Origin of the sequence: Pseudomonas sp. Root401, assembly GCF_001425105.1 — a bacterium.
Classification (GTDB): domain Bacteria; phylum Pseudomonadota; class Gammaproteobacteria; order Pseudomonadales; family Pseudomonadaceae; genus Aquipseudomonas; species Aquipseudomonas brassicacearum.
Map to the genome: position 1 here is coordinate 286,444 of NZ_LMDO01000012.1, position 115,343 is coordinate 401,786.

Annotated in this window: 91 protein-coding genes and 10 pseudogenes (2 of these 101 only partly in view); 47 read left to right on the forward strand and 54 right to left on the reverse strand. The window is 61.0% G+C overall.

The features are described 5' to 3' along the window. From ASC85_RS11225 to ASC85_RS11270, 11 genes and pseudogenes are all read right to left on the reverse strand, one after another. On the reverse strand, window positions 1-540 hold the start of the coding sequence (locus ASC85_RS11225) for a polyamine ABC transporter substrate-binding protein (protein WP_057449371.1). The gene continues 561 nt to the left of window position 1, outside the view; 540 of the gene's 1,101 nt are visible here — the first part of the coding sequence; it begins with the start codon at window positions 538-540; the stop codon falls past the left edge of the window. An 11-nt stretch (window positions 541-551) separates the two neighbouring features. Further along, window positions 552-1,583: a histone deacetylase family protein gene (locus tag ASC85_RS11230; RefSeq protein WP_027912842.1), complete on the reverse strand. Its 1,032-nt coding sequence runs from the start codon at window positions 1,581-1,583 to the stop codon at window positions 552-554. 323 nt (window positions 1,584-1,906) lie between these two features. Further along, window positions 1,907-2,266: a DUF6124 family protein gene (locus ASC85_RS11235; protein ID WP_057449372.1), complete on the reverse strand. Its 360-nt coding sequence runs from the start codon at window positions 2,264-2,266 to the stop codon at window positions 1,907-1,909. 611 nt (window positions 2,267-2,877) lie between these two features. Next, window positions 2,878-5,061, reverse strand: coding sequence for a lipase family protein (locus ASC85_RS11240; RefSeq protein WP_057449373.1), 2,184 nt, complete (start codon window positions 5,059-5,061; stop codon window positions 2,878-2,880). A gap of 12 nt (window positions 5,062-5,073) precedes the next feature. After that, a pseudogene (locus ASC85_RS33025) lies at window positions 5,074-5,446 on the reverse strand (hypothetical protein); the annotation flags it as partial. A 216-nt stretch (window positions 5,447-5,662) separates the two neighbouring features. Then, window positions 5,663-6,047 (reverse strand): annotated as a pseudogene (locus ASC85_RS33790) (hypothetical protein); the annotation flags it as partial. Window positions 6,048-6,079: 32 nt separating this feature from the next. Next, entirely contained in the window at window positions 6,080-6,874 is a 795-nt protein-coding gene (locus ASC85_RS11250; RefSeq protein ID WP_236712343.1) for a hypothetical protein, read from the reverse strand. A gap of 12 nt (window positions 6,875-6,886) precedes the next feature. Next, the gene (locus ASC85_RS11255; RefSeq protein ID WP_057449582.1) at window positions 6,887-7,660 is read right to left on the reverse strand and encodes a hypothetical protein; all 774 of its coding nucleotides are present in this window, start codon (window positions 7,658-7,660) and stop codon (window positions 6,887-6,889) included. Between the two features lie 32 nt (window positions 7,661-7,692). Beyond that, window positions 7,693-8,448 carry a hypothetical protein gene (locus ASC85_RS11260; protein ID WP_057449374.1) on the reverse strand — a complete coding sequence of 252 codons (756 nt, stop codon included), beginning with the start codon at window positions 8,446-8,448 and terminating at the stop codon, window positions 7,693-7,695. After that, window positions 8,445-9,299, reverse strand: a complete 855-nt coding sequence (locus ASC85_RS11265) for a DUF4123 domain-containing protein (protein WP_057449375.1) — start codon at window positions 9,297-9,299, stop codon at window positions 8,445-8,447. The genes ASC85_RS11260 and ASC85_RS11265 overlap by 4 nt, the downstream gene beginning before the upstream one ends. Next, a complete protein-coding gene (locus ASC85_RS11270; protein WP_057449376.1) occupies window positions 9,296-11,359 on the reverse strand; it encodes a type VI secretion system Vgr family protein in 2,064 nt (687 codons plus the stop codon). The genes ASC85_RS11265 and ASC85_RS11270 overlap by 4 nt, the downstream gene beginning before the upstream one ends. Before the next feature lie 430 nt (window positions 11,360-11,789). On the opposite strand from ASC85_RS11270, the gene tssA (ASC85_RS11275) reads away from it, so the two are divergent. The 16 genes and pseudogenes from tssA (ASC85_RS11275) (at window position 11,790) to ASC85_RS11350 (ending at window position 31,565) form a co-directional block, all read left to right on the forward strand. Next, window positions 11,790-13,346 carry a type VI secretion system protein TssA gene (tssA, locus tag ASC85_RS11275; RefSeq protein ID WP_057449377.1) on the forward strand — a complete coding sequence of 519 codons (1,557 nt, stop codon included), beginning with the start codon at window positions 11,790-11,792 and terminating at the stop codon, window positions 13,344-13,346. Window positions 13,347-13,378: 32 nt separating this feature from the next. After that, window positions 13,379-13,882, forward strand: coding sequence for a type VI secretion system contractile sheath small subunit (gene tssB, locus ASC85_RS11280; RefSeq protein WP_053163654.1), 504 nt, complete (start codon window positions 13,379-13,381; stop codon window positions 13,880-13,882). Between the two features lie 25 nt (window positions 13,883-13,907). Then, window positions 13,908-15,383 carry a type VI secretion system contractile sheath large subunit gene (gene tssC / locus ASC85_RS11285; RefSeq protein WP_057449378.1) on the forward strand — a complete coding sequence of 492 codons (1,476 nt, stop codon included), beginning with the start codon at window positions 13,908-13,910 and terminating at the stop codon, window positions 15,381-15,383. Window positions 15,384-15,391: 8 nt separating this feature from the next. After that, window positions 15,392-15,802: a type VI secretion system baseplate subunit TssE gene (tssE, locus tag ASC85_RS11290; RefSeq protein ID WP_057449379.1), complete on the forward strand. Its 411-nt coding sequence runs from the start codon at window positions 15,392-15,394 to the stop codon at window positions 15,800-15,802. 6 nt (window positions 15,803-15,808) lie between these two features. Continuing rightward, window positions 15,809-17,596, forward strand: a complete 1,788-nt coding sequence (tssF, locus tag ASC85_RS11295) for a type VI secretion system baseplate subunit TssF (protein WP_057449380.1) — start codon at window positions 15,809-15,811, stop codon at window positions 17,594-17,596. Beyond that, window positions 17,560-18,564, forward strand: coding sequence for a type VI secretion system baseplate subunit TssG (tssG, locus tag ASC85_RS11300; RefSeq protein WP_057449381.1), 1,005 nt, complete (start codon window positions 17,560-17,562; stop codon window positions 18,562-18,564). Before tssF (ASC85_RS11295) ends, tssG (ASC85_RS11300) begins: the two co-directional genes overlap by 37 nt. Window positions 18,565-18,575: 11 nt before the next feature. Continuing rightward, window positions 18,576-21,161: a type VI secretion system ATPase TssH gene (gene tssH, locus ASC85_RS11305; RefSeq protein WP_057449382.1), complete on the forward strand. Its 2,586-nt coding sequence runs from the start codon at window positions 18,576-18,578 to the stop codon at window positions 21,159-21,161. A 10-nt stretch (window positions 21,162-21,171) separates the two neighbouring features. After that, entirely contained in the window at window positions 21,172-22,689 is a 1,518-nt protein-coding gene (locus ASC85_RS11310) for a sigma-54 interaction domain-containing protein (RefSeq protein WP_057449383.1), read from the forward strand. 56 nt (window positions 22,690-22,745) lie between these two features. Next, a complete protein-coding gene (locus ASC85_RS11315) occupies window positions 22,746-22,886 on the forward strand; it encodes a hypothetical protein (protein ID WP_057449384.1) in 141 nt (46 codons plus the stop codon). 19 nt (window positions 22,887-22,905) lie between these two features. Then, window positions 22,906-23,697 (forward strand): annotated as a pseudogene (gene tagH, locus ASC85_RS11320) (type VI secretion system-associated FHA domain protein TagH); the annotation flags it as partial. Between the two features lie 59 nt (window positions 23,698-23,756). Then, the gene (gene tssJ / locus ASC85_RS11325; protein WP_057449386.1) at window positions 23,757-24,260 is read left to right on the forward strand and encodes a type VI secretion system lipoprotein TssJ; all 504 of its coding nucleotides are present in this window, start codon (window positions 23,757-23,759) and stop codon (window positions 24,258-24,260) included. After that, entirely contained in the window at window positions 24,257-25,588 is a 1,332-nt protein-coding gene (tssK, locus tag ASC85_RS11330) for a type VI secretion system baseplate subunit TssK (RefSeq protein WP_057449387.1), read from the forward strand. The genes tssJ (ASC85_RS11325) and tssK (ASC85_RS11330) overlap by 4 nt, the downstream gene beginning before the upstream one ends. 5 nt (window positions 25,589-25,593) lie before the next feature. Next, entirely contained in the window at window positions 25,594-26,457 is an 864-nt protein-coding gene (gene icmH, locus ASC85_RS11335) for a type IVB secretion system protein IcmH/DotU (protein ID WP_057449388.1), read from the forward strand. A gap of 13 nt (window positions 26,458-26,470) precedes the next feature. Then, a complete protein-coding gene (tssM, locus tag ASC85_RS11340; RefSeq protein ID WP_057449389.1) occupies window positions 26,471-29,914 on the forward strand; it encodes a type VI secretion system membrane subunit TssM in 3,444 nt (1,147 codons plus the stop codon). After that, on the forward strand, window positions 29,911-30,636 hold the full coding sequence (locus tag ASC85_RS11345; RefSeq protein ID WP_057449390.1) for a PP2C family protein-serine/threonine phosphatase: 726 nt from the start codon (window positions 29,911-29,913) through the stop codon (window positions 30,634-30,636). Before tssM (ASC85_RS11340) ends, ASC85_RS11345 begins: the two co-directional genes overlap by 4 nt. Continuing rightward, entirely contained in the window at window positions 30,633-31,565 is a 933-nt protein-coding gene (locus ASC85_RS11350; protein ID WP_057449391.1) for a serine/threonine-protein kinase, read from the forward strand. The genes ASC85_RS11345 and ASC85_RS11350 overlap by 4 nt, the downstream gene beginning before the upstream one ends. Window positions 31,566-31,823: 258 nt before the next feature. On the opposite strand, the gene ASC85_RS11355 is transcribed toward ASC85_RS11350, so the two are convergent. From ASC85_RS11355 to ASC85_RS32725, 8 genes and pseudogenes are all read right to left on the reverse strand, one after another. Beyond that, window positions 31,824-32,183: a DUF6124 family protein gene (locus tag ASC85_RS11355; RefSeq protein ID WP_057449392.1), complete on the reverse strand. Its 360-nt coding sequence runs from the start codon at window positions 32,181-32,183 to the stop codon at window positions 31,824-31,826. Window positions 32,184-32,700: 517 nt separating this feature from the next. Next, on the reverse strand, window positions 32,701-33,312 hold the full coding sequence (locus ASC85_RS11360) for a DUF1349 domain-containing protein (RefSeq protein WP_156395635.1): 612 nt from the start codon (window positions 33,310-33,312) through the stop codon (window positions 32,701-32,703). Between the two features lie 286 nt (window positions 33,313-33,598). Further along, window positions 33,599-34,069 (reverse strand): hypothetical protein, encoded by a 471-nt coding sequence (locus tag ASC85_RS11365; RefSeq protein ID WP_028237770.1) that lies wholly within the window; start codon window positions 34,067-34,069, stop codon window positions 33,599-33,601. Further along, window positions 34,070-38,485, reverse strand: coding sequence for an RHS repeat-associated core domain-containing protein (locus ASC85_RS11370; RefSeq protein ID WP_236712345.1), 4,416 nt, complete (start codon window positions 38,483-38,485; stop codon window positions 34,070-34,072). It lies immediately after the preceding gene. Between the two features lie 84 nt (window positions 38,486-38,569). After that, window positions 38,570-38,920 (reverse strand): hypothetical protein, encoded by a 351-nt coding sequence (locus ASC85_RS11375; RefSeq protein WP_236712346.1) that lies wholly within the window; start codon window positions 38,918-38,920, stop codon window positions 38,570-38,572. Window positions 38,921-38,983: 63 nt separating this feature from the next. Next, window positions 38,984-39,418, reverse strand: a complete 435-nt coding sequence (locus ASC85_RS11380) for a DcrB-related protein (protein ID WP_057449394.1) — start codon at window positions 39,416-39,418, stop codon at window positions 38,984-38,986. A gap of 18 nt (window positions 39,419-39,436) precedes the next feature. Next, window positions 39,437-41,070, reverse strand: a 1,634-nt coding sequence (tssI, locus tag ASC85_RS11385) for a type VI secretion system tip protein TssI/VgrG (RefSeq protein ID WP_177343169.1), incomplete at its 5' end; no start/stop codon positions are given. Between the two features lies 1 nt (window position 41,071). Beyond that, a pseudogene (locus ASC85_RS32725) lies at window positions 41,072-41,479 on the reverse strand (contractile injection system protein, VgrG/Pvc8 family); the annotation flags it as partial. A gap of 275 nt (window positions 41,480-41,754) precedes the next feature. Between ASC85_RS32725 and ASC85_RS11390 the strand changes: the two are divergent. From ASC85_RS11390 to ASC85_RS11410, 6 genes and pseudogenes are all read left to right on the forward strand, one after another. Continuing rightward, window positions 41,755-42,189, forward strand: a complete 435-nt coding sequence (locus ASC85_RS11390; protein ID WP_057449396.1) for a DUF1795 domain-containing protein — start codon at window positions 41,755-41,757, stop codon at window positions 42,187-42,189. A 54-nt stretch (window positions 42,190-42,243) separates the two neighbouring features. Further along, entirely contained in the window at window positions 42,244-43,509 is a 1,266-nt protein-coding gene (locus ASC85_RS11395) for a PAAR domain-containing protein (protein WP_057449397.1), read from the forward strand. Window positions 43,510-43,528: 19 nt separating this feature from the next. Continuing rightward, window positions 43,529-43,792, forward strand: coding sequence for a hypothetical protein (locus ASC85_RS11400; protein WP_057449398.1), 264 nt, complete (start codon window positions 43,529-43,531; stop codon window positions 43,790-43,792). Between the two features lie 118 nt (window positions 43,793-43,910). Next, window positions 43,911-43,988, forward strand: a pseudogene (locus ASC85_RS33795) (hypothetical protein); the annotation flags it as partial. Further along, window positions 43,974-44,536, forward strand: a pseudogene (locus ASC85_RS11405) (hypothetical protein). The pseudogenes ASC85_RS33795 and ASC85_RS11405, both read left to right, overlap by 15 nt. A 12-nt stretch (window positions 44,537-44,548) precedes the next feature. Continuing rightward, window positions 44,549-44,869, forward strand: a complete 321-nt coding sequence (locus ASC85_RS11410; protein ID WP_057449399.1) for a hypothetical protein — start codon at window positions 44,549-44,551, stop codon at window positions 44,867-44,869. Window positions 44,870-45,007: 138 nt separating this feature from the next. Here the strand turns inward: ASC85_RS11410 and ASC85_RS11415 are convergent. The 11 genes and pseudogenes from ASC85_RS11415 to tssA (ASC85_RS11465) all read right to left on the reverse strand — a co-directional run bounded on the left by ASC85_RS11415 (window position 45,008) and on the right by tssA (ASC85_RS11465) (window position 57,883). Beyond that, window positions 45,008-46,880: pseudogene (locus ASC85_RS11415) on the reverse strand (type VI secretion system Vgr family protein). A 175-nt stretch (window positions 46,881-47,055) separates the two neighbouring features. Further along, complete coding sequence (tssH, locus tag ASC85_RS11420; protein WP_014340891.1) at window positions 47,056-49,746, reverse strand: type VI secretion system ATPase TssH; 2,691 nt, start codon at window positions 49,744-49,746, stop codon at window positions 47,056-47,058. After that, on the reverse strand, window positions 49,739-50,791 hold the full coding sequence (gene tssG / locus ASC85_RS11425; RefSeq protein ID WP_057449400.1) for a type VI secretion system baseplate subunit TssG: 1,053 nt from the start codon (window positions 50,789-50,791) through the stop codon (window positions 49,739-49,741). The genes tssH (ASC85_RS11420) and tssG (ASC85_RS11425) overlap by 8 nt, the downstream gene beginning before the upstream one ends. Then, a complete protein-coding gene (tssF, locus tag ASC85_RS11430; RefSeq protein WP_046064494.1) occupies window positions 50,755-52,614 on the reverse strand; it encodes a type VI secretion system baseplate subunit TssF in 1,860 nt (619 codons plus the stop codon). The genes tssG (ASC85_RS11425) and tssF (ASC85_RS11430) overlap by 37 nt, the downstream gene beginning before the upstream one ends. Then, window positions 52,611-53,123 (reverse strand): type VI secretion system baseplate subunit TssE, encoded by a 513-nt coding sequence (gene tssE / locus ASC85_RS11435; RefSeq protein WP_003206934.1) that lies wholly within the window; start codon window positions 53,121-53,123, stop codon window positions 52,611-52,613. The genes tssF (ASC85_RS11430) and tssE (ASC85_RS11435) overlap by 4 nt, the downstream gene beginning before the upstream one ends. Continuing rightward, window positions 53,117-53,566 carry a hypothetical protein gene (locus ASC85_RS11440; protein ID WP_057449401.1) on the reverse strand — a complete coding sequence of 150 codons (450 nt, stop codon included), beginning with the start codon at window positions 53,564-53,566 and terminating at the stop codon, window positions 53,117-53,119. Before ASC85_RS11440 ends, tssE (ASC85_RS11435) begins: the two co-directional genes overlap by 7 nt. Next, complete coding sequence (locus ASC85_RS11445) at window positions 53,563-54,018, reverse strand: type VI secretion system amidase effector protein Tae4 (RefSeq protein ID WP_013694574.1); 456 nt, start codon at window positions 54,016-54,018, stop codon at window positions 53,563-53,565. Before ASC85_RS11445 ends, ASC85_RS11440 begins: the two co-directional genes overlap by 4 nt. 81 nt (window positions 54,019-54,099) lie before the next feature. Further along, a complete protein-coding gene (locus tag ASC85_RS11450) occupies window positions 54,100-54,588 on the reverse strand; it encodes an Hcp family type VI secretion system effector (RefSeq protein WP_003206927.1) in 489 nt (162 codons plus the stop codon). Window positions 54,589-54,746: 158 nt separating this feature from the next. Beyond that, window positions 54,747-56,255, reverse strand: a complete 1,509-nt coding sequence (gene tssC, locus ASC85_RS11455; RefSeq protein WP_057449402.1) for a type VI secretion system contractile sheath large subunit — start codon at window positions 56,253-56,255, stop codon at window positions 54,747-54,749. A 2-nt stretch (window positions 56,256-56,257) separates the two neighbouring features. Next, window positions 56,258-56,764 carry a type VI secretion system contractile sheath small subunit gene (tssB, locus tag ASC85_RS11460; protein WP_003206923.1) on the reverse strand — a complete coding sequence of 169 codons (507 nt, stop codon included), beginning with the start codon at window positions 56,762-56,764 and terminating at the stop codon, window positions 56,258-56,260. Window positions 56,765-56,845: 81 nt separating this feature from the next. Continuing rightward, complete coding sequence (gene tssA, locus ASC85_RS11465) at window positions 56,846-57,883, reverse strand: type VI secretion system protein TssA (RefSeq protein WP_057449403.1); 1,038 nt, start codon at window positions 57,881-57,883, stop codon at window positions 56,846-56,848. Window positions 57,884-58,298: 415 nt separating this feature from the next. Here tssA (ASC85_RS11465) and tagH (ASC85_RS11470) point away from each other — a divergent pair, with 415 nt between their 5' ends. The 12 genes from tagH (ASC85_RS11470) (at window position 58,299) to tagQ (ending at window position 75,706) form a co-directional block, all read left to right on the forward strand. After that, window positions 58,299-59,834 (forward strand): type VI secretion system-associated FHA domain protein TagH, encoded by a 1,536-nt coding sequence (gene tagH, locus ASC85_RS11470; RefSeq protein WP_057449404.1) that lies wholly within the window; start codon window positions 58,299-58,301, stop codon window positions 59,832-59,834. A 68-nt stretch (window positions 59,835-59,902) separates the two neighbouring features. Continuing rightward, the gene (tssJ, locus tag ASC85_RS11475; protein ID WP_057449405.1) at window positions 59,903-60,409 is read left to right on the forward strand and encodes a type VI secretion system lipoprotein TssJ; all 507 of its coding nucleotides are present in this window, start codon (window positions 59,903-59,905) and stop codon (window positions 60,407-60,409) included. A gap of 15 nt (window positions 60,410-60,424) precedes the next feature. Further along, a complete protein-coding gene (gene tssK / locus ASC85_RS11480; protein WP_024619030.1) occupies window positions 60,425-61,759 on the forward strand; it encodes a type VI secretion system baseplate subunit TssK in 1,335 nt (444 codons plus the stop codon). Window positions 61,760-61,765: 6 nt separating this feature from the next. Next, entirely contained in the window at window positions 61,766-63,076 is a 1,311-nt protein-coding gene (locus ASC85_RS11485) for a DotU family type VI secretion system protein (RefSeq protein WP_046064488.1), read from the forward strand. After that, on the forward strand, window positions 63,073-66,573 hold the full coding sequence (tssM, locus tag ASC85_RS11490) for a type VI secretion system membrane subunit TssM (RefSeq protein ID WP_057449406.1): 3,501 nt from the start codon (window positions 63,073-63,075) through the stop codon (window positions 66,571-66,573). The genes ASC85_RS11485 and tssM (ASC85_RS11490) overlap by 4 nt, the downstream gene beginning before the upstream one ends. Further along, complete coding sequence (gene tagF, locus ASC85_RS11495) at window positions 66,570-67,223, forward strand: type VI secretion system-associated protein TagF (protein WP_057449407.1); 654 nt, start codon at window positions 66,570-66,572, stop codon at window positions 67,221-67,223. Before tssM (ASC85_RS11490) ends, tagF begins: the two co-directional genes overlap by 4 nt. Beyond that, complete coding sequence (locus ASC85_RS11500) at window positions 67,224-67,955, forward strand: PP2C family protein-serine/threonine phosphatase (protein ID WP_046064486.1); 732 nt, start codon at window positions 67,224-67,226, stop codon at window positions 67,953-67,955. After that, window positions 67,952-71,050 (forward strand): serine/threonine-protein kinase, encoded by a 3,099-nt coding sequence (locus tag ASC85_RS11505; protein ID WP_057449408.1) that lies wholly within the window; start codon window positions 67,952-67,954, stop codon window positions 71,048-71,050. Before ASC85_RS11500 ends, ASC85_RS11505 begins: the two co-directional genes overlap by 4 nt. Next, the gene (locus ASC85_RS11510; RefSeq protein ID WP_057449409.1) at window positions 71,050-71,766 is read left to right on the forward strand and encodes an ABC transporter ATP-binding protein; all 717 of its coding nucleotides are present in this window, start codon (window positions 71,050-71,052) and stop codon (window positions 71,764-71,766) included. Before ASC85_RS11505 ends, ASC85_RS11510 begins: the two co-directional genes overlap by 1 nt. Beyond that, window positions 71,766-72,962 (forward strand): ABC transporter permease, encoded by a 1,197-nt coding sequence (locus ASC85_RS11515; RefSeq protein ID WP_057449410.1) that lies wholly within the window; start codon window positions 71,766-71,768, stop codon window positions 72,960-72,962. Before ASC85_RS11510 ends, ASC85_RS11515 begins: the two co-directional genes overlap by 1 nt. Next, on the forward strand, window positions 72,955-74,682 hold the full coding sequence (locus tag ASC85_RS11520; RefSeq protein WP_057449411.1) for a formylglycine-generating enzyme family protein: 1,728 nt from the start codon (window positions 72,955-72,957) through the stop codon (window positions 74,680-74,682). Before ASC85_RS11515 ends, ASC85_RS11520 begins: the two co-directional genes overlap by 8 nt. A gap of 85 nt (window positions 74,683-74,767) precedes the next feature. After that, window positions 74,768-75,706 carry a type VI secretion system-associated lipoprotein TagQ gene (gene tagQ / locus ASC85_RS11525; protein WP_057449412.1) on the forward strand — a complete coding sequence of 313 codons (939 nt, stop codon included), beginning with the start codon at window positions 74,768-74,770 and terminating at the stop codon, window positions 75,704-75,706. Between the two features lie 289 nt (window positions 75,707-75,995). On the opposite strand, the gene ASC85_RS31080 is transcribed toward tagQ, so the two are convergent. From ASC85_RS31080 to ASC85_RS11540, 3 genes and pseudogenes are all read right to left on the reverse strand, one after another. Next, the coding region (locus ASC85_RS31080) for an integrase core domain-containing protein (protein WP_156395636.1) at window positions 75,996-76,348 on the reverse strand (353 nt) is incomplete at its 5' end. Window position 76,349: 1 nt separating this feature from the next. Beyond that, window positions 76,350-77,675: pseudogene (locus ASC85_RS31085) on the reverse strand (IS3 family transposase); the annotation flags it as partial. 1,394 nt (window positions 77,676-79,069) lie between these two features. Further along, window positions 79,070-79,442: pseudogene (locus ASC85_RS11540) on the reverse strand (DUF6124 family protein). A 534-nt stretch (window positions 79,443-79,976) separates the two neighbouring features. Here ASC85_RS11540 and ASC85_RS11545 point away from each other — a divergent pair. From ASC85_RS11545 to ASC85_RS11555, 3 genes are all read left to right on the forward strand, one after another. Beyond that, entirely contained in the window at window positions 79,977-80,360 is a 384-nt protein-coding gene (locus ASC85_RS11545) for a hypothetical protein (RefSeq protein WP_057449414.1), read from the forward strand. A 146-nt stretch (window positions 80,361-80,506) separates the two neighbouring features. Beyond that, on the forward strand, window positions 80,507-81,871 hold the full coding sequence (locus ASC85_RS11550) for a hypothetical protein (protein WP_057449415.1): 1,365 nt from the start codon (window positions 80,507-80,509) through the stop codon (window positions 81,869-81,871). 6 nt (window positions 81,872-81,877) lie between these two features. Then, the gene (locus ASC85_RS11555; RefSeq protein ID WP_082534364.1) at window positions 81,878-83,410 is read left to right on the forward strand and encodes a hypothetical protein; all 1,533 of its coding nucleotides are present in this window, start codon (window positions 81,878-81,880) and stop codon (window positions 83,408-83,410) included. Window positions 83,411-83,478: 68 nt separating this feature from the next. Here ASC85_RS11555 and ASC85_RS11560 read toward each other — a convergent pair whose 3' ends face one another. The 6 genes from ASC85_RS11560 to exbB all read right to left on the reverse strand — a co-directional run bounded on the left by ASC85_RS11560 (window position 83,479) and on the right by exbB (window position 90,482). After that, entirely contained in the window at window positions 83,479-84,876 is a 1,398-nt protein-coding gene (locus ASC85_RS11560; RefSeq protein ID WP_057449417.1) for an aminoacyl-tRNA deacylase and HDOD domain-containing protein, read from the reverse strand. Window positions 84,877-84,955: 79 nt separating this feature from the next. After that, window positions 84,956-87,031 (reverse strand): ATP-dependent DNA helicase RecG, encoded by a 2,076-nt coding sequence (gene recG, locus ASC85_RS11565; RefSeq protein ID WP_057449418.1) that lies wholly within the window; start codon window positions 87,029-87,031, stop codon window positions 84,956-84,958. Window positions 87,032-87,040: 9 nt separating this feature from the next. Continuing rightward, entirely contained in the window at window positions 87,041-87,961 is a 921-nt protein-coding gene (locus ASC85_RS11570) for a hydrogen peroxide-inducible genes activator (RefSeq protein WP_003206891.1), read from the reverse strand. A gap of 362 nt (window positions 87,962-88,323) precedes the next feature. Beyond that, window positions 88,324-89,079, reverse strand: a complete 756-nt coding sequence (locus tag ASC85_RS11575; RefSeq protein ID WP_057449419.1) for an energy transducer TonB — start codon at window positions 89,077-89,079, stop codon at window positions 88,324-88,326. Continuing rightward, the gene (gene exbD / locus ASC85_RS11580) at window positions 89,076-89,504 is read right to left on the reverse strand and encodes a TonB system transport protein ExbD (RefSeq protein WP_003206888.1); all 429 of its coding nucleotides are present in this window, start codon (window positions 89,502-89,504) and stop codon (window positions 89,076-89,078) included. Before exbD ends, ASC85_RS11575 begins: the two co-directional genes overlap by 4 nt. 6 nt (window positions 89,505-89,510) lie before the next feature. Continuing rightward, the gene (gene exbB / locus ASC85_RS11585) at window positions 89,511-90,482 is read right to left on the reverse strand and encodes a tonB-system energizer ExbB (RefSeq protein WP_057449420.1); all 972 of its coding nucleotides are present in this window, start codon (window positions 90,480-90,482) and stop codon (window positions 89,511-89,513) included. A 188-nt stretch (window positions 90,483-90,670) separates the two neighbouring features. Here exbB and ASC85_RS11590 point away from each other — a divergent pair, with 188 nt between their 5' ends. Next, the gene (locus ASC85_RS11590; RefSeq protein ID WP_057449421.1) at window positions 90,671-91,528 is read left to right on the forward strand and encodes an SDR family oxidoreductase; all 858 of its coding nucleotides are present in this window, start codon (window positions 90,671-90,673) and stop codon (window positions 91,526-91,528) included. Between the two features lie 245 nt (window positions 91,529-91,773). Beyond that, window positions 91,774-92,673, forward strand: coding sequence for a DMT family transporter (locus tag ASC85_RS11595; protein ID WP_057449422.1), 900 nt, complete (start codon window positions 91,774-91,776; stop codon window positions 92,671-92,673). Window positions 92,674-92,724: 51 nt separating this feature from the next. On the opposite strand, the gene ASC85_RS11600 is transcribed toward ASC85_RS11595, so the two are convergent. The 6 genes from ASC85_RS11600 to ASC85_RS11625 form a co-directional block, all read right to left on the reverse strand. Continuing rightward, a complete protein-coding gene (locus ASC85_RS11600; protein WP_057449423.1) occupies window positions 92,725-93,465 on the reverse strand; it encodes a hypothetical protein in 741 nt (246 codons plus the stop codon). Between the two features lie 55 nt (window positions 93,466-93,520). Further along, on the reverse strand, window positions 93,521-93,901 hold the full coding sequence (locus tag ASC85_RS11605) for a RidA family protein (protein WP_014340863.1): 381 nt from the start codon (window positions 93,899-93,901) through the stop codon (window positions 93,521-93,523). Window positions 93,902-93,937: 36 nt separating this feature from the next. Next, window positions 93,938-96,043: a bifunctional GTP diphosphokinase/guanosine-3',5'-bis pyrophosphate 3'-pyrophosphohydrolase gene (gene spoT, locus ASC85_RS11610; RefSeq protein WP_030142176.1), complete on the reverse strand. Its 2,106-nt coding sequence runs from the start codon at window positions 96,041-96,043 to the stop codon at window positions 93,938-93,940. A gap of 60 nt (window positions 96,044-96,103) precedes the next feature. Beyond that, on the reverse strand, window positions 96,104-96,367 hold the full coding sequence (gene rpoZ, locus ASC85_RS11615) for a DNA-directed RNA polymerase subunit omega (RefSeq protein ID WP_003177259.1): 264 nt from the start codon (window positions 96,365-96,367) through the stop codon (window positions 96,104-96,106). 167 nt (window positions 96,368-96,534) lie between these two features. Further along, window positions 96,535-97,155 (reverse strand): guanylate kinase, encoded by a 621-nt coding sequence (gene gmk, locus ASC85_RS11620; RefSeq protein ID WP_003206877.1) that lies wholly within the window; start codon window positions 97,153-97,155, stop codon window positions 96,535-96,537. Between the two features lie 10 nt (window positions 97,156-97,165). Further along, window positions 97,166-98,029 (reverse strand): YicC/YloC family endoribonuclease, encoded by an 864-nt coding sequence (locus ASC85_RS11625; RefSeq protein ID WP_057449424.1) that lies wholly within the window; start codon window positions 98,027-98,029, stop codon window positions 97,166-97,168. A gap of 274 nt (window positions 98,030-98,303) precedes the next feature. Here ASC85_RS11625 and rph point away from each other — a divergent pair, with 274 nt between their 5' ends. Both rph and ASC85_RS11635 read left to right on the forward strand, forming a co-directional pair. Then, a complete protein-coding gene (rph, locus tag ASC85_RS11630) occupies window positions 98,304-99,026 on the forward strand; it encodes a ribonuclease PH (RefSeq protein WP_003177262.1) in 723 nt (240 codons plus the stop codon). Window positions 99,027-99,057: 31 nt separating this feature from the next. Further along, the gene (locus ASC85_RS11635) at window positions 99,058-99,426 is read left to right on the forward strand and encodes a DUF4870 domain-containing protein (protein ID WP_046064470.1); all 369 of its coding nucleotides are present in this window, start codon (window positions 99,058-99,060) and stop codon (window positions 99,424-99,426) included. Window positions 99,427-99,600: 174 nt separating this feature from the next. Here the strand turns inward: ASC85_RS11635 and ASC85_RS11640 are convergent, their stop codons facing one another. Then, the gene (locus ASC85_RS11640) at window positions 99,601-100,380 is read right to left on the reverse strand and encodes an exodeoxyribonuclease III (RefSeq protein WP_013694557.1); all 780 of its coding nucleotides are present in this window, start codon (window positions 100,378-100,380) and stop codon (window positions 99,601-99,603) included. Window positions 100,381-100,463: 83 nt separating this feature from the next. Here ASC85_RS11640 and pyrE point away from each other — a divergent pair, with 83 nt between their 5' ends. After that, window positions 100,464-101,108, forward strand: a complete 645-nt coding sequence (gene pyrE, locus ASC85_RS11645; RefSeq protein WP_003206873.1) for an orotate phosphoribosyltransferase — start codon at window positions 100,464-100,466, stop codon at window positions 101,106-101,108. Window positions 101,109-101,303: 195 nt separating this feature from the next. On the opposite strand, the gene argB is transcribed toward pyrE, so the two are convergent. From argB to coaBC, 4 genes and pseudogenes are all read right to left on the reverse strand, one after another. Then, the gene (gene argB / locus ASC85_RS11650) at window positions 101,304-102,209 is read right to left on the reverse strand and encodes an acetylglutamate kinase (RefSeq protein ID WP_003206871.1); all 906 of its coding nucleotides are present in this window, start codon (window positions 102,207-102,209) and stop codon (window positions 101,304-101,306) included. A gap of 27 nt (window positions 102,210-102,236) precedes the next feature. Beyond that, window positions 102,237-103,640: pseudogene (locus ASC85_RS11655) on the reverse strand (phosphomannomutase/phosphoglucomutase); the annotation flags it as partial. A 251-nt stretch (window positions 103,641-103,891) separates the two neighbouring features. Next, on the reverse strand, window positions 103,892-104,347 hold the full coding sequence (gene dut, locus ASC85_RS11660; RefSeq protein WP_003206867.1) for a dUTP diphosphatase: 456 nt from the start codon (window positions 104,345-104,347) through the stop codon (window positions 103,892-103,894). 5 nt (window positions 104,348-104,352) lie between these two features. Next, window positions 104,353-105,561, reverse strand: a complete 1,209-nt coding sequence (gene coaBC / locus ASC85_RS11665; protein WP_003206865.1) for a bifunctional phosphopantothenoylcysteine decarboxylase/phosphopantothenate--cysteine ligase CoaBC — start codon at window positions 105,559-105,561, stop codon at window positions 104,353-104,355. A gap of 144 nt (window positions 105,562-105,705) precedes the next feature. Here coaBC and radC point away from each other — a divergent pair, with 144 nt between their 5' ends. Continuing rightward, on the forward strand, window positions 105,706-106,380 hold the full coding sequence (radC, locus tag ASC85_RS11670; RefSeq protein ID WP_013694555.1) for a RadC family protein: 675 nt from the start codon (window positions 105,706-105,708) through the stop codon (window positions 106,378-106,380). Between the two features lie 157 nt (window positions 106,381-106,537). On the opposite strand, the gene ASC85_RS11675 is transcribed toward radC, so the two are convergent. Next, on the reverse strand, window positions 106,538-108,124 hold the full coding sequence (locus ASC85_RS11675) for an ABC transporter substrate-binding protein (RefSeq protein WP_057449426.1): 1,587 nt from the start codon (window positions 108,122-108,124) through the stop codon (window positions 106,538-106,540). A gap of 437 nt (window positions 108,125-108,561) precedes the next feature. Between ASC85_RS11675 and rpmB the strand changes: the two genes are divergently transcribed. Together rpmB and rpmG are read left to right on the forward strand one after the other, a co-directional pair. Further along, complete coding sequence (gene rpmB, locus ASC85_RS11680) at window positions 108,562-108,795, forward strand: 50S ribosomal protein L28 (protein ID WP_003177273.1); 234 nt, start codon at window positions 108,562-108,564, stop codon at window positions 108,793-108,795. An 11-nt stretch (window positions 108,796-108,806) separates the two neighbouring features. Continuing rightward, window positions 108,807-108,962 carry a 50S ribosomal protein L33 gene (gene rpmG, locus ASC85_RS11685; RefSeq protein WP_003177274.1) on the forward strand — a complete coding sequence of 52 codons (156 nt, stop codon included), beginning with the start codon at window positions 108,807-108,809 and terminating at the stop codon, window positions 108,960-108,962. 173 nt (window positions 108,963-109,135) lie between these two features. Here the strand turns inward: rpmG and ASC85_RS11690 are convergent, their stop codons facing one another. Continuing rightward, window positions 109,136-109,498: a cupin domain-containing protein gene (locus ASC85_RS11690; protein WP_057449427.1), complete on the reverse strand. Its 363-nt coding sequence runs from the start codon at window positions 109,496-109,498 to the stop codon at window positions 109,136-109,138. Window positions 109,499-109,732: 234 nt separating this feature from the next. Between ASC85_RS11690 and ASC85_RS11695 the strand changes: the two genes are divergently transcribed. Together ASC85_RS11695 and ASC85_RS11700 are read left to right on the forward strand one after the other, a co-directional pair. Next, a complete protein-coding gene (locus ASC85_RS11695; protein ID WP_057449428.1) occupies window positions 109,733-111,226 on the forward strand; it encodes an aldehyde dehydrogenase in 1,494 nt (497 codons plus the stop codon). A 189-nt stretch (window positions 111,227-111,415) separates the two neighbouring features. Continuing rightward, the gene (locus ASC85_RS11700; protein WP_057449429.1) at window positions 111,416-112,558 is read left to right on the forward strand and encodes an MFS transporter; all 1,143 of its coding nucleotides are present in this window, start codon (window positions 111,416-111,418) and stop codon (window positions 112,556-112,558) included. A gap of 12 nt (window positions 112,559-112,570) precedes the next feature. Here the strand turns inward: ASC85_RS11700 and ASC85_RS11705 are convergent, their stop codons facing one another. Together ASC85_RS11705 and ASC85_RS11710 are read right to left on the reverse strand one after the other, a co-directional pair. Then, a complete protein-coding gene (locus tag ASC85_RS11705) occupies window positions 112,571-114,136 on the reverse strand; it encodes a phospholipase D family protein (protein WP_057449430.1) in 1,566 nt (521 codons plus the stop codon). A gap of 61 nt (window positions 114,137-114,197) precedes the next feature. After that, window positions 114,198-115,343: the 3' portion of an aminotransferase-like domain-containing protein gene (locus ASC85_RS11710; protein WP_057449431.1), read on the reverse strand. Its footprint extends 288 nt past the window's final position; only the last 1,146 of its 1,434 coding nucleotides appear in the window; its start codon lies beyond the right edge, outside the window; its stop codon occupies window positions 114,198-114,200.

Here is a 115,343-nt window from a genome sequence, read left to right on the forward strand (position 1 = left end):
CGGCGAATCGAGCAGCGCCACGCCGCACTGCTTGAGCTTGCTGATGTTCTCTTCCTTGAAAATCAGGTCCCAGCTGTCCACTGGTGCGTTGTCGCCCAGGGCGGCCTTGATCTTGTCCGGGTTGAAGCCGATCAGGATGGTGCCGTACATGTAGGGCACGGCGAATTTGTTGCCCGGGTCGTTGGCTTCGATCAGCTTCATCAGCTTGGGGTCGAGGTGGTTCCAGTTCGGCAGCTTACTGCGGTCCAGCGGCTGGAACACCCCGGCTTCGATCTGCTTGGCCAGGAACACGTTGGACGGCACCACCACGTCATAGCCGGAGTTGCCCGTCAGTAGCTTGGCCTCCAGGGCCTCGTTGGTGTCGAAGATGTCGTAGACCAGCTTGACCTGGCTGTTCTGCGCCTTGAAATCCTCCAGGGCCTTGGGCGTGATGTAGTCGAACCAGTTGTAGACGCGCAAGGTGCGCTCCTCGGCCTGCACAGCGCCGCAAAGCAGCGCGGCGCACACGGCTGGAGCCATTAAACGCTTGAGTCTGTTCATGCTGTTATTCCTCATGGGGCGCTTTGGAAACCTTCAAGAACGTTCACGGCATTGATGCCGATTTCTGCCACCGCGTAGCCGCCTTCCATCACGAACAATGTTGGCTTGCCGAGCGCCGCGATGCGCTTGCCCATCGCCAGGTAATCCGGGCTGTCGAGCTTGAATTGCGAGATGGGGTCGTCCTTGAAAGTGTCCACGCCCAGGGACACGACGATGACATCGGCGTCGTACCCCCGGATCTGCCCGCAGGCCTGCTCCAGCGCCGCGCTCCAGGTGTCCCAGCCTGAGCCGGCTGGCAAAGGGTAGTTGAAGTTGAAGCCCTCACCGGCGCCCTCGCCACGCTCGTCGGCATAGCCCAGGAAGAACGGAAACTCCGCCTCCGGATGGCCGTGGATCGACGCGAACAACACGTCGCTGCGCTCGTAGAAAATCGATTGGGTGCCGTTGCCGTGGTGGTAATCCACATCCAGGATCGCGACCTTCTTCTGACCTTGGTCGAGAAAGGCCTGGGCGGCGATGGCAGCGTTGTTGAGGTAGCAATAACCGCCCATCAAGTCCCCGGCGGCGTGGTGCCCCGGTGGGCGGCACAAGGCAAAGGCACTGCGCGCGCCACGCTGGATGTCCGCCTGGGCGGTGAGGGCCACTTGCGCGGCGCTATATGCCGCCTGCCAAGTGCCGGCGGTAATCGGTGCGCCGGCGTCGAAACTGTAATAACCCAGTTGGCCGTGCAGGCTGGTGGGTATGACCGTGCGAAAGGTCCGCGCCGGCCAGGTGTAGGGCAACAAATCGCCGTCGCGGTTGTACTTGGCCCAGCGGTCCCAGGCACCTTTGAAAAATTCCAGGTACGCCGCGCTGTGGATACGCTGGATCGGCCCCAAGCCAAAATCCTGCGGCGCCTCCACCGGCCCCAGCGCCCGCGCCTTGACCCGCTCCAATACATGATCGGCCCGGGACGGCATCTCGAAGCAGGGCATCAACTGCCCGTCCATCAATTCGCAGCGCCCGTGGTGCAGGTGGTGATCGTCCGAATAGATCGTCAGCATTTTTGTTCTCCGCAAGGCTGATCGGTGTGAACACAGTCTTGCGGCGCGCGGCGTTTCAGAGAACGGCAGGAGAGGCCAAAAGGGGATCGAAATGGCCAATAAGTTTGACCGTAAATCGCCCCTTGTTGGCGCGGGTGTGCGCGGGGTTGGGGCAGAAGGGCAGTTTGAGGCTGTGATGCGTGGCGAAGGAGCTTGCTTCCTCGCCACGGGTTCGATCGTTCCCACGCTCCTGCGTGGGAATGTCGCCAGGGACGCTCCGCGTTCCGCTTCTGGAAGGTGACGCAGAGCGTCACGGGATGCATTCCCACGGGTGGTGTCGCGGGTTAGCGCGGGTCGACGTTATCCAGCACACGGCTGGCCAGCATTGAACTCAGTTCGATCAACTGCTGGATACCAAGGGCGATGTGGCGGCGGGGGCCTTCCAGATCGAAGGCCAGATTGCTGATCATCGCGTCGGCGGATGCCAGGTTTTCGCTGAGGTTGGCGAGCAGGCATTCGTTGTCGGCGCTTTTTTTCACGGTGAAGAGCTGGTCTGGTTTGGATGCTTCTTCGGACTTTTCCGGTTTCGGTTGCAGGTAATAATCCAAGGCGCGCCTTTCTGCTTCGTCTTGTTTCTTCGTTTTGGATTTGGTGGACGCAGAGGTGCGATCTGTTTCGGGGGGATTCGGTGTTGGCTTGAACATGTGCTGATACTCCATGGTTAAGCCGCAACCTCTTCCCTACTAAAAGAAGGGTGGCGGCTGTACGCAGGTTAGTAGACCGGGGAGATCAGCATTGCCGGCGCGCCGAAGCGCCCTGCGCACAGCCACCATCAAGGACAGGTTAGGAACCTGCTTGGATGGAGAGCTCATGCATCCTACTGACACAACCTCGGGCTACTAAACCCGACCACTGATGGGCAGTGGCAAGGAAACGATAGAACCCATGGGCAAGGCGCACAAGCGGGCGGATTCTGGCGTAGTTGTAGGCAATGGCGCAAGGATTCGTAGCTTGGTGGAAGCGTTGCGCAGGGTGAATAAACAAGCCTTCGTAATGCCCAGGATTCGGGGCCAGGAAGCGTGCTCTCGCTCGGTGGCGCAGCGGTTTTTCTGTAGGAATGTGCCGGCTTTTTTGGGGCTGCTGCGCAGCCCAGCGGGAGCAAGCTCCCTCGCCACAGGTTGAGCGTCGTTGACCAACCCGAGGTGATCACAGAATGAGCGCCCACCACCAACCCCTCTGTGGGAGCGAGCCTGCTCGCGATGGCGGCAGCACGGTGCATACCTGATCTGAAGGCACAGCTTAGCGACTATGCCGGTCAGATGATGGAATCAAGATCCAGCGTGTAGGGCTTACCAATGGCATACCCATGAGCACCGCGGATCAACTCGCTATCGTCATCCAGGGCCGGCGCCATCGCCAGTTGCTCAGCCACTCTGTTCTCCGGGTGTGCCTGCCAACGGGCCAGGTTGTGTGCCAGTTGCTCGGGTTGTTCCGACAAGCTTCCGTAAACGTCTTTTTCACTGACCGACGCGGTGCGCAGCGTGGCCAGGCGCGCACGTGTGTTGTGCATCTTGTCGACCTCACGGATGAGCGCAATGTTGATGGAGCTTTCGCTACGCCCATTGGGCGCGCCCCGTCCTGCCAGGTAGCGTTCTTCATCGCGCAACTGTTGGGTAATCCGCGTCAGCGCATTGTCGATCCACTCATATTCGCGTTTTGTCGCCAGCGTGCTTCCGTCGATCTGCGCTTCCTGCCAGCGCCGCAAAGTCGCCCAGCATGCGGGAATGTAGCTGGGGACCATGAAGTGATCACCGGTCTGGATGAGTTGAGCCAGTAAGGCCGGGCGGTCCGGCAGGCCATATCTATGCTCGAGAGCCACCTCGCAGGCGGCGTGTTGAGTGATGGTGTCGCAATGGGGCATCCACAGGATCGACGACCGCTCCTTGCGATCGAACTCCACCGGCAGGAAGTGCCGCAAGATGCCGTGGTGTTCGTAGGGCTCGCCCGTCAAGTTAGTGATGCCCGCCACGAACACGGAAAGGCCGACCGGTACGTTGGCGAACGTAAGGGCCAACCCTGTGCCATAAACACCGCTCTTGGTATTCATCCAACTGCCGGGCACGCTGGGTATCGGGTCGTTGTGGTTGACCATTCGGTAGTGCACCAGGGCTTCGGCGTTTTTTGTGAAAGTGGCATCGGCGGCGCGGGGTGCGCCGTAGGTGTAGAGTTGGATGGTGTAGTCGAAGCCCGCTCTGCGCCGCAGTATCTCCGAGAGCAACAATGCCACGGCTCCTCCCAGGCTGTGACCGCAAATCAGCAATTTTTGCCCCGCATGAAACCTGTCCAGATAACTCGTCACGAAGGCTGCGGTTTTTTTTGCGGCGCCATAGAACCCTCGATGCACCCGGCCGACACCTTCTTCAAACGGCACCTGAAGCGCATCGGCGTCGCGCAGGAAGTCGGCGGTTTGCTGGGTGCCACGTACTGCGATCAGGACCAGCTCGTCATTGTGGGTGATGTAGGCCTGGGTATCCGTGGCTTGCGCCCCGGTTTTGCTGTCATCGAGGAAATGGACTTTGGCGGGGTGTTCCTGATCTTCACCCAATTCCGGATCATTGACGGTGTAAAGAAAGGGGTCAAACGGCACGATCTCCAGGCGTTTGGAGTAGGGCACGTCTTCATACAGCGGGTAGTAGGGTTTTGGTTGTTCCGGATAGAACTCCCCGAGCTCTTCGAACTTGGCCAATGCATCCGCGAACCAGTTGCCCACGCTTGGTTGCTCGGTGAAGTTCAGCGGTGTTTTTATCGGAGCCTTGTCAGGTGTCTGGCCGAAGGGGCAATAGGTCAAGGTCGACATGAGTGCCAATTGATACAAGTTGAGCGCACAGAATTCGGGGGCGGTGGACAGCATAGGCCGCAAGGCGCGTAACGGGCGAACTTCCAGCACCGTGTGTTTTTGCGGCATCAGGGCCACACCGAGTTTGCCATGTTCGCCCATCAGTCGTGCCGGCCCCGCAGGGAGTGGGTAATGGCGGTACACCTCGGGTGGCAAATGCGCGACGTGCTTGATCAGGTGCCGTACTTCCACCTGGAAGAAATCGTCTGCGCAGGCTTGTGCGGGATTGTCCCGGGTGCGTGTGGCGTTTGTGTTTAGGTAGCGGGTTTGCTCGGCGCGGACTTGTAGTTCGGTGATTTGGAGTGGGTAGTGGGGTCTTGTTTGTAGAAATGAGTAGATATCTTCAAACCCCTGATACTTCTGAGCAAAAAGCAGGGCAATCGGTCCCGCATGGTGATTGGTAACCTTGCCAACACCCATGACATCCAGGTTGCCAGGGTATTTTTGTCCTTCTGAATCGGTAGCGACATAAGCCAGCCCTGCATAAGGCTCACCAGAGCCAAACTCATCGACGAGCTGAAAACTGGTCCACTTTCCCCCCACAGGGCAGGTCAGATTGCGATGGCTCAGCCGTGACTCCAATTCTTTTTGCAATGACGTCATACGCGGATCTCCTTATTCCGTACAACCGGGGTAAATAGTGCATTTCTGTCCGTCCGGCATTTGAAAACCGCTGAAGTCCTGATAATTGCCATAACAAAATGCGTATGGGTCCTCAAAGTGTTTGCCCATGCAGCGCTTCCAACCGTTAGGCACCTTCACCCAAGTGTCTCCAATGGCGGGTCTTTCCTCGTCCGCCAACTTGATCTTCATCCTTACGGTCTTACCCGGTAGCTGATCCAGGGTGTACGCCGAGAAAGGACGCCCACGCCCAAGCTCGCCCTGTGGATTGGTTTTTTTGCAGTCGAGGATTTTTACGATGCGTCGTTTGGACCCAGCAGTACGGAACAACCACTGGCACTGACCATAAAAGACACTTTCATCCAATNTTGGTTTTTTTGCAGTCGAGGATTTTTACGATGCGTCGTTTGGACCCAGCAGTACGGAACAACCACTGGCACTGACCATAAAAGACACTTTCATCCAATTCATTGAAAGCGCCCTTGTACCGCGGCTCCAACTCATCGCGTATGGCAACGACCGCGGAATCACCGCTTATATCTCCCCAGTCGTTTCCATACGCCGAGTTGATTTCCAGCTTGANTGTACCGCGGCTCCAACTCATCGCGTATGGCAACGACCGCGGAATCACCGCTTATATCTCCCCAGTCGTTTCCATACGCCGAGTTGATTTCCAGCTTGATGCGATAGATCACCAACGGGCAGCCGCTGACGGTTCTGTACAGGTCTATTTCTGAGATCGGCTGGTAACTTTTGCGCCATTCCAGGTTGTACCCGACCTCTGTATTTCTGCCGCCCGGTACGGTGCAGGTCTGCCCTTTGGCGGGCACGTACACAGCAACGGCCTGGTAGGCAAAGTCAGGCGGCAAATCAGCGGTAAAGATAAAACTATTCGCTTGTTTGTTGGCGCAACCAACGATTAACGCGATGGAGCAACCCAAGCCTGCGTTACGCAATAGAGCATGTATTTTTGAGTAGGGCGTAGTCACGGGATAGGGCCTTATTCCGTACAGCCGGGGTAAATGGTGCATTTCTGTCCGTCGGGCATTTGAAAACCGCTGAAGTCCTGGTAATTGCCATAACAAAATGCGTATGGGTCCTCAAAGTGTTTGCCCATGCAGCGTTTCCAACCGTTCGGCACCTTCACCCAAGTGTCTCCAATGGCGGGTCTCTCCTCGTCCGCCAACTTGATCTTCATCCTTACGGTCTTACCCGACAGCTGATCCAGGGTGTACGCCGAGAAAGGACGCCCACGCCCAAGCTCGCCCTGTGGGTTGGTTTTTTTGCAGTCGAGGATTTTTACGATGCGTCGTTTGGACCCAGCAGTACGGAACAACCACTGGCATTGGCCATAGAAAGTGCTTTCACCCGCTTCGCTGAACGTGCCTTTGTATTGCGCTTCCAGCTCGTCGCGAATCACGACGTTGGCTGAATCTTGACTGATATCCCCCCAATCCTTGCCATAGGCGGAGTTGATTTCGAGCTCAATGCGGCTGATCACCAGTGGGCAACCCATACGGGTTCGGCGAATAACGATTTCGGAATCGGGTTTGTATGCCTTACGCCACTCCCTATTGAACACCGGCGCCTTGTTATACCGGGTCTCGACGGTGCAGGTTTCGCCTGGGGCGGGTACGTAGTACACCGCCGCTTGGTAGGCAAAGCCAGGTGGCAAATCAGCGGTAAAGACAAAAGTGTTCGCTTGTTTGTTGGTGCAACCAACGATTAACGCGATGGAGCAACCCAAGCCTGCGTTACGCAATAGAGCAAGTATTTTTGAGTAGGGCGTAGTCACGGGATAGGAGCCTTATTCCGTACAACCTGGATAAATGGTGCATTGCCGGCCGTCTGGCATCTGAAAACCGCTGAAGTCTTTGTAATTGCCAAAGCAAAATGCGTATTGATCTTCAAAGTTGTCGCCCATGCAGCGTTTCCAGCCGTTAGGCACCTTCACCCAGGTATCTCCCATGTAGGGTCTCTCCTCGCGGGCCAACTTGATCTGCATCCTCACGGTTTTACCCGGTAGCTGATCGAGGGTGTACGCCGAGAAAGGACGCCCACGCCCAAGCTCGCCCTGTGGGTTGGTTTTTTTGCAATCGAGGATTTTTCTGAGAATCCGGGGCTTGCCTGAAGTGCGGAACAACCACTGGCATTGGCCGTAGAAGACGCTTTCGTCTGCTTCGCTGAACATGCCCTTGTATTGGGGTTCTAATTCATCACGTATAGCGATACCTGCGGAGTCTCCACTTATATCGCTCCAATCCTTACCATACGCCGAGTTGATTTCCAGCTTGACGCGATAGATCACCAACGGGCAGCCGCTAACTGTTCTATACAGATCAATTTCTGAATTCGGCTGGTAACTTTTGCGCCATTGCAGGTTGTACCCGACTTCCGTATTTCTGCCGCCCGGTACGGTGCAGGTCTGCCCTTTGGCGGGCACGTACACCGCAACGGCTTGGTAGGCAAAGCCAGGCGGCAAATCAGCGGTGAAGACAAATGTATTCGCTTGTTTGTTGGCGCAACCAACGATTAACGCGATGGAGCAACCTAAGCCTGCGTTACGCAACAGCGCATGTATTTTTGAGTAGGGCGTAGTCACGGGATAGGGCCTTATTCCGTACAGTCTGGATAAATGGTGCATTGCCGGCCGTCTGGCATTTGAAAACCGCTGAAGTCTTTGTAGTTGCCAAAGCAGTACGCATCTTGATCTTCAAAGTTTTCCCCCATGCAGCGTTTCCAACCGTTCGGCACCTTCACCCAAGTGTCTCCAATGGCGGGTCTTTCCTCGTCCGCCAATTTGATCTTCATCCTCACGGTCTTGCCCGGTAGCTGATCGAGGGTGTACGCCGCGAAAGGACGCCCACGTCCAAGCTCGCCCTGTGGGTTGGTTTTTTTGCAGTCGAGGATTTTTACGATGCGTCGTTTGGACCCAGCAGTACGGAACAACCACTGGCACTGACCATAAAAGACACTTTCATCCAATTTGTACCGCGGCTCCAACTCATCGCGTATGGCAACGACCGCGGAATCACCGCTTATATCTCCCCAGTCGTTTCCATACGCCGAGTTGATTTCCAGCTTGACGCGATAGATCACCAACGGGCAGCCGCTGACGGTTCTGTACAAGTCTATTTCTGAGTTTGGCTGGTAACTTTTCCGCCATTCCAGGTTGTACCCGACCTCTGTATTTCTGCCGCCCGGTACGGTGCAGGTCTGCCCTTTGGCGGGCACGTACACCGCAACAGCCTGGTAGGCAAAATCAGGCGGCAAATCTGCCGTAAAAGTAAACGTGTTCGGCTGTGTGTTGGCACAACCTGCCGTTATCGCCAGGCCGCTCAAACTTGCAATGCGCAAAGCCTGTTTCATGGCGGCGCATCTCCCTGCCGGAACGCTGCCATCAGGCGCACCCGTTCAAAATGCTCGTCGGGGCTTTCAGCTGAACGTACTTGCCAGTACGGCGCCAGCGCCTGGGCGGGTGCTTGCAGGCGCTGGGTCAGTAAAAACTCCAACTGCTCGGGCGCCTGCCAGTGCCAGGCCTCGGCCTGGTCAAGCGTGGCACGCAACCACGCCTCCGGGTCCTGTTGTTCGGCCAGTGTGGCGAAGGCCTGGACATGCTCTGCCAACAGGAAGCGGCGGGCATTGAGGAGCCGAGTCCGCATCGCTTGCTGCGGGGTAACGGGCACCTGCAGCCAAAGAGGCGAGTCGGATACTGGGTATGTCCCAGGGGCCGGGTTATAGGTGCTTGCCCAGCGAGTGCCCTGCCAGTAGCAGACGCTGATCGCCGGCCCGAGGTAGGCCGGATAGGCTTCAACGGGCAGGTGCTTGAGCGCCCGGGCCAAGACACGGTTGTCATGGAAGCGGTACAACGCCTGATGGGGGCGTTCTCCGATGATCAGTCGTTCACGCCAGTGCTCCACCAGCGTTGGCAGGCCCCCTTTGGGAAGGCTGGCAAGCCATCCCCAGTGGCTGTCCGGCCGGTTAAGCAATTCATTGATGTGTTCGTCGCCGGGCCGATCGAAGCTGAAGACAAAGGGCCCCACGTCAGCGAGGTCAGCAACCAGCGTTTGGCCGTACACGCTCAGGTATTGGTCGGGACGACTGTTCTTGAGCAATGCCTGGCGCGTGTGGTGCTCATGTTCTGAGTCCAGGACGACACACAGGGTGTGGCCGAGGCGTTGCTGTTCGATCAACCATTGATGGGGGAGTGAGCGAGTCATGCGGCGGCGACTTCCATTGGGCAGAGACCCTCGCGGCAGGCCTCGCAGATCGGACAAAAGTCCAATCCCGCTACTTTGCTGGCCGTTATCAGCGCGCGTTGAGTGGGGGCGAGCACGGGGGCTGGAGCCGCCAAGGGATCCGTCAAGCCAGGCGTGAATGATGAGGCGGTAGCGCCGGCCATGGGGGCGCCGCCGAGCTGGATTTCACTGCTGCTGTAGATACCACTGTGGTCGATCACGATGTGCTGGCCCCCGGCTTTCAAACTGAGGGTTGCACCTGCTTCAAGGACCACATGAGCACCAGCCTTGATATGTATTTGCTGTCCGGCCTCGACGGCCAGTGTCTGATCGACACGGGTATGGCGGTTGGCGACGCGCAGGTAGTCATTGCCTTCGACCTGGACCGTACGGTCGGCGGCGGTGGTCCGATGTTCCTCGGCATGCAGGACGGTGATGCTGTTGCCCCTGATGGTCTCCCGCCGCTCGTTGCCAATCTCCAGTCGGCTGTCGTTTTCGATCTTCTGTTCCATGTCACGCTGGGCCCGCAGATAGATCAGCTCCTGACCGGCGCGGTCTTCCAGGTGCAGCTCGTTGAAGCCGTTGTTGCCCGGCGAGCTGCAAGAACGAAACACGGTGCGGGTCTTGTGCGCAGGCAGCGGGTAGGGCCGAGCGTTGGCGCTGTTGGTCAGGCATCCGCTGATCAGGGGCTTGTCGGGATCGCCTTCCATGAAGGTCACCAACACCTCCATGCCCACCCGCGGGATCGTGACGCTCCCGTAGCTGTTGCCCGCCCAATTGGAGGCGACTCGCAACCAACAGCTGCTGCCATCGTCGAGGTGGCCCGCCCGATCCCAGAAAAACCTGACTTTGACCCGGCCATACGGGTCGCAGTGGATCTCTTCGCCCTTGGGCCCCGTGACGATTGCCGTCTGGCTGCCCCATACACGTGGTTTTTGGTAAACCCGTTGCGAACGAAAGATCGCATCCCAAGGCGTGGCAACGAAGTGATTGCGATAGCCCTGATTGAAGTGGTCTTCAGCCCTGCCAGTGTCGCTGGGGGTGATTTCCTCCAGCACCTGCGGCTGTTTGCCTTCGTGATGCACTTCGGTCAGGAGCCATAGATCATTCCATTCCTGACGAGGGTGCCCGCTCAATGTCAGGAAGTGCCCCGTTCTCAGTACCGGCTGATCGCTCTTTCCTTCGGCCTGGCGGTAGTCGACGCGATGGCGTTCCAGGGCTCGCCGGCTCAATAACCTGCCGCGTTTTTCCTGGGTAAAGTCGCCTGGATAATCATAGGCCTCCAAGTCTGGTTGGATCTTTTCGACGCCGGGCTGACAGCTGCTCTCCAGTAGGAATGTCGACTTCTTGAAATCGTAATCACGGCGCGTGACGCGGCTGGTCCGGGTCTCCAGTCGCAGGCCAAATCGATGGATAACCGGCTCGTCGTCAATCATGCCGCTGCCGTGTTTATAAGCAGTGCGGTGCGCAAGCCGAGGAAATACGCTCTGGTCATCACCCAATACCAAGTGATGGCCCGACTCACTGTGCTGGAAGTGATAATGCAGGCCTTCTTCGTGACACAGGCGCTCGATGAAGTGCAAGTCGGATTCGCGATACTGCACGCAGTAGTCACGAGGCGAATACTTTGCACTCAACTGGAAGCAATGGGCGTCAGTGAGAATGCCGTGCTCCTTGAGGACCGATGTAATGATCTGCGGAACACTGACGTGTTGAAAAATACGCTGGTTGGTGCGGTGTTCCAAGTAAGTCAATCGTGGAACCAGTCTTATCTTGTAATGCGTCAAGCGTTTGCCAGTGTCGCCTTGTACAACACGATAAATCAGCCCATGAACACCACTTCCCTGTTTGTTGAATGCAAGAAATGCCTGCTGGTTTAACAAGTATTCCAAATCCATATCGCTTTGTTCGCTGACGAGCTCGATATCGAACGAATAAGGCGTGCTGATAGCTTCGCAGCCTTCGAAGGCCATCACTTGGAGGTCATGTTCGATGTCAGGAATTATGAGATGAAAGTTGCGCAAATCAGGGGTGTGGAACATTCGCGGCTCCTTGGGCGTTGGCGCTGACTCCTGATCACATTGAAGCAGTCTTGAGGGGGGCGCGCGCAGAGACCCGTAAAAAAAGAAAAGGATGTAAGAGTTCTCTTCTCAGCAAGTAGGAACTGAGAATGAAATGATTTGAAGTGATTTTTAGTTGGCTCGATGGTGGTTCGACCTTGACAGGAAGGAATCTGCATTGGGAGTTTCGGAAGGGGTAAATTTCTTGAAAAAAGGAAAGGTCCTACTTTTTTATTATTAAAATTTTGGCATTCTTCGCTGCGTTCCGCTGGTTGGGGCGGTGTGGGTTTTTAGGTATGCCTTGATTGTATTTGGCGAAACTTCCTACAAGCAAAACCGAATATTCACCTTGAATAACCCTGCCGCCAAAACTGCCCATCTCACAAACTGAATTCTCTTAACAGGGTCGTGAATGTCGTATTCCGGAAAACTATCCGCCCATTATCTGGCTCTCGCCAAAACGCCCATCTCCAAAGAGGGTTTTGCGGGTGCGGACGTGCGTTTTTCGAATGAATACGAAGCGTTGGAAAGCGAGCTGGGCAAAGCCCAGTCGATGCACGAAAGCGGCCAGGTCGACTGGCTGAAGATCCGTGAAGGAAGTGAAGCGCTGTTGCGGACCCAGTCGAAGGACTTGCGGGTGGCGGCCTGGCTGGTTTGGGCGCTGTATCAGCGTGAGTCTTTCCACGGGTTGCTGGCAGGTCTCTGCCTTTTGCACCACTTGTGTAAAGACCATTGGCTTGACATTCATCCGGCCAAAAATCGAACCCGTGCCGCCGCCATCAGTTGGTTGCTGCCTCGCCTGGAGCAGGCCTTGGGCGATGACGTTGCGATCAAGGAGCAGGTGCCGCTGTTCCGCCATCTGACAGAGCAACTTGAAGGACTCGATACCGCTTGCACCGCCCACTTGGGTGATGACGCGCCTCTGCTGCTCCCGTTGTGTCGGCGCCTCAACACGATGATCCAGCGTGCCACAGACAACCTGCCGCAGGCGGGTGCCATTGAGACGGTAGTGGCTCAGGTGAAGCAAGTGGCTACCCAACTGCTCACGCCCGGCGCTCCGATCGAAAACGAAAAAGAAGCCCATAAGGCCCTGCGCGCCCAACAGGAAAGCGCGGGGCCGTTATGCATCTGGTGGCTCAAACAAAAAGCAACCGACGTTCGGGCCCTGCGCCTGAACCGCACTTTGACCTGGCTGACCATTGACACCATGCCCGAGCGCAACGCCGAGCAGATCACCCAGTTGCGTGGGGTGCCGGCGGACAAACTCAAGGCTTATCAGGACAGTCTCCACCAAGGCGATTACGCGAACCTACTGGTGGAGATCGAGGCCAGCCTGGCGAAGGCTCCGTTCTGGCTCGATGGCCAGCGGCTTGCCTGGGAGTGCCTGCAAGGGTTGAACGCCGAGTTGGCCATGGGTGAAGTGGAGGTCCATTTCGCGCTATTCATCCAGCGCCTGCCGGGCGTTATCGAATTGCGCTGGCATGACGGTACGCCGTTCGCCAATCCCGCCACGCGGGCGTGGATCGCGTCCCAGGTCATGCCTCACCTGCAAAACCCCGGCGCGGCGCCCGAAATCGATATCACCCACAACGATGCGCCTTGGGAACTGACGCTGGAAGAGGCCCAGTCGATCCTGTCCAGGGATGGCCTCAAACCCGCCGTCCAGTTACTCAGGCAAGGCATGCAAAACGCTCTTGGGGCACGCGAGTGTTTCCTCTGGCGGTTCGCGATGGCTCGCTTGTGCTTCTCGGCGAGGAAATACGAACTCGCCAAAGTCCAGCTGGAGGTCCTCGACCAGACACTGCAACACGCCGGCCTGAATACCTGGGAGCCCACCCTGGAGCTACAGGTACTGCATTTGCTGCACAGCTGCTGCGAGTTATTGCCTCAGAACCACGTCATACGCGAGTGCAAGGAAGAGACCTATCGCAGGTTGTGTCACCTCGACCTGGAACGGGTCATTGAATAGGCCTCCGGGTCCAAAATTGTAAGGAGAAAGTCATGGCCAAAGAAGGCTCGATCGCCCCTAAGGAACGCATCAACGTCACCTTCAAACCTGCCACCGGCGGTGCCCAGGAAGAAATTGAGCTGCCGTTGAAACTATTGGCGATCGGTGATTACACCCACCGCGGGGATGAACGCAAGATCGAGGATCGCAAGCCGATTGGCATCGACAAGATGACCTTCGACGAGGTGTTGGCCAAGCAAGAGCTGAACCTGACCTTGAGCGTACCGAACCGTCTCCAGGAAGAAAGCGAAACTGAAGAGTTGGCGGTACAGCTGCGTGTGAACTCGATGAAGGATTTCAACCCGGCGAGCCTGGTCGAGCAAGTGCCGGAGCTCAGCAAACTGATGGAGCTGCGCGACGCCCTGGTGGCGCTCAAAGGACCATTGGGTAACGCGCCAGCGTTTCGCAAGGCCATCGAAGGCGTACTCGGCAATGACGATTCCCGCCGCCGCGTACTGGATGAGCTGGGTCTGAACACCACAGCGAAGAACGCTTGATTCTTTCAGCCAAGGAAGCCGAAACATGAGTACCCATGCCGTACAGCAGCAAAGCCAGGACAACGCTGATTACAGCATTCTTGAGAGCATCATCGCCCAGACTCGCCTGACCCCGGACGATGACGCCTACGACATTGCCAGGCGAGGCGTGTCTGCGTTCATCGAAGAGTTGCTCAAGCCGCAAAACAGCGGCGAGCCGGTCAAGAAGGCCATGGTCGATCGCATGATCGCCGAGATCGACGCCAAGCTCAGTCGCCAGGTGGACGAAATCCTCCACCACCCACAATTCCAGGCCTTGGAGTCGGCATGGCGTGGTTTGCAGTTGCTGGTGGACCGCACCAACTTCCGCGAAAACATCAAGATAGAAATGCTCAATGTCTCCAAGGACGATTTGCTGGACGACTTCGAGGATTCGCCAGAAGTCATGCAGTCAGGTCTTTACAAACATATCTACACCGCTGAATACGGTCAGTTTGGTGGGCAGCCGGTGGGTGCGGTCATCGCTAACTACTTCATGTCCCCAAGCTCGCCGGACGTGAAGTTGATGCAGTACGTGTCCAGTGTCGCCTGCATGTCCCATGCGCCATTCATCGCCGCTGCCGGTCCGAAATTCTTTGGTCTGGAAAGCTTTACTGGCCTGCCAGACCTCAAGGACCTGAAGGACCACTTCGAAGGTCCGCAATTCGCCAAGTGGCAGAGTTTCCGTCAATCGGAAGACGCTCGCTATTTTGCTCTGACCGTACCGCGCTTCTTGTTGCGCAACCCCTATGATCCGCAAGAGAACCCGGTCAAATCATTCGTCTACAAGGAAACCGTTGCCAACAGCCACGAGCACTACCTGTGGGGCAATACGGCATACGCGTTCGGTACAAGGCTGACCGACAGCTTTGCCAAATTCCGCTGGTGCCCGAATATCGTTGGTCCTCAAAGCGGCGGCGCGGTTGAAGACCTGCCGTTGCACCACTTCGAAAGCATGGGTGAGATCGAAACCAAGATTCCGACCGAAGTGCTGGTGTCCGACCGGCGCGAATACGAATTGGCCGAGGAAGGCTTCATCTCCCTGACCATGCGCAAAGGCAGTGACAACGCCGCGTTCTTCTCCGCCAGTTCCGTGCAGAAGCCGAAATTCTTTGGTAACGGCGCCGAGGACAAGCATGCCGAGCTGAACTACAAGCTTGGCACTCAGTTGCCCTACATGATGATCGTCAATCGACTGGCTCACTACTTGAAGGTTCTGCAGCGCGAGCAATTGGGGTCATGGAAGGAGCGCACGGATCTGGAACGTGAACTCAGCAACTGGATTCGCCAATACGTGGCGGACCAGGAGAATCCTAGCGCCGAAGTTCGTGGCCGCCGTCCGCTGCGCGCAGCGAAGATCATTGTCAGCGACGTTGAAGGTGAACCAGGTTGGTATCGCGTAGGCCTGAACGTACGGCCTCACTTCAAGTACATGGGGGCCGATTTCACGCTGTCGTTGGTTGGCAAGCTGGACAAGGCGTAGGCGCGCTCATGATGTATGGCAGCCTTTTCGAGCGCCTGGCCGGTTATTCAGATAAGCGTGCGGGTTTGAGTCGCGAGGTGTGTGTCGTGACATCGGTGGCTGCGCATCTGGCCAAGATGCTCAGCACCCGGGCGGGTAGCGTGCAGACGCTATCCGATTATGGGCTACCGGATCTCAATGACATGCGCTTGAGCCTGCACGATGCAGGGAGCCAGGCCCGCAAGGCGATCGAGGCGTTCATCAAGGCCTACGAGCCACGCCTCAGGAATGTCTGTGTCGTTTCAATACCAAGTCATGCCGATCCGCTTCGCCTGTCCTTCAGCATCGACGCTTTGCTGGATGTGGAGGGGGTCAGGCGGCAGGTCAGTTTTTCCGCGTGCCTGGACGGCAGCGGTCAGGTCAAGGTCAGACAAGGATAGCCATACATGTCGTTCAATCATTACTACCAGAGCGAACTGACGGCGCTCCGCCAGCTGGGTCGACGTTTCTCCGAGCGTAACCCGGCGTTGGCCCCCTTTCTGGGGCAGGCCGGACGGGATCCGGATGTGGAGCGGCTGCTGGAGGGTTTTGCATTCCTGACCGGGCGGCTGCGCCAGAAGCTCGATGACCAATTGCCGGAGCTGAGCCATTCGCTGATGCAGCTGTTGTGGCCGAACTACATGCGGCCGTTGCCGGCCTTCAGCATCTTGCAGTTCGATTCACTACAGCGGTCCGGCCCCGCACTGCGGGTGGAACGTGATACGCCGGTCGAAAGCAAGCCTGTGCAGCAGGTGCGTTGCCGTTTCCTGACGTGTTACCCCACCGAGGTGCTGGCGCTTGATCTGACCAGGTTGAGTTATTCAGTGAAAGGGGATGGGTCGCTGTTGAGCCTGCGCCTGGAGATGTGTTGCGACGGTCATTTGGGCGAACTGCAACTGAGCCAATTGCGGCTGCACTTGACCGGCGAGCGCTACATCAGCCAGATGCTCTATCTCAGCCTGTTGCGCAATCTTGAAGGTATCGAGCTGATCCCGCTGGACGGCTCCGGCGAGGCCCTGCGGGCGGCAGATGGCAGCCCTATGATGTTCAGGGTCCCAGCCGATCGTGTCCAGCCGGTAGGGTTTGCCGAAGAGGAAGCGCTGATCCCGTATCCACTGAATACCTTTCGCGGCTATCGCTACCTGCAGGAATACTTCGCCTTCCAGGACAAGTTCCTGTTCGTCGACGTCAATGGCCTGGACGTAATCAACGCTGCTCCGCGTAGCAGCGTCGAACAGATGCGGGGTCTGGAACTGCGCTTCGATATTGGCAAAAGCGGTATCCAGCGGATGCGCCCGACACTGGACAACATAAAGCTTCACTGCACGCCGATCGTCAATCTGTTCAAGCATGACGCCCAGCCAATCCGCCTGGACAGCAAACAGGATGAATACCTGTTGCTGCCCGCCGATTATGACCAGGAGCACTGCGGTGTGTTCTCGGTCGAAAGCGTCACCGGCTGGAACCCCGGCGGTCTGGGTTATCAGGCCTATGTGCCGTTCGAATCCTTCGAGCACGATTCAAGCTTCGATGTGCCCCACAGCCGACCTTACTACAGCGTTCGTCAGCGCCCTTCATTGCTGCACGGTGGCCTGGACACCTGCCTGGGTTTCGGTGCCCGGCACAATCACCCTCATGAAACCCTGTCGATCGAGTTGATGTGCACCAACCAGAACCTGCCGCGCCAGCTCAAGCCGGGTGACATCGACCAGCCCGGCGAAAAAAGCCCCGAATCGCTGAGTTTCCGCAACATCGGGCCGGTCACTTCGAGCTTCGCTCCCCCGCTCAATCGCGATTTCCTCTGGAAGCTGATCAGCAACATGTCACTCAACTATCTGTCGCTGGCGGACGTCAATGCGCTCAAGGTGATTCTCGAAACCTATGATTTTCCGCGCTACTACGACGAGCAGACAGAGAAGGTCAGCAAGCGTTTGCTGGACGGGCTCAAGTCTATCAGGCACCAGCATGTCGATCGCCTGCATCGAGGCTTGCCGGTTCGTGGCTTGCGCACCGAACTGACCATCGACCCCCAGGGTTACATCGGCGAGGGCGACCTGTTCGTCTTCGCTTCGGTGCTCAACGAATTCTTCGCGCTTTATGCCAGCCTCAATTCGTACCACGAACTGCGGGTGAACAGCACACAAGGAGAGGTCTATCAATGGACACCCCGCATGGGCCAGCAGCCGCTTCTATAAGCGGGCTGACGCGAGGAATACGCGAGTACTCGCTATTTCAGGCCGTGTTGTTGGTCGTTGATCGGCTGCGCGAGTCTCACCCAGACCTGGATGATGAGGCGCTGTATGACCGGCTGGAGTTCCAGGCCAACCCAAGCCTGGGGTTCCCCGCCAGCGACATCGATCGTGTGGAGTTTTTTGAAGAAAACGGCCAGGTGCGAGCGCGCCTGGGTTTGAACCTGATCAGCCTGGTAGGGGCAGGGTCGCCGCTACCGGCGTTCTATGGTGAGCAGGCCCTGGGGGAGGAGGAGGGCAATCCGACGCGCGACTTCCTCGACGTCTTCCACCACCGCCTGCAACGACTGATGCTGCCGATCTGGCGCAAGTATCGTTACTGCGCAAGTTTTCAGAGCGGTGCCAGGGACCCGTTTTCCGAGCAGTTGTTTGCGCTGATCGGCCTGGGCGGCGAAGACATTCGCAAGACCAGTCAACTGAACTGGAAGCGTCTGCTGCCGTATCTGGGCCTGCTGAGTCTTCGTGCTCATTCGGCAGCTCTGATCGAGGCCGTGCTGCGTTATTACTTCAAGCACGCCGAACTGAACCTCGAGCAGTGCATCGAGCGGCGTGTGGACATCCTTGGCGAACAGCGCAATCGCCTGGGGAGCGCCAATAGCCTGCTGAGCCAAGACCTGGTGCTGGGTGAACAGGTGCGCGACCGCAGCGGCAAGTTCCGGATCCATATCAGCGAACTGGACTGGCAGCGTTTTCACGAATTCCTGCCCATCGGCATCGGTTACCAGCCGTTGTGCTCGCTGGTGCGTTTCACCCTGCGTGATCCCCTCGAATATGACATTCGCCTGGTCCTGCGCCGGCAGGACATTCGTGAGCTGTGCATCGGAGAACAGAACATCTGCCGCCTGGGATGGACCAGTTGGTTGGGACACGAGCGCGCCGATGGCGTGGTGACCCTCGGCAGCAAAATTCATTAGGAATGAATGACATGATCAACGTAGACCTTCAGCAACTGATCCAGGCGCTGGACGCCGAAACCAGAAGCGATCTGGAGCGCTCGGCCGAGCAATGCATCGCCCGTGGCGCAGACAAAGTCCTGGTGGAAGACTTGATGCTGGGCTTGCTGGAACGTCCGCAGGGGCTGCTCGCGCGAGCCTTGCAAGATGCCCAGGTAAGCGCAGGTGAACTGAGCGCTGCGCTGCAACCACGGATGGGACACAGCGCTTCGCGCAATCCGGTATTCGCCCCGGAGCTGGTGCAATGGTTGCAGGATGCGCTGCTGGTGGCCAATCTCGAGCTGGGCTGCAGCCAGATCGGACAAGCCGCGTTGATCCTGGCGTTGCTGCGCAACCCGCTTCGCTATGCAGGGAGTGCTTACCAGGCGCTGCTCACCCGACTGAATGTCGATCGGTTGAAAGATTTCGCCTTGGCGCAACAGACTCAATCCGTCGCCGATCACCCCGCCAAGCCGGGCGATTCCCTACTGGCGCGCTTTACCCGTGACCTGACCCGGCAGGCCCGCGAGGGGCTACTCGACCCGGTGCTTTGTCGCGACGGTGAAATCAGGCAGATGATCGATATTCTCGTTCGTCGCCGCAAAAACAATCCTATCGTGGTCGGTGAAGCAGGTGTGGGCAAGACCGCCATCGTCGAGGGGCTGGCGTTGCGCATCGCCGCCGCAGAAGTACCTTCAGTGCTCGAAGGCGTCGAGCTGCTTTCGCTGGATATGGGGCTCCTGCAGGCCGGCGCCGGCCTAAAAGGTGAATTCGAGCGTCGTCTCAAAGGGGTGATCGACGAGGTCAGGACTTCGCCAAAATCCATCATCCTGTTCATCGATGAGGCTCACACCTTGATTGGCGCGGGTGGCAACGCCGGGGGCGCCGATGCGGCCAACCTGCTCAAGCCGGCCTTGGCCCGGGGCGAGCTGCGTACTATCGCGGCCACCACCTGGACCGAGTACAAAAAATATTTTGAAAAAGACCCGGCACTGGCCCGTCGTTTCCAACCGGTGCAATTGCACGAGCCGACCGTCAGTGAGGCGGTGACCATCCTGCGTGGCCTGGCCCGGGTCTACGAGAACAGTCACGGCATCTACCTGCGTGATGATGCGGTGGTCGCGGCGGCGCAATTGTCGGCTCGCTACCTGGCTGGTCGTCAGTTGCCAGACAAGGCTGTGGATGTGCTGGACACTGCCTGCGCCCGTGTGCGCATCAGCCTGGCCGCTGCGCCGCAAAGCCTGGAGCGATTGCGCGGCGAGTTGGCCGAAGGCGAGCGCCAGCGCCAAGCGCTGCGTCGTGATGCGCAGGCCGGCCTATCGATTGATCTTCAGGCGCTGGAAACGCTGGAGGTACGCCTGGAGGCCATCGAAGATGAATGCCGAACGCTGGAAATCCAATGGACCGAACAACGCATTCTTGCGGAACGCCTGTTGTCGCTTCGTCAGCAATTGACCAAGGTACGGGACGCCGCGGTGGATCAGCCCCTCAGCGTCGAAACCCTGGAAGCGGCGTTGCATGAAACACACGGCACGTTGGTGGCTGCGCAAGTCCAGGAGCGCCTGGTCAGCTTCGAAGTTTGCCCGCGACTGGTCGCCGAAGTCATCAGTGCCTGGACCGGTGTGCCGCTGGCACAACTGGCGCGAGAGCACAATTTGAAAGTCGCCAGTTTCGCGACGGACCTGCGTGCTCGTATTCGTGGTCAGGAGCCGGCTGTGCAGGCGCTTGATCGTGCGATGCGTGCCGCCGCCGCAGGCCTGAACAAACCCGACGCTCCGGTGGGCGTGTTTTTGTTGGTAGGGCCCAGTGGTGTCGGCAAGACCGAGACGGCGCATGCCCTGGCTGACCTGCTCTATGGTGGTGATCGTTTTATCACCACGCTCAACATGGCCGAATTCCAAGAGAAACATACGGTTTCCCGGCTGATAGGCGCGCCGCCGGGCTACGTCGGTTTTGGCGAAGGCGGCATGCTCACCGAAGCCGTGCGGCAAAAGCCCTATTCAGTGGTGCTGCTCGATGAGGTCGAAAAAGCCGACCCGGATGTGTTGAATCTGTTCTACCAGATCTTCGACAAGGGCTTGGCCAACGACGGAGAAGGACGGGAAATTGATTTTCGCAACACGCTGATCCTGATGACGTCGAACCTGGGCAGCGAACGCATCAACGAGTTGTGCGAAAACGGCACAAAACCAAGTGCCGAATGCCTTGAAGAATCCATTCGCCCAATACTCAGTCAACATTTCAAACCCGCGCTGTTGGCGCGCATGTGCGTGGTGCCGTACTACCCGGTCAACGGGCCGGTGTTACGTGAACTGGTGGAAGTCAAACTCGACCGCCTGGGCGAGCGGCTGCACCGTCGTCAATTGAGCTTCAGTTATTGCGGGCACCTTGTGAATCACCTGGTCGAGCGTTGCAGTCGTAATGATCGTGGCGCACGACTGATTGACCAACTGCTTGACCTGCACCTGATGCCGCTGGTTGCCGACCGATTGCTCGCCGCCATGGCTGGCGGTGAACAGCTACGGCATGTACACGCCATGCTCAACAGCGACGCCAGTCTCGCGTGTGAGTTCTCCTGAGGTGGGCGCCATGTTCAAGAAACTCTCGCAACCGTTGGACTATGCCGAAGCACTTCTGGCGCAGTTTTCCGACCTTTCGCGCTTGGCGGACGGTGCTGAGCTGGTGGGGGCGTTCATCCAGGGCGTAGCGCGGCTCAGTGGCTGTGAACTGGTGCAGTTGTACCTGCTCGATGCCACTCGCACCCGCCTGGAAATGAACACCGAGTGCCTGGAAGGCCAGTTGCAATTTCGTGACCCGCAAAGCCTGCCCTCCGACTACCACGCTGAGCAATTGTTGCAATTTTCCCTGTGCCAGAACCGTGTGGTGTGCCTCGACGCGTTAAGCGACAGCGTGCACGAAACCGGTTTCCTGCCGCCGCGGGCCATACCCTGGCAGTCGCTGCTTTGCGTTCCCCTGGGCGATCCGCAGGATGGGGTCGGAGGCTTGTTGCTATGCGCCAGCAATCAGCACCTCGACCTGCATGGGATCGCTGAGTCCCTGGGACATCTTGGGACCTTCGCGCTTGGCCAGATGCACCTGTTACAGCGCCTGCGCGGTCCTGTTGATGAGTCAGAGCCTGATACCACAAGCCTGCCGAGCGCCGTCAGTTACGGTCTGATTGGCAAGAGCATGGCCATGCGCAAGACCTGCTCGTTGCTCAGTAAAGTACTGCACAGCCCCTATACCGTCCTGCTGCGGGGTGAGACTGGTACCGGCAAGGAGGTGGTGGCCCGGGTCCTCCATGATTACGGCCCGCGCCGATCCAAGGCGTTTATCGTGCAGAACTGTGCGGCGGTTCCCGAGAACTTGCTGGAGAGTGAGCTTTTCGGCTATCGCAAGGGCGCGTTCACCGGTGCCGACCGGGACCGGGCCGGGCTGTTCGACGCTGCCAACGGCGGCACGCTGTTGCTCGATGAAATCGGCGATATGCCGTTATCCCTGCAGGCCAAGTTGTTGCGAGTGTTGCAGGAAGGCGAAATCCGGCCGTTGGGGTCCAACGTCACTCACCATGTCGATGTGCGCATCATTGCCGCCACCCACCGCGACCTGAAGCAACTGATGGAGGAGGGCAAGTTCCGCGAAGACCTGTATTACCGCCTTGCGCAGTTTCCAATTCCGCTACCGGCGTTGCGCCAGCGCGACGGCGACATCATTGAGCTGGCGCGGCATTTTGCCGACAAGGCTTGCACGCTCCTGCAGCGTGATCCGGTGCGCTGGTCAGACGCAGCGCTCGATCACCTGGCCGCCTATGACTTCCCGGGAAACGTCCGTGAACTCAAGAGCATCGTAGAAAGGGCCGTGCTCTTGTGCGAGGGCGGCGAACTGCTTGTCGAGCATTTTGCGCTACACATTCAGACCCCCGCCGAGCGTGGCCGCGTGAGCTTGCGTGAACGGATGGAGCAGATCGAACGTGGCCTGCTGATCGATGGGCTGCGCGAGAGTTCGGGCAACAAGGCGCGTGCCGCCCGTGAACTTGGCTTGCCGCTACGCACGCTGGTCTACCGCCTTACGCGCCTGAACGTTCAGCGTAGTGATTTTAATGATTGATCCTTGCCTGTTCGTAGCCATTCCAGCCCGGCCTTTTTATTTCTGGAGAAATTTCGATGCCTGTTTTCCCCTGGCGAGCCGTCCTGCTGACGCTCCTCGTGTCATTTGTCCTCGGCGGTTGTAGTGGCAACTACAAATTCAACGACAGTGATTATCGCCCTTTGGGTGATCCACAAGCGGTCAATCGCGGTAAGTGACCCAAGGAACCTTTGATAGATGGATCTTGTTTTCGAAATGCTGAACGCCAACCAGTTCGTCCCTGTGCGACTGTGTCACAAGACCTTCGGGCCGGCTGGCGGAGTGATTGGTCGGGGCGAGGGTTGCCACTGGATGATTCCCGACCGCGACCGCCTGCTGTCCAAGTGTCACGCGCATGTCAGCTTCCGTGAGGGCGCATTTTTCCTGACCGATACCAGTGGCAACGGTACGACCCACCGCGAAAGCGGCGCACGCCTACGCAAGGGCGAGCCGGTACGGATACAGGACGGAGACGCCTACATCATGGGCGAATTCGAGGTCCTGGCGCGGCTGGTCGTCGGGCCGTCGAGCAGCGTTGCCGAAGCCGGTCGCTCAACGCCGGTCGACAGTCTCATTCCGGACGATGCCTTTCTGGAACTCGACCCGTTGAAAGCACTGGACCAACAGGAGCGGGTCTTGCTGGACATCGATGAGCTGATAAATCCCACTGCCGTACCACCAGACACCCTTGGGCGCCCAGATTATGCGCGTATCGACATGGAAAGCCTGCTGGTGCCGGAGTTGGTCGAAGAGCTCGTTGAACCAAGGCCTGCGCCCATCCCGCCCGCCAACGCTATGGATCGCCCGCGCGAAGATTTTTGGGCGCGTTTCGCTATTGCCCTGGGCATGGATCTCGAAAGCCTGGATAGCGAGGCCCGCGAAACCCTGGCGATCAATGCAGCGCTGCTGCTCAAGCAAAGCATCCATGGTTTGCAGCAGAGCTTGCGTACCCGCTCGGAGTTGAAAGGCGAACCGCGCCTGACCCAGACCTATGAAGAACAGGTTCGTCTGATTGCCGGCCTGCAAATCGATCACCACGGATGACGTCCATGTCGCACTGCACGATGCACGTATTCAAGACTTTGGCGGCGCTGGCCATGACCCTGCTGTTGGGCGGTTGCACCACGTTGTCGCCCTTTTCGACGATGACCAAGCTCACCCTCACCCTGACGGCCAGTGATCAGCTCAACCCCGACCTCAATGGGCGGCCCTCGCCAGTGGTGGTGCGGTTGTTCGAACTCAGGCATCCGGTAGCCTTTGAAAACTCGGATTTCTTCAGCCTCTATGAGCGCGCGAGGGAAACTCTGGCCCCCGATCTGATTTCCAGCGAAGAGCTGGAATTGCGCCCAGGTGAAACCGTCGAGCTCAGGCTCGGTATCACTGGGGATGGCCGTTACGTCGGCATACTCGCGGCGTACCGAGACCTGCCACACGCCCGCTGGCGCTACACACTGCCAGTGGCTGCGACGCAGTTGACCGAAGCGAACCTGACCCTCGACCAGGATGGGATCGCCAACACGCTTGAAAGACGGGCCAAGGTAGATGACCGATGAATCACGATAAAGTCATCTGGCAAGAAGGCATGTTGTTACGTCCACAACATCTGCAACACAACGATCGTTATTTCGATCACCAGTTGAAGGTTCGTACCCGGTTGCTGGCCAGTTACGCCTGGGGATTCCTGGCGCTGGAAATCGATCTGCAATTTCTCAACATGGGCCAACTGGTGGTCAGCCAGGCCAGCGGGGTCCTGCCTGACGGCAGTCTGTTCGAGCTCGGTGGCAACACCGAGCCGTTGGCCCTGGAAGTACCGTCCAATACCAGCAATACACCGATCTACCTCGCGCTGCCATTGGTGACCGGCAATCACATCGAGTCCCGTCGTCCGGAGCAATCTGACGTGCTGGCGCGCTACACCATCTACGACGCGCAGGTGACCGACTCCAACGCCGGCGATTCCGGCGGGAGCCAGATCAGTTGTGGCCGGCCGGACCTGCGCCTGCTGTTGGGCGAGCAACAGAGCGACCATGCGTTTGTGAAGCTCAAGCTCTGTGAGGTGCTCGATACCACCGCTGATGGGCTGATCAGGCTCGACCCGGACTTTGTGCCAACCTTCATCCAGGCTCGTTCATCCCATTATTTGCTGTCGTGTCTCAAGGAGATCATCGGCATGCTTGCCCATCGGGGTGACAGCCTTGCCGAGCGGATCCGCTTCAATGGCAAGGCAGGTGGTGCGCAAGTGGGCGATTTCATGATGCTGCAACTGATCAACCGTAGCGAACTGTTGCTACGTCATTATCTGGATCTGGAGCAAGTACATCCCGAAACGCTCTACCGAATGCTACTGGCCCTGTTGGGTGAGCTGGCGACTTTTTCCAGTGACAGCAAGCGTCCACCGCTCACCAACCGCTACCAGCACAGCGACCAGGGCGCATGTTTTCGAAGCCTGATGCAGGCGATCCGCCAGGTGCTGTCGATGGTGCTCGAGCAGCACGCTATCGAGCTGCAATTGCAGCCGCGCCAATATGGAATCACCGTCTCGCCGATGCAGGACCTCACCCTGCTGGATACGGCTTCATTCGTACTGGCGGCTAGCGCCAACTGTGACAGCGAAGAGTTGCGCCATCGACTGCCGTCGAACCTCAAGGTTGGCTCGGTGGAGCGCATCCGCCAGTTGGTCAACCTGCATCTGCCCGGTATCAAGATCAGGCCTCTGCCCGTGGCTCCGCGGCAGATCGCATTCCATGCCAACAAAACCTATTTCATCCTGGAGCCCAGCTCCGAAGACCTGGCGCAACTGAAGCGCTCGGCAGGCTTCGCGTTCCATGTGTGCGGTGATTTCGCGGAGCTTGAACTGAATTTTTGGGCCATCAGGAATTGAACGAAATGGATAAGGAAAATCCCCAGGACGAAACAACCGTCCTGCTCGACCACCATGGACAACGTCCTGTTTCTGGACCCTTGACCGACGCTGTTGCGCCGCCACGTTTCGAACAGTTGCAAGAGCGAATGATCTACGCCGCGCACCTGCCGCGGTCCCAGGCCCTCAATGTCAGCCTTAATCCGCTGGTCGCGGCGGCGTCCGGATTATTGTCGCAAATGGTGCAACTCAAGCACGGCCGCGAACGCGAGGACCTGCAAGCCCTCAAAGGGGAACTGAAGCGAGGCCTGGAGCAGTTCGAAGCCTGTGCCTTGCAGGACGGTGTTGAAAACAGTCAGTTGATCGCGGCGCGTTACGTGCTCTGCTCAGCGATCGACGAGGCGATCGTCACTACACCGTGGGGCCATGGAGGTGGGTGGTCACAGATAAGCCTGCTCAGCACTTTCCACAACGAAACCTTCGGCGGCGAGAAGGTCTTTCAATTGCTTGAGCGCTTGTCGAAAAACCCCATCAAGCACCTGTCGATGCTTGAGTTGTTGTATCTGTGCCTGTCCCTGGGCTTCGAGGGCAAGTATCGGGTCCAGACCCGTGGGATGCTCGAGCTCGAAAGTCTGCGCGATGCCCTGTATCGGCTGATCTGCCAGGCACGCGGTGACATCCCTCGTGAACTGTCGCCTCGCTGGGAAGGCTTCGATGGCGCGCGACGCAGCCCGGTGCGCATTGTCCCGGCCTGGACGGTAGCGGTTTTTACGCTGGTCTGCCTGGGGGTGATGTACTCGAGTTTCGCCTGGGTATTGGACGAGCAACGCCGAAGCGTACTGCAACCTTATCAACTGTCAGAGCCGGTCGCCGCTCAGCCGCTGCCGTAAACAGGGACGTGTCATGAAATTGCTTTTCAGGAAAGCCGGTGCCTGGGTGCGCCAGACGTGGATTTGGACGCTGCTGGCGGTGCTTTGTATCGCGTTGCTGGTGTGGTTCGCCGGGCCACTTCTAGCCGTCAATGACTACAAATTCTGGGCAAGCCCGACAGCGCGGTTGCTGACCGTCAGCGTGTTAATGCTGGGCTGGGGCTTGGCCATGGTTTTCGTCAATGGGCGCGGTGGTTCACGCGCGAATCTCCAGCAAAACGCCCCCGAGCAGGCTCGGGCCCTGCATCAGGCCAGGATTGATGATGAGCGGCGCGAAGTGCGCTCGCGCTTCAAGCAGGCATTATCCACGCTAAGGTCTTCGAGCCTTTATCCCGGCCGCAGCGAACGCTGGCGCAACGATCTGCCGTGGTATCTGCTGATCGGCCCGCCTGCCAGCGGCAAGACCCGTCTGCTGGACTGCTCGGGCCTGGAGTTCCCTCTCGACAAGCTTGAGCGCAAGCCAATCGGCGACACGTCGGGTACCCGTTATTGCGATTGGTATTTTGCCGAGCACGCCGTGCTGGTCGACACTGCCGGGCGCTACCTGACCCAAACGGACAGTGATGTCGACAGCAGCGCCTGGGCCGTATTGCTCGAACTGCTGCGCAAGCGTCGCCGCAGTCGTCCGTTGAGCGGTGTACTGGTGACGGTACCGACCGAGGTCCTGTTGCTGGGCAGCGAGGACGAAGTGACTACGCTGGCCCGCCAGATTCGTGGCCGCCTGCAGGAACTGCAACAGCGACTGCACGTCGACGTCCCGGTTTATCTGGTCCTGAGCAAAGCGGACGGCGTGCCAGGTTTCAATGAGTTCTTTGATTCGTTGACTCGCGAAGAAAACGACCAGGTATTGGGTGCAAGTTTCAGTCGGGACCAGCGTGGCAGTGATGTGGCCGTGTTACGTGCCGAGTTCGAGGCGCTGCTGCATCGCCTCAACAGCCAGGTGATCATGCGCATGCATCAGGAGCGCGACCCGCTGCGCCGTAGCTGCATGCTTGATTTCCCTCACCAACTTGGACAACTCGGTGCCGGCCTGTGTCTGCTGGTCGAGCAGGCGTTTACCGGCGGCGTTGGTACGTTGCGTGGTTTCTATCTGACCAGCGCATCGCCGCCGGGCCGAACCAATACCACGCCCAGCGGGCGCTCGCGGTTCATCCACCACTTGATCAGCCGGGTGATTTTTCCGGAAGCCGATCTGACTGATCTCGTTCAGCGCGAGCGCCGTCGTCTCCATTGGGGGCAGCGAGCTTTGTATTTCGGGGCACTGACGGTCATTGGCCTGTGTGGGCTGTTGTGGGCGCACGGTTTTTCGGCCAACCACGAGCGACTGGACAGCTTGCGTACGCTGGCACAACGCTGGGACCAGCAGCAATCAGTCCAGGCGAATGCTGATGACTGGACCGCGATGCTCGAATCACTGGATATCCGTTTCGAGGCAACCCGGGTTTTCCCACCCTACAGGGCGGTGCCTTTGCATGAACGCGTCGGCCTGTACCAGGGCGAGGCGAGCAACCCTGCGGTGACCGACGCCTACGAGCGTGAATTGCGGGCACGACTGCTGCCGAAGATTGCGCAGCGGCTGGAAGTGCATGTCCGCAACAACTGGAATGACCGCGAGCAACTGCTCAACAGCCTGCGCGCCTATTTGATGCTGGGCCTGCAAGAGCGCCGCGATGTTGCCTGGCTCAAGGATTGGCTGGCCAATGATGGGTCGCTTCGTCACCCTGGCAACACGGCGCTACAGGAGGGCCTGAATGCCCACCTCGAGCGCCTGTTGGAGCTGCCCTTTATCCATGCGCTCAACGAACCGCTGGTGGCCCAGGCCCGGGAAGCCTTGCGCCGTGAGTCCCTGGCAGCCGTCGTGTACAGAATGCTGCACGAACAGGCCAGCCATCTGCCGCAATACCGACTCAGCCAACACCTGGGCTCGCAAGGTGCGTTGTTGGTCGGTACCGACCGTGTGATTCCCGGTTTCTATACCCGTCAGGGTTACGAACGCTACTTTTCGGTTCAAGGCGCGGCCCTGGTCGCCGAATTGCTGCGGGACAACTGGGTCCTGGGTGAAGGCGAGGGCCTCAGCGGCATGGACATGCGTCGCCTGATGGTCGAACTCGAACAGCTGTATTTTCGTGATTATGCCGACCACTGGAGCGAAGCGGTTGGCCAGGTCGCCCTGCAAACCATCAGTAATCCAGGTGAGGGCGCCGAGCAACTCGCGGGGCTGACCTCGGCTCACTCGCCGATTCTGCGGTTGCTGGTGCAAGTGCGCGAACACACTCGAATCCAGGCTGTTGCCGAGCAAATCGACGACCTGACGCAAGCGGCAGGGAATGGTGGGCATGCCGTTACAAAACTCGCCGCCGTGGCTGGGAAAGCCTCTGCGTCCTTGGCCGAAAACCTGCCGGACACCGCGCAAAAATCCTTGCGACGGCGTTTCGAACCGCTGCATCGCCTGCTGGACCCGGACAATGGTCCGACGGCTGATCTGGTCCAGGCCTTGCGGGCCATTGATGAGGTGCAATTGCAACTGGCGAACCTGGCTCGCGCCAGTGCCCCGGAACAAGCGGCGTTCGAGCTGGCCAGGCACCGCATGGGCGGTCAGCGCGACGCATTGAGTCACCTGCGCGGTGCGTCTGCCCGCCTGCCGCAGCCGGTCAGTGCGTGGTTCAACGTGATGGCCGAGGACAGCTGGCGCTTGGTGCTCAATGATGCTTATCGTTACCTGAACCAGCGTTATCAGGGCGAGCTGTACAGCTTTTACGGCAAGGCGATCAACAAGCGATACCCGTTTAGTGCCCACAGTGCCAGCGACGTCGCGCTCAATGATTTCCGGGAGTTCTTCAAGGACCAGGGCATCATCGATCGATTCTTCGACAATTACATGCAGCCCTTCGTCAGCGGCTCTGCGGGACACTACCGTCCGCGCAGCATCGACGGTCAGAGCTTGCCGATGTCCCGGGTCTATCTCGATCAAATGGCAACCGCACACACCATTCGCCGGAGTTTTTTCGCCGAAAACCCGACCGAGCCGCAAGTACAGTTCAAGCTTGAGCCGTACACCCTGGACCCGGCGGTAAGCCGTGCTGAATTCCGTTTCGGTGACCAGAGGCTTGAATACCGCCACGGTCCGATCCTGCCGGTGGCATTTACCTGGCCAAGCGACGCGCAGAATGGTCGATCCTTTCTGGTGCTGGACAAGATGGTTGGGCGAGGCGTGGGCATCGAGAAAAATACCGGGCCGTGGTCGCTGTTTCGATTGTTCGACCTGATGCAGAGCGAATACCTGACGGGGCGCGATGTCCGCGTATTGAAGGCGGACCTGGGTGGCCTGCGCGCCAACTATCTGCTGACGAGCCAGCGTACGCCGAACCCTTTCGATATGAGTGTGCTGCGCACCTTTCGCCTGCCGGTGCAGCTTTGATGGAGGCTGGCCCCTGGTACAGCGCCGCGCGCACGGACCCTGGCAAGACCCGGCCACGCAATGAGGATGCTTTTCTCGATTGCCCGCAACAGGGGATGTGGGCGGTGGCCGACGGCATGGGTGGTCATTCGGGGGGTGACATTGCCAGCCAGCTGATCGTTGCCAACCTGACGGAACTGCCGCTGTACCGGGACTTGGCTGAACGTTCGAAAGCGGTGCGCCAATGCCTGCGCTGGACCAACCGACGACTGAGCCAGGAGCTTACCGTCACCGAAGATCATCCCGGCATTATCGGCAGCACTGTGGTGGCGCTGTTGTTGGAAGGAAACCGCGGGGTCTGCATCTGGGCGGGCGACAGCCGTTGTTATCTGTGGCGCGGTCGACGACTGTACCAACTGACCAAGGACCACTCACTGCAACAGCAACTGATCGACACGCAACACATCAGCCGCGATCAGGCCTGTGCCCATCCTGCGGCCAAGGCACTGACCCGCGCGGTCGGTGCCGCCCCAGAGTTGACGCTGGAGGTGTTGGAGCTGGATGTTCACCCGGGCGATACGTTCTTGCTGTGCAGTGACGGCTTGTACCAAGGCCTTGGCGCGCAAACCCTTGGCAGTGCCTTGGACCTGGCTTCGCCGCGCGTGGCGTTGGAACATCTTTTCGACGACGTTCTGCGTGGCCCGGCACGGGATAACCTGACGGCCGTGGTGGTCCGCCCGTGAATGAAGAGGGTAGCCCCCCGACGTATTCGACCTTCGCCAACGCTGTGCCTGCTGTGACATCCAGCCAGCTTTGCGTCAGCGAAACACCGGACATACTCGCAGGACGCTATCGTCTTGAACGCTTGCTTGGGGCGGGCGGCATGGGCGTTGTTTACCGCGCGCGGGATCTGCTGCACGAACAATTCGCTGATCCCGATCCGTACGTTGCCGTGAAGATGCTTAGCGAGGCATTCGACGCATCACCCGATGCGAGTACGCTGCTCTACAGCGAGTTCGCCCTGACGCGGCGATTGCACCACCCGAATATTTTGCGTCCCTACACCTTCGAAGTGGACACAGCCCAACGACGGGCCTTCATCACCATGGAGCTGATGCGCGGCCTGACCTTGGACAAACTGCTTTGCGAACGGCCCCTCGGGCTGCCGTGGCCCGAACTCAAGGCTATCGCCGTGCCGCTGCTCGATGCCCTGGCGTACGCCCACGGCCGTGGCGTGCTGCATGGCGACGTGAAGCCAAGCAACATCATGTTGAGCGAAGAAGGCCTGCGTCTGTTCGATTTCGGTTTGGGCCTGGCCGAAGAAGGGCCTTCTCAGCACCTGCCCAACCTGAACCGTGAACGCCTTAACGCCTGGACCCCTGGTTACGCAGCGCCTGAACTGCTTGAAGGTGCGCCCCTTTCAGCGGGGGCCGATGTCTACGCCGTGGCTTGCGTGCTGTATGAACTGGCGAGCGGCCAACACCCGTTCCGACGGCTACCTTCCACCCAGGCTCGCGATGCCCGGCTGGAACGCGCGCTCAAGGCGCCGCACAACCTGCCCAAGCGTTGCTGGCCGGCGCTATGGATGGCGCTGGCGTTTGATCCGAGGCAGCGGTGTATGGGTGCGGCTCGATTGCGTGACGCGTTGGGTGGTGTGTGGTCTTGGTGGTGACGTTCTTGAATGGCGAAATGCGCCATGAGCAAACCTTTATTTTGATCACTCGGCTGCTGTCATGGCGAGGGAGCTTGCTCCCGCTCGGCTCTGTAGGAGCTGGCGAAGCCTGCGATCTTTTGATCTTTCGCTTGAGACTCAAGTGCCAGGGAAAAGATCGCAGCCTCGTTGCACTCGACAGCTCCTACGGGCGCAGTCCAGCGGTGCGGTGCGATGTTTCGCTAAACCCCCTCGCCACGGGTGTGCGTGGTGTAGCGGCTAGCGTGGGTCGACATTATCCAGCACACGGCTGGCCAGCATTGAACTCAGTTCGATCAGTTGCTGGATGCCGAGGGCGATGTGGCGGCGGGGGCCTTCGAGGTCGAAGGCCAGGTTGCTGATCATCGCGTCGGCGGAAGCCAGGTTTTCGCTGAGATTGGCGAGCAGGCATTCGTTGTCGGCGTTTTTTGCCACGGTGAATAGCTGGTCCGGTTTGGATGCATTTTCGGACTTTTCCGGTTTGGGTAACAGGTAGTGATCCAAGGCGCGTTTGGCGGCTTCGTCGTGCTTTTTGTTTTTGCGACCGGAATGGGTAGACGTTGAGTCAGTTTCAGGAGGATTCGGAGTAATTTTGAACATCGTTGCGTTACCTCTAATGAGTAGGCCGCAACCATCTCGCTACTAAACGAAAGGAGGCAGCTGTGCGCAAGTTAGTAGACCGGTAGAGGTAACGGATCCCGGCGCGCCCGAAGGCGCCATGCGCACAGCCACCATCGAGTGCAGGCAATGCCTGACTGATGATACTCATGCAGCCGTTACTACTACCGGGCTACTAAACCCGACCACTGATGGGCAGTGGCAGGGAAACGATAGAAGCCATGGGAACGGCGCACAAGCGGGCGGATTCTGGCGTAGTTGTAGGCAATGGCGCAAGGATTCGTAGCCTGGCGGAAGCGTGGCGGAGGGAGAATAAACAAGCCTTCGCAATGCCCTGAATGCGGGGCGAGGAAGCTCGCTCCCGCTCCGCGGCGCATCCTTCGTAGAGCGGTTGATGCGGGTCCGGAGGGTTGATCGAGCCGGTGTTCGAACACCCTCACTCCGTCTTTTAACTGGCCTGACAGCTTTACAAGGTAGGCCTGCCTTCGAACATGTCCGCTTAGCTTAAATCATGCAGGTCTCGCTCCAAGGGACGTGTCAAACACCACTTGGAAAACTTCACCTTCAGGCCTTGCCGCTGCGGCGTGCAGCAAATCGGGCCGACCAGATAACTTTCCGCCTCAGGAAAGGGTGCGAGCCTAAGCAACGGCCAATTCAGGCCATCCGTTGAATATTGCAAGCGCAGCACGCCATTGGCGACGGTCATACGAAGCCAAAAGTCGCCGGGGTTGCCGGAAAAATAGCTAGGCGCCCAATCCGAACGGCCCTGGGTGAGAACGCTACTGATCATTGGGTTCCCATCGTTAAACTCTATCCCCGCCTTGACCCAGGTCTCCTCGTTGAGCCTGACCATGATGCCAGCTTGATCGTAAAGCTCGCGAAAGTCGGCATTGACTCTGACTTGAGCGGTAAAACCTCCGGCGGTTGGGAACCCCAGGAAATGTCCGCTATCGCGTATGAAACCGTAGTGGGTTTCACGCCAAAAGTCGGTCTGGAGATCAGTGACCACCTCCAATGAACCGTCTGGATAGACGAGAGAATGGCTCGGTTTATTCAACCACTTGGCAGCTCGCCATATAGAGCCTTCAAAATGCTGGTTGGCCACTGCCATCTGCTTTTTATCGACCAAGCTACCCTCCACAATTTATCGCTGAACATGGGTGATAAGAATCTGGCTTGCGCAGAACCAAGCTGGGTCGGCGGCGCAGCGTCGTAAACTGGCTGACGCGGTTTGCCTGGAAGAATGCGCCAGCCCTGTTGTAGGGTGGCTTCGCCACCCAGCGGGAGCAAGCTCCCTCGCCACGGGATCTGCGTTTCGCCTCAAATCTTGTGCTCAGCCAGCGTTCCGCTCTGCCTCTTTCTAGCTGGAATTCAGACGGATAATTTGATGGTTTATGTTATTGCGGTTTATGACGCCAGGAAGAAAAGTCGGATATGTAAATTTCATCCAGCGTTAGCGTCGGCGGTATGTTTTCGATGCTGTCAGCTATCTCGTCATAAGGTGTTGGCAAGATATAGCAGAGGCCGAAATCCTCATTGAGGATTATGACGCCATTAAATATGCGTTGGCGTTCGGTTAGTTTTTTTATCTGGTCAAAAGGCATTCCTGTGGAAAGCGTATTTTGGTAAAGCCCTTTGTAGCGCGGGTTACAACCTATTGAGAAAATTGTTCCGTCAGGTAGGGTCGAGAGGGTGAGCGTACTATCGATTATGTACGCTGTTCTTGTCTCGCCGTCAGGTAATGTGTAGTTTTTTATCTCGACTTTATGGTTTTCATAGAGTTCATTCATATAGGTCGAGATATTGTCTTGCAATAAAATATTCGCAATTGAATGCTTGGATTTTATGTCGGCTGCAAAATCAATCATTTAAATTCCACCGTTCATTAACGTACCGTTTACGTAAACTGGGGAGTCTTTTATAAGGTCATAGTTTTTAAAGTCACCATGTCCAATCCTGCCGAATACAACATCTTCGCCGGCTTTATTGACTTTATAGACCTTCCAATAATCATTTCCATGGATGTTGGGCTGGGTAGGGCTGCCGCCTGGATGGTAGTCAAGCTTGTAGGTGGCTCCGGATTTTGTACTGCGCACATACTGGACGTGCTGAATCGCATCCGGTCTGCCGGCTTGTGGATAGGTTTTGGTCCATCCTCGCGATGTCAGGTAGCCGTCGACGTCAGCAGGTTTTTTCCCTGTTAGTTTTCCAGTCCATCGTTGGGTTATCGTATTTTTTCTGGCAAATCCTTTGGCCGAGGTACAGCTCAGTCCCAGTGGGTCGGCATACCCTGCAGGATTCGGCGCATAAGCGTAGAAATTAATGCCCCCCGCCAACCCAATCGGATCCGGCGTAGTAAACCGCCCCACATCCGGATCATAAAACCTGAACGTATTGAAATGCAGCCCGGTTTCCCGATCCAGGTACTGCCCCTGGAACCGCAAATTCTGCTCTTCGATGTAATACGGCTCGCGCACTTCCTCCAGCGTATTGCCCCACACCCGATACGTAGCCTGCCAAACGTTGTGTCCGTCGGCTTCGGTGAGTTGTTCCGGCAGGCCGTTGAGGTCGTTGTGGTAGTAGCGGATCTTTTGCAGCGGGCCGCTGCCGTCGACGCGGGCCAGGGGTTCGTAGCCGTCGTCTTCGTAGAGGTACAGGCTGGTTTGCTGGTGGCGGTGTTCCTGCAACAGGCGCAGGCCATCCCAGGTGAAGCGAGTTTCGCCCAGCGGGTAACCATTGCTGTCGTGTTCGGTTTTTTCGATGCGCCGGCCCAGCGGGTCGTAGGCCATTTTCACCACGCTGCCGTTGTCGTTGCGCACCTCGATCAAGCGGCTTTCGGCGTCGTAGGTGAAGTGCTGCACGCCGCGTTTGGCGCTGCGTTTTTCGATCATCCGACCGAAGGCGTCGTAGCGGTAGCGCTTGTCCTGGTAGGTCAGCAGTTTGTTGTGCACCACCAGCCCGGCGCCGGGGGCCGGGCCGTCGAGCAGGTTGGCGGCGGCGTCGTAGGTGAAGGTCTCGCGCTGGCCATGCAGGCTGTCCTGGCTGGCGATGATGCGGCCGGTGGCGTCGTAGTGCAGCAACTGGCGCTGTTGCGCGGCGGGTTGCTGGTCGAGTTTGCCGATGAGATTGTCGACGGGGTCGTACTCGAAGTGTTTTTGCACCGCCGCCGGCAACAGTGAGGGTTGGCTACTGTGACGGCGTTGCCGTGCGCGCAGGCGGCCGCTGCGGTCGTATTCGCTGCGGGTGCTGATCTGCCCTTGGGTGCGCAGCACTTCGCGGTGCAGGCGGTCGCGTTCGAAGTCGCTGATGACCTGGCCGTCGAGGTTGATCTGGTGCAGGTGGCCGCTGCCGTAGTACAGGCGGTTGACCCAGCGGCCATCGGGCAGTTGGGTCTGGATCAGGTTGCCGAGTTCGTCGTAGTGGTGTTGCAGGCTTCCGGCGGCGCTGTTTTCGGCGAGCAGCTGGCCGGTGGCGTCGTAGGCGAAGCTCAGGGTCTGGGCGTTGCCTTGCAGGTCGGTGAAGGTGACGGCGGTGAGTTGGTCCAGCGGGTCGTAGCTGTATTCGGTGCGGCCATCGTCGGTGACTTTGGCGATCAGCCGGCCCACGGCGTCGCGTTCCAGGCGATGGACGATGGGCGCCGGCGGTGTTTCGGGAACGAGCGCCAGGCCCATGCCGTACGGCGCAGGCATCGCCGTCACCGCCGCGACGTTGTCGAGGCGGTCGTAGTCGTAGCGCTTGGCGCTGCCATCCAGGTCTTGTTGTTCGGTCAACCGATCCCCGATATCCCAGGCAAACCGGTAGCTCTCGCCATTCTCGTTGGTCAGCGCTTGCAGTCGGCCGAAGCTGTCGTAGGCGAACTGCACCTGCCGGCCTTGGGCGTCGGTGCGTTGGCGGACCTGGCCGCGGCGGTTGTGTTGGTAGAGCGTGGTATGCCCGGCCGGGTCGGTGTAGCCGGTGAGTTGGCCGGCGGTGTCGCGCTGGTAGTGTTCGGTGCGGCCGTCCGGCAACTGGCTGCTGAGCAAACGTCCCTGGGCGTCGTAGCTGAATTGGGTGCGCTCGCCGAGGGCGTCGGTGATGGTTTGCAGGTAACCGCGCGCGTCGTAGCTGAAGCGCGTCGGGTAACCCGAACAATCGACGTGTTCCACCAATTGGCCGAACGGGTTCCAGCGCAGCTTTTTGCTTTTGCCGGTGGCGTCGATGATCTCCACGACCTGGCCGTGGGTGTCGTAGCGGTAGCGGGTGATGTGGCCCAGCGGGTCGGTTTCCGCCGTGCAGTTGCCGCGTTGGTCGTAGCGGTATTTCCAGCTGTGGCCGGCGGCGTCGGTGTCCACCAGCGGCAGGGCCCAGTGTTCGAGCCAGAGGGTGGATTCGCTGCGGCCCAACGGGTCGGTTTCGCTGAGCAGGTTGCCGGCTTCGTCGTAGCTGAATGTGTACTGGCCGCCCTGTGGATCGGTGGCGCTGAGCAACTGGCGCTCATCGTTCCATTCGAACAGCCACGTCTGGCCGAGGTTGTCAGTGAACTGGGTGATCTGGTGCTGGCTGTTCCAGTGCCGGGTGCTGACCCGTTGCAGGCTGTCGCTGATGCGGGTGATGCCCGCCTTGAGGTCATAGTCGAACTGGTAGGCGTCGCCTTCGTCGGTCCAGTGGCGGACCACGCGCCATTCCTGGTCGTCGATCAGGACCCATTCGTAGAAGCAATGCAGGCCGCTGGGTAACTGGTGCTCGACCATCCGTTGCCCGGCGTCGTAGCGGAAGCGCCGTTGCACCTGGCCGGTGGCGTCGCGCACTTCGGCGAGGGTGTTGGCTGCGTCGTAGGCGTAGCTGACCAGCACTTCCCGCGATTGGTCGGGGTAGAGGCGCTCGATGTGGGTGACGCGTTCGCCTGCGCGGATCAGCTCGACTTGCACCAGGTCGAAGGTGTCGCGCAGTCGCACCAGGCGTCCGGCGTCGTCGTAGTCGAGGTGGATGCGGTTGTCGTTGCGGTCGCCCAGTTGGCTCAGGCGCAAGTGTGATGGGTTGGCGGGCGAAGGTTCGAACAAACGGTACAGGCCGTCGTCGCTTTCGATCAGCAATTGCCCGTTCACGTGGCGACGCACGGCCAGGCCTTCGCCGGCGCTGAACACCGCGCCGCCCAACGGGATGGAACCCATGTCGATGGGCCGGCCTTGTTCGTCGGTGTAGACCAGGGTTTCGCCGCCCTCGGGGTGGGGCAGGATTTCTACCTGGACTTCGTAGGCCACGCTCCAGCCGGCGCCGAACAGGCTGTCACGGCGTTCGTCGCGGCTGTTGTAGACGCGTTGCCAGTCAATCGGCAGGATGCCGGGCAAGACGAAATCCAGCTCCTCGTCACCGCCCAGCACTTTGGCCCCGGTGGCAGCGTGCACCGGGTTCGACGAACCCAGGGCGGCGTTGGCGGCTGCGTTCGCCGCGCTGCTGGCGGCCATGGACACCGCGCCGCCCACCAGCATGCACGGTAGTTTGCTGAAGAACTTGCCCTTGCCGCCCTTGAGCATCAGCAGCGCGGTGACCGCCAGGCCTACGCCCGGGGTCTTGCCGCTGCGGATCTCGCGCACCACCACCGAACCGCCGCCAATGGTCACGTCAGGGGAAATCAGCCCGGCCGACACTACGGTCGCATCGCAGGTGCTGCGGTCGCCACTGCGCACGGCGGGCTGGCCGTTGATGGTGACCTTGTCCGAGCCTTCGGCCATGAACTGCGGTGGCATGGGTGGGTGCTTGGTGCAGATCACCAGGTCTTCCGGTCGGGTCTCCGTACCGGGGGCGGGCGAGGCGACAGTGGGGCGCCACATCTGCGAGAAGAAATTCCCGGCCATGTCCAGGTAGCTGGCTTCGGCTTCTTCTTCCGGCTCGGGCATTTCCAGTTCGGTGCCGGCCGGAGCGACATGGGAAACAACAGCGCCGGCGGCGCGGGCCGAGGGGATGTTGTTGGTGAAGGTGTCCTTGGAGCCGGTGAGGATGTTGGCCTGCACCGTGGGCGGAAAGAGGGCGTTGCCGATGCCCTCGCATATATTGCTCAGGCCTTTGTCGGCCCCGGTCTTGCTCATGGCCAGGCCGACGATGGTGCCCACCACCAGGCCCAGGACGAAGCAACCCAGGCCGCCGGTGACAACGGTGATGCCCGTGGCCGCGACCACGGCGGCGGTCGCCAGGGCGGTGATCGCGATGTTGGCCGCCACCTCCAATACGCCGCCAAGGATGTCGGCCATCATCGAGGTGTGGTTGAGTGCATCGCCCAGGCGGGCGGCCCAGAGCGCGTCAGACATGCACGTTGCTCAGGCGGGTAGGGGGGCTGGGGAATGTGGGTTCAAGCAATTTGATGCCTTCCATTGCGCCGGTGTCCTTGTGGGTTATGGCATGCTCATTAATGCCATTTTCAGGCGCTTGATCAGCTTTGGTTTCTTGAGACAATCGGTGGGGCGTAGATCACCTAGCGCGGGCACTTTTTGCTCCATCCACCACAACCCTTCTTTGAGCCCTCTTTTACCATAAAGCACGACGGCCAAATCAAGGTGCTCATCCATGACCTTGGCCAACGTACGCGCGTTGTCATCGAGATAATCCTCTTCATACAAGCGTACAAAACTTCGCCAACCGTCATCGCCCACGTATTCGTCTTCCAGTCCCATGTTGAAACCTGCCAAAGGAATCAGTGTGTTGTCGGTAGGGTTGTACGTCGACGGCAGCCGGGGCTGCATCATCGTTATCCGGCATCCATGCAAGCTGACCCACCGCTATCGCGAGCAAGCTCGCTCCCACAAGGGTCAGGGTTGGGTGTCGAACACCAGCGAACCCTTGATCGTCGCCCAATGCGCCGCTTCGGCATCGCCGAGTTTCTCGGCTTTCACATAGCTCAGGGCAAGCATCTTGCGGGTGCCAGGCAGTACCAGTGCGAGCTGATATTGGAAGACCTTTTCATTGCCCTTGTTGAACTGGCTGCGCAATTCGATGGCTTCGACCTCCTGGTTGGCGCCCACGCGCACGGTGGCGCCCGGTTGGCAGCGCAGTTGCTGGACCTGTTTTTCCAGGCGCTTGAGCTGGTCGTCGAGATTGCTTTGCAGGGTCTCGCTCTCGGCCAGCAGGCTGCGGCTGACGATCAAGGAGGTGCCCAGCTCAGGGAACTTGAGAATGTTGATCGTCGCGTCCAGCAACTCGCTTGGCGGCAGCTGGAGCTGGAATTCATTGAGGCGGTAAGTCATGGCGCATAAATCTCGAAGTTAGCCCTTGGGGAACGCGGCGCTGATGTTGGCGTCGATGCTGCCCTTGACGCCTTGGCCGTCGGGCGTGGCACCGGGGCCGCCGCCGTTGTTCAGGTGCAGCACGCCGCCGGTGTTGAACTCTGCATCGCCGCTGGCGTAGAAGCTGATCTGCACGCCGGTCAGGTTGATCTGGCCGCTGGCGTTGAGCTCCAGGATGCTTTCACCGCACACCAGGCGCAGGTTCTCGCCCACTTCGATGACGTAGCTCTGGCTGATGCTGTCGGTCTTGCGCTGGCCGACGGAGAGGATGTCCTCCTGCTTGACGATGCGCAGGCGGTTGTTGCCGATGGTCACCGTCTCGTTGTGGCCTATGCTTTTGTTGCGGTCATGGCCCACCGAGTGGCTTTCATCTACCTCGACCACGATGTCCTGGTTACGCTCGGCGTGGATGTACAACTGCTCGGCGCCTTTCTTGTCTTCCATGCGGATTTCGTTGAAGTTCGCCGGCGTGCCGCCCTTGCTCGAACGGCTTTTCATGCCGCTCTGGGTCGCGTTATCTGGCAGGTCGTAGGGCACGGTCTGCTCGGCGTTATACACGCGACCGGTGATGATCGGCCGGTCCGGATCGCCTTCAAGGAAGCTGACGATCACTTCCTGGCCGATGCGCGGAATCTGCATCGAGCCCCAGTTTTTACCAGCCCAGGATTGCGACACCCGGATCCAGCACGAGCTGTTTTCGTTGGATTGGTCGTGACGGTCCCAGTAGAAATGTACCTTCACCCGGCCAAACTGATCGGTCCAGATTTCCTCGCCCTTCGGGCCAACCACCAACGCGGTTTGCGGACCTTTGACGATGGGCCGATGGGTAGTCGCCAGCGGACGATAACTTTGCTGGGCGTCGATGCAGGTCAGGCTGCTTTCGAACTGCGCGGTCGGCGCGCCACCACCGGTTTCACCGCTTTCCTGGGAGAGGTAGTAGCGAGCGCCGACGATCAGGTATTCGCGGTTCTGGTCCTGGCGGCTGAAGCCAGTGAGGCTGAACAGATGCCCCGAGCCCAGGCCCCGAGCATTGCCGGCCAGCTCGACTTGTTCATGCAGGCTCTGCAAGGCTTCGATGCGGGTGCGGGCGTAGTGTTCGCCGTCGGCGCTTTGCACGTAAGTGCCGGGGTAGTCATACAGCGGATAGTCGCCGGCCGTGTGCGGGCGCGGCATGGCCGAGCGCACGTCGATGCGTGCGCTGGGGCGCTGGAAATCGTAGTCGTTGAGCTCAAGCGAACCCGGCTGGACTTCCTGGGCCAGGTGCCAGTCGTGGATGTGGTCGCGCTCGCGCTGCTGCTCATTCTTCGGGTAGTACGGCACCGAGCCGTAGCCGGGGGCAGTGGTGTGGGCGCCATAGGCATCGGCCAGCACCAGCACATGCCGGCCCTGCTCATGGCGGAAGAAGTAGTAGATGCCTTCCTGTTCCATCAAGCGGCTGACGAAATCGAARCTGGTCTCGCGATAYTGSACGCAGTATTCCCACTCGCGATAAGGCCGGCTCARGGCGTCTTCGAAATCGGAAAAGCCCAGGTCGCGGAACACCTGCTTGATGATCTGCGGGATGGTGAGGTTCTGGAAAATCCGGCAATCGGAGGTGCGGGTCAGCAACCACANGGCGTCTTCGAAATCGGAAAAGCCCAGGTCGCGGAACACCTGCTTGATGATCTGCGGGATGGTGAGGTTCTGGAAAATCCGGCAATCGGAGGTGCGGGTCAGCAACCACAACCATGGACGCAAGGTGGCCTGGTAGCTGGCGAACTGGCCTTGGTCGACGTTCTGGCTGCAACGGGCGACGATGCCATGGAAATAGCGCTCACCACCGCCATCAAGCTGCAGGCTCACGCACATGGGTTTGCCGAGCAACTGGTTGAGGTCGATGGCATTGTCCAGCGAGTGCAGCTGCAACTCGTAGTTGAACAGCCGCCCCAGCTCTTCGCCACCGCCCATGTCTTTGAGCAACAGCACCTCGGGTCCCAGGGGGCTGGTGATCTTGGCCAGGCGTGAGGCTTGGTTGAATAACATCAATTATCCCTTGTTGATGCCTTGCATTCCCGTAGGAGCTGTCGAGCAACGCGAGGCTGCGATCTTTGCCCAGACCCTTTAGTCTAAAGCGAAAGATCAAAAGATCGCAGCCTTCGGCAGCTCCTACGGGGCGCTTGATCGCTAGAGTAGTGACGCTGATCGCATAATGTAGTTCGTTACTTGGGGTAGAGGAACCCGGTTCTTGATTGTTACCAGGCATTACTTGAATATCTGCTCCTTCGCGCGTCACCTCACGTCCATGGAAAGCGATTACTGTGACCTCTTACCGCATTCAAGAAGCCGATCTCGAAATCCCCGATACCTGGCAGGACCAGAGCATCAATATTTTCAAGCTGCCGGCAGTCGGTCCCGCTAAAGAAGCCAGTTTCGTCATCAGCCGCGATGCCAGCCAGGGCGACACCTCTTTTGCCGAGTACGTGGACCGCCAACTCAAAAGCGCGGAACAGCAACTGCCGGGCTTCAAGCTGGTGCAGCGCTGGGACACGGTGCTGCAAGGGCATACCGCCACATTGCTGGATTACACCTGGCAACGCGAAGGCCGCGACCTGATGCTGCGCCAGGTGTTCATCGAGCGTAAGCCCTCGGTGCTGATCACCACCTTGACCACGACACCCAATGATTTCGCCTACCATGAGCCGGCCTGGAAGGTGGCGATGCATTCGTTCAAGCCACAGCCTCCGATTGTCTGAGCATCGATACGTCCCACTGAGCAGTCATACGAATCAGTAAGGTAGATGCGCGCAATGGATGCACAGGCAGCGGCACGTCTGGGTGACGAAATAGCCCACGGGTTCGGGTTGGCCGCGATGGTCGCCGGAGCCGTGGCCGGTGCCTTGATCGGCGCCGCGGTCATTGCCGCGACTGTCGCCACGGGCGGCGTGGCGCTGGCGATCATGGCCGGATCGATTGCGGCTGGCGGCTTGTCGATGTTCCAGATCGTCAAGGGCCTCTCCACCATCTTCAACCTGCCCGAGCCCACCACGGGAACGTTGATAATGGGCAGCTTCAACGTCTACATCAACGACCGCAATGCCATGCGGGCGGGCGAAGACACGTCATCTTCCTGCACCGGGTTGCCGATGAACCACCCGATCTGGCCCTTCCCGGTGCTGATCGCCGAAGGCAGCGCCACGGTCTTCATCAACGGCAAACCGGCGGCGCGCTTGCACAGCAAAATGGTCTGCGGTGCCCACATCAAGAGCGGCAGCCCGAATACGTTCATCGGTGGGCCGACGGTGTCGGTGGCGTTTGTCCTGGATCTCGAAGGCTGGATGCACACCGGGTTGGAGGTGTTAGGGTTGTTGGCAGCCGGTGCGGCATTGGTCATGGCCGCCATGGCAGGTATCGCCGTGCTCGTCGAATTCGTGGTGGTCGGCGGATTGATCCTGGGGGGCATGGAGCTGCTCGGCGATTTAGGTGATCGTCTGGGGCCTGGCTATCGGGACTTGCTGCAAGGTGTCGCCGGCATGGCGATGCTGGGGCTGAGTCCGAAAATGGCGAAGGCGGCCAAGCCTGCCGAACTGCCGCCGCCCAAGTACAAGCCTGGCGTGACCGAGGCCGATATCCTGGCCATGCCGAAGGGGTCTCGACCCGACGCCGACACGTACCTGTCACCGCAATATGTGAAAGAACACCTGGCACAGTTCGAAAACGGCGCCTCACGCTTCACCACAAAGAACAACCTGGACAAGTACGGCATCGCCCAGCGCGACGGCACGACGTTCCTGATGCCCAAGGCTGAAGCCGATCAATTGATTGCCAACGCCAAGGGCGACAAGAGGGCATTGGAAAAGGCGCTTGGGCTGCCAGAAAACACCCTGGAAAGTAGTACCCTGGTGCGGGTCGATATCCCCGCGCCTAAAGACATGAACCTGCGGATTCCTTCAGGTAACGAGGCCGGTGCGAACGAATTCTGGATTCCTGGCGGCAAGCTGCCGACCGGTGCCAGCGAGGCGGTCATCGATGCCGGGGGCATTTTGCCCAAAGACTTCAGTTGGACGCCATTATGACGGTAGAGGTAGGCAAGTCATGAAATTTCAAGATGTTCTGGTCAGTCGCGAACACATGTTTTCCGTGGGTATCGAACAGGATTCGGGTCGATTCTATGTCTCCATACCGGTCAGCAACGGCATGGCGGACTATGAGGAATATTATGAAATCAACCAGGCGACCTTCGAGCTGTTCAAGCGTGACCCGGATGCCGCGCTGCCGTTTGTGGCGCGTTGCAGGAAGCGTGAGCTGGACGAGCTATTGATTGTCCAACCGGGAACGAACCGCGGCACCGCCGTCTGATCGTTGAAGGACAACGCGGCAAGACCGGCGCTGCGTTCGCTCTGACCGTGCCCAGCGATTTCTGGTCATCGATAACTCCCCTGTGCAGTCATACACACCAGTAAGTTGGATTTTCGCAATGGATGCACAGGCAGCAGCACGTCTGGGTGACGAAATAGCCCACGGGTTCGGGTTGGCCGCGATGGTCGCCGGTGCCTTGATCGGCGCCGCGGTCGTTGCCGCGACTGTCGCCACGGGCGGCGTGGCCCTGGCCAATGATGAGCTGGATAAATTCCTTGTCGGCGAGCCGTTCTACTTCCAGGAAGCTCAGAACGATAACGAAGAGCCGCAGAACATCGTCGCGGCTTTCGATTTGCTGGTGCTGCGTTACTGGCAACAGACCCGCGACCCTCAGTTTCCTGGGCGCTTCGTGGCGGCTTTGCTCAAGATTCTCGCAACCTACCCTGATCGCAATCGGGCGATTTATGTCGCAGCGGTGTGGGTCTGGTACTACCGGTTTTGCCTGAGCAAAAAGCAGGCACAACCCGAGGGGCTTTATGCCGACCTGTTCGAGATCGATATGGGCGCCGTGGCGCTGGCCCTTCAGCGGCAGCTTGAGCTCAACAAGGCTGAGCTTGTTCAGGACACGCGGTGGGCGGGCGGCACCTGGAACAGCCAGAACGGCCTGTGGGGCCTCTGATGCGCACCGCCCTGGTCGTTCGGGATAAGCTGGGCGGGCCTGACTTCGTGCCGGCCAATCTCTGAGTGATAAATGATGTGTTGAAGGCCTACGTGGAAAGAGCCGACGGTGATTCGATTCGTGTTCGAATCATGGATAACGCGCTGGACTCTTCCCTGCGTGCCATCGGGTTTTCGAATGCGGCAGAGAAAGATGTCTACGTTTTGCAGGTCGCGGATAACAACCAGAAGGCAAAGGTATTCGATGAACTCCGTTCATTGGGCGTGGCCTTTTCGGCGGGCAAGGAATGGTGCCCCTCCGAAGTTTTCGAATATCTTCGTGACGAGCAACTGCTGAGCGGCAAGTACTTGCGAGTCGCGTGGACGCAGCCCGGCCAATACATGCTTACGAACACGTGATATTGCTTCCGCTGGGCTGCGTTGTAGGAGCTGTCGAGTGCAACGAGGCTGCGATCTTTCCCCAGATATTTGAGTCTCAAGCGAAAGATCAAAAGATCGCAGCCTTCGGCAGCTCCTACAACGGTCCGGTCGTGAACCTCAGTGTTTGGCTTTCGCCGGGAACAACGCTTTTACCGCCGCATCGATAACACCCTTGATGCCCTTGCCCTTGGCATCCACTTCGCTGGCGCCTCCAGAGTTGAGGTCCAAACGGCCGCCAGTATCGATGTTGCCATTGCCACTGGCGTAGATGTTGAACGCGGTGCCCGAGATATTGATCTCGCCACTGGCGTTGAACTCCAGCACGCTTTTGCCGCACACCAGTCGAATCTGCGAACCCGCCTCCATGAGGTACTGGGTCGCGACGCTGTCGCTCTTGGTGCCGCCGACGACCAAGGCATCGTTGCGTTGTACTGCCCGCAGTCGGTCTTGGCCAATCCGTACGGTTTCGTTGTGGCCGATGCTTTTGTTGCGGTCGTGGCCCACCGAATGGCTCTCGTCTACCTCGACCACGATGTCCTGGTTGCGCTCGGCGTGGATGTACAGCTGCTCGGCGCCTTTCTTGTCTTCCATGCGGATTTCGTTGAAATTCGCTGGCGTGCCGCCCTTGCTCGAACGGCTTTTGGTGCCGCTCTGAGTGGCATTTGCGGGCAACGCATAGGGCACGGTCTGTTCGGCGTTGTAGACGCGACCGGTGACGATTGGCCGGTCCGGGTCGCCTTCCAGGAAGCTGACGATGACTTCCTGGCCGATGCGGGGGATCTGCACCGAGCCCCAATTCTTGCCGGCCCAAGCCTGTGACACCCGAATCCAGCACGAGCTGTTTTCGTTGGATTGGTCGTGACGGTCCCAGTAGAAATGCACCTTTACCCGGCCAAACTGATCGGTCCAGATTTCCTCGCCTTTGGGGCCGACTACCAACGCGGTTTGCGGACCCTTGACGATGGGGCGGTGGGTAGTCGCCAGCGGACGATAACTCTGTTGGGCGTCCAGGCAGGTGAGGCTGCTTTCGAACTGCGCCGAAGGCGCGCCGCCGCCGGTTTCGCCGCTTTCCTGGGAAATGTAGTAGCGGGCGCCGACGATCAGGTACTCGCGGTTCTGGTCCTGGCGGGTGAAGCCGGTGAGGCTGAACAGATGCCCCGAGCCCAGGCCCCGGGCGTTGCCGGCCAGTTCGACCTGTTCGTGCAGGCTCTGCAAGGCCTCGATGCGGGTGCGGGCGTAGTGCTCGCCGTCCTGACTCTGCACGTAGGTGCCGGGGTAGTCATACAGCGGATAGTCGCCGGCGGTGTGTGGGCGTGGCATGGCCGAGCGCACGTCGATGCGTGCGCTGGGGCGCTGGAAGTCGTAGTCGTTGAGCTCAAGCGAACCCGGCTGGACTTCCTGGGCCAGGTGCCAGTCGTGGATGTGGTCGCGCTCGCGCTGCTGCTCGTTCTTCGGATAGTACGGCACCGAGCCGTAGCCCGGCGCACGGGTATGCGCGCCGTAGGCGTCGGCCAGCACCAGCACATGCCGACCTTGCTCATGGCGGAAGAAATAGTAGATGCCTTCCTGTTCCATCAAGCGGCTGACAAAGTCGATCGGAAAAGCCCAGGTCGCGGAACACCTGCTTGATGATCTGCGGGATGGTGAGGTTCTGGAAAATCCGGCAATCGGAGGTGCGGGTCAGCAACCACAGCCACGGGCGCAAGGTGGCCTGGTAGCTGGCGAACTGGCCCTGGTCGACGTTCTGGCTGCAACGGGCGACGATGCCATGGAAGTAGCGCTCACCACCGCCATCGAGCTGCAGGCTCACGCACATGGGCTTGCCGAGCAGTTGATTCAAGTCGATGGCGTTGTCCAGCGAATGCAACTGCAACTCGTAGTTGAACAGCCGCCCCAATTCTTCACCGCCGCCCATGTCCTTGAGCAACAGCACCTCAGGTCCGAGGGGGCTGGTGATCTTGGCCAGGCGTGAGGCTTGGTTGAATAACATCGAGGGTCTCGTGCAGGTTGTAGTAACTGAAGGAACCGAATACCCACTGTGGGAGCGAGCCTGCTCGCGATAGCGGTGTGTCAGTCAACATTGATGTTGAATGTAACTCCGCTATCGCGAGCAGGCTCGCTCCCACAGGGGTATCTTCCACAGGAGTGACTGTGTTCCTGTCAGGTCAGGCCGCGTCGCTGAAATCGTACTGCAATTCGTTATCCACGGCGCTGATCCGCACCCCGGCCAAAGCCTTGCCTTCGAGCATGCGGGTCAGGAACTCGCGGCTCATGTCCGGCAGCAGGCTGTTGGTCAGGATGGTGTCGATCATGCGCCCGCCGCTTTCGGTTTCGGTGCAACGCGAGACGATCAAATCGATCACCGCGTCGTCGTAGTCGAAGGCGACTTTGTGGGTGCTTTCCACGCGCTTCTTGATGCGGTTGAGTTGCAGGCGGGTGATGGCCTTGAGCATCTCGTCGCTGAGCGGGTAGTACGGGATCGTCACCAGGCGGCCCAGCAAGGCCGGCGGGAAAATCTCCAGCAGCGGTTGGCGCAGGGCCTTGGCGATTTCTTCCGGCTCGGGCACGTTCTGCGGGTCTTTGCAGACCTGGGCAATCAACTCGGTGCCGGCGTTGGTGGTCAGCAGGATCAAGGTGTTCTTGAAGTCGATCACCCGGCCTTCGCCGTCCTCCATCACGCCTTTGTCGAACACCTGGAAGAAAATCTCATGCACGTCCGGGTGGGCCTTTTCCACCTCGTCCAGCAACACCACGCTGTACGGTTTGCGCCGCACGGCTTCGGTCAGCACGCCACCTTCGCCATAGCCGATGTAGCCCGGTGGCGCGCCCTTGAGGGTCGACACGGTGTGGGCTTCCTGGAACTCGCTCATGTTGATGGTGATGACGTTCTGCTCGCCGCCGTACATGGCTTCGGCCAGGGCCAGGGCGGTTTCGGTCTTGCCCACGCCGGAAGTGCCGGCAAGCATGAACACACCAATCGGCTTGCTCGGGTTGTCGAGGCCGGCGCGGGAGGTCTGGATGCGCTTGGCGATCATCTGCAAGGCATGGTCCTGGCCGATGATGCGTTTCTTCAGGTGCTGGTCGAGGTTGAGCACGGTTTCCAGTTCGTTGCGGGCCATGCGGCCCACCGGGATACCGGTCCAGTCGGCGACCACCGAGGCCACGGCCTGGTAATCCACGGTCGGCAGGATCAGCGGGGTTTCGCCTTGCAGCGCGGTCAGGCGCTGTTGCAGGTCCACCAGTTTCTCACGCAGTTGGTGGCTTTCGTTGTCAGAAGCTTCGCTGTTGTCTTCGCTGTCCACCACGCCAACGCGCTCGCGCAGGGTGGCGCGGGTGGCGAGCAGTTCGTCCACCAGGGTTTTCTCTTCGGCCCAGCGGCCTTCCAGCTCGGCCAGGCGTTCGCGCTCGGCGCTCAGCAGGGTTTCGCTCTGGGTCTGGCGGCTGCCGATGACCACGCCAATCGCGTGTTCACGGGCGATGATTTGCAGCTCGGTTTCCAGCGCTTCGATGCGCCGACGGCTGTCGTCCACTTCGGCCGGTACGGCGTGCAGGCTGATGGCGACGCGGGCGCAGGCGGTGTCCAGCAGGCTCACGGATTTGTCCGGCAGCTGGCGCGCGGGAATGTAGCGGTGGGACAGCTTGACCGAGGCTTCCAGGGCTTCGTCGAGGATCTGCACCTGGTGGTGTTTTTCCATGGTCGAGGCCACGCCACGCATCATCAGCAGGGCCTTGTCTTCCGACGGCTCGGCCACTTGCACCACTTGGAAACGGCGGGTCAGGGCCGGGTCTTTTTCGATGTGCTTCTTGTACTCGGCCCAGGTCGTGGCGGCCACGGTGCGCAAGGTGCCACGGGCCAACGCCGGCTTGAGCAGGTTGGCCGCGTCGCCCGTGCCGGCGGCGCCACCGGCACCCACCAGGGTGTGGGCTTCGTCGATGAACAGGATGATCGGCTTGGGCGAGGCCTGGACGTCTTCGATGACCTGGCGCAGGCGCTGTTCGAACTCGCCTTTCATGCTTGCGCCGGCCTGCAACAGGCCCACGTCAAGGCTGCGCAGTTCCACGTCCTTGAGGGCCGGTGGTACGTCGCCGGCGACGATGCGCAGGGCGAAGCCTTCGACCACGGCGGTCTTGCCCACGCCGGCTTCACCGGTGAGGATCGGGTTGTTCTGCCGGCGGCGCATGAGGATGTCCACCAGTTGGCGGATCTCTTCGTCACGGCCGACGATCGGGTCGAGCTTGCCGCTGCGGGCCTGCTCGGTGAGGTCGACGGTAAAGCGCTTGAGGGCTTCCTGCTTGCCCATGGCGCTAGGGGCCATGGCGCCGCTGGCTTCGCCCGGCACGGCACCGGCATTGAAGCCGTCGCTGGCGGTCAGGGCGTTTTCCGGCGAGTCGCCGACGTATTCGTCAAAGCGTTCGCTCAGGGCTTCGACCTTGACCTTGTCGAACTCCGACGACAGGCCCAGCAGCGCGTGGCGCAGGCTCGGGGTCTTGAGAATGCCCAGCACCAGGTAACCGGTGCGCACCTGGCTTTCGCCGAACATCAGGCTGCCGTAGACCCAGCCGCGTTCCACGGCTTCTTCGACGTGGGACGACAGGTCGGTGATCGACGTCGAACCCCGTGGCAGGCGGTCCAGGGCTTCGGTCAGGTCACGGGCCAGGCGCGCCGGCTCGATGTTGAACTGGCGGATGATGCGGTGCAGGTCCGAGTCCTGCAGTTGCAGCAACTGGTGAAACCAGTGGGCCAGTTCCACATAAGGGTTACCGCGCAATTTGCAGAACACGGTGGCGGCTTCAATGGCTTTGTAGGCCACGCTGTTGAGTTTGCCGAACAACGCGGCGCGACTGATTTCACCCATGCTCATGGCTCCTTGAGGTCTGTGAGGTGTTGGCCTGTTCGGCATAATGCCGGGCCAGTATTAAATCGTTGGCATCTGTTTCGGGACGGCCCAGCCAGGTGTTGAAACCCAGGCGGAAACGCCCATTGAGTTGCAGTGTCGGGACTTCGGGTTGTTCCAGGACCAGGTTCAGGTCCCAGTCCAGTTCATGGCCCAGGTATTCGGCGACCCAGGCCACCAGCTCGTTGAACGGTTGGCTGCCGGGCAGCATGCCCATGTAGTCAACGAGCTTGAGTGGCCCCAGGCGAATACGGAATTTGTGCTGGCGATCCCACACGAAGCGGCCCAGGCAGAAGTCCACGCCCAATTGGTGAGCGCTGACCCCGACGCGGCTGCGTTCGGGCAGTTCCAGCCATTGGCCGACGTACTCTTCGATCTCCACCGGCAGGCCGAAGTACTCACCGAGGATCGCCTTCAAACCGTCCGGGTAGCGGGTTTGCGCCGCCAGGTGGCCGCTGTAGTGCAGCTTCGCCGTGTCGGGGATCAGCCCCTGGTTGAGCAGGCTCGGCATACCCCGGCCGCTGAGGGCGGCCAGGCGCGCCGACCAATAGTCATCGTCCGGGCGATCATGGCTGACCGTTGGCCGCGCTTCGGCCCAGGCCCGATAAAACAGGCTGAGCAGGCGATGGTGGAACACATCGAGGAAGCGCTTGCTGGTGCTGTCGGCGTTGTTGCGCTGGCGTTCGCGCACGTATTCGGTGATGTGCAGCGGCATCGGGCCGTTGGGGCCGCCGAGACCGAAGAAAAATTGCTCCAGGCGCGCCGGCGCACCGTCGCTGCCCGGTTGCACCGAGGCGAGGGTGGCCGGGGCGAAGGTGCATTCGGCCCGTTGTCCGAGGCGCAACGGGTCATCGGCCAGGCGCAGGGAATGGCCCAGGCGCGGCAGCTCGGGGGATTCGCACTCGATGCGTCGCAGCGCCTGGAAGAAGTCATATTCCCAGGGCTCCTGGTGCATCGCCTCCAGGGTACTCACAGGGTCGGACGACGTCCGGGCTTGGCTTTCCATCGCATGATCTCGCCGCGTTCGGTGGTACGGATCACCGTCTCGGTAAAACTGTTGATCGACACGTAGCGTGCCAGGAAGCGCTCGAACACCGCGCCGAGCAGGAACACCCCGGTGCCGCGAAACGCGTTTTCATCGAATTCCAGGGTGATTTCCAGGCCTCGACCAAACACGATCGGGCCGGGCATCGGCAAGCGCCGGGTGCAGGCTTTGCTGCTGACTTCGCGCAGGCCTTCGATCTGCAACTGCAGCGCCGCGTCGTTGCTGTCGCCGTACAGGCGCAGCAGTTCACGCAGGGCGGCTGCGCCTTGGCCTTGTTCGCTCAACGACAAGTAGTTCAGCGACAACTGGCTGATCAGCCGCCAGGCCTTGGCGTCGTGGGCGTGGCTGGCCCGTGGGCGACTGGGCCCGGCCACGCAGCGCACGGCGCCAACCGGCGCACTGTCGGCGAGGGTGAAGTCGGTCTTGCCGTTGCCCACGCTCATGAACAGCGGCAGGTCGCGGTTGGTGCACAGCGCGGTCACGCCCAGTTGGCGCAGGTCGTGGCGATAGGGCGCTTGCTGGCTGTCCACCAGGCTGACGAAGGTTTCGCTGCCGATGTAGGTCGAGCGCGGGCCGTTGCGCCGCTGGTCGCTGGACAGCACGCGCGGTTCGCGCCGTACCGTGTAGTAGGCCTGGTCGCGGCCATAACGGGACGGATCGCGCACCGCGTAGAACGGCAGGAACGGTTGCTCCGGCCCGGTGCCGTGGCCGGTGAGGCCGTTCAGCGAATGCACTTCGAAATCCATCGGCCGGGTACGGTCGGCGATCACGTGGTGTTCGTTGACCCGATCCGACAAGTGAATGCGATCCAGGCGCTTGGGGAACAGGTTGATGGCCGGGGTGCAGAACGGCAGGAACTGCGAAGCGCCGACGCTGCCTTCCAGGCTCGGATCGTGACGGTCGAACAGCACGATCAGCTCCAGTTCCTGACCGTCGCAACGCTTGACCGCGCGGCTCAACTGGGTGAAGTCGACAAACAGGAAACGGTGGGGCAGGGCGAAGTATTCCTGCAACAGGCGATAGCCCTGGAAGGCCCGCGGCACCACCGGCAGCGCGGCGTCGGCATCGTCGAAGCCGCGCGAGCGCAACGCATCCTGCGGCAGCCGCTCCACCCAGTCGCCGCCGGGCTTGCGGGCGAACACCGCGCAGGCATTGCCCAGCAATTGTTCGTAGAGGCGGAAAGGCTGTTCGTCGGCACCGCTCAAGTACAGCGGCAGGTTGTCCAGGGCCAGGCTGTTGAACGGCAGCTCGGCGCCGGTGCGCAGTGTGATGCGCAGGCCGGCCTTGGCTTTCGGTTCGCTGGCGGCCAGGCGCCCGAGCACGGCGGACGGGTTGCCGAAGTACTCGGCCTGGCTGACCTGCAACGGCCACAACGTCACCGCGTGGGCGGTGCGGTACTCGCAGCAGGTCTGGGTTTCACGCCCCAGGGCGGCACGCAGGACCGTATCGCGCGGCAGCGGGAAACCACTGCTCAGCGAGCCTTCGTCCGGGTCGGCCTGCAATTGCACCACGGTCATCGACGGCGTCGGCGCCAGGTAATGCGGGTAGGCGATTTCCAGCAGGTTGTGGGTGAAGGTCGGGTACTCGGCGTCGAGCTTGAGCTGCACCCGCGCCGTCAGGTAGGCGAAGCCTTCCAGCAGGCGCTCGACATACGGGTCGGCGCAGTCCATGCCGGACAACGTCAGCCGACTGGCGATCTTCGGGTATTCCTTGGCGAACTCCGCCGCGCTTTCGCGCACGTGGTGCAGTTCCTGGTTGTACAGCTCCAGCAGGCGTGGGTTCATGAGCGTCTCCGCTGGTCGGCGTTGACCACGCGCACATGGCCGGTTTCCAGGTCCAGGTCGGTTTGCAGCATCAGGCGCAGCGGCACCGGCTGCGCCCAGAGGTCGCCTTCGATCTCGAAACTCAACGCGTTGTGGTTCATCTCGGCCGTCGCTCGGGCGCGCACCCGCAGGGTGTGGCGCAGGATTCGCGGTTCGAAGGTGGCAATGGCCTGGTGGATCAAGGTTTCCAGGGCCGAGACATCGACGTTCGACGCGCTGTTGCCGGCCAGTGCCGGCAGCCCGAAATTCACCACCGAGGTGCCCGCCGGGGTATGCAACGTGGCATCGGCGCTGAGCAATGAGGTGGTGTTGAGCAGCCACGCCAGGTCACGCAGCACCGAGGCTTTTAATTGGGTCAGGGAGAGCACGCGCTTGTCGGCGCTTTCCTTCGGGTTGGTCGGATCGTCGTCGGTCAACCGGTCCAGCAGGGACGGTTGAAGGCGATCGCGGGTGGCGATTTCGGTTACCAAGTGAAAAGGCCCGTGTAATTCTTCTGGTCACCTGTGCCGCGCATGCAACTGGCGTTGCGCGCGATAACCGAGGGCTCGAGCTGCCCATTGATCTGGCGCACGGCGCGGTATTCGGAGCGACATTCTTGATTGTTATGGGGGCCAGCAGATACATGGACAACGATGACAATAGGCACCTTACCGAAGGTCTCGACGTGGGGTTTGCCCTGTCGATCGACCGTGAACTGGCAGGGCCAAGCCAAGTCGAGTGGCATCAGGGTCTGGTCGGGCTTGCGCAGCGCGCAGCGCGCCTGGTCGTTTTCCAGCCTCAACGTTTGCCCGCCCATCGAGACGACCTGCTCCACCGCTACGGGGGCCGTTGTCGACGGGGATTGCTGTTGGGCACAGGCGGTCAGGCTGGTCAATAGGCAGACCACCCATATCGCGCAGTGAGTCTTGATCATACGAGCTCCCAGAACCAGATCGCTCGGGATCGATAGGCCGGATCGTCATACCCGAGGGTTAGGCCACGGTTCCAGAGGTCGATATGATCGCCGGTGCGACCTTCCGAGGCCTCTCCCACTTGCTGGAAACAATCCTTGAAGAAAATCAGGCCAGTCTTGTCTTGCAGCTTGCGTCGGTCCGCGGCAGTTCCGCCGAGGATCAACGGGCGACCCAGATGATGTTTCCACAGCCAATTTGCCAATGACTCGGCCCCTCGTGCATGCCCATGGACGCACTTGGGTTCGGTGTAGGTGGACTTGTTGACTTTGACGGTCAGCTCGGTGTTGAGCGTGATGCTCATGCGAATCGCGCATTGGTTTGCCCAAGGACCGTCGCAAGGTTTCGCGTCGGGATAGGTCACCAGCAAATCGGAATAGGCTTTCCACAGATTGATAAACGAGGGCTTGGCCATGGCTCAGACACCGGAAGGGAAAGGAATGGTTGCGAGCAAGCACCAAACACCCCCGGCGCGTGGCACCGGGGGCGTGTTCGATTACACCTTGACGTTCTGACGGATGTTCCAGCCGAACTTGACCGGACCGCCTTCCTTGGTGCCGTCGGCTTTCTGTGGCTGGTAGTCCACCAGCACCTTGGCGAAGTTCAGGGTGACGTTTTCGGTCAGGCGATCATCGCCGCCCGAGCCGCCGGTGCTCAGGGACGTGACCAGCACTTCTTCCAGGTTGATGATCATGTACTCGACCTGGCTTTCACCGCCGGCCTTGCGCACGGTCAGCTTGACCTTGTCGATGTGCTTGCCGCTGGCGCAGTGCATCATCAGGTTTGGCGACGCCTTGTCGACGTACTTGGTCAGGGACAGGTCCTGGACGTTGACCTTGCCCGCACCACCGCCGCTGCCCACGTGCATGTTGCCGGACTGGGACATGCCCCAGCTCCAGTTCAGGACATCGATCTCGTCCTTGTGGGCCTTGTCCATGGACTCGCCCTTGATGTCGCCAATCTTGATGAAAATATCAACAGCCATGTTTTCTCCCTGTGTGGTCTCTACCACATTGTGTTTTGTTGATCGTTCCCACGCTCTGCGTGGTAACGCATCTGGTGACGCTCCGCGTCACTGGGACGCGGAGCGTCCCGGGCGGCGTTCCCACGCAGAGCGTGGGAACGATCACATCAAGGTCGGTGTTATGCGCCCTTGGCCGACGGCAGTTTCGATACCAGGCGCAGCGACACGGTCAGTCCTTCGAGCTGGTAGTGCGGGCGCAGGTAGAACTTGGAGTTGTAGTACCCCGGGTTGCCTTCGACTTCTTCGACGATCACTTCGGCTGCAGCCAACGGGTGCTGGGCCTTGGTGGTCTCGGTGGAGTGCGCCGGGTCACCGTCGACGTAGTTGAGGATCCAGTCCTGCAACCAGCGCTGCATCTCGTCCTTCTCTTTGAAGGAACCGATCTTGTCGCGCACGATGCACTTGAGGTAATGGGCGAAACGGCAAGTGGCGAACAGGTACGGCAGGCGCGCGGCCAGGTTGGCGTTGGCGGTGGCGTCCGGGTCGTCGTATTCGGCCGGTTTCTGCAACGACTGGGCGCCGATGAACGCGGCGAAGTCGGTGTTTTTCTTGTGCAGCAGCGGCATGAAACCGTTCTTCGCCAGTTCCGCTTCACGGCGGTCCGAGATGGCGATTTCGGTTGGGCACTTCATGTCCACGCCACCGTCGTCGGTCGGGAACGTGTGGGCTGGCAGGTTTTCCACTTCGCCGCCGGACTCCACGCCACGGATGCGCGAGCACCAGCCGAAGTGTTTGAACGAACGGTTGATGTTCACCGCCATCGCGTAAGCGGCGTTGGCCCAGGTGTACTTGGAGCTGTCGGCGCCGTCCGTGTTTTCTTCGAAGGCGAAGGCTTCCACCGGGTCGGTCTTGGCGCCGTACGGCAGGCGCGCCAGGAAGCGTGGCATGGTCAGGCCGATGTAGCGCGAGTCTTCCGATTCACGCAGCGAGCGCCAGCCGGCGTATTCCGGAGTGGTGAAGATCTTGGTCAGGTCGCGCGGGTTCGACAGTTCCTGCCACGAGCCCATGCCCATCACGGTCGGCGATGCCGCAGCGATGAACGGGGAGTGCATGGCCGCGCAGACTTTCGACAGTTCGCCCAGCAGCTCGACATCCGGTGGCGACTGGTCGAAGTAGTAGTCGCCTACCAGGCAGCCGTAAGGCTCGCCGCCGAACTGGCCGTATTCTTCTTCGTACATCTTCTTGAAGATCGGGCTCTGGTCCCACGCGGTGCCCTTGAATTTCTTCAGGGTCTTGTGCAGGTCGGTCTTGGAGACGTTGAGCACGCGGATCTTGAGCTGCTCATCGGACTCGGTGTTGTTGACCAGGTAGTGCAGGCCACGCCAGGCGCTTTCCAGTTGCTGGAAGTCGGGGTGGTGGATGACCTGGTTGACCTGGGCGGTGAGCTTGGCGTCGATGGCGGCGATGATCGATTCGATCGACTTGATGGCGTCGTTGGACACCAGGTCGGTCTGCGCCAGGGCCTGTTCGGCCAGGGTGCGTACGGCCGTTTCGACGGCTTCGCGGGCGCGCTCGGTCTTGGGTTTGAATTCTTGCAGCAGCAGGGACGCGAACTCGCTGGTTTCTTCGGTTGCGCCCAGGTTTTGCACCTGACTTTCTAAAGGGCTGCGAGCTGAATTGTCTGTCATGGTCATTGGTCCTGTGCTGGCTTCGGCGCGCTCGCCAGGGCCTGCAACAGCGCTGGGTCCTTGATCGCCTTCATGATGATTTCTTCGGCGCCGGTCTTGCCGTCCATGTAGGTCAGCAGGTTGGCCAACTGGGTGCGCGCTTCGAGCAGCTTGTTCAGCGAGTCGACCTTGCGGGCCACGGCCGCCGGGCTGAAGTCGTCCATGCTTTCGAACGTCAGGTCCAGGCTCAGGTTGCCTTCGCCGGTCAGTTCGTTAGGCACATGGAACGCCACGCGCGGCTGCATGGCCTTGAGGCGCGAGTCGAAGTTGTCGACGTCGATCTCGAGGAACTTGCGATCAGCCACCGCTGCCAGAGGCTCGGCGGGCTTGCCGGCGAGGTCGGCCATCACGCCCATGACGAAGGGCAACTGGACCTTTTTCTCGGCGCCGTAGAGCTCGACGTCGTACTCGATCTGCACTCGAGGCGCGCGGTTGCGCGCGATGAATTTCTGAGAACTTTGCTTCGCCACGTTGCTGCTCCTGGTCGCTTGAGCGACGGTGTTGGCGTCATCGGGGGTACCGGTGACGTGACTGCGTGATCCGTTCGCTTTTTATTCGCTGTCTGGGCCGCGCAGGTTTTCAAATTGACTCATGCCGTCGGGAATCAGGTTGCGCACGATGGCCGCGAAGTCCGCGTGCACCAGATTCTTGGCCCGGTTCAACAGCACCGGCAGCGGGCTGGAGGGCTCATGACGGGTGTAGTAAGCGAGAATCCGGTCCAGGCTGCGCAGCACGTCGTCGCGGTTGTTGATTTCGCCGCTGACGCTGCTCGTGCTGGTGTTGCGCGGTGTGCTTGGCGCGCTGGCATATTCCGTTGGCGCGGCGCTGTCGTCGCTGATCGGATCGGACAAGGCGCTGTCGCCGCTCTGCGGGGCGAACTGGCCGAGAATCTGCAGGGCCATCTTCAGCGGTTGCTTCAGCGGGCCAAGGTCCACGCCTTGGGCGGAACCGACCTGGTCGCTGACCTGTTGTTCGATGGCTTCGGCGGCGCTGCGGGCTTCGAGCAGGGCGGCACGGGTGATTTCCAACTGCTCGGGGTCGCTGTCGAGCAGAGCCCCGGCGAGCTGTTCGGCGCCGAGGTTTTCATCCGGGAAACTTTGCAGGCCGCTGGCGTTGGCGGCGGCGCGCAGGCTGACGGCACCGAAGGTCCGCGAGCGGGCCAGGATGCTTTCGCGCAGCAGGCGAATGGTGACGTCGGACGTCAGGCCGGCGAGGGCATTGATGCGCACGGTGGGGTCGTTGTCGTCATCGGCGTCCAGGCGCGGATGCAACTCGGCCCAGTATTGCTTGAGCAGTTCGCTGATCAGCGTCAGCACACGGGCCATGCCCGGCAGGCCTTCGAGGGCCAGGGAGCTTTGCAACAGGAAATGGGTGATGCGCAGGTCTTTGCTGCGTTGCAGCAAGTCCAGGCTCTGCTGCTGGATGCTGCGCCATTCAGGAGGTTCGGCAGGCAGGATCGAATCGCCCATGCTGCGTTCGGGCTGACCCCGGGAGTCGCGTTCCAGACGCAAGAAGTCCGCGTCATATTCCAGATCCTCACCACACGGCGAAGTCGCGGAAACGGCGGCGAGCAACAAAGGCACATCCACTTGGATCGATCTCCCTATCACCCGCTGAAGAAGTCGGGCAGTTCACACGCAAGTTTCGGATGAAACTCACATGTTCCTTGACGGTAATGGCCTTTTAAATCTTAAGTGATTTTAAAGTGCCATCATCTATATTCAAGAAGTTGTGCATTTTTGGTGTAGTACTTATCGCTTGTCAAGGTAAGCTATTTCACCAGTGTAGCCCCTATGTAACAGTTGTGATGCGCTTAACAGCCTGCTCGACCCATCGGTCGAAGCAGCAACTGACGTGGGGTTTTTGTCACGCAAGGCGGTTATGATCAGCAATCATGCTGGCAAAAAGCCGTTTCGCGGTGGTTGGCAAGGTTGTTGGTGGGTAGTCAGGGTCCGAATCCTCACTTCACCCGCCCGCGCGCGATGTATTCAGCAAGGAGGCAAGATGCCGCTGTGTTTGACTATCACTAGTTATCACAAGATTACCCCAGGCCAGTGTTCTGAGAAGTCCATGGACCAGGGGGTGATGGCAATTGGCCGTAATTCCGATAATGACTGGGTATTGCCTGACCCTGAACGCCTGGTTTCCGGCAAACATTGCGTCATCCAATACAAAGACGGGCGTTATTATTTAACTGATAACAGTACTAATGGTGTGGAATTGGTCAAGGCTGGTGTTCGCCTGCGCAAGGGCAACAGCGAACCCCTGCAAGACGGTGAAGTGATCCGCATCGGTGATTATGAAATCCAGGCGCGCGTCGATTTCAGCCTGCCGGTCACCGACAGCAACCCGTTTGCCGAATCGCCCAGCAGTTTCGAGGCCTTGATGGGGCGCCAGGGCGCCGCCGTGCATACGCCGTCGCCGCTTCATACGCCATCGCCGATTCAAGTGGCTCCGCCTGCGCATTTCCAGGGTGGGTCGGCCATGGACACCTTGCCGGACCTGTTCGATTTCTTGAGCCCGAGCAGTGTCCCGCCCGCCACCCAGCCCGACCATGTTCCGGCCGAGCAACACGATTTCCGCCCGCCGACACCGATTCCCCGGCCGAGCCCGCCGCCCGTGGTCGAACCCGTTATACCGCCGTCTGCCTCGGTGATTCCGGATGACTGGGACCCGTTCAGCGACAAGCCCGCGCCAGTGGCCCCGCTGCCCGTGGCCCCGCCGGCTGTGCCGCTACCGCCGGTGGTTGAGCCGGTCGCGACGCCTGCCCCGCAAGCCCCGCTCGCCGACATCTTTGCTGAAATCATTGCACCGCCGCCGCCAGCCGTGCCCGAAGCGTCGGTCACCCGCGTCGAGCCCCCGGTCGCACCTCCGGTTGCTCCGGTTGCTCCGGTTGCTCCGGTTGCTCCGGTTGCTCCGGTTGCTCCAGTCGCCCCGGTCGAGGCCAACCAACCCGACTTGCTGCAAGCGTTCCTGCGCGGTGCCGGGCTGGACCAGTTGCGCCTGGACAAGGCCAACGCCGAAGCACAGATGGAAAGCATCGGGCGCAGTTATCGGTTGATGGTCGAAGGCCTGATCGATGTCTTGCGCGCCCGCAGCAGCCTCAAGGGTGAGTTCCGTATCCAGCAGACGATGATCCAGCCGGTGGAAAACAACCCGCTGAAATTCGCTCCCAACGTCGATGAAGCCCTGTTGTTGCTGTTGCGCCACGGCAACCAGGCGTTCATGGCCCCGGACGCGGCGGTGCGTGACAGTTTCGATGACTTGCGGGCCCACCAATTGGCGGTGATGGCCGGCGTGGAAGCGGCCATCAAGCATTTGCTGGGGCGTTTCGAGCCGGCGCAACTGGAAGAGCGCATGGCCAAGCCCGGTGGGCTCTCGGGTATTTTCAGCGGCTCGCGACAGGCCCAGTACTGGCAGCAGTTTACCGAGCTCTACAGCAACATTTCCCGGGAAGCCCAGGAGGATTTCCAGGACCTGTTCGGTCGCGAGTTCAGCCGCGCCTACGAAGAACACAGTACGCGACAGCGACGCCGCTAAGCGGCGCCGTCCCATAACAAGATTGATCGGCACACAACGGATAGCTCAAACGTCATTGAGGACGCAGGATGATTCCCAGGTTTTTACTCGCAGTCGCCACCGCGCTTCTGCTGACGGCGTGCGCCAAGGATGCGGCCAACCCCCAGCCCGAAGAAGCTGAGGCCGACACCGCCGCCATCGAGCTGCACTTTCACGCCATTGCCGGCCTCAACCCCGGCGCCACCGGCCAGCCGGCCCCGGTTCGGGTGCGCATTTTCGAACTGAAAAATGCCGCCACCTTCGGCCGTGCCGATTATTTCGCCCTCGCCGAACGGGCCCAGGCCACGCTGGGCGCCGACCTGATCGACCAGGACGAAGTGCTGATCCAGCCCGGCCAGCAACTGAGCCTGCAACGCGACCTCGACCCGGCCACGCGGCATATCGGAATACTGGTGGGCTATCGCGAGCTGGACCAGTCGCTGTGGCGCACGGTGATGAATGTCCCGGCGCGCGAATACACCGAATACCAGATCAGCCTCGATGTGCGCGCCGTGCGCAGCGCCGTCGTCGTCCCCCCATCCAGCCCTGCCCAATAAGCAATCGGAGCCCCCATGTCCTGGAACAATCGCGTGGTCTGGTCGGAAGGCATGTTCATTGGAACGCAGCACTTCCAACAGCATGACCGTTACCTGGAAAACCTCATCGACGCACGCAGCCGCCCGTTGTCGGCCGGCGCCTGGGGTTTTTCCGAATTGCTGATCGACCAGGGCCTGCTGGCCCAGGGCAAGCTGGCGATCATCTCGGCGCGCGGCCTGTTGCCGGACGGTACGCCCTTCAACATTCCCCAGGATGACCTGGCGCCGATCCCATTGAACGTCGACGACAACCTGCGCGATGGCCTGGTGTACCTGGCCCTGCCGCTCAAGCGCGCCGGCGCCCGGGACACCGTGGACGAAGGCGAAGACCTCGGCGCTGCGCGTTATGTGAGCCAGGTGTGCGAAGTGCGCGACGACAACGCACCGTTCGAAAACCGCGCACCGGTGGCCCTCGGCTCGCGGGCGCTGCGGTTGTTGACCGAACAGGATGGCATCGGCGACTACGCCGCCATTGGCGTGGTGCGCATCAAGGAAAAACGCGCCGACCGTGCGTTGGTGCTCGACGACGCCTACATCCCACCGCTGCTGGATGTGATCGCCTCCAAGCCGCTGGCGGCGTTCCGCAGTGAGCTGCTGGGCCTGCTGCATCAACGCGGCGAAGCCCTGGCCGGGCGGGTGGTGGCGTCCGGCGCCGGGGGTGCCTCGGAAATTGCCGATTTCATGCTGTTGCAACTGGTCAACCGTGCCCAGCCGCTGATCCAGCACCTGAGCCAGTTGAGCCCGCTGCATCCCGAGCGTTTCTACAGCGAGCTGGTGAGCCTGGCCGGGGAGTTCTCCACGTTCACCGCCTCCGGGCGACGACCGCAACAATATCCGCCTTACCAGCACGATGACCTGGCGCTCAGCTACGCGCCCGTGATGCAGGCCCTTCGCGAAGCCCTGTCGATGCTGATCGACAGCAAGGCGACGCCAATTCCGATTGTCGAGAAAGCCTACGGCATCCACGTGGCGATGCTGGCCGACAAGACCCTGCTCGACAGTGCCAGTTTCATCCTGGTGGTGCGCGCCGACGTGCCGGCCGAGACCCTGCGCGGCCGCTTCGGCCAGCAGAGCAAGGTCGGTTCGGTGGAGCACATCCGCGACCTGGTCAACCTGCAATTGCCGGGCATCGGCCTGCTGCCGTTGCCGGTGGCGCCACGGCAGTTGCCGTACCACGCCGGCTCCACTTACTACGAGCTCGACCGGGGCAGCGATCACTGGCAGCAGTTGAGCAACTCCGGCGGCTTTGCGTTCCACATCGCCGGCCAGTTCCCAGGGCTGAACCTGGCCTTCTGGGCGATCCGAGGATAAACCGCGATGAGTAACGACGATCGTACCCAGTTCATGCCGACGCCCGGTGGCCGTGGTGGAGATCCCTTCCGCCCGGACGCTGGTCGGCCACAGCCGACGCCTGCGCCTGCACCGCTGTCGATGCCGGCCGCGCCAGTGCTGACCGGCAAGGCCGAGGGGCTCAACCCGCTGGAAAGCGCCGCCGGCCCGCTGCTGGCCCTGCTGACGCGCCTGCGCAGCACCATTGCCCACCCGGCGCCGGCCAGTTTGCGCGCACAACTGCTGGCCTACCTGCGCCAGTTCGAAGAGCGCGCCGAGGCCGCCGGCGTGGTGCGCAACGATGTGTTGCTGGCCCGCTACGCCTTGTGCACCGCGCTGGACGAAGCGGTGTTGAGCACCCCGTGGGGCGGCACCAGCGATTGGGGCAAGCAAAGCCTGTTGATCACCGTGCACAACGAAGCCTGGGGCGGCGAGAAGGTGTTCCAGCTGCTGGAGCATTGCCTGCAAAGCCCGCGCGAGCGCCTGTATCTGCTGGAGCTTTTGTACCTGTGCATGTGCCTGGGTTTCGAAGGGCGCTACCGGGTGATGAACGACGGTCGCAGCCAACTGGAAGCGTTGCGTGAGCGCACCGCCGCCGTCATCCGCAGTGCCCGTGGCGATTACGAGCGCGAGCTGTCGCCGCACTGGCGCGGTGTCACTGTGGCCCGTGATCGACTGGCGCAATTCATGCCGCCATGGATCGCCGTGGCCATCGGCGCGGCCCTGTTGCTGGCGCTACTGTTCGGCCTGCGCATGAAACTGGCGTCCGATGCCGAGCCGGTGTTCAAGAACATCCATTTCCTCGGTGAAATCCCGGTGCAGACCATCGACCGCCCTGTGGTGCAACCGAAGGTGATCGAGCGCCCACGCCTGGCCGGCTTCCTCGCCGATGAAATCCGTGCCAACCGCATTGCCGTGGAAGACGCCGTCGACCGCTCGGTGGTGACCATCCGCGGCGATGAGTTGTTCGCCTCGGGCAGCGCCAGCATCAAGGACGATTTCCAGCCGCTGATGCTGCGCATCGCCGATGCGGTGCGCAAGGTCAAGGGCCAGGTCCTGGTCACCGGGCACAGCGACAATCGGCCGATCGCCACCCTCCGGTTCCCGTCCAACTGGGCGTTGTCCGAAGCGCGGGCGCAATCGGTGCTGCAAATTCTCTCGGCCAAGACTGGCCAGCCCGAGCGCTTCAGCGCCGAAGGCCGCAGCGACACCGAGCCGTTGGCATCCAACGCCACCACAGAGGGGCGTGCGCGCAACCGTCGGGTTGAAATCACAGTATTGGCGGAGGGGGTCGAGTGAAGGCGTTTTTCAGTTTTATGACCCGCTGGGTCATCCCATTGCTGGGGCTGATCGCCCTGAGCCTGATCATCTGGTTCGTTGGCCCGCTGCTCGATTGGCTGGTGCCCGAAGGCCGCCGCTGGGCCTTGATCATCCTGGTGTTTGCGGTATGGATCGCCTACCGGGTATTGCGCATTATCCAGGCGCGCCGTCAGGCCGCCGAAGTGATGCGCAGCCTGGCCGCGCAGACCCCGCCGGACCCGACCAGTATCGCCACCTTTGAGGAGCTCGAAACCCTGCGCCAGCGCATGGACGAAGCCTTGGCCCTGCTCAAGAAAGCCAAGCTGGGCGGTGACGAGCGCCGTAATCTCTACGAGCTGCCGTGGTACGTGATCATCGGCCCGCCGGGTTCGGGCAAGACCACCGCGCTGGTCAACTCCGGGCTGCATTTCCCACTGGCCGCGCAACTGGGTGCCGGTGCGGTACGCGGTGTCGGCGGCACGCGCAATTGCGATTGGTGGTTCACCGACCAGGCGGTCCTGCTCGACACCGCCGGCCGCTACACCACCCAGGACAGCGACGCGACCATCGACAAGGCCGCCTGGCTGGGCTTCCTGGGCCTGTTGAAAAAACAACGAGCCCGACGCCCGATTGATGGCGCGTTCATCGCCATCAGCCTGTCCGACCTGCTGCTGGGCAGCGACGCCGAGCGCGCCGCCCATGCCGCCGCAATCCGGCTGCGGATCCAGGAGCTCTACACTCAACTGGGCGTGCGCTTCCCGATCTACCTGATGCTGACCAAGCTCGACCTCGTGCCGGGGTTCATGGAGTATTTCGATACCCTTAGCAAGGAAGAGCGCGCCCAGGTCTGGGGCATGACCTTCGCCCTGGACGATGGCAAGAGCAGCGATAGCCCGCTGGCGCATCTGCAAAGCGAATTCACCGGCCTTGAGCAGCGCCTCAACGACCGCTTGGTGGAACGCCTGCAACAAGAGCGCGACCCGGCGCGGCGCGATCTGATCTACGGCTTCCCGCAGCAGTTCGGCGCCTTGAAAGATTGCCTGCAAAGCTTCCTCGAAGGCGTGTTCAAACCCAACGCCTTCGAAGAGCGCGTGTTGCTGCGCGGCGTGTATTTCACCAGCGGCACCCAGGAAGGCAGCCCGATCGATCGCCTGATCGGCTCCATGGCCCAGAGCATGAACCTGGACCGCCAGCACCTGGCGCGCCAGACCGGCACCGGGCGCAGCTACTTCATCGAAAAACTCTTCACCGCCGTGGCCTTCGCCGAGCGCGGGCTGGTGGGCGTCGATCCGAAAGTCGAGCGGCGGCGCAAGTGGATCGCCCGCGGCGTATTGGCCTCCACGGTGGTGCTGGTGTTGGTGGTCAGCACGTTGTGGTGGGTCAGCTACCGCGCCAACCAGGCCTACATTGCCCAGGTCGACCAGAAGGTCGCGCCGTTGGGGCAAACCGTGCAGAACCTCAGCCCGGCGCAACGCGACGTCCTCGCCGTGTTGCCGTTGCTCAACGCCGTGAAACATCTGGCTGACGACGCCCCGAGCTGGGCCGAAGGCCTGGGCTTGTACCAGGGCGACATGCTCGAAGCCGAGTCCGGCAGCGTCTATCGCAAGCTGCTGATCGCGGTGTTCGCGCCACGCCTGCTGACGCGCATCGAAGAGCAACTGCACAGCGGCGGCAATTCGGATTTCCTCTACGAAGGCTTGAAGGCCTACCTGATGCTCGCCGACACCGAGCATTACGATGCCGACTTCATCAAGGCCTGGATCGCCCTGGATTGGGACCGCAGCCTGCCGCGCGACTTGCCGGCCGAGCAGCGCCAGGCCCTGACCGCGCATTTGCAGGCGCTGTTCGAGCGGCGTCCGCCCCTCGCGCGCCTCGACCCACGCCTGGTCGAAGACCTGCGCCGCCAGTTGCAGCAATTGCCGGTGGCCCAGCGGGTCTATGACCGGATCAAGCGCCAGAAGCTGCCCGACGGCATCCCGGACTTCCGTATCAACGAAGCCGCCGGGCGTGACGCGGCGCTGGTGTTCAGCCGCAAGAGCGGCAAGCCATTGGGCGAGCCGCTGAGCGGGTTCTTCACCGTCAAGGGCTATCGCCAGGGCTTTTTGCTCACCAGCCTGAGCCAGACCGGCACCCTGGCCGAAGAGCAATGGGTGCTGGGCCACGAAGAGGCCGATCAGCAGAACGTGGCCAGCCTGGCCGCCGATGTGCGTCGCCTGTACTTCCAGGACTACCTGCGCCAATGGGACGCCTTGCTGGCCGACATCGACTTTGTGCCGATCACCAGCGTGGCCCAGGCCGCCGATGTGCTGCGGGTGATTTCCGGCCCGACCTCGCCGTTGAAAAAACTGCTGGTGGCGGTGGCGAAGGAAACCGACCTGCAACAGGATGAACGCCTGCTGGCCGCCCAAGGTACGCCGGTAGAAGGCGGTGTGGACAAGCTCAAGGAACGCCTGGGCAGCTTGCTCGGCCAGGAGCAGGCGACGCAAAACGCACCGGCGCAAAGCGATGACCCGATCACCGCGCACTTCGCTGAGCTCAACAGCATCGTCAGCAAAAGCGAAGGCGAGCCGGCGGCTATCGACGGCTTGCTGGCCGACATGAACGCCCTGTACGTGCAGGTCAGCGCCATGGTCGGTGCCAGTGGCGACGCCTTGCTCGGCGAAGCCAAGAACCAGGCCACGGCCGCCGCTACGCGCGTCAGCCTTAATGCCGAACGCCAGCCGCCGCTGGTGCAGGGCCTGGTCAAGTCGGTGGTCAACTCCACCACCAACAGCATGATGGGCGGGGTGCGCAACCAACTGAACGCCGCCTGGACCAGCGAAGTGGTGAACATCTATCGCCAGTCCCTGGCCGGGCGCTATCCGATGTCGCCAGGCAGCGCGCGGGACGCGACTCTGGATGACTTCGGCCAGTTCTTCGGCGTCGGCGGGGTGATGGACAATTACTTCCGCAAGTACCTGCAACCCTACGTCGACACCTCGACCCCGACCTGGCGCTGGCAACCGGGCGCGGCGCAGAAGCTCGGCATCGCCCCTGGCGTGCTGCAGACCTTCCAGCGCGCGGCGACCATTCGCGATGCGTTCTTCCGTTCCGGTGGCACGCAGCCGATGGTGCGTTTCGAGCTCAAGCCGGTGGCGATGGACTCGACCATCACCCAGTTCCTGCTCGACCTCGACGGCCAACAGTTGAGCTACGACCACGGCCCAAGCCGCCCGACCGCCATGCAGTGGCCGAACCCGGGCAGCATCGGCGTGGTGCGGATCTCGATCATGCCGCCGTCGTCCAGCGGTCGCTCCGGCATCACCCTGGACGGGCCGTGGGCCTGGTTCCGGCTGCTGGAACAATCGGACCTGACCGCCGGCAACTCGCCGGATCGCTTCAACCTGCGGCTGCGGGTCGATGGCGCCAGCGCCTCTTATGAGCTGCGGGCCAATAGCGCCTTCAACCCATTCAAGAGCCGGGTGCTCAGCGGCTTCAGCCTGCCGGAGCGGCTATGAGTACACCGGGCTTCTATGGAAAGTTGGCCAGCCGCGGCGATTTCGTCAGCCGTGGCTTGCCCCAGAGTTTTATCGGCCCGTGGGATTCGTGGTTGGCGGCGGGTTTGCTCGCCAGCCAGACCAGCCTTGGCGAGCGCTGGCTGGACGCCTATCTGGTCAGCCCGCTGTGGCGCTTCATGGTCGCGCCGGGAGTGTGTGGCCCGGACGCCGCGTTCGGCGTGGTGATGCCGAGCATCGACCGAGTCGGTCGTTATTTTCCGCTGACCGTCGCGATGCTACTGGAGCCCGACGCGGACCCGGCGTCGGTGGTGGGCGGTGCGGACGAGTGGTTTGAGCGAGTCGAGAACCTGTTGCTGAGCACGTTGAGTGTCGAGGCCAGTTTCGAGGCGTTCAGCGCGGAGCTGGAAACCTTGGGCAGCCCGATGTACTTGCCGCGCACGCCGAGCAGCCGCTTTGCCAGCCTGCATCGCTTCGACGCCACTGACCCGCAGCGGCGCATGAGCGCCCTCGCCGAGGCGGCCTGCGAAGGCGCGAGCCTGTGGTGGGGCCAGGGATCGGAGCGCATTGCCCCGGGTTTGATGCGCTGTCAGGGACTGCCGGCGGCGGCTGATTTTGCGCAATTTTTGCTCGGCCAAGAAGGTGTTGTGTAAATGCGTCCAAGTGCCGGAAAAGCAATCAAGTCTGCAAGCAAGAGCCATGTCGGGATGGTCCGCCAGGTCAACGAAGACGCCTGCCTGGACCTGCCGGAAAACGGCCTCTGGGTCGTGGCCGACGGCATGGGCGGGCACGCGGCGGGCGACTACGTCAGCAGCCTGATCGTCGACAGCCTGCGCAGCATTGCCGTGGGGCGTTCGCTGGACGAATACGTCGCGGCGCTGCAAAGCGACCTGTTGCGGGTCAACGCCGCCGTGCGTGAAGAAACCGCCAACCGTGGCGTGACGATGATGGGCAGCACCGTGGTGGTGTTGGCCGCCCGCGACCTGCGCGGCATGTGCCTGTGGGCCGGCGACAGTCGTTTGTATCGCCTGCGCGACGGCGTGCTCGAAGGCATCTCCCGCGACCACAGCTATGTCCAGGACTTGCAGGACAGTGGCCTGCTCAGCGAAGCCGAGGCGCGGGTACATCCGCGGGCCAACATCGTCACCCGGGCCATTGGCGTCGAGGCGCAACTGAACCTGGCGCTGACTGAGCTGCTGCTGGTGCCCGGCGACAGTTACCTGTTGTGCAGCGACGGGCTGACCAAGACCGTCGAGGACGATGAAATCCGCGAGGTATTGAGCCACGACGAGCCCGGCGAAATCGCCAGCAGCCTGGTGTCCCTGGGCCTGATGCGCGGCGCGCCGGACAACATCACCGTGGTGGTTGTGAAGGTGCCGTCATGAGCTTGACCTTGAACATTGTCATCCCCGGCTACGACATCGAAGGGCCGATCGGCGAAGGCGCGATGGCCAGCGTGTACCTGGCGACCCAGCGTTCGCTGGAACGCAAGGTGGCGTTGAAAGTGATGGCCGCAGCCCTGGCAGCCGACCCGACTTTCTGCGAGCGTTTCCTGCGCGAAGGCAAGACCCTGGCGCGCCTGTCGCACCCGCACACCGTCACAATCCATGACATCGGCAACGTCGGTGAGCTGTATTACATGGCGATGGAGTACCTGCCCAACGGCACGCTCAAGGAGCGCATCGCCGCGGGCCTGACGCCGGAGCAGGGCCTGACCTACATCCGCCAGATCGCCTCGGCCCTGGGTTATGCCCACGGGCTGGGCCTGGTCCACCGTGACGTCAAGCCGGCCAACATCCTGTTTCGCGCCGATGGCACGGCGGTGCTTTCGGACTTCGGCATCGCCAAGTCCCTGGACGACCGCACCCAGTTCACCCAGGCCGGCTTTGCCGTCGGCACGCCCAGCTACATGAGCCCGGAACAGGCTCGTGGGCAAGACATCGACGGCCGCGCCGACCTGTATGCCCTGGGCGTGGTGCTCTACGAAATCCTTGTTGGCAAACTGCCGTATACCGGCAACGACGCACTGTCCACGGCCCTGGCACACCTGACCGAACCGTTGCCGGAACTGCCGGTGCACCACGGCCGTTACCAGGACGTGTTGCGCAAGCTGCTGGCGAAGGATCCGGCGGAGCGTTTCCCGGATGCGGCGGCGTTGCTGCGGGCGTTGGATAACCTGCCAGACGAGTCGGCGGAAGCGACGCTGATCCGACCGTTGTCGTTGCAATTGCCGACCACGCCGCCTGCGGTGGATGACTTGGCGGGTTTGACGCCCATGTCCATCGACATTCCTAGCGGCCCGGCTTATTCACCGCCGCCGCCACAATCGCCGCCCAAGCCCGTTGCGCCGCCGATAAAACCGCCGGTTCAATCCTCGGTGTCGGAGCAACGCAAGGGGCCGGTGTTCGCCCTGGCTGCCGTTGCGGTCGCCGTGGCGCTGGCGTTGGGTGGCGCGGGTTATTGGTGGTTGTCCGGTGATGACGGCAAAGACGTGAAGACGCCAGTGGCCACCACCACCTCGGTCAAGCCACCGGAAGTGAAGCCGCCGAAGACCCCCGAAGTGCCAGCGGTCAAACCACCCGTTGCCCCTGCGGCTCAGCCACCGGTGGCGACCGAGGCCGATGGCGGCCAGCGTCCGCTGTTGATGGCCGGCAAGAAAACCCTGTTCCAGCGCGTGCTCAGCAAACCGGGGGCGAAGCTTGCCGACGCACCGGGCGCCGCGCCGGGCAAGGCGCTGCCGGCGTTTTCCGTGCTGTACGTGTATCAGCGCAAGGACGTCGACGGCGGTTCGTGGGTGCGGGTCGGTGCGGCCACTGACGGGCGCAGCGACGGCTGGTTGCCTGCTGCCCAAGTCAGCGACTGGAAGCAGAGCCTGGTGCTCAAGTTCACCGAACGTTCCGGCCGTGCGCCGGTGATGTTCCTGCGTCAGGCCGGCGAAGTGGAAAAGCTCCTGGCTAACCCATCGGCGGCCAAGAACGTGTTGCTCAAGGCCCAGCAGAGCCCGCAGGACGACCAGCAAGTGCTGGCCCTGGAGCCGGCCGCCAGCGCCGTGCCGCAGAGCCAGTTCTATCTGTTGCCGATCTTCGATTCCCGCGAAAGCCTGGATGAAAACGGTCAGCCGGTGCAGTTGCTGAATGTCGCGTCGATCGACCCAGGCAATACCCCCAAGGCTGCGAGCAACACGCCGATCACCACCGCCAATGCCGACGCGTTCCGCACCGCCGTGGTGCTGGTGGTGGACACCACCGTGTCGATGCAGCCTTACATCGATCAGGTGCGCGACGTGGTCCACGAACTGCAAACCCGCATCGCCGAGCGCGGCGAGTTGGATAGTGTCAGCTTCGGCATGGTGGGTTTCCGCAGCAGCATCAAGAAGACTCCAGGCCTGGAATACGTCGCCAAGACCTTGATCACCCTGGAACAGGGGCGCGACCCGCAACGCTTCATGGAACTGGCGCGTCAGGTCAAGGCATCGACGGTGTCGAGCCATTCGTTCAACGAAGATGCGTTTGCCGGGGTCATGGAAGCCGTCGAAGGCATGGACTGGTCCGGTTACGGCGGGCGTTTGATCCTGCTGGTCACCGATGCCGGGGCCCTGCGCAAGAACGATCCATTTGCCGCCACGCAAATGAACGAGGCCGAAGTGCGCCAGGCTGCACTGGGCAAGCAGATCAAGATCTACGCCTTGCACCTGCTCAGCGACGCCGGCAAGAAAACCCACGGCGGTGCCCAGAGCCAGTACCGCACCCTGACCGCCGACGCCAACCCGCAGATCGGTGACCTGTACATTCCGGTGCCGGGCGCCGATGTGCGCAAGTTTGGCGAGCGTGTCGACGAGATCGGTTCGGTGTTTGCCGACCTGGTCCATCAGGTGCGCAGCAACAAGGCGCAAAGCGTGCCGCTGTTGAGCGCCGCGCCGAGCCTGGCCGACAAGTCGGCCGCGGTCGGCTACGCGATGCACATGGACTTTTTGGGGCGCAAATCCGCCAGCCAGGCGCCGCAACTGGTCAGCGCCTGGACCGCCGACCGCGACCTGACCAACCCGGCGCTGCCGGCGTTCCAGGTCTGCGTGATGCTGACCAAGCTGCAACTCAACGACTTGCAGCAGTCGCTGAAGCTGATCGTCGATGCGGCCCGCAAGACCCAGAGTTCGCCCAAGGATTTCTTCCAGGAAATCGCCAGCGCCAGTGCCTACATGAGCCGCGACCCGTCGGCCCTGCGCAAGGGCGGCAACCTGGCCGACGGCGGGATTCTCGGCGAGTACCTCGAAGGGCTGCCGTACCGCAGCAAGTCGCTGAACATGACCCAGGACCTGTGGCTGTCCTTGAGCGTGGCCGAGCAGGAAGATTTCATCGACGAGCTGGATTCGAAAATCCGCCTCTACGAAACCTTCCACAACGACCTCGCCAACTGGGTGCGCTTCGGTGACGCCGAGCCGGGTGACGCTTTGTACCGCGTTCCGTTGTCGACGCTGCCGTGATGCTGACCCTGAACGCAGTGCATAAAAGCCGGGGCACCGGCAGCCAGCGCTACAGCCTGGTGATTCCACGGCTGCACTTGCGCGGCGGTGAACAGCTGGCGGTGGTCGGTCCCAGTGGCTGTGGCAAGAGCACCTTGCTGGACTTGCTGGCGCTGGTGTTGGCGCCGGATCAGGCCGGGCAGTTCGACTTCACGCCCGCCAACACGCCGCTGGACATCGCCAAATTGTGGCGTGCGTCGCAACAGGGCACCTTGGCCGAACTGCGCAGCCGTTACCTGGGTTATGTTCTGCAAACCGGCGGCCTGTTGGGCTTCCTGGACGTGCGCGGCAACATCGCGTTGTCGCGCAAATTGCTGGGCTTGAAGGATGACGCAAGCGTGACGCGCCTGGCTGGGCAGTTGGACATTGCCGATCAACTGGACAAAAAACCGGCGGACTTGTCCGTCGGCCAACGTCAGCGGGTCAGCTGTGCCCGGGCGTTGGCCCATGGGCCGCGCCTGCTGCTGGCCGATGAACCGACCGCCGCCCTCGACCCGCTGAACGCCGAGCGCGTCATGCAGTTGCTGGTGGCCCAGGCGCGCGAGCACGGCGTCTGCTGCGTGGTCGCCACCCATGACGAGGCGTTGGCCCGTGCCAGCGGTTTGCAGGTGCGGCGCATCAGTTGCCGTCGTGATGTCGACGGCGGTGTCACCGCCACCCTCGAGGAGGCTTGCTGATGCGCGGCGCGCTGGTGGCTTCCCTGGCCTGGCAGGATTACCGCAACGATGCCTGGCTGTCGGCCTGCTCGGTGTTGGCTTTGGTGGCCGTGGTGGCGCCGTTGCTGGTGCTGTTCGGCCTGAAGTTCGGTTTGGTCAGCAGCCTCACCGAACGCTTGCAGAACGACCCGGCCACCCGGGAAATCATTCCCTTGGGCGGCGGTCGCTTCAGTGCCGAGTTCGTCGAACAATTGAGCCAGCGCGGCGACGTGGCCTTTGCTTTGCCGCGCACCCGGCAGATCGCCGCTACGGCGGATTTGAGCGGCGATGCGTCGCTCGTCACGGTCGAGATGATTCCCACCGCGGTCAACGATCCCTTGTTCGATCAGTTGCCGGTGCCGCAAGGCTTGGATCAAGTGGTGCTCAGCCAGACCGCCGCTGAAAAGCTCGGCGCCAAGGCCGGCGATTGGCTGCAGGCCAGTTTCGGCCGGCAGGTGGCCGGTCGCAGCGAGGCGCAGCGCACCCGCGTGCAGGTGCTGCACGTGCTGCCATTGGAAGCCTTCGCCCGGGACGGTCTGTTTGCGCCGCTGGCGTTGCTGGAGGCGGCGGAGGATTACCGCGACGGCCGTGCGGTGCCCGCGTTCGGCTGGCCGGGGGATGTCGCGGGCGTGGCCGGGCAACGGGTCTACCCGGCGTTTCGTTTGTATGCCCGCAGCCTCGGCGATGTCGAGCCGCTGCGGCAGTATTTCGCCGGGCAAAACCTGTTGGTATCGACCCAGGCCCAGACCATCGCCCAAGTGCAATCGCTGAGCCGCAATCTGTCGATCGTCTTCTGGATCATCGCCGGGTTGGCCTTGGCCGGCGCGTTCGCGGCGATATTTGCCGGCGCCCTGGCGGCGGTCGAACGTAAGCGCCGGGAACTGTCGGTGTTGCGCCTGCTGGGGGTTTCCACTGCGGCGCTGTTGCTGTTCGTGGTGTTGCAGGCGCTCTACAGCGCCACCTTTGCGGCCCTGTTGAGTGCCGGCCTGTATGGCCTGGCGCAGTCGGGCCTGAATTATTTATTTGCGCAGATGCCCGGTGAATACGCCAGTCATCTGTTGGTGCGTCACTACACCTTGGCCCTGGTGGCCGTGCTCGGCGTCAGTGCCGTCGCGGCGGCTTGTGGTGGCTGGCGGGTGGCGCGCATCCAGGCGTGTGAAGGAATTCGCGATGTATAAGTTATTGGGCGCCGCCGTGGCGCTGAGCCTCGCCGGTTTGGTCTGGGCTGATGAGAGCACGGACAAGCTGGACAACCCCAAGCCACTGCCGGACGACGTCAGCCTGCCGCTGCCGTGCGAAGGCCAGATGGTGTTCCGCTACGTCTACATCCTCGCCCAGGGCACTCTGGACGATCGCGAGATCAGCCTTGGTTACCCGTTCAGCGAAGGCGAGGCGGGCTATCAACAGTCGTTCATTTCCGGCTACCGGCGCGACTTCATCAACGGCCAGTTCACCCTCAAGGACCTGCCCAAGGATTGGAACAAGACCATCACGCCGTTGATGCCCAAGACCGACGCCAAGACGCCGCTCAAGCCGATGCTGTACTTCATCGGCAAGTACGAGGTCACGGCCCGGCAATACGCCCAGGTCATGGCCCAGGCGCAATCACTGGCCAGCGGCGAAGCGGCGCCGGCCTGCGAAACCTTGCAAGCCGATTTGCCCCAAGGCGTGGCGGGGCGGTTGCCCAAGGTGAAACTGTCGAAGTTCGAGGCTGAGCGCTTCTCGGCGGTGTACAGCGCCTGGCTGATGAAATACCACAAGGACCTGCTGCCGGTGAGCGGTCGCGGTACTTCCGCCGAAGACGGCGGGCTGGGTTTTGTGCGCTTGCCGACGGAAGTCGAGTGGGAGTTCGCCGCTCGTGGTGGGCAAGCCGTGAGTCGACAGGACCTGGAAGGGCGCCTGTTTCCGCGGCGCCTGGAAGGCAGTGAAAGTGACGGGCCGCTGGCCGATTGGGCGGTGTTCAACCAGGTCGCTGGTGGTACCGGCCAGGCGGCGCGGCTGATGCCCATCGGCACCAAGTTGCCGAACCCGATTGGCTTGTTCGACGTGGTCGGCAACGCCGCCGAGATGGTCCAGGAATCCTTCCAGTTGGTGCACGCCGGTCGCCGCCAGGGCGCCTATGGCGGCTTCGTGGTCAAGGGCGGCAACTACCTGGAAGGCGAGGGCACGCTGTTCACCGGCATGCGCCGCGAATACCCGTTGTTCGCCGCCGACGGCACCGAGCAAAGCAACGAAACCACCGGTTTTCGCGTGGCCGTCGGAGCCTTGTCGGCGCCGCGTTCGCGCTACAAGGAGTTGTTTGCCCAATGGCAGAAAGAAGGTCGGCTCGCGTCGCTGACCGATGCCATCGACGATGCCGACGACCCGACCAAGCGCCTGGACAGCATCATCGCCGCCAGCGTCGACCCGCGCCTGCAAGCCGAACTGGGCCTGGTCAACGAAGAGCTCAAGCGCAACGTCTCGCTCATCGCCCAGCAGCGCGAGGAAGCGGCGGGCAACCTGATCCAGTCCTCAGCCTTGGTGGCCGAGACCGTCAACAACTACAACATTCGCCTGACCAATCTGCAGAACAGTCGGCAAGCCGCCTTGAACGCCAAGGATGAGGCCAGCGCCACGCTGTTCGCCACGGCCATCGACAACGGCCGTAGCGCGCTCGATGGCGCGGTGGCGATTTATATCGACAACCTGGCCACCGGCACGCGTTACACCGATGCCGTGATCCAGGCGCAGTTTCAGCGCATCAAGGAAGAATTGGAGCGCAAACCGGTACTGGGCAAGAGCCTGGTGGCGCGTGCAACGTTATTCGTTCGTCATGTCGGGGATTATCGTCAGCAAAAACGAGCCGACCCGGCGGCGATATTGAAGGAATTGCTCGCATCGAACGCTCAGCGGTCTTGAGCGTTCGTTGTCAGCGAGCTTGGAAGGGACTCAGGCGGCGATAGCGCCGCGCTGAGCTGGTCAACACTTAAACGAGAACACAACTATGCTTTTCTCCCGTAAACCTTTGGCTTCGGTTTCCAAGCGTCACTTGCTGATGGTCGCTGTCGGCTTCAGCACAGTACTGACCGGCTGCGCCACGTCGCCGACTTCCAAAGTCGCCTCGAGCACCAAGGTCGAGTACTACCCGAACTGCTACGAGCCGGTGCAGCACCTGCGCTCCACCGAAGGCAACATGACCAAGTCCGTGGTCACCGGCGCTGCCGTCGGCGCGGTCGGTGGTGCACTGCTGGGCGTCCTGACCGCCGATAAGGAAGACCGTGGCCGCAACGCCGCCATCGGTGCCGCGGGCGGCGCCCTGGCCGGTGGTGCAGCCGGTTACTATACCGAGCGCCAGAAGCAGATCGCCGATGACAACATGCGCATCGCCTCCTACGCTGCCGACGTCAACAAAAGCGTCTCCGACATCGACCGCAGCACCGCTTACGCCAAGACATCGCAGCAGTGCTACCAGAACGCGTTCAGCAAGCTGGTTGCCGACCGCAAGGCCAAGACCGTCAACGACACCGAAGGCCGCAAGCGCCTGGCGGAAATCGTCTCTGGTTTGAAAGAGTCGAACGACTTGATCGTTGCGGTCAACGGCAAAGCGTCCGAAGACCTGAACAACTACACCCAGGCTTACGAGAAAGACCTGCAGCAAGTGGGTGTGCAGCGTACTGACGTGGTGACTGTGGCCACTGCCGATACCAAGCCGGTCGTGGCGCAGACCAGCACCAAGACCAAGAAGAAAGTGACGCCGGCGAAGAAGAAAGAACTGCCAGTCGTGCCGAAAGAAGCGGTGACCACCGAGAAAACCCTGCAGACCGCCAAGGCCAAGCAGGATGAAAGCAAGCAGGTTGCCAGCGCTGGTACCACTCAGGTCAACAGCATGTGCAAAAACCCGGACCTGGGCGACTGGGCACCGGTTCCTTGCCCGAATGTTTGATTGAGTGATGGCGGCTGGTCATTGATCAGCAGCCAAAAACCTGTGGGAGCGAGCTTGCTCGCGATAGCGTCCGTTCAGTTGGCATCCATGTCGACTGACCCGCCGCCATCGCGAGCAAGCTCGCTCCCACAGTTGTTTTTGGGGACATATCCGTCGGCGTTTTTCAAGGTAGTTGTCGCGTCAACCGTTTTGCTATGCCGCTTTTTTCTCGGTCTGCTGTTCCCGATCCGGGTTTAGCAGCACCGTTCCTGCGGCGTTTTTCAAGGTAGTTGTCGCGTCAACCGTTTTGCTATGCCGCTTTTTTCTCGGTCTGCTGTTCCCGATCCGGGTTTAGCAGCACCGTTCCTATCGGCTCCCAGTTGCGTGTTTGTCCTGACCACCGTTCAGGTCTTTTCCAACGCTCTCGCTCATACAGCTCATGCCGGAGCGCCAGGATCTGATGATCTTGCCCACTATGGCGCTCTGATGGGGTGACGAAGCGGATCCGGCTGTGCCTGTGTTCGTTGTTGTACCAACGCATAAAATCCCTCACCCAAGTCCGTGCAGCGTCCAAGCTGGCAAAGCCTTCTAATGGCCATTGCGGGCAGTATTTCAGTGTTCTAAACAGCGATTCCGAGTACGGATTGTCATTGCTTACGCGCGNGCATAAAATCCCTCACCCAAGTCCGTGCAGCGTCCAAGCTGGCAAAGCCTTCTAATGGCCATTGCGGGCAGTATTTCAGTGTTCTAAACAGCGATTCCGAGTACGGATTGTCATTGCTTACGCGCGGTCGACCGCGAGAAGGCGTGATCCCCAACTCATACATTTTGCTTAGCAGCGTCACCGATTTCATCGGCGCGCCATTATCGGAGTGCAGCACTAACGGCTTACGCAGGCACTTCTCGTTGATCACGCTGCGTTGCAGCAGCGCAGCCGCTTTTTCACCACTTTCTTCCGCATAAACTTCCCAGCCCACCGCCTTGCGGCTGTAAATATCCTCGATCAAATACAGGTAGAAATACTTACCGCGTATCGGCGATGGCAGATACGTGATGTCCCACGACCACACCTGGTTGGGCTTCTGAGCCGCGTGCGTTGTCGGCATTACAACCCGTCGAGGTCGTCGGCTACGGCCTCTGTGGTGCTGTTGGCCGGCTGCTCGCAAGACCCGGTAAAACGTGGCTTCCGACGCCAGATACCGCCCTTCGTCTGCCAGGCGGGGGACGATTTGGCTTGGCGGCAAATGGGCATACGCCGGGCTGTTGCACAGGGCTACGATAGCTTGGCGCTCAATTTCGCTTAGCGCATTGCGTGGCTTAGGCCGCAAGGTGGTCGTGCGCGCATCAGCTTGCAGCTCTTGCTGCAGGGTCCAACGCTGCAAGGTTCTGAGTGATAGCCCGACTTCTTGGCATGCCCGCACTCGTCGGGCTCCCGCTACGATGGCTTCGATCAACCAGCCCACCAACAATTGCCGTTCCGGCAAAGAGGTCAGTTGTCCTCGCCGTCGGTCCCCCAGTAATCGTTGAGCTTTTTTCGCAGCACTAGCAACGCTGCGGTTTCGGCCAGTGCAGCATCTTTACGGCGCAATTCACGYTCCAGCTCCTGRATGCGYTTCTTGTCTTTGCGCGTCTGCTCATGGTCAGCCATTTTTTGGGCCTGCACCGCCTCTTGACCGCTGATACAGGCYTGACGCCAGGCGTTGAGCTGCTCTGGGTACAGACCGTTTTGACGGCAGAATTCGCTTAACTCAAGCTGAGTCAGGCTGGCCGTTTCAAGAACGGCGGCAAACCGGGCTTCAGCAGACCATTTATCAGAGAGCGGTATGTCTTCTGGCACGTTACTTCCTTGAAGGCTGGCCATCTTGCGCCAGGTGTACATCGATACATCGCTGACCCCTTCACGCCGACAAACTTCGGCCACGGTGAGGTTCAGTGGGGGAAGCAACATCTTGAGCAATGCGGCTTTACGTTCGCGTGAATAGTACGTCACAACCTGTCTCTTTCCGCCCTCGGTGTGCTTTTGGGGGTAAATCCGGAGAGGCGACAACTATCCTGACACCGGGGGGTACGTTCGCGTGAATAGTACGTCACAACCTGTCTCTTTCCGCCCTCGGTGTGCTTTTGGGGGTAAATCCGGAGAGGCGACAACTATCCTGACACCGGGGGCCGTTGTTGCGGTAACGGCGGCTTAGGGTTCCGCCCTTACGGCGGGTCACTTTTTTCAGACGCCAAAAAAGTAACCAAAAAGGCTTTGCCCCACCACTCGGTGCCTCGCCTAGGCTCGGCATGCCCGAACGAAGGCATTGCTCCGTGGGCCCGCCGCGAAGGGCCATCCATGGCCCAGCGCGGCTATCCCGGCATCCATGCCGGGATGCCCACTCCACAACCCGCCGCGAAGGGCCATCCATGGCCCAGCGCGGCTATCCCGGCATCCATGCCGGGATGCCCACTCCACAATGCCTGCGTTCGGCCATCGTGGTTAACGGGGCGCCGAGATCAACGTCCACCGCGAGGCGGCCTAGTAGCCGACCTGGCTCTCCCGGTCGTACACCCCTCAGCTCTGTTTGAGCAGGATCTGTGGGAGCAAAGCTTGCTCGCGAGGCGGCCTAGTAGCCGACCTGGCTCTCCGGGTCGTACACCCGTCAGATCTGTTTGAGCAGAACCTGTGGGAGCAAAGCTTGCTCGCGAGGCGGCCTAGTAGCCGACCTGGCTCTCCCGGTCGTACACCCGTCAGATCTGTTTGAGCAGAACCTGTGGGAGCAAAGCTTGCTCGCGAGGCGGCCTTATAGCCGACCTGGACCTGGCTCTCCCGGTCGTACACCCGTCAGATCTGTTTGAGCAGAACCTGTGGGAGCAAAGCTTGCTCGCGAGGCGGCCTTATAGCCGACCTGGCTCTCCCGGTCGTACACCCCTCAGCTCTGTTTGAGCAGGATCTGTGGGAGCAAAGCTTGCTCGCGAGGCGGCCTGACAGCCGACCTGGCTCTCCCGGTCGTACACCCGTCAGATCTGTTTGAGCAGAACCTGTGGGAGCAAAGCTTGCTCGCGAGGCGGCCTTATAGCCGACCTGNAGCCGACCTGGCTCTCCCGGTCGTACACCCGTCAGATCTGTTTGAGCAGAACCTGTGGGAGCAAAGCTTGCTCGCGAGGCGGCCTTATAGCCGACCTGGCTCTTCGGCCATACCCCCGATCCAACAGTGGGAGCGAGCCTGCTCGCGATGGCGTCGGTTCAGCTTGCATCATTGTTGCCTGACACTCCGCTATCGCGAGCAAGCTCGCTCCCACAGTTGTTTTGAGTTGACTGTGGTATCCGCGACAACCCAATTTCCCCCTGTGGGAGCGAGCTTGCTCGCGATGGCGTCGGCCCAGTCTGCATCAATACGAACGCTACCCCTTGGCCCCAGGCGCCGCCATCTCCTTGGCTTCCAAATGATCCAACGCCCGCTCAACCAACAACTGCACCCCGTCGGCCATGCGGCTGATCGCCAGGGCGACGCAGCGGCGTGAGTCATCCACGTCGTCGGCGATGGTGCTGATGGACAGTAGATCTTCGGAGGCGTTGGCCAGCAGGGTTTCGGTGTCGATGTGGGGGGCGACGATGAACAGCTTGGTGCTGTCGGGTTCGGGCGGTGAGGCGGGCTTGGGTTTGAGGTAGTAGTCGAGGGCGCGGGTGGCGGCGTCATCGAGCTTTTGTTCTTCCTGCGCTTGGACGCGGGATTTGTGGCCGCTTTGCTGGGGGATTCGGAGTTGCTTTGAACATGATTGATTACCCGATATGTAATTGATTGGAAGCTGACACCTCTCGTTGCACCGAAGAAGGTGGCAGCTGTGCGCGGGTGTGCAAGACCGGGCATATCGGACCCCGGCAGACCTCGAGAGTCTCCCGCGCGCAGCCGCCATAAACGCACCAATACGAGCATGAGCCGTTTGGCGTGGCAGTTGCGCGCCGATATGTACCGGACTTGCACGTCCGTGTCACCGTTTTTTGCGATGACGAACAGAGGTTAGCGGTGCTCGTAAGCGCTGCCTAGTTCATGAACCACCCGGCGTTTTGAAGGAAATGTCCGAGGAACAGGAGGGCAAAAAGATCAAAAGATCGCAGCCTTCGGCAGCTCCTACGGAAATCGATGTAAGAGCTGCCGAAGGCTGCGATCTTTTGATTTTTGGTTTCGTGACTTGGCAGTCATCTTTCGCGAAAACCAGCTTATCTTCCGCCAAAGCGATCCGATGATGGCGTTACGCCGAAGAATCGCTAAACTGCCAGCCATTCATCTTTCATCACGAGGCTGTGCCCATGAAATTTCGTTTTCTGCTGTGGATGCTGGGGTTGTTGATGGGCAAGGCCAGTCGGACCAATCCGGCGTTCCAGCAGCAGTTGGGCGACAAGGAATTGGTGTTTCAACTGCAAACCCTGGACGGCAAGGTCGCCCGGCATTTCACCGTGAAAAACCAGCGCATCACTAGCCAGTCCGGCACTTACCCGGAGCCTGCGTTCGCCATTGCCTTCAAGGACGCCGCCTATGGCTTCGCCACGATGCAGGCCAAGAACAAGCAACTGGCGTTCATGACGGGGATTCAGGACAAGTCGATCCAGATCAAGGGCAACCCGGCGCTGGTGATCTGGTTCCAGGGGCTGACCAAGTATTTGAAGCCGAGGAAGACCAAGCCGAAGCCTTGAATAGCGGGTTTGCTTACCAGATCAAATTTTCATTCCCAAAAGATTGATAAAACTGTCAGCAATGACAGGTGTATGCGCGTCTGTTTGAAGGCTCCATAAAGCTTGATATCCACATTGGATTTTCATTTCTTAATGGAGCAAAAAACATGACTCAATCATCTGACACCACCGATGCAGGCACACTGGACCCCAGCTTCGCCAACGGCGGGGTACTTAGGCTGCCGACCCCCGAGTTCACTGGGTACTACATACAGGCCATTTTGCCGCTAGCTGGAAAAGAACTGCTTCTCGGCATGCGTTTAGCGGGAGAGTTCGAACCGATTGGGCTCGCGAAATTGAATGAGGGCGGTTCGATTGATATGGCGTTTGGCGGGGCTGGCACAGGCTTGGTGGAATTCTATTTAAAAGGTGCAAGGTTGTATGTCTCCCAGCTCCGCGCTCTGAGCGATGGTGGATGGCTGGTGCTCGGTGACTACCAGACGAATGACGGTAGATCTGGAGGTAAATACCTTTTGCGGTACTTCCAGGATGGACAGCTGGATAGGTCCTTTGGCGAGAACGGTCTTCGCTTGCTTCCTGTTAGAGAAGAGCAACGGGAAGTTGAAAAAAAGCCGAGAGTTCCGGGTTGGGATGACGAGCAATCATCCGTTCAGGGGCGTCGTGCCCAAGGCCGTCAAGGAGCCGCTGCGGTCCAGCAATCGGACGGCAAGATCGTTTGGATCAATGATAGATATCCTGAGTCCGGCCCCTTGCAACAGATTGTGCTTCGTCTTAATTCGGATGGTTCGATGGACGATACATTTAACGGGGTAGGTTTTGCGGTCATTGAGCTGAAAGATATCCCCTATGATTCTTTCTATGCCGACGCAGTCGCCGTCCAGGCAGATGGAAAGGTGCTGGTCGCTGGTTATTATTCCAAGACCAGCCCGGCTTCAAGAGGTGTTTATGTGACGCGTTTCGATGCAACGGGTCGCCTCGATACCAGCTTCAACGGCGGCGTTGTGACCGTTGCGAATTCTGAGCTCATCCATGCGAACGCAATCACGGTGAGAGAAAGGGATGGCGCAATTGTTGTTATAGGTAGGGTTTCGCGCGATAGACACAGTTATGGGTTGATGTTCGTTTTAACCAGCAGTGGGTTCTTCGATTTCCATTTCAATCGCGGGCAGCCACTTTTTTCCGCGCTGCTGGCCCAAGGGCAGGATTGGCGACGTTGCGCATTGCAGGCGGACGGCTCGATTCTCGCCTCTGGTACTACGGGCAGAGGGGTTGTTGAAGAGGTAACAACAGCGCTGACGGCGCGTTTCCATTCCGATGGTTCGCTGGATCCTACGTTCAATGGTAGTGGCTTCGTGGTATTTGACGAAGACGAACAGTATGAGACTGTTGAGGATATGGCGGTAATGACAGACGGGCGGATCGTCGTTGCCGGTTTTACCTGGGTAGATGGGGAGGAGTGGCCGTACGTCCCGTATATCGATAGAGGTTGGATTATTCGTTATTTGGCGTGAACAGCCATGCAAGAACGCAGGCCGATGCTTTGGCCTCGCCACGGTGAAGGCCAAATCCAGATCGGAGTGGGTCTTGGCATGTCGGGTTGGCGGTTTGCTCTGAACTGTTATTTCTTACAGGTGCGCGAGGGCGTGTTTGGGCGTTTCATGGGATTGAAATCCGCGTTGGATCTCATTCACTTTGATGGAGCAAACATCATGGCTCAGCCAGCAGGAACTATGAGGGCAGGCACGCTAGACCCAACTTTTGCCGATGATGGTGTATTGAGGCTGCCGAGACCCGTTATTTCCGGAGTTCGGCCAGTAGCTGTTTTGCCGTTACCTGAAGGAAAGTTGCTTGTCGCCATTCTTTTATCAGGGATAGACGCGCCTGTCGCGTTAGCGCGACTGAATGAGGATGGCTCGTTCGACACCCGCTTCGGGGAACACGGAACGGGTTTCGTAGAAATCTATATGGAAGAGACCACTCTGGATGTTTGGGAGTTGCTCGCTCTAAGCGATGGTGGATGGTTGGTGATTGGCAACTACACGTTGCCCGCTGGCGGTGGTCTGTATGTGGTGCGATATCACGAAGACGGAAAACTGGACGCGTCTTTTGGCGAGAAAGGTCTGCGTTTGCTTCCCTATGACGATATGGGCGGCCCCACGGATATTGGCGTAAGCGTAGACGTTTCCGGTCAGGATGACGAAACAGCATCCTTGAGAACCTCGCGTAGTGCAGGAGGTTCAGCGGCTCTGGATGGAAAGATCTTCCTGCGCCATAGTGTAACGACTGATTCCGGCCAGAGAAAAGGAGTCGTGATTCGCCTTAACTCGGATGGCTCGACGGACTACACGTTTAACGGAGTTGGTTTCGTGCTCATCGAGCTCGAAGGCATTTCGTATGACTACAATTCTCCCGAGTCCATCGCGGTTCAGGCAGATGGCAAGGTGTTGGTCGTTGGTCAGTATGCCCTGAACAGTCTGGCTGCCAGGGGTGCCTATGTGACGCGTTTTGATGCAATGGGACGTCTCGACAAGGGTTTCAACGGCGGGGTTGTGACCGTTAGTCATTCCAGTCTCATTGTGATGCGTGACGTCGCAGTAAGCGCGACTGACGGCAGGATTGTCGCGGTAGGCAGGGCTTTTCGCAACGGTGCTCTTCATGGGTTGATGTTCGTTGTAACCCGCGATGGATTCTTCGATTACAGTTTCAATCGCGGGCAGCCACTTTTCTCCGCGCTGGCCCCGAAAGGGCTGGGCTGGCGTCGTTGTGTACTGCAGTCAGATGGTTCGATCCTTGTCGCCGGGAGTACTGGCAGTGGCTTTGCTGAAGAAGGGCTTACAGCGCTGACGGCACGTTTTCGCTCTGATGGTTCTCTGGATCCGACGTTCAATGACAACGGCTTTGTCATTTTTGACGAAGACGAGATGTACGAAAGCGTTGAGGACATGGCGGTAATGCCGGATGGACGGATCGTGGTTTGCGGTCTGGGGTGGGTAGACGGCGATCCCTGGGCTGATATAAATGCCGGTTGGGTGATTCGTTACCTGGTTTGAGTCGCGTGGATCACTGTGGCGAGGGAGTAGGCTCCTTCGCCACAAAAAGCTCATCAGTCAGTCGATGATCAGTGGTTGAACTGCGAAGCCAGTTCGCGCAGCAGCACTTCCGCGTCCAGCACTTTGCTGACTACGTCGTTGACCTTGTCCCGAGACAGGCCTACGCGCTCGAGCAATGCATCGGGAATTTCCTCGTCCGGGCCGGAGCCGATCCCTCGCGAGCGCAGCAGGCGTACGGCCAGGCATACCAGGTTCGGGTAGGCGGCGTATTCGCCGTCGTAGTGCGGGTCGTGCTGGAAGCGCAGGGCGGTGGCCAGTTCGTCGGGCATGTCCCAGTAGCGCATCAGCCAGGCGCCGATCTGCTCGCGACTGATGCCCAGCAGGTGCTGTTCCACGTAGCTGTGGCACAGGTGCGGGTTGACCTCCAGGTGTCGGCAGATCAACGAGAAGTGTGGCGGGAACACGTGGGCCAGCAGCAGATAGCCGAAGTTGTGCAGCAGGCCGGACAGATAGGTCAGGCCACCTTCGGGACGCTGGGCGCGCGGCATGGCGCGGGTCAGGCCTTCGATGACGGCGGCGGTGTAGATCGACTGGTGCCAGTACGGCGTGGTGTGTTGCGGGTGGTCCTTGGGCAGGCTCAGGGTCTTGCCCAGGGCCAGGCCCAGCGCCAGGTTGATCACCAGGTCGAAGCCCAGTACCCGGACGATGGCATCTTCCACCGAACGAATCTTGCCGGGTGAAGCGTAGTAGGGCGATGCCGCCCAGCTCACCACTTGCGCGGCCAGGGCCGGGTCGGTTTCCACCACGCCGGTGATGTCATCGATGGTCGCGTCCGGGTCGACCCGCAGCTTGATGATTTTCTGTGCGGTTTCAGCCAGCGGCGGGATCTCGATGGTTTCTTCCAGCCGTTGCTGGATACGCCGGGCGGTGAACGCCTGCACAGCCTGGGTGATTTCCGCGCGGTCGTCGTGCGGGCGGTCCAGGTTGGGGGTGATGTTGCTCACGGCTTCGCCGAACGTCGCGGCGCTGGCCTTGGTGAGCATGGTCTTGAACGCTTCGCTGGTGACTTCCAGCAACAGCCCCGGTTCGCCGGAGTTGATCAGCAACTTCGGTTCGCGCAGCAGGCTTTCTTCGTACAGGCAGGGCGAGCTGGTCAGCGCCGGCAGGCCGGGCAGCAGGCTCAGGCTGTGCTTGCCGAGCATGCGCTCCAGGCGTTCGGTCGGCACTGCCGTGAGTTTGCGACCAGTGAGTTCGGCCAGGCGATTGAGGTCCAGCAGCTGGCTTTGCGGAAACAGCACCATGAGCGCGCCAACGGCATCGTGCAGCAACACCGCCTGCACTTTACGGGCTGGGTTCAGGCCGGGTCGTTCGAGCACTTCGTCAAAGCCGATGCCCAATTTCTCGAGCAACAGCCGAATAACAGACGGAGCGTGCGGGGATTCGGGGACGAGGGCAGCTTCTGTCATGGTCTGTATCCGTTTTCCTACAAGTTGGTCAGTATAACCAGCTTGTCCGGTACGCGCGTCCGGAAAACTGAGCGCGTGCTCACACTTGGCCGTATTGCTGCCCATGACGCAGCCAGCGATCCAGCAGCGGGCTGACGTGGTCGGGCCAGCGTTCCAGCAGCGCCTGGGCGGCGTCGCGTACGGCGGGGAGCAGGTCGGCGTCGCGCATCAGGTCGGCTACCTTGAATTGAAGCAGACCGGTCTGGCGCGTGCCGAGCATTTCACCGGGGCCGCGCAATTCGAGGTCTTTTTCGGCGATGACGAAACCGTCGTTGGTTTCGCGCATGATCCCCAGACGCTGGCGCCCGATCTGCGACAGCGGCGGGTGGTACAGCAGGACGCAATGGCTGGCGGCACTGCCCCGGCCGACGCGGCCGCGCAGTTGGTGCAGCTGCGCCAGGCCCAGCCGTTCGGGGTTTTCGATGATCATCAGGCTGGCATTGGGCACGTCGACGCCCACCTCGATCACCGTGGTCGCGACCAATAGCTGCAGGGCGCCGGCCTTGAATTCAGCCATGACGGCGGCTTTTTCGGCGGGTTTCATGCGGCCGTGGATCAGCCCGACCTTCAACTCGCCGAGGGCGGCGGTGAGGTCCTCAAAGGTGGTTTCGGCCGCCTGGCAGGTCAGTTCCTCCGACTCTTCGATCAAGGTGCACACCCAATAAGCCTGCCGCCCTTCGGCACAGGCGCTGCGCACGCGCTCGATCACCTCCACTCGTCGGGTGTCGGTGACCAGCACGGTATTGACCGGTGTGCGGCCGGGGGGCAGTTCGTCGAGGATCGAGGTGTCGAGGTCGGCGTAGGCGCTCATCGCCAGGGTTCGCGGGATCGGCGTGGCGGTCATGATCAGCTGATGAGGGCACATCCGCCCACCCACGCCTTTCTGCCGCAGGGCCAGGCGCTGTTGCACGCCGAAGCGGTGTTGTTCGTCGATGATCACCAGGGCCAGGTTCTTGAACTGCACTTCGTCCTGGAACAGCGCATGGGTGCCAACCACCATGGGCGCGCCTTCGGCGATCTGCGCCAGGGCCGCGACGCGGTTCTTGCCCTTGAGCTTGCCGGCCAGCCAGGCGACTTCGATGCCCAGCGGTTCGAGCCAGCGCTGGAAGGTGATGAAATGTTGTTCGGCGAGGATCTCGGTGGGCGCCATTAACGCCACCTGATAACCGGCCTCCAATGCCTGCAGCGCCGCCAGGGCGGCGACCACGGTCTTGCCGGCACCGACATCGCCCTGGATCAGTCGCAGCATCGGCTCGGGTTGGCTCAGGTCGTAGGCGATTTCGTTGCCGACCCGTTGCTGGGCGCCCGTGGGGGTGAAACCGAGGTTGGCCAGGTAGCGGGCCGGCAGATCCCTGGCCTTGGGCATGGCCGGGGCGCGCAGGGAACGCAGGCTTTCGCGCAGGCGTTGCTGGGACAGTTGATGGGTCAGCAGTTCTTCGAACGCCAGGCGGTGCTGGGCCCAGTGATGGCCGAGGGCGAGTTCGTCGACGTCGGCATCGGCGGGCGGATGGTGCAGGTAGCGGATCGCATCGGCCAGGGGCGCCAGGTGGTAATCCCGGGCCAGTTCCGTGGGCAGCCAGTCGGGCAGGCTGCTGGGGCCGAGCAGGGTCAGGGTTTGCTGGCAGAGCTGGCGCAGGCGTTGTTGGGTCAGGCCTTCGGTGAGCGGATAGACCGGGGTCAGGGTTTCATCCACGGGCGGCGGTTCGTCGCCAGTGATGGCGCGGTATTCCGGGTGATAGATCTCCAGCCCCGACGCCCCGGGCCGCGCCTCGCCATAGCAGCGCACGCGGGTGCCGCGCTTGAGGCCTTCCTTTTGTGCATTGCTGAAATGGTAGAAGCGCAGGCTGAGCCCGCCGGTGCCGTCCTGCAGGCGCACCACCAGGCTGCGCCGACGGCCCATGACCACGTCGGCGCCGCTGACGGTGCCTTCGATCACCGCATCCTGCCCCGGGCGCAAATGGCCGATGGGCACCACACGGGTGCGGTCCTGGTAACGCAGCGGCAGGTGAAACAGCACGTCCTGGAGGTTTTCCAGGCCGACCTTGGCCAGTTTCTCGGCCATGGCTTCACCGACACCCTTGAGTGTCGTGACCGGCACTTTCGACAGCTCAGTCATGGCCGTGGCTTACTTGCCAGCGGGCGGCTTGGCCACGGAGCACAGACGGATCGAGTCGGCGAGGATCTCGATGGCCTTGGGCCGCGGGAAACTGGCGCGCCAGGCGATGGCAACGGTGCGGAACGGCACGGGCGGCGTCAGTGGGCGGACTTCGATCACGCCGGGGGCGTAATGATGGCTGTCCACCGCCGACAGCGGCAGGATCGAAATGCCCAGGCCCGAGGCGACCATGTGGCGGATGGTTTCCAGGGAGCTGGATTCCACTGTGGTGTGCTTGGCGCCTTCGCTGCCCTTGGTCAGGGTCGGGCAGGCTTCGAGCACCTGGTCGCGGAAGCAGTGGCCTTCGCCAAGCAACAGCAGGCTCTTGTCGTTGAGCAGGGCGGCGTCGATGGTTTTTTTCTGGGTCCAGGGGTGCTGGGCCGGCATCAGGACGTAGAACGGTTCGTCGTAGAGCGGCAGGGTCAGGACGTCGGCTTCGTTGAACGGCAGGGCGATGATGATCGCGTCCAGCTCGCCGTTGCGCAGCTTGTCACGCAGCACATGGGTGAAGTTTTCTTCGATGTACAACGGCATCTGCGGGGCGACCCGGTGCAGTTGCGGAATCAGGTGCGGGAACAGGTACGGGCCGACGGTGTAGATCGCGCCGACTTTCAGCGGGGCGGTCAGTTGGTTCTTGCCGGCCTGGGCCAGTTCGCGAATGCCCTGGGCCTGCTCCAGGACCTTTTGTGCCTGGGCCACGATGCCTTCGCCCACGGGGGTCAGGCGCACGGCGCTTTTGCTGCGCTCGAAAATCAGCACACCGAGTTCGTCTTCAAGCTTTTTCACACCCACCGACAGCGTCGGCTGGCTGACGTGGCAACGCTCGGCCGCATGGCCGAAATGCTGCTCTTGGGCGAGGGTCACGATGTAGCGTAATTCTGTGAGGGTCATGGCGAGCGTCCGTGAAGTTGCGAGCCAAGCATACCGGCTGCAATCGATAGACGCACGTTATCAGACTGGGGGTGCGGTGTGACACTGTCCAATGTCTGTTGGGTGGTTGCCGGATATGAAAAAAGGCATCTTTCGATGCCTTTCTGCCGGTTGTACTCATTGTGGCGAGGGAGCTTGCTCCCGCTGGGCCTTGTGTAGGAGCTGCCGAAGGCTGCGATCTTTTGATCTTTCCCCTGACGCTTGAGGCTCAAGCGTCAGGGGAAAGATCGCAGCCTCGCTCCGCTCGGCAGCTCCTACAGGCCCAGCGGGAGCAAGCTCCCTCGCCGCAGGATTCACCCTGCCATCGGGGTGCTAGGTCTGGATCAACGCCGGCGCTTGTCGATGGAGTACACAAACGGTGCCGTCAGTTCGATGGTGCCGTTGGTCAGCAGCTCCGCCGGTGGCTTGGGCAGCGGTTGGGCGCGGCGGATCATTTCCAGGGTGGCCTTGTCCAGCAAGTCCGTGCCGGAGCTGCCCACCAGTTCGAATGACAACACGTTGCCTTCGGCATCCACCACGAAGCGCAGGCGGTTGGTGCCTTCCTTGTTCATCTGCTGGGCCCTGGGCGGGTACTTCTTGTACTTGCCCAGGTGCGCCAGCAGCGTGCCCTGCCAATTGGCCTTGGCCGCCGATTGCGCAGGCGACGGGCCAGGCGCTGGTTGCGCGGACTTCTCGGCGACTGACTGGGTTGGCGGGGTGTCGCTGGGCTTCTGCTCCGACGGCTGTTCCTTCGGTGGCTCGGGCTTTTTTTCCACCGGTTTGGGTTTGGGCGGTTGCGGCTTTGGCTTGGGCTTGACCGGTTTGGGCACGGAAATCTCCGGCTTCGGCGCTTCGGCAAGCTTGGGCAGCGGCAATTCTTCGACCGGCTCGGGAGGTTGCGGCGGTGTGACGACTTTTGGCGGTGCCGGTGGCGGTGGGGCGGGTACCGGCGCCAGCTCGACCATCATCGCCTGGGGAGGCAATTCGATGGGCGCGCGTGATGTCCAGTTCAGCGCCACGGCGATGGCAAGCGCATGCACGCCCAACACCACGGCCAGGCTACCGCTGTAACGCGTCAGCTTTTGGCGCGTCGTGATCATTTCTTGGGCGCCGTCTCGAGTCCGACCAGACCGACCTTCAGGTAGCCGGCGCCCCGCAGCGCGTCCATCACGCTCATCAGGTCACCGTAGTCCACGCCTTTGTCGGCCTGGAAGAAGATCGTCGTGTCTTTCTTGCCCTGGGTCTTGGCGTCGAGGGTCGCGCCGAGGGTTTCGGCCTTGACCTCGTCTTCACCCAGGAACAGCCGCTGGTCAGCCTTGACGCTGAGGAACACCGGTTTTTCCGGCCGTGGCGAAGGCTTGGCCGTCGACGCTGGCAGGTCAACCTTGATGTCCACGGTGGCGAGTGGGGCGGCCACCATGAAGATGATCAACAGCACCAGCATCACGTCGATGAACGGCGTGACGTTGATTTCGTGGTTCTCGGCCAGATCGTCGTCTGCGCCTTCTTTCAAATGCAGGCCCATGGCCGATTACCCCACTTTCACCATGTGCGGTTGCGAGCCACGCTCGGGCGGCAGGTGGTCGAGGTCGCGGCTGACCAGCAGCAGGACTTCGGCCGAAGCGTCGGAGACCTGGGCCTTGTAGCCGGCAATGGAGCGGGCGAAGACGTTGTAGATCACCACGGCCGGGATCGCTGCGACCAGGCCCAATGCCGTTGCCAGCAAGGCTTCGGCGATGCCGGGTGCGACGACGGCGAGGTTGGTGGTCTGGGTCTTGGCGATGCCGATGAAGCTGTTCATGATGCCCCACACGGTGCCGAACAGGCCGACGAACGGCGCGGTAGAGCCGATGGTGGCGAGCACGCCGGTGCCGCTGCTCATGTTGCGACCACAGGCGGCGACCAGGCGCTCGAGGCGGAAGCTCACGCGTTCCTTGATGCCTTCTTTCTCGCGGCTGTTGGCTGACAGGCGCATCTCTTCGAGTGCGTCATGCACCAGCAGGTTGGCAAGAGTGCCTGCCTTCGCGGCAGTGGCGCTGGCTTCCTTGAGGGTGGTGGCTTTTTTCAGGGCGGCGATTTCACCTCGCAAGCGACGCTTGGCACCCAGCAGCTCGAAGCCTTTGGCAATCCAGATGGTCCAGGTGATGATCGAGGCGATGGCCAGGCCGATCATCACGATTTTCACGATGATGTCGGCGTTCTTGTACATGCCCCATGGCGACAGGTCGTGGGCCATGCCCAGGGAGTTGTCGGCTTCGAGCACCTGAGGTGCGTCGGCTTCGACGGCTTGGGCCGGGTCGGTGGCGACAGGCGTTGCGACGGGCGCGGCCGGGTCGGCCGGTGCCTGGGCAGCCGCCGGTGCGGTGGCCGGGGTCGTCGCGGGCGTCTGTGCATCGGCGAAGGCGGCGGCCGGAGCCAGTAGCAGGCTGAACAGCAGGGCGGCTACCGTGCTCCAGGCACGAGGTCGATTGGTTGGCGAAGCGGGGGACAGAGAGCGTTTCATGCTGGCCGGACCTGAGAGGAAAAAGAAGGTTGATGTTCTTCCAGGCCTCGTGGGGCCGAGAACAAAGTGGTGGGCATTATTGCAATTAATTCTTGTTAACAAAAGTAATACAGTAACTTTTTTTCTCACATGGCTAGCCGCTCGTCCCCTGCGAAGGCTAGTCTGCGGCTTTGCCAGAGGAGTTCTTGATGTCCGCGCCTTCTGTTTTGATCGCCGGCTGCGGTGATATCGGCGGCCGCCTGGCCCGCCAGTTAGTCGCCGAGCATTGGCAAGTCCATGGCCTGCGGCGCACGGTTTCGAAGCTGCCAGCGGGCGTCATCGGGGTGGCGGGGGATTTGTTCAGCGAGCAATGTCCCGCCGACTGGCCCACCGGGTCACTGGATTACCTGGTGTACAGCGCCGCAGCCACCGACCATGACGAAGCGGGTTATCGCACGGCTTATGTCGAAGGGTTGCAGCATGTGTTGGGCTGGTTGAAGCAGCATGGCCAGCGGCCCAAGCGTCTGCTGTTTGTGTCCAGCAGCAGTGTTTATGGGCAACAGCAGGGCGAATGGGTGGATGAAACCTCGCCTACCGTGGCCGGCGGCTATTCCGGGCGGTTGATGCTCGAAGCCGAGCAAGTGGCCTTGGACAGTGGCATCCCGGCCAGTCGCGTGCGCCTGACCGGCATCTATGGGCCGGGTCGTGAATGGTTGCTGAGCCAGGTGCGCCAAGGCTATCGCGTCGTGATCGACCCACCGCTGTACGCCAATCGCATCCACGCCGACGATGCCGCCGGCCTGCTGGCGTTCCTGCTGGAGGCCGATAGCCAGGGCCAGGTGCTGGACGATTGCTACATCGGCGTCGACGACACCCCCGCGCCGCTGGCCGAGGTGGTGGGCTGGTTGCGTGAATACATGGGCGTCACCCAGTGGGCCGAAGACGCCAGCGTGCGTCGTGCCGGCAGCAAGCGCTGCAGCAATGCCCGGGCCAAGGCCTTGGGCTGGACGCCGCGGTACCCGAGTTTTCGCGAGGGGTATGCGGCGATTCTGGAAGGGCGCTGCTGACACGGGCCTGCTCGGCGTGTGCTCGATGATGTCGTTCGGCGCCAAGGGCTAGTCCTGGGGCTCTTACCGTCCCGAGTACCTTCCAGGTCTTGACTTGGTTCATCTAGCTCGCCGAGCATTATCCGTTGCTTGCCGAAACCAAGCGTGATCTGCAGGCCACCCGCAACCGCTTCAATCATCTTTTGCGTCGTCGATGTGGGCCAACATCCTATCGAACGACCTGACAGCGACAAGGACCGTCATCAATGCAAGCCAGTTTCAGCAAAGGCGTTATCTTTGCACTCTCCGCCGCCGCGCTTAACGCCACGATAGGCGTGCTCAGCAAAGTGCTCATGAGCAATGGTTTCACCGCCAGCAGTGTCGCCGTCATAAAGACCGTCCTGGGTTGTCTGCTGCTCTCGGCCTTGCTGTTGTTTATCAAGCGTCCGGCGACGACGGCCAAATGGACCCAGGCAGCGATCTGCGCCTTTCTTGGTATCTTTGTGCTGTTCCACTTCGAAACGGCTGCCTATCGGCATTACGCTGCGGCGGGTGTGGTCGTGATGCTGATGGCCAGTGCTTCCATCTCCTCGATTGTGCTCGGACGCATCATCCTCAAGGATGCGATCACCGCGAATGCCACTGTGGGTGCCGCCTTGGCGATCGCCGGAATCGCGGTGATCTTTGGCGCCGATCTGCAGCAGGGCTTCACGCTCCAAGGCGTTGCGCTCGCGTCCATGGCGGGCTGCGGCTATGGGGCGTTTTCGGTCGCCATGAAACGGATGGGCGTGTCCGGTGGGCTGCACTTCACTCGACAGTTGCTGTTCTTCGGCAGCCTGTACTTGCTGATGCCGGCTTCGGCCGACGGCTTCGTGATCGGTGAACTGTCGCCCTGGGCGATTGCTGCACTGCTGGCGCTGGCCGCGCTGCCGACCATCCTCGGCTTTTTCTGCACCACCAAGGCAATCGAGTACCTCAAGCCATCCCAGGTGCAAGCCTTGGAGCTGACCGAGCCGCTGTTCGCCGCATTGCTGGCATTTGTTGTGCTCAATGAAGTGCCGCGCGAAAGCCTGTACCCGGGCGCACTACTGATCATCATTGGGCTGTGTTTCTCCAATGAGCTGATCCGCCTGGGTAGAAAAAAGCCTGTCCCGTCTCGCGCGTGAACCTTTGCCGGGAGGGGACGCTTGTACCGTTATTTCAAAGCGCCCTATCCCTTACTGCTTTTCCAGCAACCACCGCCGAGTGCCCGGCGTGAACGAAGGCATTTCATCAGCTAGCGCGGCGTTGACGGTCTGGAAGATCTCCAGCTTCTTGCCGTCGCGGGCAAAGATCCAGGTGTTGCCCTGGCCGTTCTGTTGCAGCCAGATGTTGTCGTTGCCACCGCTCATGGAGGCGCAGTCGCCGGCCAGGCACAAAGCGTAGCGATCGGCACCCGGCAGGCCGCTGACCTGGCCGTCGGGCTGGAATTGCACGGTGGCGCCCTGGCCGGGGCCGCTGGCGATGTTCCAGGTGCCGCCAAGGTAGGCGGCATACAGCGCGCGCTCGAAACTGGCACCGATGGGCGCGCCTTCCGGGACCTGGGCTTGTGCGCGGTCGAACACCTGCTGCGGTTCGTTCTCGGTGGCGGCCTGGCTCAACTGGTCGCCATCGCGCTTGAGTTCGCTGGCGGAGCTGCCGTAGAAATCGACTTTCCAGGCGCCGTCTTCTTCGCCCAGCAATTTGCCTTCGACGTTTTCAAAACCGTTGGTGTAGCGTGCCTGACCGGCCCGGGTGTTGACGTCCCATTCCAGGTTCGGGCCATAGCCCTGCAGCGCTTCGCGAAGCGGGCCGCCCTTGGCGGCAGCGTCGATGGCTGCCTGGTTGATCCAGGTGCCGCTGATGTCACGGTCGGCAGGGTCGCTGGCGCAGCCGCCCAGAAGCAGGGCTGCCAGCGAGAGAGCAAGCGCTTTGCGCATGGTGGAATCCTTTCAAGACGAAAACGGCGCAGCGGGAGAGGCTGCGCCGGCCTTATTACTCGATGACCAGGATGGCATCCATCTCAACCTGAGCGCCCTTTGGCAGGGCGGCCACGCCGATGGCGGCGCGGGCAGGGTAAGGCTGGTCGAAGTACTTGCCCATGATCTCGTTGACCTTGGCGAAGTGGCTCAGGTCGGTGAGGAAGATGTTCAGCTTGACGATGTCCTTGAACGAACCACCGGCGGCCTCGGCCACGGCCTTGAGGTTTTCGAACACCTGCACGGTCTGGGCTTCGAAGCCTTCCACCAGTTCCATGGTTTTCGGGTCCAGTGGGATCTGGCCCGACATGTACACGGTGTTGCCGGCCTTGATCGCCTGGGAATAAGTACCGATGGCGGCCGGGGCCTTGTCGCTGGTGATAACAGTCTTGGTCATTGATGACTCCTGATAATGAGGTGGCTATTTGAGGAGCTATGCGCGCATCCGGGTGATACGGATAACCCCGGTCAGGGCGCGCAGTTTCTTGATCACGCGGGCCAGGTGCACACGGTCGTGCACGCTGACCACCAATTGAACGACGCTGATGCGGCCATCGCGTTCGTCCATGCTGATTTTTTCGATATTGCCATCGGCGGCATTGACGCTGCTGGCCAGCAGGGCGATCAGGCCGCGCTGGTGTTCCAGCTCGACCCGCAGCTCGACGTTGAATTCGCCGGTGACATCCTTGGCCCAGGAGAGCTGGATGCATTTTTCCGGGTTGTGACGGATTTCGCTGATGTTGCGGCAGTTGTCCAGGTGCACCACCATCCCTTTGCCAGCGGACAAATGGCCGACAATCGGATCGCCCGGGATCGGCGTACAGCACTTGGCATAACTGAGCACCAGGCCTTCGGTGCCGCGAATCGCCAGCGGGCCTTCGGGGCTTGGCAACTGTTCGCCTTCGCCGAGCAGGCGGCGGGCGACCACGTAGGCCATGCGATTGCCCAGGCCGATGTCTTCGAGCAGGTCTTCGATCAGTTCGAGGCGGTATTCGTGGAGCATCACCTGCACACGCTCGGCCGGGATCTTGTCCAGCGAGCTGTCGAAACCGTTCAGTACCTTGTTCAGCAGGCGTTCGCCGAGGCTGATGGATTCGGAGCGGCGTTGCAGTTTCAAGGCATGGCGGATATGGGTGCGGGCCTTGCCGGTGACCACGAAATTGAGCCACGCCGGGTTGGGCCGGGCGCCCGGGGCGCTGACGATCTCCACCGTGGAACCGCTTTGCAGTGGTTCGGACAACGGTGCCAGGCGGCGGTTGATCCGGCACGCGATGCAACTGTTGCCGACGTCGGTGTGCACCGCATAGGCAAAGTCCACGGCCGTGGAGCCTTTGGGCAGCTCCATGATCCGGCCCTTGGGCGTGAAGACATAGACCTCGTCCGGGAACAGGTCGATCTTCACGCTCTCGATGAATTCCAGGGAGTTGCCGGCACGCTGCTGCATTTCCAGCACACCCTTGACCCATTGCCGGGCGCGGGCGTGGGTGCTCTTGGGCTGTTCGTCGCCGCTGGATTTGTACAGCCAGTGGGCGGCGATGCCGTTGTTGGCCATCTCTTCCATTTCGCGGGTGCGGATCTGGATTTCAATGGGTACGCCGTGCATGCCGAACAGCGTGGTGTGCAGCGACTGATAGCCGTTGGCCTTGGGGATCGCGATGTAATCCTTGAAGCGCCCCGGCAACGGTTTGTACAAATTATGTACAGCGCCCAGCACGCGGTAGCAGGTATCGACTTTGTCGACGATGATCCGGAACGCGTAGACGTCCATGATCTCGTTGAAGGCCCGACGCTTGCCGCGCATTTTCTTGTAGATGCCGTAGAGGTGTTTCTGCCGCCCGCTGACTTCGCCTTCGATGCCGTCGATGGCCAGGCAGTGGCTCAGGGACTCTTCGATCTTGTTGACGATCTCCTTGCGGTTGCCCCGGGCGCGCTTGACGGCCTGGTTGATCCGCGCCGAACGCATCGGGTGCATGGCCTTGAAGCCGAGGTCTTCGAACTCGATGCGGATCGCGTGCATGCCCAGGCGGTTGGCGATGGGGGCGTAGATTTCCAGGGTTTCCTTGGCGATGCGCCGGCGTTTTTCGCCGGACAGCACTTCCAGGGTGCGCATGTTGTGCAGGCGGTCGGCGAGCTTGACCAGGATCACGCGAATGTCGCGGGCCATGGCCATGGCCATTTTCTGGAAGTTTTCGGCCTGGGCCTCGGCCTTGGTCTCGAAGTTCATCTGGGTCAGCTTGCTGACCCCGTCGACCAGTTCGGCCACGGTTTCGCCGAACTGCGCTTGCAGCGCTTCCTTGGCAATGCCGGTGTCTTCGATCACGTCATGCAGCATCGCCGCCATCAGGCTCTGATGGTCCATGTGCATGTCGGCAAGAATATTCGCCACCGCAAGTGGATGCGTGACGTACGCCTCACCGCTGCGGCGGCGTTGGCCGTCGTGGGCTTGTTCGGCGTAGAAATAGGCTCGGCGGACCAGATTGACCTGGTCCGTGCCGAGGTAGGCCGATAAGCGATCGGCGAGGGCGTCTATGCTCGGCATGATGATGACTCCTGCCGTTTGCTGTGACCCCGCGCCGTGCTACGTCGACCAGGCATAGGCTTAGACCGCCTCGTTGGACTCGTCCTCGAACGCTGCGAACAGCGGTTCGTCTTCGACGATTTCAGCGTTGGCGATGAACTCGTAGCTCATCAGGCCTTCGGCGATTTCACGCAGCGCTACTACGGTAGGCTTGTCGTTTTCCCACTGGACCAACGGCTCTTTGCCACCGGTGGCCAGTTGACGGGCACGCTTGGTAGAGAGCATGACCAGCTCAAAGCGGTTTTCCACGTGTTCTAGGCAGTCTTCAACGGTTACGCGGGCCATGGTATTCCTCGGAGCGAATGCAATATGCGCGCTGCCCGGTTGGGCGAGCGGACTCGACAGTTTAAAAAAACACCAGCGTTTAGGGAAGCGCTGATTTTTTAACCAAACCCCTCGGCGCGCTGCGACTACCAATGTAAAGCCGTCGCAGCGGTTTTGGGAAGGGCTGTTCAGCCCAACAATTCGGCCAATAATTTGCCGAAACGTTGCTGCTGGCGTTTCTGCTGCAGCTGGCTGGCGCGGAAAATCGCTTTCAGGTCGTCCAGCGCGTGGGCGAAATCGTCGTTGATGATCAGGTAATCATAGTCGACGTAGTGACTCATCTCGCTGACCGCTTCGCGCATCCGGCCCTCGATGATGTCGTCGCTGTCCTGGCCACGGTTGGTCAGGCGCTGGCGCAAGGCTTGCTGGCTTGGCGGCAGGATGAAGATCGAACGGGCCTGGGGCATCAGCTTGCGCACCTGCTCGGCGCCTTGCCAGTCGATTTCCAGGATCAGGTCGTGACCTTCGTCCAGGGTCTGCTGCAGGTAGCTTTGCGAAGTGCCATAAAGATTGCCGAAAACTTCGGCGCGTTCCAGGAAGTCGCCGTGTTCGGCCATCTTCACGAACTCTTCGCGGTCGACGAAGTGATAGTTCACACCATTCACTTCGCCCGGGCGCATGGCGCGGGTGGTGTGCGAGACCGAGACGCGGATCTGCGGTTCGGCGTCGATCAGTGCCTTGACCAGGCTGGTCTTGCCGGCGCCCGAGGGCGCGGAAATGATGTAGAGGGTGCCGGTGCTGTGGGTCATGTCGTTAGCCTTACTCAATGTTCTGCACTTGTTCGCGCATTTGCTCGATCAACACCTTGAGGTTGACCGCCGCCTGGGTGCTGCGCGGGTCGAAGGCCTTGGAGCCCAGTGTATTGGCTTCGCGGTTGAGCTCCTGCATCAGGAAGTCGAGGCGGCGACCGGCCGCACCGCCGGACTTGAGCACCCGGCGAACTTCGATGATGTGGGTGCTCAGGCGATCCAGTTCTTCGGCCACGTCGCTCTTTTGCGCGAGCATGACCATTTCCTGTTCCAGGCGTTGCGGGTCCAGCTCGGCCTTCATGTCGGTGAAGCGGTCGAGGACTTTCTGGCGCTGGGTGGCGAGCATCTGCGGGACCAGCTCGCGCAGGGTGCTGACGTCTTCTTCGATGGAGCTCAGGCGCTCGTTGATCAGCCGGGCCAGCTCCGCGCCTTCACGCTCGCGGCCGGCCTTGAGTTCCTTGAGGCCTTCATTGAACAGTGCCATCGCCTCGGCGTTCAGCGCCTGCGGGTCGCTCGCATCGCCCACCAGCACGCCGGGCCAGGCCAGGACTTCCAATGGATTCAGGGCGGCAGGGTGCTTGATCAGGCTGGCGACGGTTTCGGCGGCGGCGACCAGTTGCGCGGCGCGCTCGCGGTCCACCTGCAAGGCTTTGCCAGTGCTTTCTTCGGTGAAACGAAGGGTGCATTCCAGCTTGCCCCGGGACAGGCCCTGGCGCAGTGCCTCGCGCACACCCCCTTCCAGGTCGCGGAAAGACTCGGGCAGGCGCAGGTGCGGCTCCAGGTAGCGGCTGTTGACCGAGCGCAGTTCCCAGCTCAGCGTGCCTTGGGCCCCGGCTTTTTCGACGCGGGCGAAGGCGGTCATGCTGTGCACCATGGCGGTTCCTCGCAATGCAGGCCGGCACGACGGTGGTCGTGGGCCTGGAATCTGTAAATTAAAAGCCCAAGGGCAGCAAAGGCGCAGGATTGTAGCGCAGTGAGGCGTATGCCCCCAACCGCGCTTGCGACAAAGCGCAGCAGCCCGTCGGGCGGGCCTTTGCGCGGCTTCGCTCGAGCCGCCTTTTCAGAGCCGCGCGACGTTTAACTGCCCTATGACGATTCACGGCTCTATAATGCTCGGCAGTTTTCCGTCCTCCGTACAGGTATTCCCTATGAAACGTCCAAGTGGTCGCGCTGCCGATCAGCTTCGCTCGATCCGCATTACCCGCAACTACACCAAACACGCCGAGGGATCTGTACTGGTCGAATTCGGTGATACCAAGGTCATCTGCACCGTCAGCGTCGAAAACGGCGTGCCACGGTTCCTCAAGGGCCAGGGCCAGGGTTGGTTGACGGCCGAATACGGCATGCTGCCGCGCGCCACCGGTGAGCGGAACCAGCGTGAGGCCAGCCGTGGCAAGCAGGGCGGCCGTACCCTGGAAATCCAACGCTTGATCGGCCGTTCGCTGCGTGCTGCTCTGGACATGTCCAAGTTGGGCGACGTGACGCTGTATGTCGATTGCGACGTGATCCAGGCCGACGGCGGCACGCGTACTGCGTCCATTACCGGGGCCATGGTCGCCTTGGTCGATGCCTTGAAAGTGATCAAGAAGCGCGGCGGCCTCAAGGGCGGCGACCCGCTCAAGCAAATGATCGCCGCTGTGTCCGTGGGCATGTACCAGGGCGAGCCGGTGCTGGACCTGGATTACCTGGAAGACTCCGCCGCCGAGACTGACCTGAACGTGGTCATGACCAGTGCCGGCGGTTTCATCGAAGTCCAGGGCACTGCCGAGGGCGCGCCGTTCCAGCCGGAAGAATTGAACGCTATGCTGGAATTGGCGAAGAAAGGCATGAACGAAATCTTCGAACTGCAAAAGGCCGCCTTGGCTGACTGATCGAATCCCGCTTCAAGACAAGGAGAGCGTCATGAGTGATGAGCAAATCCTGCTGCCCCAGCCGAGCAAAGAGGCGCGTCAATGGGCAATGTTTTGTCACCTGTCCGCCTTGTTGGGGATCTGGATTCCGTTCGGCACGCTGATCGGGCCGCTGGTGCTCTGGCAGCTCAAGCGTGAGTCCGACCCGTTCATCGATGCCCAGGGCAAGGAAGCGCTGAACTTCCAGATCACCGTGGCGATTGCCTCGGCGATCTGCCTGCTGCTGATGGTCGTGGTGATCGGCTTCTTCCTCTTCGGCCTGGTGGCCATCGGTGCGTTGGTGTTGACCATCATTGGTGGCGTGAAGGCCAATGAAGGGCAGCCGTATCGGTATCCGTTTACCTGGCGGTTGGTCAAATAACGATCAGTAAACGCCTGCCCCTTGTGGGAGCGAGCTTGCTCGCGATAGCGATTTATCATCCAGCGTTGATGTTGGTTGATCCACCGCCATCGCGAGCAAGCTCCCACAGTTGTTTTTTCAGGGCCATAAAAAAACCGACATTGCTGTCGGTTTTTTTGTAGGTACGAATGGTGCTTAGATGGTCAGCGTCCAGTCGTAATCCACGATCAGCGGCGCATGCTGCGAGAACCGTGGCTGGCGCGGCAGGCGGGCGCTGCGTACGAAGCGGCGCAGCCCAGGCGTCAGCAGCTGGTAGTCGAAGCGCCAGCCAAGGTTGAGCATCTCGGCCTGTTCGTTGTCCGGCCACCAGCTGTACTGGTCGCCTTCACGGCTGACTTCACGCAGGGCGTCGACATAACCCATGTTGCCAATGATCTCGTCCATCCAGGCCCGTTCCGGCGCCAGGAAGCCAGGAGATTGTTGGCTGTCGCGCCAGTTCTTGATATCCAGCTTCTGTTGCGCCACGTACAGCGAGCCACAATAGATGTACTCACGACGTTTGCGCCGCTGTTTATCCAGATAACGGGCGAAGTCGTCCATCAACTTGAATTTCTGATTCAAATCTTCATCGCCGTTCTGCCCCGAAGGGAGCAGTAAGGTCGCGATGCTGACCTTGTCGAAATCGGCTTGCAGGTAGCGCCCGTAGCGGTCCGCCGTCTCGAAACCGAGACCGTTGATGACAGCCTTCGGTTGCAGCCGCGAGTACAAAGCCACGCCACCCTGGGCGGGGACTTCGGCATCGCAGGCATAAAGGAAGTAACCATCCAGTTGGAAGGCTGCATCGTCCAGTTCAAAGGCGGAGGCGCGGGTGTCCTGCAGGCAGATGACGTCGGCATTCTGTGCTTGCAGCCAACTGAGCAAACCACGCTCGACTGCAGCCTGAATACCATTGACGTTCACACTGATGATCCGCATAAATGGCCCCAAAAATCACGTGCGTGTATGATACACGCCGTGTACCTATTTAGCTAAATCCGCGGTATTTGAGGCTTTTTTTCATGCAGGCGTATCAGCGCGATTTCATTCGCTTTGCCATCGATCGCGGCGTTTTGCGCTTCGGTGAGTTCACCCTCAAGTCCGGGCGCACCAGCCCGTACTTCTTCAATGCCGGCCTGTTCAACACCGGTTCCGCCCTGGCGCAACTGGGTCGTTTCTATGCGGCAGCCATCGTCGAGAGCGGTATCCCGTTCGACGTGCTGTTCGGCCCGGCCTACAAAGGCATCCCGTTGGCCGCCACCACTGCCGTCGCCCTGGCCGAACACCACGGCCGCGACTTGCCTTGGTGCTTCAACCGCAAGGAAGCCAAGGCCCATGGCGAAGGCGGCAGCCTGGTGGGTGCACCGCTGACCGGCGACGTGTTGATCATCGACGACGTCATCACTGCCGGCACTGCCATTCGCGAAGTGATGCAGATCATCGGTTCCCAGGAAGGCGCCAAGGCCGCTGGCGTGCTGATCGCCCTGAACCGCCAGGAGCGCGGCAACGGTGAGCTGTCGGCGATCCAGGAAGTGGAGCGCGACTTCGGTATTCCGGTGATCAGCATTGTGTCGCTGAACCAGGTGCTGGAGTTTTTGGCCGACGATCCGCAGCTCAAGCAGCATTTGCCGGCGGTTGAGGCTTATCGGGCGCAGTTCGGCGTCTAAGAAGCCCGCTGATTTTGATCTTGTGGCGAGGGAGCTTGCTCCCGCTGGGCTGCGCAGCGGCCCCAACATTTTTGCGGTCGCTGCGCGACCGAGCGGGAGCAAGCTCCCTCGCCACAAAAGCATCATCTGGAAAAGAGGTGTAAAAAAAGACCCCGCTCAGTCTGGCTGAGCGGGGTCTTTTTTTACCGGTATCGCTTAAGGACGCTTGCGATTGCTGATCAATGTACCCACGCCGGTGTCGGTGAAGATCTCCAGCAGGATCGCATTCGGTACCCGGCCGTCGATGATCAACGAGCTGCCGACGCCGCCTTGTACCGCTTCCAGCGCGCAACGAATCTTCGGCAGCATGCCGCCGTAGATGGTGCCATCGGCGATCAGGTCATCGACCTGCTGGGTCGACAGTCCGGTCAGGACTTTGCCCGACTTGTCCATCAGGCCGGCGATGTTGGTCAGCAGCATCAGCTTTTCAGCTTTCAGTGCCTCGGCAACCTTGCCCGCCACCAGGTCGGCGTTGATGTTGTACGACTCGCCGTTGGCGCCCACGCCGATGGGCGCGATGACCGGGATGAAGTCGCCCTTGACCAGCAGGTTCAGCAGGTCGGTGTTGATGCCGACCACTTCGCCCACATGACCGATGTCGATGATTTCCGGCTGGGTCATCTCCGGTGTCTGGCGGGTGACGGTGAGTTTCTTCGCCCGGATCAGCTCGGCGTCCTTGCCTGTCAGGCCGATGGCGCTGCCGCCATGACGGTTGATCAGGTTGACGATGTCCTTGTTGACCTGGCCGCCCAGGACCATTTCCACCACATCCATGGTCTGCGCGTCGGTCACGCGCATGCCATCGATGAAGTGGCTTTCGATCGACAGGCGCTTGAGCAGGTCGCCGATTTGCGGGCCACCACCATGTACAACCACCGGGTTGATCCCCACGGCCTTCATCAGCACGATGTCGCGGGCGAAGCCGGTCTTGAGCTCCTCGCTTTCCATCGCGTTGCCGCCGTATTTGATCACCAGGGTCTTGCCGACGTAGCGTCGGATATAAGGCAACGCTTCGGACAGGACCTTGGCGGTGTTGGCGGCGGCTTCGCGTTCGAGGGTCATTCAGGGCTCCGGTAGTGCTTCAAAAAATCAAAACGGTAGTTGGAGATCAGGTGCAACACGTTTGAGTTGGGTGTGGAACACATCCTTGATGCGCTGCAGTTCGGCCTCGTTGTCGGCCTCGAAACGCAGCACCAGCACCGGGGTGGTGTTGGATGCGCGAACCAGGCCCCAGCCGTGGGGATAGTCGACCCGCACACCATCGATGGTGGTCAGTTCGGCGCCTTCACCCCATTGAGCGTCGTGCAGTGCATCAATGATGCTGAATTTGCTCTCTTCGGTCACATGGATATTGATTTCTGGCGTAGAAATATCGTTCGGGAAGGTTGCGAACAGCTCTTCGGCGGTGGATTTCTCCTTGCTGAGGATTTCCAGCAGGCGCGCGGCGCTGTAGATGCCGTCGTCAAAACCGAACCAGCGTTCCTTGAAGAAGATGTGGCCGCTCATTTCGCCGGCCAGCAGGGCGCCGCTCTGTTTCATTTTCTTCTTGATCAACGAATGACCGGTTTTCCACATCAGTGGACGACCACCATATTCCTTGATCAGCGGCACCAGGCGACGGGTGCATTTGACGTCGAAAATGATCTCGGTATCCGGGTTGCGTGCCACCACGTCCTTGGCGAACAGCATCAGCAGGCGGTCGGGGAACACCACGCTGCCGGTATTGGTCACCACGCCCACGCGGTCGCCGTCGCCGTCGAAGGCCAGGCCCAGGTCGGCGTTGGTTTCCTTGACCTTGGCGATCAGGTCCTCGAGGTTTTCCAGCTTGCCCGGATCCGGGTGGTGGTTAGGGAAGTTGCCGTCCACGTCGCAAAACAGCGGGATGACTTCGCAGTTCAGGGCTTCGATCAGTTGCGGGGCGATCACGCCAGCCGCGCCGTTGCCGCAGTCGACCACCACTTTCAGGCGACGGGCGAGTTTCACGTCCTTGACGATCTCGTCGTTGTAGCGAGGAAGGATATCGACCTTGGTCACGCTGCCCTGGCCGCTGCTCAGGTCATTGGTCTTGAGGCGGGTGTGCAGGGCCTGGATCTGCTCGTTGGCGAGGGTGTCGCCGGCGATGACGATCTTGAAGCCGTTGTAGTTCGACGGGTTGTGGCTGCCGGTGAGCATCACCCCGGACTTGCCGGCCAACACGTTGGCGGCGTAGTACAGCGCCGGGGTCGGCACCAGGCCCACGTCGCTGACGTGGCAGCCACTGTCGGCAACGCCTTTGATCAGTTGTTCGACCAGCTCAGGGCCCGACAAGCGGCCATCACGGCCAACGCACACGTTCGGTTCGCCCTGGGCCAGGCTTTGGGTGCCAATGGCGCGGCCGATCCAGTAGGCGGTTTCGGCGGTAAGGGTTTCCGGTACCACGCCACGGATGTCGTAGGCGCGGAAGATGCTGTCAGGGAAGATCGGGGCGATTGCGGCTGGGGTGTTCATGGGCGGGGCGCTCTATCAGGAAAGTGACTGGACAGGCCGACGGTTAGCATCGGCAGGCTCAAGCTGAAGGGTATGACGGCGTTTTTGACAGAGAGTTCGTGGTGGGAAAGTGCCATGAGACAGCGTTACCCCGGCCTCGCTCGCCTAATACATTGATTCCGGGTGGGAAACCTAGCAGAAAGCCATTGCGCATTTTTTGTCCTGAAACACAAGCTTCACAAACGGGCCGGGCAGGACGCCCGGCCTGTAACCACCGGTCAATGGCTGCCGGAATGCCCGAAACCACCCGCGCCGCGCTGGCTTTCGTCGAATTCTTCGACCAGTTCGAAGTGGGCCTGGACCACCGGCACCAGCACCAGCTGCGCGATGCGTTCGCCCACGGCAATGTTGAAGGCCGTTTGGCCGCGGTTCCAGCACGACACCATCAGTTCGCCCTGGTAGTCGGAGTCGATCAGGCCCACCAGGTTGCCCAGCACGATGCCGTGCTTATGGCCCAGGCCCGAGCGCGGCAGGATCAGCGCGGCCAGGCCCGGATCGCCGATGTACACCGACAGGCCGGTAGGAATCAGCAAGGTCTGGCCCGGCTCCAGGATCGTGTCCTGCTTGAGCATCGCCCGCAGGTCGAGACCGGCGGAGCCCGGTGTGGCGTATTGCGGCAGCGGGAATTCGTTGCCGATGCGTGGGTCGAGGATCTTGGCTTGTAGGGCGTGCATGGACATTAAACCTGGTTCAGACGTTCGGCGATAAAGGTGATCAGCTGACGGGCAATCTTGCTCTTGCTGGTCTGGGCGAAAAGTGTGGCGTGCAACTGGCGGTCGATCACGCTGCAGGCGTTTTCTTCGCTGTTGAAGCCGATGCTCGGGTTGGCCACGTCGTTGGCGACGATCAAGTCGAGGTTCTTGTCCTTGAGCTTGCGTGCGGCGTAATCGAGCAGGTGTTCGGTCTCGGCGGCAAAGCCGACACTGAACGGTCGGTCGGGGCGGGTGGCGATGCTGGCCAGGATGTCCGGGTTGCGCACCATCTGCAGTAGCAGGCCGTCGCCGCTTGTAGGGTCTTTCTTCAATTTTTGCGGGGCAACGACTTCGGGGCGGTAGTCCGCCACCGCCGCCGAGGCGATGAACAGGTCGCAGGGGATGGCCGCTTCACAGGCCGCGAGCATGTCCCGGGCGCTGACCACGTCGATGCGCGTGACCCGGTCCGGGGTCGGCAAGTGCACGGGGCCGGTGATCAGCGTCACCCGGGCGCCGGCTTCCACGGCGGCTTCGGCCAGGGCGAAGCCCATTTTTCCGGAGCTGTGGTTGGTGATGTAGCGCACCGGGTCGATGTTTTCCTGGGTCGGTCCGGCGGTGATCAGCACATGCTTGCCGGTCAGGGCCTGGCGCTGGAAGCAATCGGCGGCGCACTGGGCCAGGTCGGTGGCTTCGAGCATGCGGCCCATGCCGACATCGCCGCAGGCCTGGCTCCCGGAGGCCGGGCCGAAGACTTTCAGGGCGCGGCTTTCGAGCAGTTGCAGGTTGGCCTGGGTGGCCGGGTCGCGCCACATGGCCTGGTTCATGGCCGGCGCCACGGCGACTACTGCGTCGGTGGCGAGCACCAGGGTGGTCAGCAGGTCATCGGCGATGCCTTGGGCCAAACGGGCGATCAGGTCGGCCGTGGCCGGGGCGATCAGTACCAGGTCGGCCCACTTGGCCAGTTCGATATGGCCCATGGCGGCTTCGGCCGCCGGGTCGAGCAAATCCAGGTGGACCGGGTGCCCGGACAGGGCTTGCATGGTCAGCGGGGTAATGAACTCGCTGCCACCGCGGGTCATGACGACCCGTACTTCCGCGCCCTGGTCGATAAGCCTGCGAACCAGCTCGGCGCTCTTGTAGGCGGCAATGCCGCCGCCGACGCCCAGAACGATGCGTTTCCGATACAGCCGCTGCATAGGCCTGCCTTTCGATTTCAGTGGTCAGTGCAAGGCGAACCCCTTGGCAGCAGCTGCCAGGGTGCAAATCGCCTGCAAAAAAGATGGGCTACGATATCACAGCGACCGCTACGGAACAGCGGCGCCCACAATCAGGGAGATGCCATGAGTATTCGCGATTGGCCCGCGGCCGAGCGGCCACGGGAGCGGTTATTGGCGCTAGGGGCGGGGAGTCTGTCGGACGCCGAGCTGCTGGCGATTTTTTTACGCACCGGCGTGTCGGGTAAAAGCGCGGTGGATCTGGCGCGACAACTATTGATTCAATTTGGCAGCCTGCGCGCGCTGCTTGAAGCCGATCAGATCACATTCAGTAATCATATGGGGCTCGGGCCGGCGAAGTTTGCCCAGCTGCAAGCGGCTCAGGAAATGAGCCGTCGGCATTTGGCTGAACAGGCACGGGAAAAAACCTCGCTGGAAAGCCCGTTCGCGGTGCGTGAGTACCTGAAATCGATGCTGCGTCACGAACCCCACGAGGTGTTCGGTTGCCTGTTTCTCAATTCCAAGCACCAGGTGCTGACCTTCGAGGCGCTGTTTCGCGGCTCTATCGACAGCGCCAGTGTCCATCCCCGGCAGGTCGTCAAGCGCGCCCTGGCCCACAACGCCGCCGCGTTGATCCTGTGCCACAACCACCCCTCCGGCAACACCGAGCCCAGCCAGGCCGACCGGGTGCTCACTGAGCGGCTTCAGGAGGCGCTGGAGTTGATCGATGTGCGGGTGCTCGACCATTTCATCGTTGGCGATGGGGAGCCGTTGTCGATGGCGGAGCGTGGGTGGATGTAGGCAGGGTCAGGCTTGAATAATCCCTTGTGGGAGCAAAGCTTGCTCGCGATAGCGGTTTTACAGCCAACAGAAATGTTGTATGTGACGACGTCATCGCGAGCAAGCTTTGCTCCCACAGCTCCCACAGCTCCCACAGGAGGGGCGCTTGGGGCTGGAGTTATTTGATGTTGACCTTGGAGTAATCCTGCCGTCCAAACGGGCTGACCGCATAGCCCTGCACATCCTTGCGGGTCAGGGCGAAGGCGGTCGGGTGCGCCAGGGGCAGCCACAAGGCCTGTTGCTGGATCTGGGCCTGGGCCTGTTCGTAGAGCTTGGCACGTACGCCTTGTTCGCCGGTGGTTTTGCCGGCGCTGATCAGTTTGTCCAGGTCGGGGTTGCAGTAGCGGGCGAAGTTGGTGCCGGACTTGACCGCCGCGCAGGAAAATTGTGGTGTGAGGAAGTTGTCCGGGTCGCCGTTGTCACCGGCCCAACCCATGAACAGCAAATCATGTTCGCCGGCCTTGGCGCGACGGATCAGTTCGCCCCATTCGATCACCCGGATCTCGGCCTGGATGCCGATTTGCGCCAGGTCGGACTGCAGCAGTTGTGCGCCAGCGCTGGGGTTGGGGTTCAGCAAGCTGCCGGAAGGGCGGGTCCAGATGGTGGTCTGGAAGCCTTCCTTCAAACCGGCCTTGGCCATCAGGTCGCGGGCTTTGGCCAGGTCATGGGCGTAGCCCGGCAAGTGCTTGGCATAGCTCCAGGTGTTCGGTGGATAAGGGCCGTTGGCGGCTTCGGCGGTGCCTTCGAAAACGGTCTTCAGGTAGCTGGCCTTGTCGAAGGCCAGGTTGATGGCTTGGCGCACCTCAGGCTTGTCCAGCGGCGGATGCTGGCTGTTGATCGCCACGAACGCGGTCATGAAGGCGTCGGTCTGCTCGACCTTCAGCGTGGGTTCTTGCCTGGCGGCTTGTACGTCCAGCGGCTTGGGCGACAGGGCGATCTGGCATTCGTTGCGGCGCAGTTTCTGCAGTCGTACGTTGGCGTCCGGCGTGATGGCGAAGACCAGCGGATCCACTTTGGGCTTGCCGCCGAAGTAGGCGTCGTTGGCCTTGTAGCGAATCGAGGCGTCCTTCTGGAACCGGCTGAAAATGAACGGGCCGGTGCCGACCGGTTGGCTGTTGAGTTTTTCCGGCGTGCCGGCCTGCATCAGCTGATCGGCGTATTCGGCCGAATAAATGGAGGCAAAGCCCATGCTCAACGTCGCCAGGAAGGTCGAGTCGGCGTGATCGAGGGTGAAGCGTACGGTCAGCGGGTCCAGCGCGTCGATTTTCTTGATCAGCGCCGGCAATTGCATGGACTGGGCGTGGGGGAAGCCGCTTTGCGCCACCTTGTGCCAGGGGTTCGCCGGGTCGAGCATGCGCTCGAAGCTGAATTTCACGTCCTCGGCGGTCAGGTCGCGGCGCGGCGTGAAGTAATCGGTGTGGTGGAACTTGACCTGTGGCCGCAGCTTGAACACGTAGGTCAGGCCATCGGTGGAGACTTCCCAGTGCTCGGCCAGGCTGGGGACCACTTTGCCGCTGGCGGTGTCGAAGTCCACCAGGCGGTTCATCAGCACGTCGGCGGAGGCGTTGGTGGTCGTCAGGGAGTTGTACTGGACGACATCGAACCCTTCCGGGCTGGCTTCGGTACAGACGCTCAGGGCGGCGGCAAAGGCCTGCGGGGTGATCAGCAGAGGGGCGAGCAACAATGGTAGGGCAGCGAGGCGCATGGTCGGTTTCCTGTGCAAGTCGAAGGCCCATCTGCGAGTGCAGTCTGGAAAAGGCCTACCCTAGTGGGCTCGCCGCTAAATGACTATCCCCTTTTTGCATTTTCCGGCACTCTGCGCCGATGCGTTGATGGACTAAAAATCGCCGCCGGTGAAAAAAACCTGCATGCAGCGACGAGCGGTAAGGGGCTGTGCCAGCCTCTGCCCCCGCCGCCCGGGGCGGTTGGTCGATGATTCGCCACGAAGACAAATCACATCGGCTGTTGTTGCGCTGTGGTCTTTCTGGTATAAAGCAGCGCTCTTTTCTAGGGGCCCGGTTCCTTCACTGTAGGTGTAGCCGGTAAGACCCTTAAAGAAACGCGGCGCCTGGCGCCAAATGACTGAGAGATTAAGCGGCCAACCCATGCCGGGTTGGGCATGTGGTTTTAGAGGGCTGAGGCATGTCGAGAGTCTGTCAAGTTACCGGTAAGGGTCCGGTGACTGGGAATAACATTTCCCACGCAAACAACAAAACCCGTCGTCGTTTCCTGCCGAACCTGCAGCATCACCGCTTCTGGGTTGAAGAAGAGAAACGTTTTGTGCGTCTGCGCGTATCTGCCAAGGGCATGCGTATCATCGACAAGCGTGGCATCAGTGTCGTGCTGGCCGAACTTCGTCGCGATGGCAAGGTTTAAGGGAGCTAATCATGCGTGAATTGATTCGTTTGATCTCGAGCGCCGGTACTGGTCACTTCTACACTACCGACAAGAACAAGCGTACTACCCCGGACAAAATCGAGATCAAGAAATATGATCCGGTTGTTCGCAAGCACGTGATCTACAAGGAAGGCAAAATCAAGTAATTGATTTTTCCCTTCTTACGAAAAAGGCCCGTATCGCGAGATACGGGCCTTTTTTGTTGGCTGTCAGGACCTCATCGCGAGCAAGCTCGCTCCCACACTGGACTGTATGACGCCTGAGATCCCTGTGGGAGCGAGCCTGCTCGCGATGAGGCCAGATCCAGCGACACAAATCTTCAGGCCTTCTGTTCGAACACCACATAGATCTTGCGGCACAGCTCCAACACTTCCCAAGTCCCCTTGAACCCCGCTGGAATCACGAAACGGTCGCCGGCTCGCAAAGTCTTGGCATTGCCATCGTCGTCCCGAAGCACGGAAACGCCCTGGACGATCTCGCAATATTCATGCTCGGTGTAATTGACCGTCCACTGGCCGACGGCGCCTTCCCATACGCCCGCGTTCATTTGCCCGCAGGGGCTGCTGTAGTGGTTGAACACGGTTTGCTCGGGATCGCCCTTGAACACCTTGGCCGGGTCCGGGCGATAACGTTCGGCGGTGGTATTGGCCTGGCTGAAGTCAACGATGTCCTGAATGCTCATGCGGGTGATCCCCAGTGATCGCTTGGAAGGCCTCGAGTCTATGTTTATTAAAACGAACATCGCAAGGTCGTTTGCCAGCGTTGTGTCAAATATATTGAAACATGACCAGCCGCTGGTTTAGGGTGGCGGGTGCCCTATGCCGAAAATAACGCCGAAACCAGGCTGGTTGGGCGGAATTCTTTTGAGCGCTGCGCACCGCGCGGCGTTCGTACTCAATAAGAGGAGGACACACGCATGACCACCCTGACTCGTGCCGACTGGGAACAACGCGCCCGCGACCTGAAGATCGAAGGCCGCGCCTTCATCAACGGCGAATACACCGATGCGGTGTCCGGCGAAACCTTCGATTGCCTCAGCCCGGTCGATGGCCGCCTGCTGGGCAAGATCGCCAGCTGTGACGTCGCCGACGCCCAGCGTGCGGTCGAAAACGCCCGCGCCACATTCAGTTCCGGCGTCTGGTCGCGCCTGGCACCCAGCAAGCGCAAAGCCACCATGATTCGTTTTGCCGGCCTGCTCAAGCAGCATGCCGAAGAACTGGCCCTGCTCGAAACCCTGGACATGGGCAAGCCGATCAGTGATTCCCTGAACATCGACGTTCCCGGCGCGGCCCAAGCCTTGAGCTGGAGCGGCGAAGCCATCGACAAGCTCTACGACGAAGTGGCGGCCACGCCGCACGACCAGTTGGGCCTGGTAACTCGTGAGCCGGTGGGTGTCGTGGGCGCTATCGTGCCCTGGAACTTCCCGTTGATGATGGCCTGCTGGAAACTCGGCCCGGCGCTGTCCACCGGTAACTCGGTGGTGCTCAAACCGTCGGAAAAGTCCCCGTTGACCGCCATCCGCATCGCCGCACTGGCGATCGAGGCCGGCATTCCGAAAGGCGTGCTGAACGTGCTGCCAGGTTATGGCCATACCGTCGGGAAGGCCCTGGCCCTGCATATGGACGTCGATACGCTGGTGTTCACCGGCTCTACCAAGATCGCCAAGCAACTGATGATCTACTCCGGCGAATCCAACATGAAGCGTATCTGGCTGGAAGCCGGCGGCAAGAGCCCGAACATCGTGTTCGCCGATGCCCCGGACCTGCAAGCCGCCGCCGAATCCGCCGCCAGCGCCATCGCCTTCAACCAGGGCGAAGTCTGCACCGCCGGCTCGCGGCTGTTGGTGGAGCGTTCCATCAAGGACACGTTCCTGCCACTGGTGATCGAAGCCCTCAAGGGCTGGAAGCCTGGCAACCCGCTGGACCCGGCCACCAATGTTGGCGCCCTGGTCGATACCCAGCAGATGAACACCGTGCTGTCCTACATCGAGGCCGGGCACAGCGACGGCGCCAAACTGGTGGCTGGCGGCAAGCGCATCCTCGAGGAAACCGGCGGTACGTACGTCGAACCGACGATTTTCGATGGCGTGAGCAACGCCATGAAAATCGCCCAGGAAGAGATTTTCGGTCCGGTGTTGTCGGTGATTGCCTTCGACACCGCCGAGCAGGCCATCGAGATCGCCAACGACACGCCGTACGGCCTGGCCGCAGCGGTATGGACCAAGGACATCTCCAAGGCCCACCTGACCGCCAAGGCCCTGCGTGCCGGCAGCGTCTGGGTCAACCAGTACGACGGCGGCGATATGACCGCGCCGTTTGGTGGTTTCAAGCAATCGGGCAACGGTCGCGACAAGTCGCTGCATGCGTTCGACAAATACACTGAGCTGAAGTCGACCTGGATCAAGCTCTGACAATGGGGGCCCCGGATCCTGCCCGGGGTCTCATGCAGCGCTGATCTCCCCTGTGGGAGCGAGCCTGCTCGCGATAGCGGCATGACAGTCGACGACTTTGTTGAATGTTGCTCCGTCATCGCGAGCAGGCTCGCTCCCACATTTGTTTTGCGTAGGGCTTGAAACATCACTGTCCACAGGAGCGTGGAAATGCGTTGGGCGACCTATTTCGCCGTATTGGCGTCTGTCCTGAGTGTCGGCCTGGCCTTGGGCGTGAGCATGCCGCTGGTGTCGCTGCGCCTGGAGGGCTGGGGCTATGGCTCGTTCGCCATTGGCGTGATGGCCGCCATGCCGGCCGTGGGGGTGCTGCTCGGGGCCAAGATGTCCAGCCGGCTGGCGGCGCGGTTTGGCACGGCGACGTTGATGCGCCTGTGCCTGTGGGGTGGCGCGGTGTCCATCGGGTTGCTGGCGCTGTTGCCCAGCTATCCGGTCTGGTTGCTGCTGCGCCTGGTGATTGGCGTGGTCCTGACCCTGGTGTTCATTCTCGGTGAAAGCTGGATCAATCAACTGGTCATCGAGAAGTGGCGTGGGCGCCTGGTGGCGCTGTACGGCAGCAGCTACGCCCTGAGCCAGTTGTCCGGCCCGTTGCTGCTGGGCGCGCTGGGGACCGATCATGACTACGGGTTCTGGGTGGGCGTCGCTCTGCTGCTGATCGCACCCTTGCTGTTGCTGGGCCGTAGCGGTGCGCCGAGCAGCGAGGCTGGCAGCGTTACGTTTGGCGACTTGTGGACGTTTTGCCGAGGCTTGCCGGCGATTGCCTGGGCGGTCTCGTTGTTCGCCGCGTTCGAGGCCATGGTCCTCACGTTGCTGCCGGTGTATTGCCTGCGCCAGGGCTTCACCGCCGACATAGCGCTGGCGATGGTCAGCACCGTGGTGGTCGGTGATGCCCTGTTGCAGTTGCCCATCGGCGCCCTGGCTGATCGCGTGTCTCGCCGGGCGCTGTTGACGGGCTGTGCGGTGGCGCTGACGTTGTCGAGCCTGGCGGTTCCGCTGTTGATCGATACTTTGTTGATCTGGCCGCTGTGGGTGCTGTTCGGCGCCAGTGCTGGCGGTTTGTTCACCTTGTCGCTGATCCTGATCGGCGAGCGTTACCGCGACGATGCGCTGGTGCGGGCCAACGCCCACGTCGCGCAACTGTGGGGCCTTGGTTGCCTGATCGGCCCACTGGCAGCGGGAGCGGGTAGCCAGTGGATCAGCGGGCATGCGCTGCCTTTGTTCATGGCGGCAGGGGCATTTGGCCTGGTGATCCTGCTGTTGCGCCAAGGAGCATTCGGGACCACCCAAACCGCTTGAACACCCGCAGGACTACAACATCCGCTCCAACCCGATCGTCGTGCTGAACCAGGCATTGAACCGGCGCCACCAGCTGCCCGGTTCGCGGTCCAGGTCGTGCTTCTGGCCGTTGTCTTCGGTGGTCCATACAAGCGTTCCATCCTTCAGCCTGGCCTGATAACTCAGGGCTGGCGCCATGCCCTGCAAGGCCAGATCACGGACCTGGCCGGCGAGTTCAGGGCTGTCCACCAGCACGCCGACTTCGGTGTTCCACAGGACCGAGCGCGGGTCGAAATTGAACGAGCCGATGAATGATTTCTGCAGGTCGAAGATGATCGCCTTGCTGTGCAGGCTGGAGTCCGACTCGCCGTAGGATTTGCTGTAGAACAGGTGAGGGCTGCCGCCGCTGTCACCCGGTTGTCGTCGCAGCTCGAACAGACGTACGCCGTGTTGCAGCAAGGCCTTGCGGTACGGCGCATAGCCGCCATGCACCGCGGGCACGTCGGTGGCTTCCAGGGAGTTGGTCAGCAGGCTCACAGATACACCGGCATCGGCACGACTGGTCAGGTACACCAAGCCTGGCTGACCGGGAACGAAGTAGGCGGAAATCATGATCAGCTCTTTGCTGACACCCGTCAGCTCGGGGGCCAATTGCGTGGTCAGCAATAGCTGCGGGTCCGGCTCGTCCTTGGCCAGCACTTTGCTGGGGGCGTCCCACAGCGCCTGGTTCCAGGCCCAGATCAACTGGTCGCGCCAAGTGTCCAGGCGCGGTTGGGTCTTGTAGGCGGTCAACTGCTGGTAGAGCGCGTGATTCTCTTTTTGGGTCTGCTCCAGGGACTCTTGCAGGCGCAGGCGACTGTTGGCCAGGTCCTTGGGCGTGGGGCGATGGGGCAGGAATTGTTCGATGGGTTTGCTCAGGGCGCTGTTCCAGTACTGGTCGAAGCTGTGCCCCAATTGTTCGGCCACCGGGCCGACACCGAGCAGGTCGATGTCGGTGAAGTTCAGGTTGGGTTCGGCGTCGAAATATTCGTCGCCCAGGTTGCGGCCGCCGACGATGGCCATGCTGTTGTCCGCCAGCCACAACTTGTTGTGCATTCGGCGGTGTTGCCGTGACAGGTTGAGCAGGCGCCCGAGGCTACGGGTCACGCCAGTGGCGCGTCCCAAGTGCAGCGGGTTGAACAGGCGGATCTGGATCTGTGGATGAGCGGCGAGGGTCGCGATGATCTGATCGAGGCCATCGCTGGTGGTGTCGTCCAGCAGGATGCGCACGCGCACGCCCCGGTCGGCGGCCTTGAGCAATTCATCCACCAGCATCCGCGTGCTGATGCCGTCGTGGACGATGTAGTACTGCAAGTCCAGGCTGCCTTGGGCGTGGCGAATCAGCTCGGCCCGGGCGATGAACGCGTCGGTGCTGTCCGACAGCAGCCGAAAGCCCGAGCGCCCTTCATGGGTAGCAGCCTGGGCCTGGACCGAGCGGCCGAACGAGGATTCGGCGGCCGGTAAGGCCTGGGAGGGCTCGCGGGTGACATCAAGACTGGCGCAGCCGCTCAGCAGCGAGGCGACTAGCAGCAGCGCAGTCAGGATCGGTCTGGATCTCACGTAGGATCGTTCCGCTTGTTCACGTTGATCGGCTGTTGGGTGCTGCTTCCCTGGGTAAAGTTCAGACGACGTCGCGCTGGGTTTCGTTCAACAACGCGATAGCGGCGGTTCCGACCTTGCGTACGGCCTCTTCGATCTGGGCCGTTGGCTTGGCAGCGTAGTTCATCCGCAGGCAGTTGCGGTATTTGCCCGATGCCGAAAAGATGCTGCCGACGGCGACCTGCACGCCTTGGTCGAGCAGGACCCGATTGAGCTTCAGCGTGTCGAAACCGTCGGGCAATTCGACCCACAGCATGAAGCTGCCCCGCGGACGACTGGCCCGGGTGCCCGGTGGAAAATAGCGGCTGACCCAATCGATCATCACGTCGCGATTGCGCTGGTATTGCGTACGCATCCGGCGCAAATGGGGTTCGAAATGCCCGCCCTTGAGAAATTCGGCGATGGCGATCTGCGGTTGTGGCGCGGTGGAGCCGGTGCTGATGTATTTCATGTGCAGCGCCCGCTCCAGGTACCGGCCTGGCGCGACCCAGCCAATACGTAGCCCTGGCGCTAGGGTCTTGGAAAAAGAACTGCAGAGCAGGACGCGGCCGTCTTCATCGAAGGACTTGATGGTGCGCGGGCGAGGGTAGGTGTAGGCCAACTCGCCATACACATCATCTTCGATGATCGCCACGTCGAAGCGCTGTGCCAGGGTCAGCAGTGCGCGTTTATTGGCGTCGGGCATGATGTAGCCCAGCGGGTTGTTGCAGCTGGGGGTCAACTGTATGGCCTTGATCGGCCATTGCTCCAGCGCCAGTTCCAGGGCATCCAGGCTGATGCCGGTGAGCGGGTCGGTGGGGATTTCCAAAGCCTTCATGCCCAGGCCCTTGAGGGTTTGCATGGCCCCGTGAAAACTGGGTGAGTCCACCGCGACGATATCGCCTTGTTCGCAGGTAGCGCGAATGCTGACCGACAGGGCCTCATGGCAGCCAGTGGTGACGATCAAATCGTTGGGGCCCAGCTGGCAGCCGGAGTCCAGCGACAGTCGGGCGATCTGCTCACGTAGCGCGAGGTTGCCGTAGATGTTGTCGTAATACAGGCCGGGCATGTCTTGTCGGCGGCTGATCTGCGCCAGGCTGCGCAGCAGCGGTTTCATGGTCGGCGAATGGATATCCGGCATGCCGCGTCCCAGTTGCACCACGTCCAGGCGCGGTACGGCGCGGATCAG

Coding starts and splice junctions, on each gene's coding strand:
- ASC85_RS11230 (WP_027912842.1), bottom strand. CDS start 1,583: ATGCTGACGATCTATTCGGACGATCACCACCTGCACCACGGGCGCTGC.
- ASC85_RS11235 (WP_057449372.1), bottom strand. CDS start 2,266: ATGTTCAAGCCAACACCGAATCCCCCCGAAACAGATCGCACCTCTGCG.
- ASC85_RS11240 (WP_057449373.1), bottom strand. CDS start 5,061: ATGACGTCATTGCAAAAAGAATTGGAGTCACGGCTGAGCCATCGCAAT.
- ASC85_RS11260 (WP_057449374.1), bottom strand. CDS start 8,448: ATGAAACAGGCTTTGCGCATTGCAAGTTTGAGCGGCCTGGCGATAACG.
- ASC85_RS11265 (WP_057449375.1), bottom strand. CDS start 9,299: ATGACTCGCTCACTCCCCCATCAATGGTTGATCGAACAGCAACGCCTC.
- ASC85_RS11270 (WP_057449376.1), bottom strand. CDS start 11,359: ATGTTCCACACCCCTGATTTGCGCAACTTTCATCTCATAATTCCTGAC.
- tssA (WP_057449377.1), top strand. CDS start 11,790: ATGTCGTATTCCGGAAAACTATCCGCCCATTATCTGGCTCTCGCCAAA.
- tssB (WP_053163654.1), top strand. CDS start 13,379: ATGGCCAAAGAAGGCTCGATCGCCCCTAAGGAACGCATCAACGTCACC.
- tssC (WP_057449378.1), top strand. CDS start 13,908: ATGAGTACCCATGCCGTACAGCAGCAAAGCCAGGACAACGCTGATTAC.
- tssE (WP_057449379.1), top strand. CDS start 15,392: ATGATGTATGGCAGCCTTTTCGAGCGCCTGGCCGGTTATTCAGATAAG.
- tssF (WP_057449380.1), top strand. CDS start 15,809: ATGTCGTTCAATCATTACTACCAGAGCGAACTGACGGCGCTCCGCCAG.
- tssG (WP_057449381.1), top strand. CDS start 17,560: ATGGACACCCCGCATGGGCCAGCAGCCGCTTCTATAAGCGGGCTGACG.
- tssH (WP_057449382.1), top strand. CDS start 18,576: ATGATCAACGTAGACCTTCAGCAACTGATCCAGGCGCTGGACGCCGAA.
- ASC85_RS11310 (WP_057449383.1), top strand. CDS start 21,172: ATGTTCAAGAAACTCTCGCAACCGTTGGACTATGCCGAAGCACTTCTG.
- ASC85_RS11315 (WP_057449384.1), top strand. CDS start 22,746: ATGCCTGTTTTCCCCTGGCGAGCCGTCCTGCTGACGCTCCTCGTGTCA.
- tssJ (WP_057449386.1), top strand. CDS start 23,757: ATGTCGCACTGCACGATGCACGTATTCAAGACTTTGGCGGCGCTGGCC.
- tssK (WP_057449387.1), top strand. CDS start 24,257: ATGAATCACGATAAAGTCATCTGGCAAGAAGGCATGTTGTTACGTCCA.
- icmH (WP_057449388.1), top strand. CDS start 25,594: ATGGATAAGGAAAATCCCCAGGACGAAACAACCGTCCTGCTCGACCAC.
- tssM (WP_057449389.1), top strand. CDS start 26,471: ATGAAATTGCTTTTCAGGAAAGCCGGTGCCTGGGTGCGCCAGACGTGG.
- ASC85_RS11355 (WP_057449392.1), bottom strand. CDS start 32,183: ATGTTCAAAATTACTCCGAATCCTCCTGAAACTGACTCAACGTCTACC.
- ASC85_RS11360 (WP_156395635.1), bottom strand. CDS start 33,312: ATGGCAGTGGCCAACCAGCATTTTGAAGGCTCTATATGGCGAGCTGCC.
- ASC85_RS11365 (WP_028237770.1), bottom strand. CDS start 34,069: ATGATTGATTTTGCAGCCGACATAAAATCCAAGCATTCAATTGCGAAT.
- ASC85_RS11370 (WP_236712345.1), bottom strand. CDS start 38,485: ATGTCTGACGCGCTCTGGGCCGCCCGCCTGGGCGATGCACTCAACCAC.
- ASC85_RS11375 (WP_236712346.1), bottom strand. CDS start 38,920: ATGATGCAGCCCCGGCTGCCGTCGACGTACAACCCTACCGACAACACA.
- ASC85_RS11380 (WP_057449394.1), bottom strand. CDS start 39,418: ATGACTTACCGCCTCAATGAATTCCAGCTCCAGCTGCCGCCAAGCGAG.
- ASC85_RS11395 (WP_057449397.1), top strand. CDS start 42,244: ATGGATGCACAGGCAGCGGCACGTCTGGGTGACGAAATAGCCCACGGG.
- ASC85_RS11400 (WP_057449398.1), top strand. CDS start 43,529: ATGAAATTTCAAGATGTTCTGGTCAGTCGCGAACACATGTTTTCCGTG.
- tssH (WP_014340891.1), bottom strand. CDS start 49,746: ATGGGTGAAATCAGTCGCGCCGCGTTGTTCGGCAAACTCAACAGCGTG.
- tssG (WP_057449400.1), bottom strand. CDS start 50,791: ATGGAAAGCCAAGCCCGGACGTCGTCCGACCCTGTGAGTACCCTGGAG.
- tssF (WP_046064494.1), bottom strand. CDS start 52,614: ATGAACCCACGCCTGCTGGAGCTGTACAACCAGGAACTGCACCACGTG.
- ASC85_RS11440 (WP_057449401.1), bottom strand. CDS start 53,566: ATGATCAAGACTCACTGCGCGATATGGGTGGTCTGCCTATTGACCAGC.
- ASC85_RS11445 (WP_013694574.1), bottom strand. CDS start 54,018: ATGGCCAAGCCCTCGTTTATCAATCTGTGGAAAGCCTATTCCGATTTG.
- ASC85_RS11450 (WP_003206927.1), bottom strand. CDS start 54,588: ATGGCTGTTGATATTTTCATCAAGATTGGCGACATCAAGGGCGAGTCC.
- tssC (WP_057449402.1), bottom strand. CDS start 56,255: ATGACAGACAATTCAGCTCGCAGCCCTTTAGAAAGTCAGGTGCAAAAC.
- tagH (WP_057449404.1), top strand. CDS start 58,299: ATGCCGCTGTGTTTGACTATCACTAGTTATCACAAGATTACCCCAGGC.
- tssJ (WP_057449405.1), top strand. CDS start 59,903: ATGATTCCCAGGTTTTTACTCGCAGTCGCCACCGCGCTTCTGCTGACG.
- tssK (WP_024619030.1), top strand. CDS start 60,425: ATGTCCTGGAACAATCGCGTGGTCTGGTCGGAAGGCATGTTCATTGGA.
- ASC85_RS11485 (WP_046064488.1), top strand. CDS start 61,766: ATGAGTAACGACGATCGTACCCAGTTCATGCCGACGCCCGGTGGCCGT.
- tagF (WP_057449407.1), top strand. CDS start 66,570: ATGAGTACACCGGGCTTCTATGGAAAGTTGGCCAGCCGCGGCGATTTC.
- ASC85_RS11500 (WP_046064486.1), top strand. CDS start 67,224: ATGCGTCCAAGTGCCGGAAAAGCAATCAAGTCTGCAAGCAAGAGCCAT.
- ASC85_RS11505 (WP_057449408.1), top strand. CDS start 67,952: ATGAGCTTGACCTTGAACATTGTCATCCCCGGCTACGACATCGAAGGG.
- ASC85_RS11510 (WP_057449409.1), top strand. CDS start 71,050: ATGCTGACCCTGAACGCAGTGCATAAAAGCCGGGGCACCGGCAGCCAG.
- ASC85_RS11515 (WP_057449410.1), top strand. CDS start 71,766: ATGCGCGGCGCGCTGGTGGCTTCCCTGGCCTGGCAGGATTACCGCAAC.
- ASC85_RS11520 (WP_057449411.1), top strand. CDS start 72,955: ATGTATAAGTTATTGGGCGCCGCCGTGGCGCTGAGCCTCGCCGGTTTG.
- tagQ (WP_057449412.1), top strand. CDS start 74,768: ATGCTTTTCTCCCGTAAACCTTTGGCTTCGGTTTCCAAGCGTCACTTG.
- ASC85_RS11545 (WP_057449414.1), top strand. CDS start 79,977: ATGAAATTTCGTTTTCTGCTGTGGATGCTGGGGTTGTTGATGGGCAAG.
- ASC85_RS11550 (WP_057449415.1), top strand. CDS start 80,507: ATGACTCAATCATCTGACACCACCGATGCAGGCACACTGGACCCCAGC.
- ASC85_RS11555 (WP_082534364.1), top strand. CDS start 81,878: ATGCAAGAACGCAGGCCGATGCTTTGGCCTCGCCACGGTGAAGGCCAA.
- ASC85_RS11560 (WP_057449417.1), bottom strand. CDS start 84,876: ATGACAGAAGCTGCCCTCGTCCCCGAATCCCCGCACGCTCCGTCTGTT.
- recG (WP_057449418.1), bottom strand. CDS start 87,031: ATGACTGAGCTGTCGAAAGTGCCGGTCACGACACTCAAGGGTGTCGGT.
- ASC85_RS11570 (WP_003206891.1), bottom strand. CDS start 87,961: ATGACCCTCACAGAATTACGCTACATCGTGACCCTCGCCCAAGAGCAG.
- ASC85_RS11575 (WP_057449419.1), bottom strand. CDS start 89,079: ATGATCACGACGCGCCAAAAGCTGACGCGTTACAGCGGTAGCCTGGCC.
- exbD (WP_003206888.1), bottom strand. CDS start 89,504: ATGGGCCTGCATTTGAAAGAAGGCGCAGACGACGATCTGGCCGAGAAC.
- exbB (WP_057449420.1), bottom strand. CDS start 90,482: ATGAAACGCTCTCTGTCCCCCGCTTCGCCAACCAATCGACCTCGTGCC.
- ASC85_RS11590 (WP_057449421.1), top strand. CDS start 90,671: ATGTCCGCGCCTTCTGTTTTGATCGCCGGCTGCGGTGATATCGGCGGC.
- ASC85_RS11595 (WP_057449422.1), top strand. CDS start 91,774: ATGCAAGCCAGTTTCAGCAAAGGCGTTATCTTTGCACTCTCCGCCGCC.
- ASC85_RS11600 (WP_057449423.1), bottom strand. CDS start 93,465: ATGCGCAAAGCGCTTGCTCTCTCGCTGGCAGCCCTGCTTCTGGGCGGC.
- ASC85_RS11605 (WP_014340863.1), bottom strand. CDS start 93,901: ATGACCAAGACTGTTATCACCAGCGACAAGGCCCCGGCCGCCATCGGT.
- spoT (WP_030142176.1), bottom strand. CDS start 96,043: ATGCCGAGCATAGACGCCCTCGCCGATCGCTTATCGGCCTACCTCGGC.
- rpoZ (WP_003177259.1), bottom strand. CDS start 96,367: ATGGCCCGCGTAACCGTTGAAGACTGCCTAGAACACGTGGAAAACCGC.
- gmk (WP_003206877.1), bottom strand. CDS start 97,155: ATGACCCACAGCACCGGCACCCTCTACATCATTTCCGCGCCCTCGGGC.
- ASC85_RS11625 (WP_057449424.1), bottom strand. CDS start 98,029: ATGGTGCACAGCATGACCGCCTTCGCCCGCGTCGAAAAAGCCGGGGCC.
- rph (WP_003177262.1), top strand. CDS start 98,304: ATGAAACGTCCAAGTGGTCGCGCTGCCGATCAGCTTCGCTCGATCCGC.
- ASC85_RS11635 (WP_046064470.1), top strand. CDS start 99,058: ATGAGTGATGAGCAAATCCTGCTGCCCCAGCCGAGCAAAGAGGCGCGT.
- ASC85_RS11640 (WP_013694557.1), bottom strand. CDS start 100,380: ATGCGGATCATCAGTGTGAACGTCAATGGTATTCAGGCTGCAGTCGAG.
- pyrE (WP_003206873.1), top strand. CDS start 100,464: ATGCAGGCGTATCAGCGCGATTTCATTCGCTTTGCCATCGATCGCGGC.
- argB (WP_003206871.1), bottom strand. CDS start 102,209: ATGACCCTCGAACGCGAAGCCGCCGCCAACACCGCCAAGGTCCTGTCC.
- dut (WP_003206867.1), bottom strand. CDS start 104,347: ATGCACGCCCTACAAGCCAAGATCCTCGACCCACGCATCGGCAACGAA.
- coaBC (WP_003206865.1), bottom strand. CDS start 105,561: ATGCAGCGGCTGTATCGGAAACGCATCGTTCTGGGCGTCGGCGGCGGC.
- radC (WP_013694555.1), top strand. CDS start 105,706: ATGAGTATTCGCGATTGGCCCGCGGCCGAGCGGCCACGGGAGCGGTTA.
- ASC85_RS11675 (WP_057449426.1), bottom strand. CDS start 108,124: ATGCGCCTCGCTGCCCTACCATTGTTGCTCGCCCCTCTGCTGATCACC.
- rpmB (WP_003177273.1), top strand. CDS start 108,562: ATGTCGAGAGTCTGTCAAGTTACCGGTAAGGGTCCGGTGACTGGGAAT.
- rpmG (WP_003177274.1), top strand. CDS start 108,807: ATGCGTGAATTGATTCGTTTGATCTCGAGCGCCGGTACTGGTCACTTC.
- ASC85_RS11690 (WP_057449427.1), bottom strand. CDS start 109,498: ATGAGCATTCAGGACATCGTTGACTTCAGCCAGGCCAATACCACCGCC.
- ASC85_RS11695 (WP_057449428.1), top strand. CDS start 109,733: ATGACCACCCTGACTCGTGCCGACTGGGAACAACGCGCCCGCGACCTG.
- ASC85_RS11700 (WP_057449429.1), top strand. CDS start 111,416: ATGCGTTGGGCGACCTATTTCGCCGTATTGGCGTCTGTCCTGAGTGTC.